Annotated in this window: 104 protein-coding genes and 1 pseudogene (1 of these 105 running past the window's edge); 58 read left to right on the top strand and 47 right to left on the bottom strand. The window is 62.2% G+C overall.

From position 1 onward, the window contains the following. Together BLW62_RS13080 and BLW62_RS13075 are read left to right on the top strand one after the other, a co-directional pair. On the top strand, nt 1-1,226 hold the 3' portion of the coding sequence (locus BLW62_RS13080; RefSeq protein ID WP_090507442.1) for an O-acetylhomoserine aminocarboxypropyltransferase/cysteine synthase family protein. It extends 61 nt beyond the left edge of the window; 1,226 of the gene's 1,287 nt are visible here — the last part of the coding sequence; its start codon lies off the left edge, out of view; it ends in the stop codon at nt 1,224-1,226. A 95-nt stretch (nt 1,227-1,321) separates the two neighbouring features. Beyond that, nucleotides 1,322-1,711 (top strand): DUF7522 family protein, encoded by a 390-nt coding sequence (locus BLW62_RS13075; RefSeq protein ID WP_076581354.1) that lies wholly within the window; start codon nt 1,322-1,324, stop codon nt 1,709-1,711. A gap of 31 nt (nt 1,712-1,742) precedes the next feature. Here BLW62_RS13075 and BLW62_RS13070 read toward each other — a convergent pair whose 3' ends face one another. After that, nucleotides 1,743-1,922 carry a hypothetical protein gene (locus tag BLW62_RS13070; RefSeq protein WP_076581352.1) on the bottom strand — a complete coding sequence of 60 codons (180 nt, stop codon included), beginning with the start codon at nt 1,920-1,922 and terminating at the stop codon, nt 1,743-1,745. 195 nt (nt 1,923-2,117) lie between these two features. Here BLW62_RS13070 and BLW62_RS13065 point away from each other — a divergent pair, with 195 nt between their 5' ends. Then, nucleotides 2,118-2,642: a DUF5813 family protein gene (locus BLW62_RS13065; protein ID WP_090507441.1), complete on the top strand. Its 525-nt coding sequence runs from the start codon at nt 2,118-2,120 to the stop codon at nt 2,640-2,642. 263 nt (nt 2,643-2,905) lie between these two features. On the opposite strand, the gene BLW62_RS13060 is transcribed toward BLW62_RS13065, so the two are convergent. Together BLW62_RS13060 and BLW62_RS13055 are read right to left on the bottom strand one after the other, a co-directional pair. Then, nucleotides 2,906-3,136 (bottom strand): Lrp/AsnC family transcriptional regulator, encoded by a 231-nt coding sequence (locus BLW62_RS13060; protein WP_076581344.1) that lies wholly within the window; start codon nt 3,134-3,136, stop codon nt 2,906-2,908. Beyond that, a complete protein-coding gene (locus BLW62_RS13055) occupies nt 3,136-3,855 on the bottom strand; it encodes a potassium channel family protein (RefSeq protein WP_090507440.1) in 720 nt (239 codons plus the stop codon). The genes BLW62_RS13060 and BLW62_RS13055 overlap by 1 nt, the downstream gene beginning before the upstream one ends. Before the next feature lie 121 nt (nt 3,856-3,976). Here BLW62_RS13055 and BLW62_RS13050 point away from each other — a divergent pair, with 121 nt between their 5' ends. Beyond that, a complete protein-coding gene (locus BLW62_RS13050; RefSeq protein ID WP_090507439.1) occupies nt 3,977-4,207 on the top strand; it encodes an Lrp/AsnC family transcriptional regulator in 231 nt (76 codons plus the stop codon). 200 nt (nt 4,208-4,407) lie between these two features. On the opposite strand, the gene tmk is transcribed toward BLW62_RS13050, so the two are convergent. Beyond that, the gene (gene tmk / locus BLW62_RS13045; protein ID WP_090507438.1) at nt 4,408-5,010 is read right to left on the bottom strand and encodes a dTMP kinase; all 603 of its coding nucleotides are present in this window, start codon (nt 5,008-5,010) and stop codon (nt 4,408-4,410) included. Between the two features lie 124 nt (nt 5,011-5,134). On the opposite strand from tmk, the gene BLW62_RS13040 reads away from it, so the two are divergent. The 4 genes from BLW62_RS13040 to cofG all read left to right on the top strand — a co-directional run bounded on the left by BLW62_RS13040 (nt 5,135) and on the right by cofG (nt 9,693). After that, a complete protein-coding gene (locus BLW62_RS13040; RefSeq protein WP_090507437.1) occupies nt 5,135-6,055 on the top strand; it encodes a complex I NDUFA9 subunit family protein in 921 nt (306 codons plus the stop codon). 250 nt (nt 6,056-6,305) lie between these two features. After that, entirely contained in the window at nt 6,306-7,487 is a 1,182-nt protein-coding gene (locus BLW62_RS13035) for a tubulin/FtsZ family protein (RefSeq protein ID WP_090507436.1), read from the top strand. Nucleotides 7,488-7,734: 247 nt separating this feature from the next. Then, nucleotides 7,735-8,442 (top strand): 2-phospho-L-lactate guanylyltransferase, encoded by a 708-nt coding sequence (gene cofC, locus BLW62_RS13030; protein WP_090507435.1) that lies wholly within the window; start codon nt 7,735-7,737, stop codon nt 8,440-8,442. A gap of 66 nt (nt 8,443-8,508) precedes the next feature. Further along, nucleotides 8,509-9,693 (top strand): 7,8-didemethyl-8-hydroxy-5-deazariboflavin synthase subunit CofG, encoded by a 1,185-nt coding sequence (cofG, locus tag BLW62_RS13025; protein ID WP_090507434.1) that lies wholly within the window; start codon nt 8,509-8,511, stop codon nt 9,691-9,693. Nucleotides 9,694-9,751: 58 nt separating this feature from the next. On the opposite strand, the gene BLW62_RS13020 is transcribed toward cofG, so the two are convergent. Both BLW62_RS13020 and cofH read right to left on the bottom strand, forming a co-directional pair. Next, nucleotides 9,752-10,510, bottom strand: a complete 759-nt coding sequence (locus tag BLW62_RS13020; RefSeq protein WP_090507433.1) for an SDR family NAD(P)-dependent oxidoreductase — start codon at nt 10,508-10,510, stop codon at nt 9,752-9,754. A gap of 139 nt (nt 10,511-10,649) precedes the next feature. Continuing rightward, nucleotides 10,650-12,023 (bottom strand): 7,8-didemethyl-8-hydroxy-5-deazariboflavin synthase subunit CofH, encoded by a 1,374-nt coding sequence (gene cofH / locus BLW62_RS13015; protein ID WP_090507432.1) that lies wholly within the window; start codon nt 12,021-12,023, stop codon nt 10,650-10,652. Nucleotides 12,024-12,192: 169 nt separating this feature from the next. On the opposite strand from cofH, the gene BLW62_RS13010 reads away from it, so the two are divergent. From BLW62_RS13010 to BLW62_RS13000, 3 genes are all read left to right on the top strand, one after another. After that, nucleotides 12,193-13,563, top strand: coding sequence for an MFS transporter (locus BLW62_RS13010; protein WP_175459745.1), 1,371 nt, complete (start codon nt 12,193-12,195; stop codon nt 13,561-13,563). A gap of 151 nt (nt 13,564-13,714) precedes the next feature. Further along, a complete protein-coding gene (locus BLW62_RS13005) occupies nt 13,715-14,734 on the top strand; it encodes a phosphoribosylaminoimidazolesuccinocarboxamide synthase (protein WP_090507430.1) in 1,020 nt (339 codons plus the stop codon). Nucleotides 14,735-15,482: 748 nt separating this feature from the next. Then, the gene (locus BLW62_RS13000; protein WP_090507429.1) at nt 15,483-15,689 is read left to right on the top strand and encodes a hypothetical protein; all 207 of its coding nucleotides are present in this window, start codon (nt 15,483-15,485) and stop codon (nt 15,687-15,689) included. Between the two features lie 20 nt (nt 15,690-15,709). On the opposite strand, the gene BLW62_RS12995 is transcribed toward BLW62_RS13000, so the two are convergent. Together BLW62_RS12995 and BLW62_RS12990 are read right to left on the bottom strand one after the other, a co-directional pair. Continuing rightward, nucleotides 15,710-16,288, bottom strand: a complete 579-nt coding sequence (locus BLW62_RS12995; protein WP_090507428.1) for an endonuclease dU — start codon at nt 16,286-16,288, stop codon at nt 15,710-15,712. After that, nucleotides 16,288-16,461 (bottom strand): DUF5786 family protein, encoded by a 174-nt coding sequence (locus BLW62_RS12990; RefSeq protein WP_090507427.1) that lies wholly within the window; start codon nt 16,459-16,461, stop codon nt 16,288-16,290. The genes BLW62_RS12995 and BLW62_RS12990 overlap by 1 nt, the downstream gene beginning before the upstream one ends. 151 nt (nt 16,462-16,612) lie before the next feature. On the opposite strand from BLW62_RS12990, the gene BLW62_RS12985 reads away from it, so the two are divergent. Together BLW62_RS12985 and BLW62_RS12980 are read left to right on the top strand one after the other, a co-directional pair. Then, nucleotides 16,613-17,224, top strand: a complete 612-nt coding sequence (locus tag BLW62_RS12985) for an MBL fold metallo-hydrolase (RefSeq protein ID WP_090507426.1) — start codon at nt 16,613-16,615, stop codon at nt 17,222-17,224. A 278-nt stretch (nt 17,225-17,502) separates the two neighbouring features. Beyond that, nucleotides 17,503-17,862, top strand: coding sequence for a DUF7344 domain-containing protein (locus BLW62_RS12980; RefSeq protein ID WP_175459744.1), 360 nt, complete (start codon nt 17,503-17,505; stop codon nt 17,860-17,862). A 124-nt stretch (nt 17,863-17,986) separates the two neighbouring features. On the opposite strand, the gene BLW62_RS12975 is transcribed toward BLW62_RS12980, so the two are convergent. From BLW62_RS12975 to BLW62_RS12965, 3 genes are all read right to left on the bottom strand, one after another. After that, nucleotides 17,987-18,136, bottom strand: coding sequence for a 50S ribosomal protein L40e (locus BLW62_RS12975; protein ID WP_076581314.1), 150 nt, complete (start codon nt 18,134-18,136; stop codon nt 17,987-17,989). A gap of 86 nt (nt 18,137-18,222) precedes the next feature. Further along, nucleotides 18,223-18,759 (bottom strand): DUF367 family protein, encoded by a 537-nt coding sequence (locus BLW62_RS12970; RefSeq protein WP_090507606.1) that lies wholly within the window; start codon nt 18,757-18,759, stop codon nt 18,223-18,225. Nucleotides 18,760-18,969: 210 nt separating this feature from the next. Next, entirely contained in the window at nt 18,970-20,793 is a 1,824-nt protein-coding gene (locus tag BLW62_RS12965) for a Rieske (2Fe-2S) protein (RefSeq protein WP_090507424.1), read from the bottom strand. Nucleotides 20,794-20,952: 159 nt separating this feature from the next. Here BLW62_RS12965 and BLW62_RS12960 point away from each other — a divergent pair, with 159 nt between their 5' ends. Continuing rightward, complete coding sequence (locus tag BLW62_RS12960; protein ID WP_090507423.1) at nt 20,953-21,276, top strand: nuclear transport factor 2 family protein; 324 nt, start codon at nt 20,953-20,955, stop codon at nt 21,274-21,276. Between the two features lie 22 nt (nt 21,277-21,298). Here the strand turns inward: BLW62_RS12960 and BLW62_RS18740 are convergent, their stop codons facing one another. Together BLW62_RS18740 and BLW62_RS12955 are read right to left on the bottom strand one after the other, a co-directional pair. Next, nucleotides 21,299-21,472, bottom strand: coding sequence for a hypothetical protein (locus BLW62_RS18740; RefSeq protein WP_175459743.1), 174 nt, complete (start codon nt 21,470-21,472; stop codon nt 21,299-21,301). 207 nt (nt 21,473-21,679) lie between these two features. Then, entirely contained in the window at nt 21,680-22,873 is a 1,194-nt protein-coding gene (locus BLW62_RS12955) for an MBL fold metallo-hydrolase (RefSeq protein ID WP_090507422.1), read from the bottom strand. A 246-nt stretch (nt 22,874-23,119) separates the two neighbouring features. Between BLW62_RS12955 and BLW62_RS12950 the strand changes: the two genes are divergently transcribed. From BLW62_RS12950 to argS, 8 genes are all read left to right on the top strand, one after another. Beyond that, nucleotides 23,120-23,398: a hypothetical protein gene (locus BLW62_RS12950; protein WP_090507421.1), complete on the top strand. Its 279-nt coding sequence runs from the start codon at nt 23,120-23,122 to the stop codon at nt 23,396-23,398. 77 nt (nt 23,399-23,475) lie between these two features. After that, entirely contained in the window at nt 23,476-25,008 is a 1,533-nt protein-coding gene (locus BLW62_RS12945) for a stage II sporulation protein M (RefSeq protein ID WP_090507420.1), read from the top strand. 145 nt (nt 25,009-25,153) lie between these two features. Next, the gene (locus BLW62_RS12940) at nt 25,154-26,314 is read left to right on the top strand and encodes an acyl-CoA dehydrogenase family protein (RefSeq protein WP_090507419.1); all 1,161 of its coding nucleotides are present in this window, start codon (nt 25,154-25,156) and stop codon (nt 26,312-26,314) included. A gap of 189 nt (nt 26,315-26,503) precedes the next feature. Continuing rightward, nucleotides 26,504-27,463, top strand: coding sequence for a succinylglutamate desuccinylase/aspartoacylase family protein (locus BLW62_RS12935; RefSeq protein ID WP_090507418.1), 960 nt, complete (start codon nt 26,504-26,506; stop codon nt 27,461-27,463). A gap of 1 nt (nt 27,464) precedes the next feature. Continuing rightward, a complete protein-coding gene (locus BLW62_RS12930) occupies nt 27,465-28,619 on the top strand; it encodes a pyridoxal-phosphate dependent enzyme (RefSeq protein ID WP_090507417.1) in 1,155 nt (384 codons plus the stop codon). 26 nt (nt 28,620-28,645) lie between these two features. Continuing rightward, nucleotides 28,646-29,197: an NUDIX hydrolase gene (locus BLW62_RS12925; protein WP_090507416.1), complete on the top strand. Its 552-nt coding sequence runs from the start codon at nt 28,646-28,648 to the stop codon at nt 29,195-29,197. A 95-nt stretch (nt 29,198-29,292) separates the two neighbouring features. Beyond that, a complete protein-coding gene (udk, locus tag BLW62_RS12920) occupies nt 29,293-29,973 on the top strand; it encodes a uridine kinase (RefSeq protein ID WP_090507415.1) in 681 nt (226 codons plus the stop codon). A gap of 119 nt (nt 29,974-30,092) precedes the next feature. Then, the gene (gene argS / locus BLW62_RS12915; RefSeq protein ID WP_090507414.1) at nt 30,093-31,880 is read left to right on the top strand and encodes an arginine--tRNA ligase; all 1,788 of its coding nucleotides are present in this window, start codon (nt 30,093-30,095) and stop codon (nt 31,878-31,880) included. A 90-nt stretch (nt 31,881-31,970) separates the two neighbouring features. Here argS and BLW62_RS12910 read toward each other — a convergent pair whose 3' ends face one another. Then, nucleotides 31,971-32,480, bottom strand: a complete 510-nt coding sequence (locus BLW62_RS12910) for a DUF8159 domain-containing protein (RefSeq protein WP_090507413.1) — start codon at nt 32,478-32,480, stop codon at nt 31,971-31,973. 344 nt (nt 32,481-32,824) lie between these two features. After that, entirely contained in the window at nt 32,825-33,796 is a 972-nt protein-coding gene (gene minD / locus BLW62_RS12900) for a MinD/ParA family ATP-binding protein (protein WP_090507411.1), read from the bottom strand. Between the two features lie 227 nt (nt 33,797-34,023). On the opposite strand from minD, the gene prf1 reads away from it, so the two are divergent. Further along, complete coding sequence (gene prf1, locus BLW62_RS12895) at nt 34,024-35,283, top strand: peptide chain release factor aRF-1 (RefSeq protein WP_090507410.1); 1,260 nt, start codon at nt 34,024-34,026, stop codon at nt 35,281-35,283. A gap of 100 nt (nt 35,284-35,383) precedes the next feature. Here the strand turns inward: prf1 and BLW62_RS12890 are convergent, their stop codons facing one another. Beyond that, the gene (locus BLW62_RS12890; protein WP_090507409.1) at nt 35,384-35,629 is read right to left on the bottom strand and encodes a hypothetical protein; all 246 of its coding nucleotides are present in this window, start codon (nt 35,627-35,629) and stop codon (nt 35,384-35,386) included. A gap of 263 nt (nt 35,630-35,892) precedes the next feature. Here BLW62_RS12890 and BLW62_RS12885 point away from each other — a divergent pair, with 263 nt between their 5' ends. Continuing rightward, complete coding sequence (locus BLW62_RS12885; RefSeq protein ID WP_090507408.1) at nt 35,893-36,642, top strand: hypothetical protein; 750 nt, start codon at nt 35,893-35,895, stop codon at nt 36,640-36,642. A gap of 32 nt (nt 36,643-36,674) precedes the next feature. On the opposite strand, the gene BLW62_RS12880 is transcribed toward BLW62_RS12885, so the two are convergent. Next, the gene (locus tag BLW62_RS12880; protein ID WP_090507407.1) at nt 36,675-37,004 is read right to left on the bottom strand and encodes a DUF7577 domain-containing protein; all 330 of its coding nucleotides are present in this window, start codon (nt 37,002-37,004) and stop codon (nt 36,675-36,677) included. A gap of 125 nt (nt 37,005-37,129) precedes the next feature. Continuing rightward, nucleotides 37,130-38,029 carry an acyltransferase gene (locus BLW62_RS12875; protein ID WP_090507406.1) on the bottom strand — a complete coding sequence of 300 codons (900 nt, stop codon included), beginning with the start codon at nt 38,027-38,029 and terminating at the stop codon, nt 37,130-37,132. 128 nt (nt 38,030-38,157) lie between these two features. Between BLW62_RS12875 and BLW62_RS19020 the strand changes: the two are divergent. The 8 genes and pseudogenes from BLW62_RS19020 to trpB form a co-directional block, all read left to right on the top strand. Further along, nucleotides 38,158-38,680, top strand: a pseudogene (locus tag BLW62_RS19020) (NADH-quinone oxidoreductase subunit D-related protein); the annotation flags it as partial. A 337-nt stretch (nt 38,681-39,017) separates the two neighbouring features. Continuing rightward, nucleotides 39,018-39,158, top strand: coding sequence for a hypothetical protein (locus BLW62_RS18735; protein ID WP_168170947.1), 141 nt, complete (start codon nt 39,018-39,020; stop codon nt 39,156-39,158). Between the two features lie 4 nt (nt 39,159-39,162). Beyond that, nucleotides 39,163-40,146, top strand: coding sequence for a YeiH family protein (locus BLW62_RS12865; protein WP_090507405.1), 984 nt, complete (start codon nt 39,163-39,165; stop codon nt 40,144-40,146). 487 nt (nt 40,147-40,633) lie between these two features. Beyond that, on the top strand, nt 40,634-41,608 hold the full coding sequence (locus BLW62_RS12860; protein ID WP_090507404.1) for a PstS family phosphate ABC transporter substrate-binding protein: 975 nt from the start codon (nt 40,634-40,636) through the stop codon (nt 41,606-41,608). Nucleotides 41,609-41,616: 8 nt separating this feature from the next. Continuing rightward, complete coding sequence (gene pstC / locus BLW62_RS12855; RefSeq protein ID WP_090507403.1) at nt 41,617-42,558, top strand: phosphate ABC transporter permease subunit PstC; 942 nt, start codon at nt 41,617-41,619, stop codon at nt 42,556-42,558. Next, nucleotides 42,558-43,418 (top strand): PstA family ABC transporter permease, encoded by an 861-nt coding sequence (locus BLW62_RS12850; protein ID WP_090507402.1) that lies wholly within the window; start codon nt 42,558-42,560, stop codon nt 43,416-43,418. The genes pstC and BLW62_RS12850 overlap by 1 nt, the downstream gene beginning before the upstream one ends. Continuing rightward, nucleotides 43,415-44,254, top strand: a complete 840-nt coding sequence (locus BLW62_RS12845; RefSeq protein WP_090507401.1) for a phosphate ABC transporter ATP-binding protein — start codon at nt 43,415-43,417, stop codon at nt 44,252-44,254. Before BLW62_RS12850 ends, BLW62_RS12845 begins: the two co-directional genes overlap by 4 nt. A 170-nt stretch (nt 44,255-44,424) precedes the next feature. Next, nucleotides 44,425-45,576 (top strand): tryptophan synthase subunit beta, encoded by a 1,152-nt coding sequence (gene trpB, locus BLW62_RS12840; protein ID WP_090507400.1) that lies wholly within the window; start codon nt 44,425-44,427, stop codon nt 45,574-45,576. 559 nt (nt 45,577-46,135) lie between these two features. Here trpB and BLW62_RS12835 read toward each other — a convergent pair. Beyond that, nucleotides 46,136-46,792 carry a helix-turn-helix domain-containing protein gene (locus tag BLW62_RS12835; RefSeq protein WP_090507399.1) on the bottom strand — a complete coding sequence of 219 codons (657 nt, stop codon included), beginning with the start codon at nt 46,790-46,792 and terminating at the stop codon, nt 46,136-46,138. Nucleotides 46,793-46,876: 84 nt separating this feature from the next. On the opposite strand from BLW62_RS12835, the gene BLW62_RS12830 reads away from it, so the two are divergent. Both BLW62_RS12830 and BLW62_RS12825 read left to right on the top strand, forming a co-directional pair. Next, nucleotides 46,877-47,692: an SDR family oxidoreductase gene (locus BLW62_RS12830; RefSeq protein WP_090507398.1), complete on the top strand. Its 816-nt coding sequence runs from the start codon at nt 46,877-46,879 to the stop codon at nt 47,690-47,692. A gap of 6 nt (nt 47,693-47,698) precedes the next feature. Further along, nucleotides 47,699-47,923: a YgaP family membrane protein gene (locus BLW62_RS12825; RefSeq protein ID WP_090507397.1), complete on the top strand. Its 225-nt coding sequence runs from the start codon at nt 47,699-47,701 to the stop codon at nt 47,921-47,923. 977 nt (nt 47,924-48,900) lie between these two features. Here the strand turns inward: BLW62_RS12825 and BLW62_RS12815 are convergent. Then, the gene (locus tag BLW62_RS12815) at nt 48,901-49,962 is read right to left on the bottom strand and encodes a glycosyltransferase family 4 protein (protein WP_090507395.1); all 1,062 of its coding nucleotides are present in this window, start codon (nt 49,960-49,962) and stop codon (nt 48,901-48,903) included. Between the two features lie 121 nt (nt 49,963-50,083). Beyond that, the gene (locus BLW62_RS12810) at nt 50,084-50,731 is read right to left on the bottom strand and encodes a hypothetical protein (RefSeq protein WP_175459742.1); all 648 of its coding nucleotides are present in this window, start codon (nt 50,729-50,731) and stop codon (nt 50,084-50,086) included. Nucleotides 50,732-50,944: 213 nt separating this feature from the next. Between BLW62_RS12810 and BLW62_RS12805 the strand changes: the two genes are divergently transcribed. Next, nucleotides 50,945-52,789, top strand: a complete 1,845-nt coding sequence (locus tag BLW62_RS12805) for a S9 family peptidase (protein WP_090507394.1) — start codon at nt 50,945-50,947, stop codon at nt 52,787-52,789. Between the two features lie 108 nt (nt 52,790-52,897). Continuing rightward, complete coding sequence (locus BLW62_RS12800) at nt 52,898-53,770, top strand: NAD(P)-dependent oxidoreductase (protein ID WP_175459741.1); 873 nt, start codon at nt 52,898-52,900, stop codon at nt 53,768-53,770. Between the two features lie 99 nt (nt 53,771-53,869). Here the strand turns inward: BLW62_RS12800 and BLW62_RS12795 are convergent, their stop codons facing one another. From BLW62_RS12795 to BLW62_RS12770, 6 genes are all read right to left on the bottom strand, one after another. Further along, a complete protein-coding gene (locus BLW62_RS12795) occupies nt 53,870-54,706 on the bottom strand; it encodes an ABC transporter permease (protein WP_090507392.1) in 837 nt (278 codons plus the stop codon). Beyond that, nucleotides 54,703-55,857, bottom strand: coding sequence for an ATP-binding cassette domain-containing protein (locus tag BLW62_RS12790; RefSeq protein ID WP_090507391.1), 1,155 nt, complete (start codon nt 55,855-55,857; stop codon nt 54,703-54,705). Before BLW62_RS12790 ends, BLW62_RS12795 begins: the two co-directional genes overlap by 4 nt. Before the next feature lie 562 nt (nt 55,858-56,419). Continuing rightward, nucleotides 56,420-57,088, bottom strand: coding sequence for a TorD/DmsD family molecular chaperone (locus BLW62_RS12785; protein WP_090507390.1), 669 nt, complete (start codon nt 57,086-57,088; stop codon nt 56,420-56,422). A 52-nt stretch (nt 57,089-57,140) separates the two neighbouring features. Continuing rightward, nucleotides 57,141-58,262: a polysulfide reductase NrfD family protein gene (locus BLW62_RS12780; RefSeq protein WP_090507389.1), complete on the bottom strand. Its 1,122-nt coding sequence runs from the start codon at nt 58,260-58,262 to the stop codon at nt 57,141-57,143. Between the two features lie 7 nt (nt 58,263-58,269). Beyond that, nucleotides 58,270-58,872, bottom strand: a complete 603-nt coding sequence (locus tag BLW62_RS12775) for a 4Fe-4S dicluster domain-containing protein (protein ID WP_090507388.1) — start codon at nt 58,870-58,872, stop codon at nt 58,270-58,272. A 10-nt stretch (nt 58,873-58,882) separates the two neighbouring features. Further along, the gene (locus tag BLW62_RS12770; RefSeq protein ID WP_090507387.1) at nt 58,883-61,879 is read right to left on the bottom strand and encodes a molybdopterin-dependent oxidoreductase; all 2,997 of its coding nucleotides are present in this window, start codon (nt 61,877-61,879) and stop codon (nt 58,883-58,885) included. A 186-nt stretch (nt 61,880-62,065) separates the two neighbouring features. Here BLW62_RS12770 and BLW62_RS12765 point away from each other — a divergent pair, with 186 nt between their 5' ends. The 5 genes from BLW62_RS12765 to BLW62_RS12745 all read left to right on the top strand — a co-directional run bounded on the left by BLW62_RS12765 (nt 62,066) and on the right by BLW62_RS12745 (nt 67,905). Next, nucleotides 62,066-63,865 carry an aldehyde ferredoxin oxidoreductase family protein gene (locus BLW62_RS12765; protein WP_090507386.1) on the top strand — a complete coding sequence of 600 codons (1,800 nt, stop codon included), beginning with the start codon at nt 62,066-62,068 and terminating at the stop codon, nt 63,863-63,865. Next, a complete protein-coding gene (locus BLW62_RS12760; protein WP_245726721.1) occupies nt 63,862-64,788 on the top strand; it encodes a DUF7124 domain-containing protein in 927 nt (308 codons plus the stop codon). The genes BLW62_RS12765 and BLW62_RS12760 overlap by 4 nt, the downstream gene beginning before the upstream one ends. 59 nt (nt 64,789-64,847) lie before the next feature. Continuing rightward, a complete protein-coding gene (locus BLW62_RS12755) occupies nt 64,848-65,036 on the top strand; it encodes a hypothetical protein (RefSeq protein WP_090507385.1) in 189 nt (62 codons plus the stop codon). Between the two features lie 128 nt (nt 65,037-65,164). Next, a complete protein-coding gene (locus BLW62_RS12750) occupies nt 65,165-66,652 on the top strand; it encodes a geranylgeranyl reductase family protein (protein WP_090507384.1) in 1,488 nt (495 codons plus the stop codon). Nucleotides 66,653-67,140: 488 nt separating this feature from the next. After that, the gene (locus tag BLW62_RS12745; RefSeq protein WP_090507383.1) at nt 67,141-67,905 is read left to right on the top strand and encodes a hypothetical protein; all 765 of its coding nucleotides are present in this window, start codon (nt 67,141-67,143) and stop codon (nt 67,903-67,905) included. A 121-nt stretch (nt 67,906-68,026) separates the two neighbouring features. On the opposite strand, the gene BLW62_RS12740 is transcribed toward BLW62_RS12745, so the two are convergent. The 3 genes from BLW62_RS12740 to yqeC form a co-directional block, all read right to left on the bottom strand. Next, nucleotides 68,027-70,156, bottom strand: a complete 2,130-nt coding sequence (locus BLW62_RS12740) for a hydrogenase iron-sulfur subunit (RefSeq protein ID WP_090507382.1) — start codon at nt 70,154-70,156, stop codon at nt 68,027-68,029. Nucleotides 70,157-70,352: 196 nt separating this feature from the next. Continuing rightward, complete coding sequence (locus BLW62_RS12735; RefSeq protein WP_076581238.1) at nt 70,353-70,751, bottom strand: hypothetical protein; 399 nt, start codon at nt 70,749-70,751, stop codon at nt 70,353-70,355. Nucleotides 70,752-70,952: 201 nt separating this feature from the next. Then, nucleotides 70,953-71,681: a selenium cofactor biosynthesis protein YqeC gene (yqeC, locus tag BLW62_RS12730; RefSeq protein ID WP_090507381.1), complete on the bottom strand. Its 729-nt coding sequence runs from the start codon at nt 71,679-71,681 to the stop codon at nt 70,953-70,955. Between the two features lie 168 nt (nt 71,682-71,849). Between yqeC and BLW62_RS12725 the strand changes: the two genes are divergently transcribed. Then, nucleotides 71,850-72,875 carry a lysylphosphatidylglycerol synthase transmembrane domain-containing protein gene (locus tag BLW62_RS12725; RefSeq protein WP_090507380.1) on the top strand — a complete coding sequence of 342 codons (1,026 nt, stop codon included), beginning with the start codon at nt 71,850-71,852 and terminating at the stop codon, nt 72,873-72,875. 63 nt (nt 72,876-72,938) lie between these two features. Here BLW62_RS12725 and BLW62_RS12720 read toward each other — a convergent pair whose 3' ends face one another. Then, nucleotides 72,939-74,000, bottom strand: a complete 1,062-nt coding sequence (locus tag BLW62_RS12720) for an NAD(P)-dependent glycerol-1-phosphate dehydrogenase (protein WP_090507379.1) — start codon at nt 73,998-74,000, stop codon at nt 72,939-72,941. Nucleotides 74,001-74,183: 183 nt separating this feature from the next. On the opposite strand from BLW62_RS12720, the gene BLW62_RS12715 reads away from it, so the two are divergent. Continuing rightward, nucleotides 74,184-74,786 carry a peroxidase-related enzyme gene (locus BLW62_RS12715; RefSeq protein WP_090507378.1) on the top strand — a complete coding sequence of 201 codons (603 nt, stop codon included), beginning with the start codon at nt 74,184-74,186 and terminating at the stop codon, nt 74,784-74,786. 41 nt (nt 74,787-74,827) lie between these two features. Here BLW62_RS12715 and gltB read toward each other — a convergent pair whose 3' ends face one another. Together gltB and proS are read right to left on the bottom strand one after the other, a co-directional pair. Beyond that, a complete protein-coding gene (gene gltB / locus BLW62_RS12710; protein WP_175459740.1) occupies nt 74,828-79,378 on the bottom strand; it encodes a glutamate synthase large subunit in 4,551 nt (1,516 codons plus the stop codon). A 513-nt stretch (nt 79,379-79,891) separates the two neighbouring features. Continuing rightward, nucleotides 79,892-81,373 carry a proline--tRNA ligase gene (gene proS, locus BLW62_RS12705; RefSeq protein WP_090507377.1) on the bottom strand — a complete coding sequence of 494 codons (1,482 nt, stop codon included), beginning with the start codon at nt 81,371-81,373 and terminating at the stop codon, nt 79,892-79,894. Between the two features lie 137 nt (nt 81,374-81,510). Between proS and BLW62_RS12700 the strand changes: the two genes are divergently transcribed. Further along, complete coding sequence (locus BLW62_RS12700; RefSeq protein WP_090507376.1) at nt 81,511-82,482, top strand: quinone oxidoreductase family protein; 972 nt, start codon at nt 81,511-81,513, stop codon at nt 82,480-82,482. A 47-nt stretch (nt 82,483-82,529) separates the two neighbouring features. On the opposite strand, the gene BLW62_RS18730 is transcribed toward BLW62_RS12700, so the two are convergent. The 3 genes from BLW62_RS18730 to BLW62_RS12685 form a co-directional block, all read right to left on the bottom strand. After that, nucleotides 82,530-83,036, bottom strand: coding sequence for a hypothetical protein (locus BLW62_RS18730; protein ID WP_175459739.1), 507 nt, complete (start codon nt 83,034-83,036; stop codon nt 82,530-82,532). Nucleotides 83,037-83,398: 362 nt separating this feature from the next. Next, a complete protein-coding gene (locus tag BLW62_RS12690; protein WP_175459738.1) occupies nt 83,399-83,986 on the bottom strand; it encodes a polymer-forming cytoskeletal protein in 588 nt (195 codons plus the stop codon). Nucleotides 83,987-84,102: 116 nt separating this feature from the next. Then, nucleotides 84,103-84,612, bottom strand: a complete 510-nt coding sequence (locus BLW62_RS12685) for an 8-oxo-dGTP diphosphatase (RefSeq protein ID WP_090507603.1) — start codon at nt 84,610-84,612, stop codon at nt 84,103-84,105. Between the two features lie 134 nt (nt 84,613-84,746). Here BLW62_RS12685 and BLW62_RS12680 point away from each other — a divergent pair, with 134 nt between their 5' ends. Together BLW62_RS12680 and BLW62_RS12675 are read left to right on the top strand one after the other, a co-directional pair. After that, nucleotides 84,747-85,166: an EamA family transporter gene (locus BLW62_RS12680; protein ID WP_090507374.1), complete on the top strand. Its 420-nt coding sequence runs from the start codon at nt 84,747-84,749 to the stop codon at nt 85,164-85,166. Beyond that, on the top strand, nt 85,166-85,585 hold the full coding sequence (locus BLW62_RS12675; protein ID WP_090507373.1) for an EamA family transporter: 420 nt from the start codon (nt 85,166-85,168) through the stop codon (nt 85,583-85,585). Before BLW62_RS12680 ends, BLW62_RS12675 begins: the two co-directional genes overlap by 1 nt. Nucleotides 85,586-85,631: 46 nt before the next feature. On the opposite strand, the gene BLW62_RS12670 is transcribed toward BLW62_RS12675, so the two are convergent. The 3 genes from BLW62_RS12670 to BLW62_RS12660 are packed head-to-tail and all read right to left on the bottom strand — an operon-like array spanning nt 85,632 to nt 92,926. Then, nucleotides 85,632-89,555 carry a UvrD-helicase domain-containing protein gene (locus BLW62_RS12670; RefSeq protein ID WP_090507372.1) on the bottom strand — a complete coding sequence of 1,308 codons (3,924 nt, stop codon included), beginning with the start codon at nt 89,553-89,555 and terminating at the stop codon, nt 85,632-85,634. Then, a complete protein-coding gene (locus tag BLW62_RS12665; protein ID WP_245726720.1) occupies nt 89,548-90,615 on the bottom strand; it encodes a hypothetical protein in 1,068 nt (355 codons plus the stop codon). Before BLW62_RS12665 ends, BLW62_RS12670 begins: the two co-directional genes overlap by 8 nt. Continuing rightward, nucleotides 90,608-92,926, bottom strand: a complete 2,319-nt coding sequence (locus BLW62_RS12660; RefSeq protein ID WP_090507371.1) for a hypothetical protein — start codon at nt 92,924-92,926, stop codon at nt 90,608-90,610. The genes BLW62_RS12665 and BLW62_RS12660 overlap by 8 nt, the downstream gene beginning before the upstream one ends. 144 nt (nt 92,927-93,070) lie before the next feature. Between BLW62_RS12660 and BLW62_RS12655 the strand changes: the two genes are divergently transcribed. Continuing rightward, nucleotides 93,071-93,475, top strand: a complete 405-nt coding sequence (locus BLW62_RS12655; RefSeq protein WP_090507370.1) for a CBS domain-containing protein — start codon at nt 93,071-93,073, stop codon at nt 93,473-93,475. A gap of 163 nt (nt 93,476-93,638) precedes the next feature. Here BLW62_RS12655 and BLW62_RS12650 read toward each other — a convergent pair whose 3' ends face one another. The 4 genes from BLW62_RS12650 to uvrA all read right to left on the bottom strand — a co-directional run bounded on the left by BLW62_RS12650 (nt 93,639) and on the right by uvrA (nt 99,218). Beyond that, nucleotides 93,639-95,084: an APC family permease gene (locus tag BLW62_RS12650; RefSeq protein WP_281246655.1), complete on the bottom strand. Its 1,446-nt coding sequence runs from the start codon at nt 95,082-95,084 to the stop codon at nt 93,639-93,641. 248 nt (nt 95,085-95,332) lie between these two features. Continuing rightward, nucleotides 95,333-95,692, bottom strand: coding sequence for a hypothetical protein (locus BLW62_RS12645; RefSeq protein WP_090507368.1), 360 nt, complete (start codon nt 95,690-95,692; stop codon nt 95,333-95,335). 54 nt (nt 95,693-95,746) lie between these two features. Next, the gene (locus BLW62_RS12640; RefSeq protein WP_090507367.1) at nt 95,747-96,166 is read right to left on the bottom strand and encodes a DUF7994 family protein; all 420 of its coding nucleotides are present in this window, start codon (nt 96,164-96,166) and stop codon (nt 95,747-95,749) included. Between the two features lie 88 nt (nt 96,167-96,254). Further along, on the bottom strand, nt 96,255-99,218 hold the full coding sequence (gene uvrA, locus BLW62_RS12635; RefSeq protein ID WP_090507366.1) for an excinuclease ABC subunit UvrA: 2,964 nt from the start codon (nt 99,216-99,218) through the stop codon (nt 96,255-96,257). Nucleotides 99,219-99,444: 226 nt separating this feature from the next. Between uvrA and BLW62_RS12630 the strand changes: the two genes are divergently transcribed. Further along, the gene (locus BLW62_RS12630; protein ID WP_090507601.1) at nt 99,445-100,059 is read left to right on the top strand and encodes a DUF192 domain-containing protein; all 615 of its coding nucleotides are present in this window, start codon (nt 99,445-99,447) and stop codon (nt 100,057-100,059) included. 78 nt (nt 100,060-100,137) lie between these two features. Here BLW62_RS12630 and BLW62_RS12625 read toward each other — a convergent pair whose 3' ends face one another. Beyond that, nucleotides 100,138-100,788 (bottom strand): DUF8173 domain-containing protein, encoded by a 651-nt coding sequence (locus tag BLW62_RS12625; RefSeq protein WP_090507365.1) that lies wholly within the window; start codon nt 100,786-100,788, stop codon nt 100,138-100,140. 195 nt (nt 100,789-100,983) lie between these two features. Here BLW62_RS12625 and BLW62_RS12620 point away from each other — a divergent pair, with 195 nt between their 5' ends. Then, entirely contained in the window at nt 100,984-101,487 is a 504-nt protein-coding gene (locus BLW62_RS12620) for a hypothetical protein (protein ID WP_090507600.1), read from the top strand. A gap of 12 nt (nt 101,488-101,499) precedes the next feature. Here the strand turns inward: BLW62_RS12620 and BLW62_RS12615 are convergent, their stop codons facing one another. Then, nucleotides 101,500-102,618 (bottom strand): aminotransferase class V-fold PLP-dependent enzyme, encoded by a 1,119-nt coding sequence (locus tag BLW62_RS12615; protein ID WP_090507364.1) that lies wholly within the window; start codon nt 102,616-102,618, stop codon nt 101,500-101,502. Nucleotides 102,619-102,772: 154 nt separating this feature from the next. Here BLW62_RS12615 and BLW62_RS12610 point away from each other — a divergent pair, with 154 nt between their 5' ends. After that, nucleotides 102,773-103,549, top strand: coding sequence for a hypothetical protein (locus BLW62_RS12610; protein ID WP_090507363.1), 777 nt, complete (start codon nt 102,773-102,775; stop codon nt 103,547-103,549). A gap of 84 nt (nt 103,550-103,633) precedes the next feature. Continuing rightward, a complete protein-coding gene (locus BLW62_RS12605) occupies nt 103,634-104,482 on the top strand; it encodes a hypothetical protein (RefSeq protein WP_090507362.1) in 849 nt (282 codons plus the stop codon). A 28-nt stretch (nt 104,483-104,510) separates the two neighbouring features. Here the strand turns inward: BLW62_RS12605 and BLW62_RS12600 are convergent, their stop codons facing one another. After that, nucleotides 104,511-106,184 carry an AMP-binding protein gene (locus BLW62_RS12600; protein ID WP_090507361.1) on the bottom strand — a complete coding sequence of 558 codons (1,674 nt, stop codon included), beginning with the start codon at nt 106,182-106,184 and terminating at the stop codon, nt 104,511-104,513. Nucleotides 106,185-106,377: 193 nt separating this feature from the next. Here BLW62_RS12600 and BLW62_RS18725 point away from each other — a divergent pair, with 193 nt between their 5' ends. Then, nucleotides 106,378-106,521 carry a DUF7557 family protein gene (locus tag BLW62_RS18725; protein WP_175459737.1) on the top strand — a complete coding sequence of 48 codons (144 nt, stop codon included), beginning with the start codon at nt 106,378-106,380 and terminating at the stop codon, nt 106,519-106,521. A gap of 115 nt (nt 106,522-106,636) precedes the next feature. Here BLW62_RS18725 and nrfD read toward each other — a convergent pair whose 3' ends face one another. Beyond that, entirely contained in the window at nt 106,637-107,986 is a 1,350-nt protein-coding gene (gene nrfD, locus BLW62_RS12595; RefSeq protein ID WP_090507360.1) for an NrfD/PsrC family molybdoenzyme membrane anchor subunit, read from the bottom strand. Nucleotides 107,987-108,189: 203 nt separating this feature from the next. Here nrfD and BLW62_RS12590 point away from each other — a divergent pair, with 203 nt between their 5' ends. From BLW62_RS12590 to BLW62_RS12565, 6 genes are all read left to right on the top strand, one after another. Beyond that, complete coding sequence (locus BLW62_RS12590; protein ID WP_090507359.1) at nt 108,190-108,600, top strand: universal stress protein; 411 nt, start codon at nt 108,190-108,192, stop codon at nt 108,598-108,600. Nucleotides 108,601-108,881: 281 nt separating this feature from the next. Then, nucleotides 108,882-110,111 (top strand): digeranylgeranylglycerophospholipid reductase, encoded by a 1,230-nt coding sequence (locus tag BLW62_RS12585; RefSeq protein ID WP_090507358.1) that lies wholly within the window; start codon nt 108,882-108,884, stop codon nt 110,109-110,111. A gap of 115 nt (nt 110,112-110,226) precedes the next feature. Continuing rightward, nucleotides 110,227-111,306: a hypothetical protein gene (locus BLW62_RS12580; RefSeq protein WP_090507357.1), complete on the top strand. Its 1,080-nt coding sequence runs from the start codon at nt 110,227-110,229 to the stop codon at nt 111,304-111,306. 6 nt (nt 111,307-111,312) lie between these two features. After that, entirely contained in the window at nt 111,313-112,377 is a 1,065-nt protein-coding gene (locus BLW62_RS12575) for an ABC transporter permease (RefSeq protein WP_090507356.1), read from the top strand. A 3-nt stretch (nt 112,378-112,380) separates the two neighbouring features. Further along, nucleotides 112,381-113,145: an ABC transporter ATP-binding protein gene (locus tag BLW62_RS12570; RefSeq protein WP_245726718.1), complete on the top strand. Its 765-nt coding sequence runs from the start codon at nt 112,381-112,383 to the stop codon at nt 113,143-113,145. Between the two features lie 98 nt (nt 113,146-113,243). After that, nucleotides 113,244-113,687, top strand: a complete 444-nt coding sequence (locus BLW62_RS12565) for a universal stress protein (protein WP_090507355.1) — start codon at nt 113,244-113,246, stop codon at nt 113,685-113,687. The last annotated feature ends 497 nt before the right edge of the window (nt 113,688-114,184 follow it).

Here is a 114,184-nt window from a genome sequence, read left to right as displayed (position 1 = left end):
CCGACCCGGCCACGGGGGCTCGAGCGCCACCGATCTATCAGACCACCTCCTACGAGTTCGACGATACCGATCACGCGGCAGCCCTCTTCGGACTTGAGGAGGCCGGAAACATCTACTCGCGGATCATGAACCCGACGAACGCGATGTTAGAAGAGCGTATCGCGACGCTCGAGGGCGGTGTCGGTGCGCTCGCGACGGCCTCAGGAATGGCCGCATTCGACCTCGCGACGTTCATCCTCGCCGACGTCGGCGACAACATCGTCTCCGCCTCGTCGCTGTACGGCGGCACCTACACCTACCTCACCCACACCGTCGCAAAGCGCGGTATCGAGACGAAATTCGTCGACACGCTGGATTACGACGCCTACGAGGAAGCAATCGACGACGACACGGCGTTCGTCCACCTCGAGACGATCGGCAACCCCGCCCTCGTCACGCCCGACATCGAGCGCATCGCCGACATCGCCCACGACCACGACGTGCCGTTGTTCGTTGACAACACGTTCGCGACACCGTACCTCTGTCGCCCGCTCGAGCACGGCGCGGACCTCGTCTGGAACTCGACGACGAAGTGGCTCCACGGCGCGGGTTCGACGGTCGGCGGGGTTTTGGTCGACGGCGGCTCGTTCCCCTGGGAAAAGGGCGACTACCCCGAAATCTCGGAGCCGAACCCGGCCTACCACGGCGTCAACTTTTACGAAACGTTCGGCGACATGGCGTTCGCCATGGTCGCTCGAACCCGCGGCCTGCGCGACCTCGGAAACCAGCAGTCGCCCTTCGACGCCTGGACGACCCTCCAGAAACTCGAGTCGCTGCCCCTTCGAATGGAAAAACACTGCGAGAACGCGATGGCCGTCGCCGAGTTCCTCGAGGGCCACGAGAAGATTTCGTGGGTCAACTACCCCGGCCTCGAGAGTCACGAAACCCACGAGGAAGCAAGCGAGTATCTCGAAGGCGGCTACGGTGGAATGATCACGTTTGGTCTCGAGGATGGCTACGACGCGGCCGAGACCGTCTGCAACGAGGTCGACCTCGCGAGTCTGCTGGCGAACGTTGGCGACGCGAAGACGCTGATCATCCACCCGGCAAGCACGACCCACCAGCAACTCACCGAGGAGGAGAAACTGGCGAGTGGCACCACCGACGACCTCGTCCGCCTCTCCGTGGGTATCGAAGACGTCGCCGACGTGATCGCGGACCTCGAGCGAGCGATCGAACTCGCGTAGGTCGACTTCGCGTAGGTCGACTCCGTCGCCGACGTGTTATCAGGTGGACAGTAATATCCATCGTCATTAAGGTGTCGGACGTTCGAGTGGTCGCTATGGCAACCGGGCTACTCACCGAGGACGCAGCGGACCAGATCGTCACGACCTGCCGAACGGCCATCGGCGACAGCCTTCGGTCGGCGACGTACTTCGCGCGCGACGACTACCAACAACTGTACCTCCGCGACGACCTCGAGCGCGACGCCGACCTCTCGACGTTCATCGGCCACGAGTGGCGCGGCTTCAAGACCGCCCAAACGGCCTACGACGGGTCGGAACTCGGCGACTACAACTACACGATCCGCGTCTTCGACAACGGCTTCCTCATCCGCGTCACGAACGACAGCGAAGGCGTCTTCGTCACGACCGACGGACTCACCGTCAAGGACTTCGAGGAGGTCGCGACGGCGCTCAATTCGTTCCTCGACTCCCGCGAAATCGAGTAATTACCCGCGTCGACGCACTCCCTTTCTGCACCTACTCACCGCTCGAGTCGCTCGAGGGAGCCGTTCGTTTCGGAGGATGGTCGCGGTCGGCATCGTCGCCGGCGTGGCGACTCGAGTGGGTGCCGATCGGCAAGCCACAGCCGAGTTCACCGTCGGTTCCGAGCAGACGAGCGAATCGGCGGCGTTCGGCGGCGTGTTTATCGAGACTCATGCCGACGGAAAACGGCAATATCCATTGTAGTAATGCAGCCCATTTGTCGCCGAAAGCCGTGACTACGATCGTGAAACGATCTCGCCGCAGTCTGGCGATTTACCCGCTGTAACGGTTACCTTCGTGATAGTAGTTCCACGATACAGTCGGCTGACAGCGTAACACCCTTTTCGCTCACGACCCTTCGAACCCATAATGAGCACCCTTCCAGACGAAATCGCGGCCGAACTCGAGTCTCATGACTCGTTCGCGCGCGCAGACGACGCCTTCGAACTCGAAACAACCGTCTTCGAGACGCACATCGACGCCGAACCCGCCCCAGACGGGCGAGACGGCCGCTTTCACGTCACCGTCACGCTCCCTACGCTCGACGCCGCCGTCGCCGGCGAGACCGTCGCGTCAGTCGTCGAAGACGGCTGGTTCGAGACGCTCGAGCGACGACTCGAGGACGTCTACACCGTCGCCCACACCGACACCCACGACGACCCGGTCGTCGAGCGCGAGGCGAGCGACGTGACGGTCTCCCTCGAGTACACTGCCTGGGACGCCGATAAGGGAGTCGAAGACGCCAAGACACTCGTCGAGTACGTCGAAGGCACGTACGCACAGGGAATCATCCCCGGCTACGAGTACCGGGGCCCCGCCGCGACGTTACTCGAGAACGCCCAGAACCGCGGTCAGCAGGCAAGCGAGGGCGAGAGCGGCGGTATGCCGATGTAAAAACGAGTCACCGGTCACCATCCGCTTGCTCTCTATTGGGATCGGATATCAAATCGTTCAGCTGGCCGGGAGCGGGCCTCGCGCACCGCGAGCGGTGCGTGACCCAACGGAAGACACATAGAGTGTCTTCCGAGTATCGCGGCGACGTGGCCGCCACTCAATGGGGGAGGGCAGGCATTCGCCCGTTCAACGACTGCGAGCGCTCTGTTGAAGATTTTGCCGAGGGTCGGCTTCGCCGACCCGCAGCGCAAAAGGTCGGTGCTTTAGTCCATCGCGATGTACGTCTGCGTGTTCTCAATGCCCGAGATTCCCTGTATCTGGGTTGCGGCGATCTCTTTGACCGCCGCCGGCGTGTCGACTTGCGCTTTCGCGATGATGTCGACATCGCCAGCGACGATGTGGGCCGATTGGACGCCGTCGAGGTCCTGAATGCTCTCTCGCAGTCGATCCGCCTCGCCCGTGTTCGCCTTGATCATGATAAATGCTGTCACCATCAGTTCACACCTCCTGTGCTCGAGGTCGCGTCCGAGCCCGCGTTAGCACTCGCCTCCCGTTCCGACTCGCCGATCAGTAGTTGTCGAACCGTGCTCAACACGTCGTAATCTGCGAGCACTACGAGTCGGTCGCCGACCTCGAGCGAGAGGTCGTCGCCGGGCAACTCGAGTTCCTGACCGGACTTGCCGAAGGCGAGCACGGTCGCATGTGCGGGCAGTTGCAGTTCGTTGACCGTGTAGCCGTTGGTCGGGGCCTCGTCCGTGATCGTGTGTTCGACGACCTGCAAGTGGGGCGCGATATCCGCAATCGCCCGAATCGTGCCCCCGAGAAGCGCGTTTTTCGCGCTGATGGCACCCAGCCGTTCGGGGTAGATCACCTCGTCGACTTCGTCGGCGTACGTCCGATAGATGTTCTCGCGGTAGGCCTCGTCGATCCGCATGGTCGTCCGGCAGCCGTGGTGGTTGGCGATCATACAGGCCGTGAAGTTGACGTTCAGGTCGCCCGTCAGGGCCCCCAACGCGTCAGCGTCGGCTATTCCGGCCGTCTCGAGCACGTCTTCTTTCGAGCCGTCGCCGTCGACGACGGTGAACTCTTGGGAACGGGCCCGGCGAATCATCCCCTCGTCGCGTTCGATCAACGTCACCTCGTGGCCTTCGTCTCGGAGGACACGCGCCGTGCGCAAGCCGACTCGTCCTGCCCCGATAATCACGAACCGCATGGCCCGGAGTACGCTCGCCCCACCAATAAGCTTGCCCCCAATTACCATGCTAGCCGTTCAGTTTCCGCTCGAGAACGGGCAAAGCTTTTAGTCGTGTGATAGTGTACCACACCCTCGAGCGATGGTTCACGCATTTATTATGGTGAAGACGGCAGCCGGGAAATCAGAGGGGCTCCTCGAGTCGATTCGGGACCTCGAGCCAGTGTCCGACGCGCACATCGTCGCTGGCGATTACGACATTATCGTCGAGATCGACGCCGCGGAAGTCTACGATATCCTTCAGAGCGTCTCCTCGGAATTACAGAGTCTCGAGGGCGTCACGGAGACGAAGACGTACATCGCGATGGACTAAACCCAGCTTTCACCCTGCGGTCTGCCGCGCTGAGGGCAGCAAGGCGGCCGTCAGCGCGGTGTCCCTCGATGAAACCTGGACCAAACGCACTCCTCCCTCCGTTCTCTCACTCCGTTCAGTCGTTCGCTCACATCGGTCGTCGGCCCGCTCGCGGTGCGCGAGTCGCGTTCCCGGCCAGCGCATTCCGGTCGGTTGGGACGTTACTCGCCACCAATCGCTTCTGCCAGCACCTCTCGCACTTCCTCGAGCACCGCGTCCGGCTCCTGGCTCGCGTCGACGCGAACGAATCGCTCGGGCTCGCGCTCGAGCAATCGTTCGTAGTTCGCGTGGACCGACTCGAGGTACTCGACGCGTTCGAACTTGTTCGTCGCGCCCGCACGTTCGGCGGCCGTCTTCGGGTCGACGTCGAGGTAGAGCGTCAGGTCTGGCGGTCTGGAGAACGGTTCGTGGACGTCGACGACGTACTCGAGGGGGTCGTCGACCGCGAGTCGGTCGGACGCGTCGAGGGTCGCGCCCTGATAGGCGAAGCGGGAGTCGGAGTAGCGATCGGAGATCACGAGGTCGCCGCGCTCGAGGGCGGGTTCGATCTTCCGGGAGAGGTGGTCGGCGTGGTCTGCGGTGTAGAGAAACAGTTCCGCGAGCGAGTCCGCGTCGTCGTCTCCGATCGATCGGTAGACGGCGTCGCCGTACCAGGAGTCGTTCGTCGGTTCGCGGGTGAACGTCGCGTCGGGATAGGTCTCCTGAAGCGCCTCCCAGACGGTCGTCTTGCCGCTGCCGTCTAGCCCCTCGAGCGTGACCAGCATGCTCGCACCTCTGGGAGAGAGCTACTTATTCCAATCCATCGAGTTGCTGGGTTGGGTCCTCGAGTCACCTGTGAGTGTAAAGCGTCAACCAGCTATTTACCGTTGCACGGGATAGCGTCCCCGTATGCAGGTCCTCGTCGCCGGCGGAACCGGCTTTATCGGAACGGAACTCTGTGCGGAACTCGACGAACGCGGCCACGACGTGACGGCGCTCTCGCGCAACCCGGATGAGGGCGACCTTCCTGTCGACGTCTCGCGCGTGAGTGGCGACGTCACCGACTACGATTCGATCGTCGACACCGTCGCGGACTCCGACGCAATCGTCAACCTCGTCTCGCTCTCGCCGTTGTTCCAGCCACCGGATGGCCTCGATCACGAGACCGTTCACGCGGGCGGGACGGCGAACCTCGTCCGCGCCGCCGAGGAACACGACGTCGAACGATTCCTTCAGATGAGTGCACTCGATGCTGACCCGAACGGTCCCACCGACTTCATCCGCGCGAAAGGCCGTGCCGAAACACTCGTCACAGACTCTCGCCTCGAGTGGACGATCGTTCGTCCCTCGGTCGTTTTCGGCGACGGCGCGGAGTTCCTCGAGTTTACGAAACTGGTCACGACCCCGTACGTCACCGGGTTGCCGGGTGGTGGCGAGACGCGGTTTCAGCCGATCTGGGTCGGTGATCTCGTTCCCTTGCTCGCGAGTGCCCTCGAGGACGCGCGTCACGTCGGCCAGCGCTACGAACTCGCCGGGCCACAGATCGTGACGCTCGCGGATGCCACGGAACTGCTCTACGAAGCCGAGGACCAGTCGGTCACGATCCTCCCGATTCCGAGTGCGCTCGCGAAAGTCGGACTCAAAGCGGTCGGCCCCGTCCCGTTCGTTCCGTTCGGTCCGGATCAGGCGCGTTCGCTCGAGTTGGACAACACGGTCGTCAGCAACGACGTGACGGCGTTTGACGTGACAGAAGACGACCTGCAGACGCTCGGTGCGTACCTTGGATTGAACGGTCACGGACAGTGGGACCCACAGCGACTGTCCGCCTGAACCGCGAATATAAAAGATCCCCAACATAACCTGCGATCGCCTCGAGTTCCCGGCCATGTGTGCAATGGGACAGTATAAAGCAACGGACCAGTGTCGCTATGAGGGCGTTTCTCGAGCCCATTTCGAGCGTTCAACGGCGCGCTTGCCCCCAGTTTCTTCGAACACAAAACGAGAGCAGACATTCACGCCAACAAAAGATTTATGTCCTTAATCACTCTGGTTCCAATTCAACGGAGCCCCCTGACAAATAATGAAGTTGGCGATGATCGGATTCGGACAGGCCGGTGGCAAGATCGTCGATCGATTCCTCGATTACGACGATCGGACGAACAGCGGAATCGTCCGTGCGGCGCTTGCCGTTAACTCCGCGAAAGCGGATCTCATCGGTCTCGAGAATATACCACAGGAGAATCGCGTACTCATCGGCCAGGCCCGCGTGAAGGGCCATGGCGTGGGTGCAGACAACGAACTCGGCGCGGAAATCGCCGAGGAGGACATCGACGAGGTCCAGAACGCAATCGACCAGATTCCGACCCACGAGGTCGACGCATTCTTGGTCGTTTCCGGAATGGGTGGCGGCACCGGATCCGGCGGCGCGCCGGTCCTCGCGAAACACCTCAAACGGATCTACACGATCCCAGTCTACGGACTCGGCGTGCTGCCGGGAACCGACGAAGGCGGGATCTACACGCTCAACGCGGCTCGCTCGTTCCAGACGTTCGTTCGCGAAGTCGACAATCTACTCGTCTTCGACAACGATTCCTGGCGACAGACCGGCGAGTCCGTCGAGGGTGGCTACGACCAGATCAACGAAGAGATCGTCCGTCGGTTCGGCATTCTCTTCGGTGCGGGCGAAGTCAGCGGCGATCAGGAAGTCGCCGAGAGCGTCGTCGACTCCTCGGAGATCATCAACACCCTCTCGGGTGGTGGTGTCTCGACCGTCGGCTTCGCGAGCGAGGACGTCGAGGTCAATACGGGCGGCGGCCTCCTCTCGCGCTTTACCGGCGACAGCGGTGGGAACACCGACAATTTGGACGCTGCGAACACGACGAACCGAATCACGAGCCTCGTTCGTAAGGCCGCACTCGGCCGGCTGACGCTACCCTGTGAGATCGAAGGCGCAGAGCGTGCGTTGCTCGTCGTCTCCGGGCCATCGGAGTACCTCAACCGAAAAGGCATCGAGCGCGGGCGGAAGTGGCTCGAGGAGGAAACCGGCAGCATGGAAGTCCGTGGTGGAGACTTCCCGCGCGAGGAGCCGGAAGTGGCTGCGGCGATACTGCTTTCGGGTGTCACGAACGTGCCACGGATCAAACGCCTGCAGCAGGTTGCGATCGAGGCCCAAGACAACATGGATGACATCCAGAAAGAGAGCGAAGAGAACTTAGAAGAACTCGTCGAAGACGACGAGGACGAACTCGAGCCGCTGTTTTAGGCTCGAATTCGTCCGGTGCGATGACGCCAGCGGCCGCATTCGTGTCGGGGGGCACGATCGTGGTCGAACGGTGGGTTGTGGCGTCATAGGGTCGGTCGTAACTGGTTACCGGTCAGTCGCCAGAGCGGGTGGTGACTGACTGGAAATGACTTACAACCGACCCTATCACTTGTTTTTGGTACTCGAGAGCGACGCGACAATTCGTCTCCGACGTGTTTTTGCCCGCGTCGTCCCAATCGATCGATCAATGCACGTCGTCGTGCCGTTCGCCGCCGCCGACCCGAAGACCCGACTCGAGTCGCTGTTGTCCCCAGCGGAGCGCTCGCGACTGGCTCGAGCGATGCTCGCGGATGTGGTGGAGACGGTCGTCGAGACGGGCCACGAGGTGGTGATCGTGTCGACGACGCCCCTCGAAACGACCACGCTGGATCTCGAGGGACACGTCCTCGAGTCGGTTTCCGTCGATGTCGACGAGCGAGCGCTCTCCGACGCGGTCAACGCTCGCCTTCCGGGTGGAGACGAGCGAGAGCAAGACGCCGCCGCTCAGAACGGCGAAATTGATGGGGTTGCGGTCGTCATGGCCGATCTCGCACTCGCGACGACCGACGCGCTCGAGCGACTGTTCGGCGCGGACGGCGACGTGGTCGTCGCTCCGGGTCGTGGTGGCGGAACGAACGCACTCGTCGTCCGTCACCCAGCGTTTCGAGTCGACTACCACGGGGCGTCCTATCTGGACCACTGCGAGGAAGCGTCCAACGGTGGGGCGACACTCGAGACGGTCGATTCGTTTCGTCTCGGCACGGACATCGACGAACCCGAGGACCTCGTGGAGGTGCTCGTCCACGGATCGGCGTCGAATCGCACCCGCTCTTGTCTTCGCCGACTCGGATTCGAACTCGAGCGCTCGAGTGGTCGCGTCGGAATCGCTCGAGCAACGCCTTCCTCGACTGAATAGGACCACCTCCACTGGCCGTCGTACGATGTGAAGCGCTTATGTGTCGAGCCACGGGAATTCGAGGTAATGTTTCCCGGGGCGAGCGAGTACGGTGTCGATCTGACGGTCGAGGAGACGGCGGTCGACGACCTCTGTGCGGTGACTCCCGACGACGTCGACGCACCGCCGGAATTGACCTTCGCACGGAACGTCTTCATCCCGCTGACGACGGCCTGTCGCTACACCTGCACGTACTGTACGTACTTCGACGCACCGGGACAGGCTTCGCTGCTCAGCCTCGAGGAGGTCCGAGACATCTGCAAGCGCGGTGCTGACGCAGGTTGTACGGAGGCGCTCTTTACGTTCGGCGACGACCCGGACGAGCGCTACACCGAGATTCACGAGCAACTCTCCGAGTGGGGCTACGACTCGATTCACACCTACCTGCGCGCGGCCTGCGAGGTCGCCCTCGAGGAGGGGCTCTTGCCTCACGCCAATCCGGGCGACCAGACCCGCGAGCAGATGGAGACGGTCGCCGACGTCAACGCCAGCATGGGTGTCATGCTCGAGACGACGGCCGAGGTCGACGCTCACGCTGGCCCCCGACAGAAAGAGCCGGGACAGCGACTCCGGACGATCCAGACCGCGGGTGAACTCGACGTCGCGTTCACGACGGGCATTCTCGTCGGCATCGGCGAGACGTGGCGCGACCGCGCGGAGAGTCTCCTCGCCATCCGCGAGATGCACGAGCGCTACGATCACGTTCAGGAGGTGATCGTCCAGCCCGTCGTCGACAACGAGCGCTGGTCGGACGGCTCGCCTGCCCTCGAGGCGATGCGACGGGTGACGGCGATGGCCCGCGTCGCCCTCCCCGAGGAGATTTCGGTCCAAGTGCCGCCGAACCTCGCGCCCGCTCGAGAGCTAATTGACTGCGGCGTCGACGACCTCGGCGGGGTCTCGCCCGTCACGGACGACCACATCAACCCCGACTACAAGTGGCCCGCGCTGCGCGAACTCGAGGAGATCGCTGCCTCCGCGGCCCTACCACTCGGCGAACGGCTGCCAGTGTACGAACGATTCCTTCCAGACGACCTGCGAACCGACGCGTTCGACGGCGTGGCTGCTGACGGAACCGTCGGCGCGAGCGGGAATCGGAACCCGAACGCAGATCGCGAGTGGATTTCACCGACGATTCGTGACGCACTCGCGGCCGACGACGAGGCTGGTGAGCGCTATCGGTCGGTACTCGAGCAGTCGGCTTTGCCCCTCTGAGGAGTAACGCGGCCGATGGTAGCTGGCAGGTGTTCGTTTCTGATACCGACGGACGGCGTTACGAACAGGAGAAACCGCCGTCGACGACGAGTGCGTGGCCGGTGATCCAGTCGGCCTCGTCGCTCGCCAGGAACAACATCGCATTGGCGATATCTTCGGGTTCGCCGAGACGTTTCAGGGGGTAGTACCGGGACATCTCCTCTTTGGTCGCCTCCCACTCCTCTTCGGTTCGGTTACTTCGGGGCATCGCTGTATCGGTGACGCCCGGGCAAACCGCGTTGGCGCGCACGCCGTGTGGACCGACCTCCGACGCGACCGTCCGCGTGAAGTTGACGATGGCTCCTTTCGACAGCGAGTACGCCCCGAGTTGTGGCGCGCCGATGACGCCGGCCAGCGACGCGGTGTTGACGATCGCTCCGGAGCCCTGGTCTTTGAACTGCGGAATAACTGCCTGACAGCCGTTCCAGACGCCCTTTACGTTCACGTCGATCACGTGATCTCGTTCGCTCTCCTCGATTTCCTCGATCGACGCGCGCTGGTGGCTCACCCCCGCGTTGTTCACCATGATGTCGAGTCCGTACTCCGCGATTGTCTCGTCGACCGCCGCCTGCACCCCCGCCGCGTCACAGACGTCGACCTCGAGTGCCGCCCCCTCGTGCCCCTCTTGCTCGAGTTGCGCGAGAGTCTCCTCGGCCGATTCGCCGTCGATATCTGCCGCGACGATCGTGGCGCCTTCTTCGGCAAAGCGCATGGCTGCTTCTCGTCCGAGTCCGGAGCCGGCTCCCGTGATAAATGCTGTCTTGTCTTCGAGTCGCATACTCTCTGCTCCGAGAACATCCTACAATAAAGTGCCGGCGTGTGCCAATATTTCCCACAGATATGATCGACGCGAGAACGACCCTGCGAATGGTTCGGAACTGGGCGGTGAGAGTCGAGACGCGGACCGCTCGAGGGCGTCAGTCGTCCGCTGGCGTGACTTGTTCCTCGGTCGAAAGTAGCGGGGTGCCGTCGGCCTTCGGCCCGAGTCGTGGGCCGATCGGCGACTCGTCGGGGTCGACGATTCGGCGGGTCTCGTAATCTGTCGATCGTTCGACCGGGACTCGCCCGACCGAAGTGATCAGGTCGGCGTAGTCCGCGAACGATCGATACTCGCCGTACTCGCCGCCCGCGCGCTTGGTAATCTCCTCGGAGAGAATCGTCCCCATGAAGTCGTCCGCGCCACAGGAGAGCATCTTCAACCCCTGCTCGTCGCCGTACTTGACCCACGAGGATTGGATATGATCGACGTTGTCGAGAAAGAGCCGTGAGACGGCGATCAGCAGTTCGTCCTCGTCGGTGCTCGCGCCGCCGGAGACGACGTCGTGTTCGAAGAGAGGGGTGTTCTGGTGGACGAACGAGAGCGGGACGAACTCCGTGATCGCGCCGTCGACGCGCTCTTGAAGGTCACGCACCCGCTTCAGGTGTAGTGCGCGGTGGGCCTCGTTCTCCACGTGTCCGTACATCATCGTCGCCGTCAGCCCCATGCCGACGTTCGCGGCCGCCTCCATGGCCTCGAGCCAGCCGCCGGTATCGATCTTTCCCGGGCAGATGACGTCTCTGACCTCGTCGACGAGGATTTCGGCCGCCGTCCCAGGAACCGTATCGAGACCGGCGTCGTGGAGGCGACTGTAAACCTCCTCGTAGGACCACTCCGTGCCTCGTCGAGCGTGGTAGCCCTCCTCGGGCGTCATCGAGTGGACGTGGACGCCGTCGACGCTCATCGCGTCCATCTGCTCGACGTAGGTGCCCGGATCGGTCGCGTACCGCTCTGGGGGCTTGTAATTGACCGCCTTAGGATCGGGGTGGGCCTCGAGAATCTCTCGGTGTTCTTCGTCGAGTGCGAACGCGGGGTGTAGCCCGGAAACCGAGGTAACCTCGTAGATGCCGCGATCGACGGCGTCGGAGACGATCTCGCGGGACTCCGCTGGCGTCTTGGTGAACCCGGCCGTCTCCACCTCGGCGTCGCGTTCGAAGGTGTGTGCGGCGTCCTTGAAGTTACAGAACAGACAGCCGACGTTACAGGCCGTCGTAACGTTGTTGTTCAGGTTCGCGACGAAAGTGACCTCCTCGCCGACGACGTCTGCGCGTCGCCGGTCGGCAGCCTCGAGCACCTGTTCTTTGCGGGTTCGGTTGATTCCCTCGTCGTCCGTTCCCGTCGTCAGTAGTGCAATCGCGTCGTCGACCGTGAGTCGGTCGCCGGCGCGTGCGTTCGCCAGTGCGTTCTCGAAGGACTGGTCGGTCTCGGGGACGTGCTCGAACGTCAGATCTGCCTCGGTCACCGGGCGCTCCATCGAGGAAGCAATACCCGCACAGTGAGAAAAGGGTGATGGATTGTCGTGTCCCTCACCGGAAAGTCGGGACTGTCTCTCCCGAATAGCGGAGAATTATGCCGACGAGTGGTCGAATCGCGTCGGACCTTCCGAAACAATGAACCCGTGTGAGGCTCAGCACGTGATAGGAATGGAACGCTCGCCGACTGGTAGGGGACGATTTCGACGGGACGAAACGGCGTACATCGTGGGAGCGATTTCGGGTGCGCACTTTCTCTCGCACATCTACTTGCTCGCGTTCCCGCCGCTGTTTCCGTTGTTAGGAGCCGAGTTCGATCTGACGACCGGCGAACTCGGACTGCTCGTGACGGCGATTTACATCCCGACGCTCGTCCTCCAGATTCCCCTCGGCGAACTCGTCGACCGAATCGGGGCGAAACGCATCCTCGTTGGCGGCCTCGTCGTGACCTCACTCGGGATCACGCTCGCCGGCGCGGCGACCTCCTACTGGATGTTGCTCGCGTTCGCGCTCCTCTCGGGCGTCGGTCAGTCGGTCTTTCACCCCGCCGACTACGCGTTTCTCGAGAGCGTGACGACCGAGTCGAACCAGGGGAAGGCGTTCAGTTTGCACACGTTCGGGGGCTTCGCTGGGTTCGCCGCCGCGCCGGTGTTGCTCGGCGGAATCGGGATCAGGTACGACTGGCAACTGGCGCTGTTCGTCGCCGGCTCGCTCGGATTCCTCTACGCTGCGGTCCTCGCAGTCACTGCCGCACCAGTGTACCGCCGGCAGATCCACACTCGCGAGACGAACGGCGGACGCGACGACGGTGGCATCGCGAGTGAACTCGAGACCGACAATCCGATCGACGAGCGGACGACCGAGTCAGATTCGAGCGAGCCGAGTACCACTGAATCGACCACCCCCGGATCGACGCTCCGCCAGACCGCGGCCCAACTTCTTCAGCCCCGCCTGCTCGTCGTCTTCGTGTTCTACCTGCTCTCGATGATGGCGATCGTCGCGTTGCAGTCGTTCACGACGGTGTTCGCCGTCGACTCGCTCGGTTTCGACGACGCGAGCGCGAACAACGTACTGACCGCGTACCTCGTCGGCACCGCAGTCGGCGTCATCGCGGGCGGGCCGCTGGCCGATCGCGTGCCGTTCCAGCCCGTCCTCGTGGGTGCGTTCGCCGTCGCCGCCGTCGGCACCGTCGCTGCGGTCGCCGTCGCGCCGAACATGACCTTCGTCGTCGCCGCCGTCCTCTTCGCGTTCGTCGGTGCAGCGATCGGTATCGCGTTACCCTCGAGGGATACGTTCGCGACGACCATGGCCGAGGCCGGTTCGACCGGCAAGAGCTTCGGCTTCTTCTTCACCGGACTCTCACTCGGTGCCGTTTTGAGCCCGGCGGTTCTCGGGGCGCTCATCGACGTGACGTCCGTGCTCGTCGCCTTCCTCGTCGTCGCCGGTATCCTGCTCGTCGCCGCCTCGGTGATCGTCGTCGTTTCCGTGCTCGGCTTGCTCGAGGGTCCCTCTAACGACCAGAACGACGCGTCCCCTCGGTAACCGCAGTCGTGTTTCGGTAATGGCGGCGTGTCGGGGCGGTGTTTTCCCGGCGATCACTCGAGTCCGCGACAGATACTGAAACCTTCTTACGGTCCGGACACGGCAACTGAGGTATGAACTGCGGCGGCGGCCACGATCAGAGGTGTCACACGTGACGAGCGTCAAGGAGTTCCGAATCGACGAGGCGGCGACGGCCGACGAACTCGGCCGGGGGACGTTCGTCTTCACCGACGCGTACTCGGTCTTCGACTGGGGGAAGATGCCCGATCAGATCCCCGAGAAGGGAGCGAGCCTCTGTGCAATGGGGGCGTACAACTTCGAACTGCTCGAGTCCGAGGGCGTGGCGACCCACTACCGCGGCGTCCTCGAGCAGGGCGAAGTCGTCCCCCTCGAGGAAGCGTCGCGTCCGCCCTGGGAGATGGCGATCGACCTCACGCAGGTGCCCGACCTGCCGAATGACGGCCGCGAGTACGACTACGATCACTACCACGAGGCCGCCGGCGAGAACTACCTGATCCCCCTCGAGATCGTTTTCCGAAATCGGGTCCCTATCGGCTCGAGCCTCCGCCGACGAACCGATCCGGCGGATCACGGCCTCGCCTTCGACGAGTGGCCCGAGGGGGTCGTCGAACTCGACGATCCGATCGTCGAATTCTCGACGAAGTACGAGGAGGGCGACCGCTACCTCGAGCGCGAGGAAGCCGACGCCATCGCCGGTCGCGCCTCGATTTCGGACCTCGAGTCGCTCGCTCGAGAGGTCAATCGGATCATCACCGAGCAAGCCGAATCGGCCGACCTGGTTCACGAGGATGGCAAGATCGAGTGTCTGTACTACCAAGGCGAGATTCGCGTCGCCGACGTCGTGGGCACCTTCGACGAGAACCGATTCAGCTACGAGGGGACTCAACTCTCCAAGGAGGTTCTCCGGCAGTATCACAAGCGAACCCAGCCAGAGTGGGTGCAGGCCGTCAAAGACGCGAAAGCCGAAGCCAAAGAGACCGACGTAGCGGACTGGAAATCGCTCTGTGAGGCGGACCCAGACCCACTCGAGGATGACGTCATCGAACTGGCTCGCAACCTCTACTGTGCCGGCGCGAACGCCTACACCGGCCACGAACTGTTCGACGCGCCGCCGCTCTCGAGTGCGATCGGTGCGGTTCAGCGGTTGTAATTTAGGGCCCGACCGTCGGCTATTCACTCCCGTGTGTAATACACCCAGCATTCGAGTCCGACGTATCCCACCAGGAGCGAAAATGCGATTGCACCGACGAACAGTGATGGGGCTGTCCCAGCGACGGGCATCGTTTCGACGGCGGCAGCAATTCCACCCCTGATCGGAACGAGCGCACTGAGTGCGAGTAAAACAATTACTCCGACGAGTCTGTACCGTCGAACGAAACGCGCGGGCCTCGAGGTCCCATATCGGTCGACAAACCCGAGTCCGATTCCGAACGAGAGGCCGATAACCCATCCACCGAGAGCGACAGTGAGGGGGCTTCCAACTGGTCCGTAGCCCAATGAATAGAGAAACCCACCGTAACAGACGACGAGAACGAGAAGGATACCGAGACGCCGTTGCGTTGATTTGGCCGGATCTACCGTGTGTTCTGTTGTAGTACTATTTACTGTCATATTGTGCGATGATTTGCGTTATCTGTCGCGAAAGCCTTTCAAGCGAAGTCATTCCGGCAGCAGTTCCAACCGTTCCTAACACAAGCTGATTATCGTCCCATTCGATATTACCTATTATAAATACACGGTGGATGTGAAGCAAAGAGCAATTAATAGTATCGTTGTCTGACGCCATTGAGCCCTCTACGTTCTCATAGGTATTTGCTATCACAGCACAATATATCTACTTCGTCGCCGCGAAAAGTAATACTCATTTGCTCCGGCGAAAAACTACCATTCGAGCACCAATGACCCTCGCTGCAAGTGGAACCGTCGCGAGTATCGTTCCGTTCGACCCAACGTACGGTATCACCGTCGTTGCAAGCGTCATGCTTGCCGTCTTCGTCCTCGGGATGGTCGCCTTCGCACTCGCTCCCGTCTTCTCCTCGTGGGGCGGTCAGACGAGCGGAGCCGCCGCCGCGGCCACGCCCGACGCAGAGCCAAGCGACGACTAATTCTTCGCGACCAATTGCCGTCACTCCTCGAGACGAGAGCGCCGGCCCGCGTACTGATTCCCCGCTCGAGCGAGTGCGCTCGCGACCCGAATCGGTTCTGGTCGCCCGCCCTCAGGAGTGAACGCCCGCACGACCGTCGCGGCGTCGCTCGCATCACAGCCGAGGTGACGGACGTAGACGGTTTCGTCGGTAACTGACACGGACCGTCGCGGCGGCAGCGCGCGGTAACGCTCGAGTCTGTCCTCGAGAGACGCACCGCTGAAGGCATCGCGGAGTCCTGCCTCGAGGCCGTCGCTCTCTTCGAACGTAACGGCGATCACTGGCCGGTCGGCTCGCTGATGGATGTGTGCGAGGTCGAGAAGGTTGTACCACGCGGGGGCGACGCTGCCGACGAGCACGTACTGGACGTCCGGCCGGACACACTCCTCGAGCAGCGAGCAGACGGCGTCCGTCGCGTCGGTTCCACCGACAGCACACGACCGAAAGGCGGCGTCTTCGACGACTCGATCACGACGGACGACGACGCCGGCGAGGGTGCTTCGCTCGTCGCTCGGCCCGACCGATTCGGCGATTCCCAGCGCCCGCACCCCGGGCTTCATCACTCCTCGTCTTTGATGTCCTCGAGTCGATCGAGTAACTCGTCGCTCGAGGCACCGTTTTCGAACTCGATCGTCCCGTCGTGGTTGTTTTCACTGGATTGTACCGCTTCCTCGTCGTCAAAGTCGGCGTCTACTTCCTGTTGCTCAGATTCGTCGTAACTCCCAAAACCCATACGGGTATCACTACGTCTTTCCGGGTGAAAAATCTCGTGGTCAGTTCGTTCACACGCCGGCCGGGTCGTCGCGGTCGGAGCCAGCGGGTTGGACCGTCCGCAGCCTCTCCCGGACGGCACCATTTTGAGGCCGGCCCTCGAGTCGCCACGTATGGACGTTCATCACGTCACGGCAGATGCGGAGACGTTCACCTGCAACGCCTTTCTCGTCCTCGGCGAGGAGACGACGCTCGTCGACGCCGGCGCGTGGGACGGCGTCGTCGACGAGATCCAGTTGTACACGGACGAGGTCGATAGCGTCGTTCTCACCCACCAACACGGCGATCACGTCGCCCAACTCGAGGCCGTCGTCGACGCCTTCGATCCCGACGTGTACGCCTACGACGACCATCCGACGCGAACGCACGAGATTAGCGACGGCGACACGGTGGCGATCGGTGACGACGAGTTCGACGTGGTCTACACGCCCGGCCACGCGGACGACCACGTCTCGTTCGTCTCCGAGTCGTCGCTCTTCTCGGGCGACGTCGTGGTTCACGACGACGGCGCGTTCGACTACGGCAGTTTCGGTCGGACGGATATGGCAGGGCAATCCCGCGAGCGACTGATCGAGAGCATCGAGACGCTCCTCGAACGGCTGCCCGACGGAATCGAACACATGTACGCCGGTCACGGCGGCCTCTTTCACGGCGACGTCCGGGACGTCGTCGAAACCGCTCTCGAGCGCGCGAGCGAACGCGACCCGAAGTATCCTGACGAGTAAGCGTCGGGGTGGGTGTCATCTCGACGGAGACATTCACACATCGTTGACACTCATCTGCCCTCAGAGAGGGCCCTCGAGCGAACCACTCACGCGAAATTCCGATTTCGAGGCCAATTCGATCGGTGCAACAGTTTTCAATCGGTTTTCACCGTCCTGTACCGTTTGGAACCTGTTCAACTACCGAAAAGAATACGGTATTGCGGCAATTTTTAGTGTGCATGGCTCAAGACAAGAGCGACGGGTCCAACACTGACGGCGGATGTGAGTTACTGTCATCCATGGGTGGGGACACGGAGACGTATCGTCGGTTGGGACTTCTCCTGGACGTTCTGTCGAACTGCCACCGTCGGTTTGCCCTGTATTATTTGCTCGAACACGAGGTCGCGACGGTCGAAGAAGTAACCCAAAATCTCGTGAGAGAGTATCAGGAACGACCGTCGCTCGAGCACGGGGGTGGCGACTTCGACGCCGTCCACACCGCGCTCGTACACGGTACTCTGCCAAAACTGGCGGGCGCGGGTATCGTCGAGTACGACACTCGAAGCCAGATGGTCCGTTACCGACGCTGTTACACCGAGTTGCCGTCGCTTCTCGCGGCGTGTGCGACACTCGAGGGCGTTTCTGTCTCCGTCGAATGAGACGTGCTGGCGGACGATTTCCCGCCGTATGACCACTCCGCGTCGGCTGGTGCACGACGCGAACCGAACGGAGTCCTGTCGGTCGTAGCTGTTGTGAGAAGTCGAAAAGATCGCTGCTGCCGGATTATGCTGCGCGGGCTTCTTTCGCCTTCGGTCGGAGGTTCTTGTAACCACACTTGCGGCAACTGTCCGCACTCTGGGAGTTGCGGGCGTTACAGCGCATGCAGATCATTTTCTCGAGCGTTCGTTTTTCTGCGGCGTCGAAACTGGCCATACCGCTTCGTTTGCCTGTCGACCATATAACCGCTGTGGTCCGACACTCCCCCGACGGGGGAACTCGCGAGGACGGCCGAACGCGACTCAGGGTTCGTCCGTGGCGTTCGACTCGTCGGCAGGCTCCTCGTCTGCCAGATACTCGTCTTGGACGGCGACGACGTCACTCGAGTCGCGACACTCGCTGTAGCGTCGGAGGGGCTCTTCGTTGAGCGTCAAAAACGTCTCGCCCCAGCGAAACGGCTCGAGGAGGGCTTCGGCCCGCTCGTAGCGATCGAAGATACAACACGCCCCGGCGAGGGCTTCGACGGTCGTCAGCTGAAACGGGCGACCGTAGTTGATCGGATTCGCCGCGACGAGGAAGGGGAGCGCCCGATGGACGCCGTTCATCCGAAACGAGGCCGCCTCGGCGGACTCCCAGGAACAATCGAGTGCCACGAGCGTCCCGAGTCCGTCCTCGAGATCGGCCGGCGAGAGCGCCTGCTCGGCGTGGGGATTCAACACGACGCCGTAGGGTACTTGCTCCATCCGCCGGTAGAGCGTCGCCTCGTCGAACTTCTCGAGTCGACGGGCGGTACACTTCTTCGGGTCGTCGTCGCCCTCGTAGTAGACGTGACACTCCACGCTCTCGGATACGATCGGACCCGGGAAAAGCCAGTCGATAGCCGTACCCACCGGTTCAGGGAGCGGCGTTGGTATCTACCATCGAGTGAAACCCCGCACCCCATCGATCCGAGTCCCCGAGTCACGACTCACACGGCCTGCTGTAACGATTTACCGGCGAAACCGCGACCATCCTGCGGTTGCGCCAGAACTGACGTACAGTCGGCCGTATCAGGCTTCGTGAATCGTCTCGCCGCGATTCAGACGCGCCGCGATGGAGAACGTTTGATCCGCCTCGCGCCGTGTCGGAAAGTGCGCAGCCATGTAGCGAGCGCTCGCGATCAGCGGAACCCGGCGTCTCTGCTCGAGGTCGATCGTCGACGCGTCGTCTCGAGCGTCCTCGCCGTCGTTCGCCCGTTCCTCGACGAGTTCGGCCTGTCGGAACGCCGCCTCGAGGTTTTGGAGCGTGTGGAATCCAGCGTCCTCGCGCAGCAGTCCGTGACCCAGTGTGCGTCGGAGCGCGTCTGTCTCACCGTCGCAATCGTAGAATTCGGCGACGAGCCGCCCGGCTTCGTTCACGTCGCCTTCGGTGTCGAAGGTCTCGAGGAGGTCGACGAGGATCGCCTCGGTGTCGCGGCCGCTGTCGTTGTCACCGGGTTCGGGAATCGGCGCGGGCGGCGTGTTGAGGAATCGATCGAGGTAGATCGAGATGGCTGCGTCGAAGATTCCGCGGTAGCACTCGATCGCGTCCGTTCGTCGTGCCGATTGCTGGAGCGCGTTCGCGTACGTAAACGTGTGGTGGACGGTGTTCCAGTCGGTGAACTCGTTCGCAGTGCCGAACTGGGCGACACGCGTCGCGGCGGCGTAGGCGACTTCGCTGGCCAGGTCTTCGGTCGTCGCTCCCGCGCTGACGGCGTCGGCGAGCGCGTCGACGATGGCGTCGGGATCGTCACTGCGCAGCGTCTCCTGAAATGCAGCGGGCGGCGACCAGGTTTCCCCCGCGGGCGCCTCCGCCGCGGCCAACTCCTCGAGGCCGCTCGTTTCCGTCACGTCGCCGCCGTAGACGTCCTCGAGCGCCGCGACGAGATCGACGGGGTGGCGCCACGACGAGCGCTCGTCGCTGCGGTCGCCACTCACGAGCGGCTCGATCAGACTCGGTAGGATCTCGTCGGCGTTCTCCCAGCCGACGTGCTCGAGGCTCTCGAAGGCCTTGTTGATGAAGTCGAGGACGTGTCCGGTCGAAAGATACGGGTGGTCGGTCGCGGCGGCGACGAGTACTTCTGTGACCTCGGATTCGGTACGGCCCGACGCCACGGCGGTGCGGAGACACCGTTCGGCACCGTCGCGGTCGCGAACTTCGACGCAGTCGCGGAACCACGATTTCAATCGGTCGAAGTCGACGTCCTCGGTCGAAAAGGAGGGTTGTCCGAAGCGCGGCGGTTCACCCGCACAGTCGCTCGCGACGTGGCGAACGCCCATGTACAGGGCGCGTTTTCGATCGATCGGCTCGAGGTCGTCGATCACGTTCGCCATACACCCGAGGATGGTAAGCCCGGGCCCCCAGCCTGACTCCCGATATCGCGTCCCGAACTGGAGGGTCGTCGCCATGGGCTCCCGGTAGTCGACGTCAGCATCGAGCAGTCCGATCGCCGACTTCGCGGTGACGAGTCGGAGGTTCTCCTCGAGGCCGGTCTCGAGGCGCGTCGTCCAGTGTTTTTCAGGCGGTAACTCGCGTGAGGGATTCGGATTTACGTAGACGGTGCCGTCTCGAATCTCGACCGGATACGTTTGAACGTCGTCGGCCCACGGATCGAACGTATCGCCACAGGAGAGTTCGAACCGCGCGTGGTGCCAGTGGCAGGTGAGAATACCGTCGTCGACGGTGCCCTCGACCAGCGGGAACCCCATATGTGGACAGCGATTGTTCACTGCCCGCACCTCGCCTTCGTGGGAAAATACGGCGAGTGGGGTTCCGTCGATACTCACCAGTTCGCGCCCCGCCTCCTCGAGGTCGGCCAACGAGACTGCCGCGTGAAACCCGTCTTCGGACGACATACGTTACCTGTTGACACGAACCGGCGTAAGTGTTCGCTGTAATCAGTTATCGGACGCAGGTCGATCACCGGGGAGTCGGGTTTTCCGAGTACGTCAGGACGAAGAGACGGTCGCTCGAAGTGCCACGCTTTTGGCGCTCGCGCTCGAACCGTTTCGACGATGGACCCGGCCGCCCTCGTCCGGCGCTACTACGACGCGCTCGATCATCACGAGTACGAGACGCTCGAGGACGTGCTCTCCCCCGAGTTCGTCCAGCGACGCCCCGACAGAACGTTCGAAGACCGGGAGCAATTCGTTCGGTTCATGCGCGAGGACCGACCGAACCCCGACACCAGCCACGACCTCGAGACCGTCGTCGCCGACGGCGACCACGTCGCAGTCAACGGTCGCGTTCTCGACGATGGTGCGGTCTTGCTCGAGTTCGCGGACGTGTTCGCCCTCGGAAACGGGCAAATCACGCGGCTCGAGACGTACTCGCGATGACAGTGAGTGCCTCGAACAGCCGTTAGCAGAAGTGGACCCAGTACGTGTGCCCGTTCGCGCAGGTCACCTTCCGTTGCTCGCCGAACGCTGCGACCGAGTGGCTGGTCTCGAGGTCGACGTCCTCGTCGGGAACGTCGATACTGGTCAGTACGTCACAATGGTAGCACTCGACCTGACGTGTCGCTGTGAGTTGCATTCGTGTCCACCGTGCTAAACTTTGACTCGGCAGTATATAACAAATTTTCAGGCGCGCTGGAGACACTTCGAAACTGGCCCGTTGACCGACTGTTCGCCCGACCCGTGACACGGCCTCGAGTCTCTCATACGGTTTACTGTAAGTCAGTTCCGGCGCAACCGCGACCTGGGCGGCGGTTGCGCCGGGAACTCGTTACAGCAATCCGTATCACGCCGAGCAGTTGTTCGGCCCGAGCTCGAGTTCCGTCCGTTCTTCGGGCGGTGCCGCTTTCGCCCCGCGGTTGAGGTCGATGATCTCCTCGTAGTTCGCCGGCTTTTCGCCCGCGTCGGCCATCCGATCGACGAATTCCTCCTCCTCGAGGTCGAGCAGATCGATCTCGGTTCGCGCCGCGCGGACGGTCGTTTCGACGGGTTCGCCCGGCGAGCCGTGTTCGAACTCGCCGTCTGCAGTGACGGTGACGTGTCCCGGCAGGACGAGAATGCTCTCGGGTTCGGCGAGGAGCGTTCTGTGCAACGATTCGTAGAGCAGCCGCGCACCCGTCTCGCCCGTTTTCGCGGGTTCGTCGCTCGATTCCGAGTCACTTTCAGAGTCGCTCTCGTCGAACTCGAGTTCCGTCCGTCCCGTCGAGTCGACGTGTAACGTGTCGGCGCTCAACAGCGCGACGTCGTCGACGAGTAGGTTGATCATCTCGCTCGTGTGTCCCGGCACGAGGACGGCTTTTACCTCTCGCTCGCCGACCGACACCACCTCGTTTCGCTCGAGTGGCGTGAACTCGAACTCGACGTCGCGTCCGGTCGCCCGCTCGCCGAGGTAGTAGGGGACCTCGAGTCGGTCGGCGAGGTCCCGGCCGCCGGAGATGTGGTCGGCGTGGACGTGCGTGTCGATCACGCCAGTGATCGTCAGCCCGGCTTCTTCCGCAGCGAGTTGATACTCGTCGATGTCGGCCGTGGGATCGACGACGACGGCCTCGCCGGTTCGGCTACAGCCGACGACGTAGCCCAGACAGCCCTTCGCTCGCCGCTGAAGCTGGACGATCGTCAGGCCGTCGTCCGCCCCATCGGTCTCGATTTCGACGTGACTGTAGACGCCGCTCCAGCCTTCCATCCCGCTGTCGACCGTCTGCACGTCGTACTGGTCCGTCGCCGACTCGAGTTGCGTCGCCAGGTTCCCCGAGGAGATTCCCTTCGCACAGGTCGTGATGACGCGTTCTGCGTCGCCGACGGTCTCCTCGAACTCCTCGAGTCGCCCGTTTAGCTCCTCTTCGGGGCCGAACGGAAAGTGGAGCGCACCCGGTATGTGCCAGGATTCGTAGCTCTCCTCGGGGCGCGTATCGACGAGCGTGAACTCCTCGTCCTCGTCGAGCAGCGTAGCGAGTCGGTCGGCAGAGAGGGTCGTAGCCATGTGTGCTCCTACGTTCGCAGGCATTGTAAACGTCGCCACGGCGTATCCACGCCCGGCGGCGCACGTATGCGGTGATCTTTGGGGGTTGGAAGGCAGGCACAGACCAGTTGTCCTGCTGTCAGATGATGACTGATTCGTCGCCATCCGCCCTCGTATCGGTGCGTCGGCCGGCTCACCGACTGCTCTCGAGTTCCTCGTCGATGTCACAATGGTTACGTTCGTTCGCTCGAAATTCAGGTTCAACGAATGACCGCAATCCGTGGTATTCTCAGTGGACTCCTCGCCAGCGTCATCGGAATCCTCGTCATCGGCCTGCTCGCAACGATCGTCTTCGCGGTGGCGATCTTCGTCATCTCGACCGGAGCTGGCCTCGCCGGCTACGATCCAAGCGCGGACTTCGTCGTCCTCTCCGCAGCGTTAGTCGTCGTCTCCGTAATCCTCACCGGCGGGTTTACGCCTCGCCTGTCCGGGTCTGGCTCGAGCGACGACGGCGACGAGACGTTCGAAGATCGCACGTTCAACTGATCGAGGCTGTTTCGACCAACGGGAATCGCACAGCACAGAGTGGGTAACTTATCTGATAGTCCCTCCAATGAAGGGCTATGTCGCTCTCCGATTCTATCACTGCTGCCGTGGCGGTGTTTCGGCGTCGCCCGTCGGATTTCCTCCCCTGGTATCTCCTCGGCGCGGCGATCCCCGCGATCGTCCGGCTCGTGCCGTTTCTCGCCGTCGTCGTCGGGTACGTCTACCTCGAGTTGTCGGGCCGACTCGCGGTGATGGAAGAGCACCTCGGCGGAATCGACGGTTCGCCGCCGGATCAACACGCAGACCAGGAGGCGTTCGACGAGTGGGCGGGCGGATTCGAACCCGTCTTCGAGCAACTGTTCACGCCGACGCTGGCGCTCATCGTCCTCGCGACGATCGTCGTCTCGGTCGGGCTAATCCTCGTGTTGTTCCCGTTCGTCAGCGCCGGCCAACTCACCGCCTGTAGTGCCAGACTCATCGACAAACGCGGCTTGACCGCCGGAATCGCCGGTGCACGCCGGTACTGGCTGCGCTTTCTCGGGCTGTACATCCTCGAGTTTCTGCTCTGGGTCGGTGCCCTCATTGCAGTCGGAATGGGAGTGGCGTTCACCGCGACGGTCGTCACTGCCGTGACGGGTGAGGGTCTCCTCGCGGGCGTGTTCGCGATCGTCGCGCTGTTTGGTTTCATCGCCATCCTCACAGCTATCCGGGCGGTGTTCGCGTTCGCTCCGGTCGCCGTCGTCGTCGACGACACGACGACGTTCGCCTCTGTCTCGAACGCCGCGTCGTTCATCTGGTCGAGTCCGGTCGCCGCCGGGTTCTACTACCTCATCACGATCGTATCGATGATCGCCGTATCGACGGTTTCGGGCGTGCTCGTGTTCTTCGACGTCGTCGCCTTCTCCTCGCTCCTCACGATACTCGTCCTCTTCCCGTTTCTCGACCTGTTGAAGGTGGCCCTCTACAACGACTATCGAAACCGATTGGCCCCGCCGACGATACCCGATCGCACCCTCCGCCGACAGTTCAGGGCCGGAATGGGCCGTGGCTGGCGCGAAATGACGACGTTCATCCGTCAGAGCCTCGCCACGCACGCACTCGTCGTCGTACTCGGCCTCCTCAGTTTCTGGGTCGGCTGGGAAGCCGCCGAACCCATCGCCAACGCCGGCCTCGAGACCTCGATCTCCGCCCGTCTCGAGGACCACAACCCGCTCGCGGCGACGCTCGAGTTCTTCGGCAACAACTGGATGGTCGCACTCACGACGGCGTTTTCCGGGGTCGCCCTCGTCGCCCCTGCAATCGCGTCGCTGGTGTTCAACGGCCTGTTTCTTGGTTTCCACGGGCGAACCGAGGTCGAACCCCTCGAGTTGCTCGCGTTCGTGATTCCACACGGCATCTTCGAAATTCCGGCCATCTTCATCGCGACCGCAGTCGGTGTCTGGCTCGGCCGGATCTGGTGGCGGGCGCTTCGTGGCCGGGCGAGTCGCGTCGAGTTCGCGGACGCGCTCGAGCGAACGTTCTGGGTGCTCGTTGGCGTGGGCATCTTGCTCGCGATCGCGGCGGCCATCGAGGGCTTTCTGAGTCCCTACTACTTCCAGCCGTTCGTCTGAGTCCGTCAGTCACCCCTCGTCCGGTTTTTATCAGCATTCAAAGCTGGAAAATCGCATGAGTGTTCTCTATTCACGGTGAACACTCAGAAAAATTGCCAGGAACGATTTCGGGTGGTACTAATAGGCACACGGTGAGACCTACGGTATGCAGAATCTTAGTGACGTAATCCTCTCGGACGAACACCAACTCTTTCGTGACGAAACGAAACGCTTCGTCGACAACGAAGTCACACCCGAAGCGCGCGAACGCGACGTAGAAGGCGAGGAGATGTCTGGGGACCTCATCGACCAACTCGGAGAGATGGGCTTTTTCGGCATTCTCATCGACGAGGAATACGGCGGACTCGGTCTCGATCTGAAGGCCTACGCCGTCATCGCCGAGGAACTCTCTCGAGGCTGGCTCAGCGTCGGCAGCATCATCGCCCGCGGCCAGAGCCTGGCCGGCGCGACCGAGGAACAAAAAGCGGAGTACTTGCCGAAGATGGCCAGCGGCGAGATGTTAAAGAGTATCGCCATCAGCGAACCCGACGCGGGCAGCGACGTCTCGAACATGCGCCTGCGAGCGGAGAAAGACGGCGACGAGTACGTCCTCAACGGCCAGAAGATGTGGTGTACGTTTGCGAAGGGCTCCGACTTTATCCTCACGTACGCCGTCACGGACCCGGACGCAGAACCCGCCTACAAGGGGATATCGGGCTTCATCGTCGAAAAACCAGCCGGCACGTTCGACCGTGAGGGGCTGAGCGGCCAGCCCATCGACAAGATCGGGTATCACGGCTGGAAGACCTGGGAGGTCAACTTCGACGACGTTCGCGTGAGCGCGGACAAACTCGTCGGTGGCGAGGAGGGCCAGGGCTTCTACCAGATCATGGAGTTCTTCGAGGAAGGCCGCGTCCACACGGCCGCTCGAGCCGTCGGCCTCGCTCGCGCGTCCCTCGAGGATTCCCTGCAGTACGCACAGGAACGCGAGCAGTTCGACGGCCCGATCAGTGACTTCCAGGCGATCCGATTCAACCTCGCGGAGATGGCGACGAAAGTCGAGGCCGCTCGAGCCCTCTCCTTGCTCGTCGCGGAGGCCGTCGACAGCGGCGAACGAGCAGACGCGGAGGCAGCGATGGCGAAACTCTTCGCGAGCGAAATCGCCGAAGAGGTGACGAGCGAAGGGATCCAGATCCACGGCGGCTACGGCTACACGACCGAGTTCGACGTGGAACGCTACTGGCGAGACGCCCGGCTTACCCGAATCTTCGAGGGCACCAGCGAGATTCAAAAGCGTATCATCGCCGACGACTTGCTGTCCTCCTGACGGCCCTTCGAGTCGAGTCTTCGATCTCGACAGGTGTTTTCTCGACTAACTGCGTCTCGCGTTCACACCTTCTCCTCAGTGGTAACTCTTCACAGAAAGCCTGCAGTTTCGGGGCGAACGATGCGCTGAGGGTGGCGCAGGCTGGTGAACACCGAACCAATAAAGGTGAGCGGTTCCGTCTGCTGGCACATGACGACGACGCTCGGAACGGCGAGCGCGGATCCCGGTGAGATCGATACGGGCCGTCTCGAGGTCGGGGAGACCAGAGACGGCAGCCCGTTCGGTCTTCCAGTCGCCGTGATCAACGGCGAACGGTCGGGGAAGACGCTCTACATACAGGCGGCGAGCGACGGCGACGAACTCAACGGTGTCGGCGTTGTCCAGCGACTCGTCCCGCAACTCGATCCGACAGCACTCGCGGGGACGATCCTGATCGTCGGGATCGTCAACTACCACGCGTTTCAGGTCGCCCAACACCGCAATCCGATCGACGACACGAAGATGAATCGCGCCTACCCGGGCAACGAAACCGGGACCTCGAGCGAACGAATTGCTGCGGCGACCTTCGAGGCGGCGATGCGAGCGGATCTCGTTCTGGACCTCCACCAGGGCTCGACGAGTCGGATGATCGACGAGGTTCGCGTCCGCTGTGGCAAACGCCACCGACTCCACTCGGCGTGTCTCGAGTTGGCCAAGGTGTTCGGCTGTGGCTACATTCTCGACCAGAAGGGGCCGGAAGGACAACTCGCCCGCGCCGCGCCCGACGAAGGCGTGCCGACCGTCGACCCCGAACTCGGCGGGGCCGTCGGCTGGGACGAGACGAGCATCCAGAAGGGCGTCGAGGGTATCTTCAACGTGCTCACCTACTACGACTTCCTCGAGGGAAGTGTGGACCCGTCCCCGCAGACGCGTGCTCGCGGATTCGAACAGTACGGTGCCTCGTGTGGCGGCCTCATCTCCTTTCAGGTGGAACTGGGCGAGCGCGTCCAGCGTGGCGAGACGCTCTTCGAAGTGACGACGCCCTTCGGCGAACCAAAGACGACGGTGAGCGCAGACAGCGACGGCATCCTCTGGCGAACGCGCCGACTGCCACAGGTCGCGACGGGAGAGTACGTCTGCTCGGTCGCCACCGACATCGACGAGCACTAACATGCCGGCTGATCTCATCTGCCCGGCCTGTGAGCGCGTCTACGACGCGGGACCAGCCGAACCGTGGCGCTGTGGGTGTGGCCACGCACTCGAGTTCACCGACCGACCCCATCCGGAGGGCGACCCGCTTCCGTTGCACAACCTCGACACCAGCGATGGACTTTGGACGTTCCACGAGTTCCTGCCCATCGAAAAGCACGTCACCTTTCACGAGGGCTTTACGCCCCTCGTCGACGCCCCCGAGTGGGACGCGAAGTTCAAACTCGAGTACGTCTTTCCGACGGGTTCGTTCAAGGATCGCGGAGCCACGACGACGCTCTCTCGAGCCGTCGAACTCGGCGTCGAGAAGGTCGTCGAAGACTCGTCGGGGAACGCCGGCGCTGCGATCGCGACGTACGCGGCTCGTGCGGGTATCGACGCCGACATCTACGTGCCGGCGGACGTCAAGCAGTCGAAGCTGATGACGATTCAGCGCGCCGACGCTCGGCCGGTTCGGATCGAGGGGAGCCGACAGGACGTGACCGAGGCCTGTCTCGACGCCGTCGAGAGCGAGGCCCAAAGCGCCTCGAGAACTGAGAGCGGGGACGCCCCCCGACAGACCGATGCGGGCTGGTACGCCAGCCACGCCTGGAACCCGGCATTCTACGCGGGGACGATGACGTTCGCGTTCGAAATCGCCGCCCAACGAGGCTGGAGCGTGCCGGACGCCGTCGTCCTCCCGATCGGCCACGGCACGCTCTTTCTGGGCGCGTATCGCGGCTTCTCGTTGCTCGCCGAAGCGGGGATCGTCGACCGAATACCCCAGTTGTTCGGCGCACAGGCTGCCGGACACGCGCCGATCGTCGACGAACTCGGCTGGGAACCGGCCGACGAGGACGACGTCGAAACCGACATCGCCGACGGCATCCAGATCGCAGAACCCGCCCGTAAAGACGAAATCCTCGAGGCCATCGAGGCGACCGACGGCGACGCGATCGCCCTCGGTGCGGATCCGATCGAGAGCGCCCTCGATCGACTCCACCGTAACGGCTTCTACGTCGAACCGACCTGTGCGGTCGCCCCTGCAGCGCTCGAGGAGTATCGAGAACTCGGGCTGGTCGATTCTGACGCGGACGTTGTCGTCCCGCTGACGGGAAGCGGATTGAAAACGCTTTGATACCCTCGTCCCCGACAGGCGAATAGATGGTCAGCCGCCCTGCTCGCTTTTGTCCGCGTTGTGGTGGGTCCCTCGAGACGACCACGTTCGACGGCCGCGAACGCGCGCGCTGTTCGACGTGTGAGGAGATTATCTGGCACAATCCGGTCCCCTGTGCGAGCGTCGCCGTCGTCGATCGATCGAGACCCGACCCCGCGGTACTGTGCGTCGAACGCGACGTGCCGCCGGGCGTCGGCGAGTGGACGCTCCCCGGCGGCCACATGGAAATCGGCGAGGATCCCGCCGTGGCCGCCGTCCGCGAACTCGAGGAAGAAACCGGCGTCAGGCTCGATCCCGACGCGCTCTCGCTGCTCGAGGCGACGGCGTTTCCCCCTCGAAACGACAAACACGTCGTGACGATCCACTACGTGGCCGACGCGTCCGAAGCACGCGGCGAGCCGACGGCCGGCAGCGATGCGCGCTCGGCTCGATTTTGGTCGCCCGCGGCGTTCGACGACACGGCCGAAACGTTTCGGCCGATCCACGAACAGCGGTTTCGCGAGGCCGTCGCCGGCGACGAGTTCTCGAGTTCCCGGTGAGGTGTGCACTCGAGTAGCGGAGAACTCCGAGACGGACCGTCGCGTATCGACTCGGTATCAGGGGATTCATTATCGGGCCGTCCGAGAATCGGACGATGAGTATACCGTCGTTCGCCATCGGAATCGCCGGCGGGACGGGGGCGGGGAAGACGACCGTCTCGCGAACCGTTGCGGAGACGGTCGGCGAAGCCGTCACCCGCATTCCGCTCGACAACTACTATCAGGATCTCTCGCACATGCCCTTCGAGGAGCGAGCGGACGTCAACTACGACCATCCCTCGGCCTTCGAGTGGGAACTGCTCCGCGAGCAACTGAACGATCTTCTCATGGGGCAATCGGTCGAGATGCCACAGTACGATTTCGAGATTCACAACCGAAAGGACGAACGCGTCACCGTCGAGCCAACGGACGTGATCGTCCTCGAGGGAATCCTCACGCTGTACGACGAGGAGATCCTCGATATGCTCGATTTGCGCGTCTACGTGATGACCGACGCCGACGTTCGAATCCTCCGCCGAATCGAACGCGACGTCATCGACCGCGGCCGCAACCTCGAGGGCGTCATCAAACAGTATCTCGGAACGGTCAAACCGATGCACGAACAGTTCGTCGAACCGACGAAGAAGAACGCCGACGTGATTATTCCCGAAGGTGCGAACCGAATGGCCGTCGACTTACTGACCGAAAAGGTCCAGGCCGAACTGACCGATGACGGCGTCGAGCGCGAGGCCGGCGTCGATCCCGAGTTGTCGTTCAACAGCCCGACGACGGAGTAATTCACCGACTCGCTAGTTCGTCGAGTGACTGATTCCAGACGCTGGCTTGTGATTGCTCGTTCGCCGCCCGAACGGACGAACCCGACATTCCTTTACTCCAGCCCTGAATACGGGCGGGTATGTTCCTCTCTCTGCGCGCGGAGGTCGAAGCCGCACTCGAGGACGCCCTGTCGTCACTCGAGTACCCGACCGACGACCTCGGGATCGAAGAACCGCCGGACGACGTCGAGAGCGTCCTCGCCTCGAGCGTCGCCTTCCGACTCGCCAGCGAAGCCGGTGCACCGCCGCCACAGGTCGCCGGCGAACTCGCCGAGGAAATCGACGCCGACGAGTTGACCTACGTCTCTGCGATCCAGACGCAGGGCCCCTATCTCAACTTCCTGCCGAGTGACGCCTACTTCGCGACGACGCTCGAGACGGCGACCGAAGAGTCCTACGGGCGACTCGAGGACCGAGAGACGTCTGTCGTTGTCGAACACACGAGCGCGAACCCGACCGGCCCCGTCCACGTCGGTCGCGCGCGGAACCCGATCGTCGGCGACGCCGTCGCAAACCTGCTCGATTTCGCGGGCTACGACGTCGACCGACACTACTACGTCAACGACGCGGGCCGCCAGATGGCCGTCTTCACCTGGGCCTACGAGACCTTCGACGAGGACGACCTCGAGGGCGAGCCAGAACGCGAGCGCATCGAGTACGACCTCGTGCGCTACTACCGAACGGGCAACGCCTTCCTCGAGAACGCACCCGAGGACGAAGTCGCCGAGGCGGAAGCCGAAATCGGCTCGATCATGCAGGGCCTCGAGAACGGCGACGAGGAAGCCTACGAGCGCGTCAGCGAGGTCGTCGATCAGGTTCTCTCGGGGATGAAAGCCTGCCTCGCGCGTCTCCCCGCCGAGTTCGACGAGTTCGTCAAGGAGACGAGATTCATGCGAAACGGAGACACCGACGACCTTGTCGAGCGCCTCGAGAATCTCGACGAAGCGGTCTACGAGGAAGACGCCTGGCAACTCGAACTCGAGGATCACGGCATCGACAAGAACCTCGTCTTCCTTCGCTCGGATGGCACCTCGCTGTACGCAACGCGCGACCTCGCCCACCACGAGTGGAAGTTCGACAACTACGACGAGGCCGTGACCGTCCTCGGTGAGGACCACAAACTCCAGGCCAAACAGCTTCGCACCACCCTCGAGTTACTCGGTAACGACACCGACGACCTCCAGCAGGTGCTCTACTCCTACGTCAACCTGCCAGAGGGGAAGATGAGCACCCGCCGTGGAACCGGCGTCGACTTAGACGACCTCCTCGACGAGGCCATCGACCGCGCACGCCAGGAAGTCGAGGACCGACTCGACGAGCGCATCCGCGACGACGACCTCTCCGAGGACGACATCGAGCGAATCGCCCACCAGGTCGGTATCGGTGCCGTTCGCTACGACATCGTCTCGAAACAGCCGACGAAAGCGATCACCTTCGAGTGGGAGCAGGCACTCGACTTCGAAGCCCAGTCCGCCCCCTACGTCCAGTACGTTCACGCCCGAACCTGCGGTATTCTCGAGGAAGCGGGGCTGGATCCCGAGCGTGCGCTCGCGACTCAGGACGTCGAACTCGAGGCTCTCGACGCCGACGTCCTCGAGACCGACGCCGAACGCGACTTGCTCGAGACGATCGCTCGATTCCCCGCCGTCGTCGACGAGGCGGCCGACGACCTCGAACCCCACCAGATCGCGACGTACACGCGGGAGTTCGCAGACCGGTTCAACGGCTTCTATCGGGAGTGTCCCGTGCTCGCCGACGACGTCGACCCCGAGACTCGCGAGGCTCGACTCGCGCTCGTGGCGGCGTCGAAACACACCGTCGCGAACGCGTTGACGATTCTCGGCGTCGAGGCTCCGCGCTCGATGTGACTGTCGGTTGACCCGTCTGACTCTCTACTGGTAACGGTCGCCCACAAAAATCCGGTGTCGAACAGCGGTCGATTACCTGCGACGGCGCTGTTACTCGGCCGTCTCTTTGACTTTCTCGCCAAACTCCTCTTCGGACAGTTCGTCCTCGAGGAAGCTCACGACCCACTCGACGTCGACGAACAGCGAGACGACTTTCGCCCCGTCGTGTTCGGCGATCCACTCGATCGTATCGACCTCTGCGATGAAGGCCTCGATGTCGTCGATCGCGTCGTCGTGCTTGCCCGCGAGCGGTTTGAGTTCGTCGATCAACTCCTGGTAGTCGGTGAGGTCCGTTTCGACGAGAACCTGCACCGTGTCGTCTTTCTTCTCGATAGACGAAATCGACAGCGCGTCGCTGTCGATATCCAGTTTCGACCCGTCGAATCCAGGAACGTCGTCCGTCCCGTTCGACCCGTTGTCGTCGCCGTTGTCACTACCCCCGTCGTCGCTGCCGCCATCGTCGCTTGAGTCGTCGTCTGACCCGCCACTGGTTTCCGAACAGCCAGCGAGTGCGGTTGCCAATGCTGCGCCACTGCCGAGGAGGATTTTACGTCGCTCCATGTTCGAGGAATCGGTATCGGGTATGATTAGTAATCAGTTCGTTACTGTCTTGCAAGAAAGTGAATCATTGCAGGACAGACACTCGAGCGTGAACGATCGATCTGAACCCACAGCGGCCACTATTCGGACGGCCCTGAACGAGATGAGCGCAAGTAACGACGGTGAAACGATCGTCTGTCACGACTTTCTCGTCTTTTAGATTCTCACTGAGCCACGAGTTTCCGGGTTTCTCGAGCGAATGAGGGACGAAGGAACAGCCTACGGTTGTGATTCGACGATCACTCGACCGTAGGGACACTGTCGCGAGAGTAACCAACGAGGCGGCCTTCGGCCGAGTACGGGCGTTACGTGTCGGATTCAGCTTCCGTGATCGCACTCGAGACGTCGTCGTGTGCAGCCTCGCGACTGCCCGACTCGCCGGTCGCCGGTTCGGCCGTCGCCGGTTCGTCCTCGTCATCGTCGCTCGAGTCGCCGCCCGCGGCATCATCCGCTTCACTCGAGTCGGCGGGTGCGTCCGTCTCGTCGGTATCGTCCGCTTCGTCGGTATCGTCCTCAGAGCCGGTTGTGTCGCCTTCGGTCGCCGTCTGTGTCGCGGGTTCGGGAACCTTGATTCCGACCAGTTGCGCGGCGAGTCGACGGTAGGCGGTCGCAGCGGGCCCCTCGGAACTGTAGACGACCAGTGGCGTTCCCGCGTACACGCTCTCTCGAGCAGCCGGGTCTTCGGGAACGGTCGCGAGCAACGGCGTTTCGAGACGGGCGGCGATTTCGTCGTGGGAGACGTCGCTATCCGGGTGCGTGCGAGTGAGAACGAGTCCGGCGACGTCGCCACCGGATCGCTCGGTCAACTCGAGGGTTTTCTTCGCGTCGTGGACGGCGGCGGGTTCGGGCGTCGAAAGCAGGATGACGGTATCGGCGAGCCCCAGGGGGAGGACGGTTTCGTGGCTAATACCGGCACCAACGTCGAGGAAGACGTAGTCGAACTCCTCGCGAAGCTCCGAGACGACGTCGCGAAGCCCTTCGGGCGAGATATCTGCGTATTCGGAGAGTCCGGTTCCACTCGGCACGGCGAGGATGTTGTCCGTAATCTCGTACGTCGCGTCCTCGAGTGGCGCGTCGTCCGCGAGAACGTCGTGTAGCGTCGTCGAGTCGGCGGAGAGACTGACGAAGCCGGCGAGGTTCGCCATCCCGAGGTCGGCGTCGACGATGGCGACGCGTTCGCCTGCCTGGGCGAGCGCCGTGCCGAGATTCACCGTTGTTGTCGTTTTTCCGACGCCTCCCTTGCCACTCGCGATCGCATAAACCGTCTCCTGAGACATACTGAATACTGTGCGGACAGTCACACGGGAGCACCGTGAATCTTACCCCATCACGCTGACTATCTCAGTCGACAGACTATTCACCGACAGTACCTGTACTACTTCGATGGCTACTGCCGCCGTGATCCTCTTAAACGGTCCACGTCGAACGTTCCGTCTCGACAGTCAGTACCACGATAGCGCCTGTGTCAAAGGATTCTTACCCACAGCACCGTTTTGTACGGATAATGAGCCAGGAGGGCGAGCAGGAGCAATCCGACCGGAAAAAATACGAGTTCCGGAAGGTCATCGAGGATCTCAAGGACTTCGACGGCTCCGGGACACAGCTCGTAACGATCTACGTGCCCGACGATAGACAGATCAGTGACGTCGTCCAACACGTCACCCAGGAACACAGCGAGGCGGCCAATATTAAGTCCAAACAGACCCGGACGGCCGTCCAGGACGCGCTGACGAGTATCAAAGACCGGCTCCGGTACTACGACACCTACCCGCCGGAGAACGGGCTGGTGTTGTTCTCCGGTGCCGTCGACTCCGGTGGCGGCCGCACCGAGATGGTGACGAACGTCTTAGAGAGCCCGCCACAGCCCGTCGAGTCCTTCCGCTATCACTGTGACTCGGACTTCCTCACCGAGCCACTCGAGGAGATGCTCGCCGACAAGGGCCTCTACGGCCTCGTCGTCCTCGACCGACGCGAAGCCAACGTCGGCTGGCTGAAGGGAAAACGTATCGAACCCGTCAAATCCGCCTCCTCGCTCGTCCCCGGTAAGCAGCGAAAGGGTGGCCAGTCCGCCCAGCGGTTCGCCCGACTGCGCCTCGAGGCCATCGACAACTTCTATCAGGAGGTTGCAGGGATGGCTAACGACCTGTTCGTCCCACGCCGACACGAACTCGACGGCATCCTCGTCGGCGGCCCCTCCCCCACGAAGGACGAGTTCCTCGACGGCGACTACCTCCACCACGAGATTCAGGACAACGTGATCGGCAAGTTCGACGTCGCCTACACGGACGAGTCCGGCCTGAAGGACCTCGTCGATAACGCCGAGGACGCCTTGGCCGACGCCGAGGTGATGAAGGACAAAAAGCAGATGGAGGAGTTCTTCGAGGAGCTCAACGCGGGCGACCGCGCGACCTACGGCTTCGCGCAGACGCGACGCAACCTGATGATGGGTGCCGTCGACCGACTCCTCATCAGCGAGGACCTCAGGAAAGACGCCATCACCTACGACTGCGGGGAGTGTGGCAACACCGACTACGAGGTAGTCGACCGCCGTAAGTCGACGCCCGAGCACACCTGCAGCGACTGTGGAAGTGAGGTGGAGGCGACCGACGAGAACCGAGAGGACGCCATCGATCACCTCATCGAAATCGCCGAACAACGGGGCACGGAGACGAAGTTCATCTCGACTGACTTCGAGAAGGGAGAACAACTCTACAACGCCTTCGGCGGCTTCGCCGGCTTGCTTCGCTACAGCACCGGCGTCTAATCACTTGCTCGCTCCGCTCTCGACCGTTTACGTCCGCTCGAGGATGGCTCAACCCTCGCGAAGCCCGCAGTAATGTCGTATTACCTCTCGAGGCCGCCGCTCAGAGGGTTCCCCGCAGAATAACCTCGGTGTCGGTAATTTCGTCGATACTCCCCTCGTCGAGTGGGTGGGCCTCGTCACTTCGGGTTCCCCAGCCGAGTTTTGCTTTGAGCGTGTCCACGATGCCCGGGTTCGGCTCGACGTAGCCGTATCCGTCTCGAACGTCGACGAGTCGGCCAATGGTCGTCCCGTCGGCGTTGACCACCCGTTTTCCTTCGTCGGCTTTCGTCAGCGTCTCGTCGGTCATTCTCTGAGACCGGATCGTGCACTCAGCCGAACGTCCCCCGGGACAGCCTCTCGGCGTGGTGAACGACACCCGATATCGGTCGCATGGAAGCGTGGCTAATAAACCGATAAAATCGTTCCCCCCTTCCAGACGATAGTTACGGTTCTTTCCGCCGACGGCTCCCGAGTAGGCCAACCTTACTCCGAATCGGCCGACCGGTCGCTCGATATCACTCGAGCACAACAGAAGGGTTATGGCGGTAGTCACGTATTACCACTCGATCAATGGACGAAGCGCCCTCCCTCACCGAATCGTTCGACGACCCGCGGATCACGCCCCAATTTTGTCGGCGTGTCACCGGATCGTCGGGCGACTATCTCCTTCTCGGTGTCGTCCACGACCACCCCGCGAGCGTCGCCCGCATCACGACTATCCTCGAGTCCGTCGAACCGGAGACGGTCGCACTCGAGTTACCCGCCGCCGCGGTGCCCCTGTATCGCGCGTACGCTCGAGACGGCTCCGACGACGCCCCGCCGCAGTTCGGCGGCGAGATGAGCGCGGCGATTCGGGCCGCGCCGGCGAACTCGGTCGTCGGCATCGACGCGCCGAACTGGTCGTTCCTGCGCCGGCTCGTGACGCGGTTAGTCGCCGACCGCGTCTCGGCCGCGACGGCCCGACGCGTCATCTCGAGTCTCGGTGGCGCGACGCGGGACGTATTGACCTGTCGAGTCGCTGCGACGCTGACCAACGCGACCTCGATCACCGTCGCCTGTGACGACCCCATCGAGTACGAGTGCACGCACGAGGACACGCCGGAGCGACAGGCGTCCCACGAGCGTTCACACGTCAGCGGCGTGCAGGCGCTCCTCAGAAGTGTTTCCACCGAGGGAAGCGCCCTCTCTTATCGCGACGAGACTCGCGAGCGTTGTATGGTCGACCGACTCGAGGAACTGCGCGCGAGCGAAGACGGCGACCTCGTCGCCGTCGTCGGCGTCGATCACCTCGAGCGCCTCGCGGACGCACTCGAATCCTGAGAGCGCTACCGAGTTTTGCTCCCGATTCAGTCTCAGCGCCGAAGCATCGAGATACAGTTCCAACAGAAGGTAAACGTCTGGTCTGCTTCGTTTCGCGCGCCACAATGTGGACAGCGCATCGTTTCGCCGTCGAATTCGAGGTCGCACTCTTCCTCGAGATCGTCCGGGTCGTCGAGGTCGTCGGCCCTCCTGGGGTAGCGATCTGGGCCGGACGACCTGTGGGGACTCGTTCGATTCGGGTCGGCGAACGACGGCGACCCGGCGCGCTCGTCGCTGTCACCCTTGACGTAGACGTAGTACAGTAGCAGGTGCAAGAGGGTGAACAGCACGACGTATCCGATGAGCCAGCCCCAGAGCTCCATCACTATGTGATATGGTCTCAAGCCACTTGGATATTCCCTGAATCACGAGACAGAGAGTGTCCAAACGGTCGAAACGAGACTGCAACTATCTACTGAGCGATGGCCACGTCGACGCTCGAGGGAGCTTACTCCGGCGTCGAGAGGTCGCGGCCGAACTCGTCGAAAACGGTTAGCTCTTCGGGAAGGTCGTACTCGAGTCGTCGCTCTTCCTGGCGGTTGACGCCGGCTTCCTCGATTGGTGTCGCGGCTTCTTCCCAGCCGGGTTTGATTTTGGCGCTCTTGGCGGGCGCACCGATGGCGATGTGGTGGGCGGGGATGTCGTGTTGGACGATGCCTCGAGCGCCGACGATGGCGTTTTCGCCGACCGTACAACCCGCCCGAACCATCGAGTCGTAGGTGAGTCGAACGTCGTCTTCGACGGTCGTGTGGTAGTTTCGCACCTCGGTCTGGTCAACGACGTCGTGATCGTGGCTGTAGATGTGCACGCCGTCGGAAATCGAGACGCGGTCGCCGATAGTCAACTTTCCGCGGTCGTCCAGGTGAACGTCGTCGTGGACGACCGTGTTGTCACCGATGGTGATGTTGTGGCCGTAGGTGAACGAGATACCCTTGAAGAACCGGCAGCCGTCGCCACACTCCTCGAAGAGGTGGTCGGCGAGCATTCGTCGGAACCGGAGGGCGAACTCGACGTTGTCCGCGATCGGTAGGCTGTCGAACTGGCGCCAGAGCCACTGGAGATGTTTCGAGCGACGAAACTTCGTCTCGTCTTTTTCGGCGTAGTACTCGCTCTCGAGGGTCGTGTTACAGGGATCGTAACTCTGGAGCCGGATGCGTTCGGCCGTCGAGACGGACTCGCCGGCTTGCCAGCGTTCGTAGGCCTCGCGATCGCCCGAGAGATCGATCAAGACGTCTTCGACGACCGAGCAGGTGTCTTCCTCGCCTGCCAGACGCTGGTCGACCTCGCTGATGAACTCGCGCATTCCCGCCTCCGCCTCGTCGGGGAGCGAGACGTACCGCTTTGTCATATGCCGTGGTATTGGCCGCGGTATTGATAGTGGTTCGGTTGTGCGCTCGCCTTGCCGATCCTTACCATCTGTATAAGCCCCGTTTTTGCCGGCTTTCTGAGCGATTCGTCTTCGTAACCCGTTGCGTGCAGCCCCGCGACGCGTTTTTCGAGAACGCACGGGACTTCCTCGACGAACTGCCCGCGAAAGTCGCCGAGTACCACGACCTGTTCCCGGAAACGAAACCTTCCGGCTTCGGACAATCGACACCGGCATTCTCGAGCCTGATCTCGCCAAATCCTACGGCTGTCCCGGCCCTATCGCCCGCGGCTCCGGATCGACTACGACCTCCGGCGCGACAACCCCTACGGCTACTACGACCACCTCGAGTGGGACGTGGTCACCGAAGACGAGCGGGAGATCCAGAGTACCGTCCCTCGACCGCTCAAACCCAACGCTGGGACGGATACCTATCGCGCGGTCGAGATTCTCGAGGGCGAACTCGGCATCTACATCAGCGCCGACGGTTCGAACTCGCCGGCACGGTTCGAGATTCGAAGCCCCTGTCTCCACAACCTCTCTGCGTTGCCCGGGATGGCAGAAGGCGAGTCCATCGCGGATCTCATCGTCTCGCTCGGCAGTCTGGATACCGTGCTCGGCAGCGTCGACCGCTGCCCACCGTCCGCCGATTGGCTCACTGGTTCGAAAGCAGCGATTCGGACCACGACTCTGGAGACGTGTTCTGGAATTCGTTCCGGTCTGCGAGTCGTGAACGAGTGGAAGCGACGTGTTCTCCTTCTCGATCTGAAGTCTACCGACTCGCGTTATCGTGCGCGGCAATACCTGTAAATTCCAGTGTCATTCTGTCGTAGGTAGCAGAAATATGTCGGTTGTTATCATAGATAGGTCCGATACGTTGCCGCAACTCTGTCGTAGATAGCAGAGAATGTTTCCTATATCTGCGACGGAATCGATAACAGTTAACTGCAACCGTCGCGCGAACAGAGATATGTCGATCGATAGCCTGTGGTCGCCCGTCGACAACGTGACGGATCGCTGGAGCGCGCTCGAGCGTGATTGGCAGAGCGTTTTCATCGGGGTTGCTATCGTCGTGTTGGTCGGTGCGTTCGAACTCCCGATTCCGTGGTGACGCGATGAACGTCAGTCGGCTGGCCCCGGGATTGGTGGCTCTCTGTCTCGGTGCGATCGTCGCTCGAGTGCTCGCCGTTTCGTTCGGGGTAAATCACCTCTTGCTCGCGATCGCACTCGGATTCGTTGCGACGAACGTCGTCGGAATTCCCGATCGACTCGAGCCTGGAATCGCGACGCACAAGTTGTGGCTGGGTGCCGGAATCGTCCTCATGGGCGTGTCGATCTCGCTCGAGACCGTTCTCGAAGTTGGTGGCCCTATTCTGGTGGTCGTCGTCGGAGTGACCGCTGGGACGTTGCTCGTCGTCGAACTTCTCGCGCGCAACGTGTTCGGGTTGACCGATCGAATGGGATCGCTGCTCGCGGCCGGTGCCAGCATCTGTGGTGTCTCGGCGGTCGTCGCGGTCGCCGGTGCCGTTCGTGCTCGCGAAGAACAGATCGCGTACGCGGCTGCGACGGTCCTGCTGTTCGACGCGATCACGATCGTCGTCTATCCGATCATCGGCGACCTGCTCGACCTCTCGAGTGTCGTCTTTGGGACGTGGGCTGGAGTCACGATGTTCTCGACGGGTCCGGTCGTCGCCGTGGGATTCGCGCATTCCGACGTTGCTGGCCAGTGGGCAACGATGACGAAACTGTCACGAAACGCGCTGATCGGTGTGGTCGTCCTCGCGTACGCGAGTTACTACGCACGCCACGTCGGCGGGGGTCGTCCGTCCGTCCGGACCCTCTGGGACGAGTTTCCGAAGTTCGTCCTCGGCTTTCTTGCGCTCGCACTCCTCGCGAGCGCGGGCGTGCTTTCCGCTGGCCAATTGGACTCGATCGAGAACGCCTACAACTGGTTGTTCGTCCTCGCGTTCGTCGGTCTCGGGACGGAGATCAAACTCGGTGATCTTCGCAATACCGGCGTGACACCCGCACTCGTCGTCCTCGTTGCGTTCTTCCTCAGCAGTCTCGCGTCGCTCGCAGTGTTGTTAGCTCTGTTTTAGTCGGCGACGAGCGAAACTCCTGTAGCCGTTCGATTCAACGCACTGGCCGTTGGACCTCGATGTCCGATCGTTGTCACTCGAGTCGCTATGGCCGAACCCGCCCGGTTCGTCGATTTCGAGAGCGTATCGAGTTCACCGTCGGAGTCGTCGTTCGACTCCTCGACGAGATCGTTCTAGGTACCGGTAAAACCGTCGTCTATCGTGAGATCGAGATCGGTCTCGTGACGGGCTGAAACGACAATTCAGGACCTGTTCTGTCGAACTATCGGTCTCCGCTCGACCGTTCGTGGTGGCGCTGATCTGAGTCGACTCTAACTGGAGCCGACCGGGTCTCTCTCGAGCGTATTTGCGTGAGTAGTTTCTCGAGCGAATTATGATAGTGATCAGCACGCACGAGGGCGTAAATGTTGCTGGTATCGTGTTGTACACCGCAGAATTGCTGGGTAGAGAGGTCCTACAAGGGACTAGCCAGTACGGTGGGGTACGCATGGAACGAGACTACTCGCGAAGATCTGTATTAAGCATTCTTGGGAGCGGATCGGTTGCTGCGATGGCCGGCTGTCTCTCTGGCTCTAGCACTGATGTCGATATCTCTGGCGGCGTCGGACCGCGAATGGCGGTCGAAACGTGGGCGGACCTCTACAACGACGAGCATGACGTGACGTTCGACGTCGGCGGCGGTGGGACTGGTGTGGGCGTCTCCGAGGTCCTCGAGAATCAAGTCGATATCGCGATGATGGGCCGAACACCTGAAGAGGAGGAGATCGATCGGGGTCTGTTCGCCGTCCCAATGCTCATCGACACCGTCGTCGGAACGGTTCACGAGGATAACCCGATCATCGACGAGATCCAAGAGCGAGGACTCACTCGCGAAGACATGGAGGCGATCTTCACGAAAGAGACCGAGAGTTGGGGCGACGTCTACGACGACGTCGACGCCGACGAAGATATCATCGTCTACGGTCGGTCGGACGCCTCTGCGGCGTATCAAAAGTGGGGCGATTTCCTCGGCGGCGAAGACGACTATTACACCGAGAACGAACTCGAGAGCCTCTCGGATGGGAACCACGATGGAGACTCAGCAGTTCAGGAGGCGATCGCCAACAACGAGAACGCCGTTTCGCTGAACAACATCAACTACGTCTACGACCTCGACAGCGGCGAACTCGAGGGTGCCATCCGGCCTACCCCTCTCGACCAGGACGGCGACGGACTCTCCGACGAGGAGGACTTCTACGACAACCGCGAGGAGTTCCTCGACGCCGTCGAGGAGGGCGAGTATCCGATGCCGCCGGCGCGAGAGATGTTCCTGGCTTCGGACGGCCAATTCGAGGACGAGGCGTACGACTTCGTCGAGTGGGTCCTGTCTGATGGTCAAGAGTACGTCCGCGACAGCGGGTACGTCCCGCTCGAAGAGGACCGCCTCGAGGAGGCACAACAGACGCTCGAAGAGGGTCCCTGATCTGAACGATGGCGGAATCAACGGAATCGGCCGAGTCGAGCCAGACGGGGGGTCGCTTCTCTAAGCGACTACGACGCGAACGACTGAGCAGCGCCTGGTTCACCGTCGCTGGCTACTTCGCGATCGGTATATTCGCGGTGATCGTGGTGACGATGATTTACCAGTCGCTGCCACTGTTAGAGGAGTTTTCGATCGCCCAGATGGTGTCGTCCTCGAACTGGAACCCTGACCAGAACGAGTTCGGATTCCTGCCCGCGATCGTCGGTACGGTGTATGTGAGCATTCTGACAATGGTCATGGGAACGCCGATCGCGATTCTCACCGCGATCTACCTCGCCGAGTACGCCGAGGGGCGGATGAAGACGCTCGTCGGCTCGTTTATCGACGTGCTCGCGGCCATCCCGAGCGTTATCTTCGGGCTGGTCGCCCTGTTCGCCGTCGTTCCGTTCGTCGGTAACTACCTGGCTCCGGCATTCGGCTCGAGCGCCACCGGTCAGGGAATTTTCACCGTCAGTCTGGTCATGTCGATCATCGTGACGCCGTTTATGATCTCGCTGTCGGTGGAGTCACTGGAGGCGCTGCCGGACGAACTGCGCGAGACCTCACTCGGTGTTGGCGCGACCAAGTGGGAGACGATCAGAACGGTACTGCTTCGGGCCGCCGGACCGGGTATCTTCTCGGCTGTCTTGCTCGGATTTGGGCGCGTCTTCGGTGCGACAATCGTGCCTGCGATGCTCATCGGTGGACAGACGCACATTCCCGACTCGCCGTTTGCAACCGGTCAGACCCTGCCAACGCTGATCGTCAACGACTTCGGTGAACTGATGAGCCTGCCACTGACTCAGTCGGCGCTGATCTTCGTCGGCGTTATGTTGCTCGTCGTCGTCTGGCTGTTCAACTTCAGTGCTATGCTTATCCGACGGCGGCTCAAACGGAGGTGGCAGTACTGATGGATCGCTACGCCAAACAGCGGCTCATCGGCCTCCTGGCACGAGCCGCGACCGCGCTCGTCGTGAGCGTCATGGTGTTCGTCGTCGGCGTGACGATCTACAGAGGTGCGCGTATCCTCATCACTGACCCGTCGATTGTCGTCACGCCGCCGGGATCACAGTACACGCTCCAAGCGGAGGGTGGCTTCCTCCACGCGGTCGTGGGAAGTATCTTCATCGTGATCCCAGCGACGATCGTCTCGACGATACTGGCGATCTCGACCGCGATTTACCTCCAGAGCGACTACTCGAGCGAACGGTTCTCCGACCTGGCGAATATGTTCCTCAACGTGCTCTGGGGGACCCCACCGATCGTCTACGGGGTGTTCGTCTTGACCATCATCTTCACGGTCGGCGCTCGACAGAGCCTGCTGTTCGGGATCATCGCGATCGCGATCTTCCAGTATCCGATCATGACTCGCTACACTGACGAGGCGTTGCGATCTGCCCCGGATACGGTGAAAGAGGCCTCTTACGGGCTCGGATCGACGAGGTTCGAAACCGCGCGGATGACAGTTCGCTCGGCACTCCCGGGTGTCATCGCTGGCGTCATCATGGGCTTTGCTCGTGGCATCGGTGACGCTGCAACCGTCTTGTTTACGGCTGGGCGAAGCACGAACATGCCGGCCGGTCCGATGGACGGCGCGACGACGCTCCCCATTCTCATCTACGAGAACGCGACGTCGCCGAACGACGAACTCGTGGCGCAGGCGTACGCGGCGTCGTTCCTGCTCATCATCGTCGTCCTCGCACTGATCGCCATCTCGAAGGTACTGGCGGGACGGTTCGCTCGATATACCCCAGGAGGGAGACACTCATGACATCGCAACCAGCACTTACCACGGACGAACTCAGCGTAACGTACACCGGGAACGAAGACGTCGAGGCGTTAAAGAGCGTCTCGCTCGAGTTCCCCTCGAACCAGTTGACGGCCATTATCGGTCCCTCGGGCTGTGGCAAGTCGACGCTGTTGAAGTCGCTCAACCGACTCCACGAGATCCAACCCAACGTCGACATCGACGGCGACGTCTACCTCGGCGAGGAACCGATCTACGACACCGACGAACCGGCACCGGAGATTCGCCGGCGGATCGGCTACGTTCCGCAGACGCCGACCGCGCTTCCGCTTTCGATCTACGAGAACGTCGCCTACGGTGTGAAGATCCACAGCAATTACGAGGACAAAGACGAACTCGACGACATCGTCGAGAGCTACCTGCGGAAAGTGAACCTCTGGGACGAGGTAAAAGACCGGCTGAGCACTCCCGGCGCGGAGCTATCGACTGGCCAGATTCAGCGACTCTGTCTCGCCCGTTCGCTGGCCGTCGAGCCGGAGGTGTTGCTCTGTGACGAGGTCACGTCGGCACTCGATCCCGTCTCGGCCGAAACCGTCGAGGAGACGCTCGCCGACCTCAAAGAGGAGTACACGATCATCATGGTCACCCACAGTATGGATCAGGCGAAACGCCTCGCCGATGACGTCGTCTTCCTCTACCTCGGCGACCTCATCGAGGCGAACGACACGCGATCGTTCTTCGAGAACCCACAGAACGAGCGGACCAAGGAGTTCGTCAAGGGTCACACGGCAGTCGAGTACGACGATTCCGAAGACGAGACCAACTCGAACACGAAAGTAGACACTCCAACGGCCGAGTAGTCCCGCAGTCGACCGCTCTCGCTATCCTTCCTGACTCAGTTCATTTCCTTTCCGATTCGACGGTCTTTACCTCCCAGAAGCCCGCTCTCTACCGATCGAATAGGCGCGGTAGCCCGAATCGGCGTGGCATCGACAGAATATAGTTCCGGCCACGGCTTTACTCCACCAGTATGTCCGATGGTGTCTTCGACGGCTACGGCGGCCGTCACGTCCCCGACCCGCTTCTCGAGCCACTCGAGCAACTCGCGACGGCCTACGACGACGTCGCCGAGAGCGAGGCGTTCCAGACCGAACTGCGCGACCTCCTCGAGGAGTTCGCCGGCCGGCCGACGCCGCTTTACTACGCCCGTAACCTGAGCGACCGCTACGGTGCCGAGATCTACCTCAAACGAGAGGACCTGCTCCACGGCGGCGCGCACAAGATCAACAACGTGCTCGGCCAGGCACTGTTGGCCAAACGCGCCGGACGCGAGCGACTGATCGCCGAGACGGGAGCCGGCCAACACGGCACCGCGACGGCCATGGTCGGCGCGCTACTCGACCTCGAGACGGAGATCTACATGGGCGCGAAAGACATCGCCCGCCAGGAGATGAACGTCTTCCGAATGCGGCTCATGGGTGCCGAGGTCAACGAGGTCACGCGCGGCGAGGAGGGCCTCGCAGACGCCGTCGACGCCGCACTCGAGGATTTCGCCGAAAACGTCGACGACACACACTACCTCGTGGGCAGCGTCGTCGGTCCCGACCCGTTCCCGCGGATGGTCCGGGACTTCCAGTCCGTCATCGGCCGTGAAGCCCGCGAGCAGATTCGCGAGCGGACGGGCGACCTGCCCGACGCCGCAGTCGCCTGCGTCGGCGGCGGCTCGAACGCCATCGGCCTCTTCCACGCCTTTCGAGACGACGACGTCGACTTCTACGGTGCCGAAGGCGGCGGCGAGGGCGCGGACTCGAGTCGCCACGCAGCGCCGCTGGCGTCGGGATCCGACGACGTCATCCACGGCATGAAGACTCGAGTCATCGGCGAGGACGTCGACGTCCACTCCGTTTCGGCCGGTCTCGACTACCCCGGCGTCGGCCCGGAACACGCCATGTACCGGGCCGTCGGCCGCTGTGAGTACACCGGAATCACCGACGAAGAAGCCCTCGCGGCCTTTCGCGAACTGAGCGCCACGGAAGGAATCGTCCCCGCTCTCGAGTCCAGTCACGCCATCGCCCGCGCGATCCACCTCGCCGAAGCCGGCGAGCACGACACCATCCTCGTCAATCTCTCCGGACGCGGCGACAAGGATATGGAAACCGCCGCCTCGAAGTTCGACCTGTAACTCGAGTCACCTCGGCGCAACTCGAATTTTCCTTCTCATTTCTCGACGTTCTCATGGCTCTCCGTTCTCGTTTTCCAGGTTCTCGATTCTCCCGTCGACCGAACCACGCGCGGTGGCGCACGCTGTGGTGTGGTGAGCAGACGCGAACCGCACCACGAAGCCGTGCGAGGGATGCGGACCGCAGCGACGACAGGAGCGAGGACCGCAATCGGTTGGGGAGGACGTGGAAATTCCTGTTGCCAGTGTAAGGAGTGGGTGATGCGATGTTAGGACGAGCGGGACTCGCCGCGACAGCAGAATGAGCAGTACTCCTGTGTTTTCCGGTTGTGTCGCTTTTCGTGCTCTACTGGCCTGTGTGTCGATCCAGACTGAGAAACATACTTCCTCGTTGAAACTCCCATCAGAAGACATGTTTCAGTGGTTCTGGTGAATACAGCGGTTATATCTTGTACGCCAGATTGCCCTCACGCGGGTAATACCGAAACAAGCACGGTGCAGCCACACGCCCTTCTCACTCGGCAGTATAACGAGGGACATCGCATCTGGAAAATATTCTGCCTTAGGCGAACTGCGCTCGGAGTATCCGGGCTTCAACTTTCCGCAGGTGTTCAGCAATGGTACTTGGCGCACAGTCCAATTCCGCGGCAATGTCTTCCTGACCGGCGCTCCGAGGGATGTCGTAGTAACCCAGTTGTACTGCCGTTTTGGCAACTTCACGCTGTCGGTCGGTGAAGGTGGCCTCAATAGTAGCAGCCGTGCTAGTGAGATTGCCCACCTCTTCGATAGTCACGTCAACCGGAACAGAGAAGCCTTCGATTGCATCTTGTATCTCGTCGTCAGGACCGAACAGTGAGAAAACCACCGTTCCATCAGATTCGTATTCGATAGGGGGGACGGCAATAAGGCCACCGGAGGTCAGAGGATCGAACATCTCTCGGAGCGAATCAGTCGTCGCGTCTCGGACGTACACGTAGCATGATCGCCCGTCGATACGTTCCATGTCGTAGCCGACGACCTCCGGAACCTTTTGCATCGCTTTTTCGAGTGCCTCGGCGTCGCCAATAACGTAATGGAGGATGCCGAGTGCGTCTCCGGTATAATTCCACTGTACTGCCGTCGCTCGCTCAACGAACGATGTCTCAGTCAGTACACCGTACATCGGGTGGATATCACCTGCTTGTCCATGGGCCGTAATGCGCACCCGGACGTGTTTCATGGGTGATGATACGTGATCGATCAATTAAACTACCCGAGTACACTCGGCAATAGTTACTCAGATCGGTATAGCCAATCGTCATCTATGATCCGAACGCTGGTGACAGGCGCGACAGGTACGCTTGGGACAGCCCTTCGACCGCGGCTCACGGCGGCGGGTCACACTGTCCGAGCGGCGAGCCGTTCGCCCCCTCAAGAACCTGAAGGGAACCTCAACTGGGTGGAGCTCGATTTGACCGATGGCACGGGCCTCGAGTCGGCACTTGAAAACACCGACGTTGTCATCCACACGGCGACGGCCCCGCAGGGCGACACAGCGGCGGTTGATGTAGAGGGAACGAAACGACTTCTCGAGGTGGCTGAGACGGCAGGCGTAGAGAACTTCCTCTATCCGTCCATCGTCGGTATCGACGAGATTCCCTTCCCCTATTATGAACAAAAAGTCTCTGGTGAGATAGAAGTCGAGGAAAGCGATATACCGACGACTATCGTCCGTGCGACGCAGTTCCACACGTTCATTGCGGAACTGTTGGATTCGGTGGCGAAGCTTCCGCTGTGGCCCCTTCCGACGAACGTGCAGATTCAGCCTATCGATGTCGGCGAGGTCGCGGATGTTATAGTGGATTATGCGATGCTGACAGCGAGTGGTCGAACTGACCCAATTGGTGGACCCAACATCCTTTCAATTGGCGAGCTTGCACAGGTCTACCGTAATACGCGTGGCCTACGACGTCCGATCATCAGAGTTCCCATTCCCGGCAAAACGATGGCGGCGTTTCGGACTGGCCGTGCGACGTGCCCCGAGCAAAAGATTGGGACAGTCACGTGGGAGGAGCGGCTCGCGGAGCGATACGCGAGTGGAGCGAATGATACCCCAGCTCATGCGAAATCACCAACGTGATCGCCAATGGAACAAAACATGTCGCAGGCTGACCGGGTTATTCGCGGTGTGAGTGGAATCTGGTTGCTGTCAATGTCGGTTGGTGCAGTACTTGATCGACGGTACGTGATTGGGGCTATCACGGGTATCGCGGGACTCGGTCTACTGTCGAATTCCGTGACGGGTCACTGCGGCGGAAACGCAGTGCTCGGTATCGATACATCTTCGGATGCATCCTGCTCAGTGGAATAGCCCTCAGTGTCGAAGGTGTAAGTATCGATGATGCCTCCGGTGTTGTATTCACACTGTCTATTCAGCAACGGCTCTCTCGACATCTCTCTTAGCCGATTGAAGTACGCGCATTAGGTTCGCGGGTGTAGTTACCGAAATGACTGTCTCACTTTCAGACATAATACCGAATAAAGAGATTACGCTACTATCCACTGCTATTCGAACGCTAGTGTCGTTCGATTCCGAGCAGTGAAGATGGTGTCAAGAAACTCTTGTTCGGAGAGTTCAATTTCGTAATTGACTGTAAGTAAACCGATTTCACTGTTCTCTGTTGTCTGATGAACCAGTACCTCGTAGCTTACCGTCCCTTCGCCATGGTTGTGAACTTCGACGACTATCCAGCCGTCTTCTCGATAGGTATCGAACTCGTCGTAAAGGCTATCATGAATTGGTTGAATGAACAGATCGTGAGTGTTTTCGTCTTCAGATTCCGATCTAAACCGAAATCGAGTGCGATCAATACTGGTTTCAGTCGGTTGTGAGATCGTCGTTTGAAGTCGGTAAGCCGACGGCGTATCTGACCGCTCAATGAAAGAAACCCGTGCGATTCCCTCATCATTGTATTTATGCTCGAAATGGATCCACGCAGAGTCACGCTCTTCGATTGGACTTTCGAGAGAAACCTCCTCTTCGAGTGTCGAACACCCGCTAAAAGAAACACTAGCAACCACTGCAGTTGTAGTGAGATATTGCCTCCTGTTCACACGTTCAAGAAGCCACCCAATGCTATTACAATTTTATAAAATATATTGAATGTATTATTTTATATAGTGTATTATGTGGGGCAACTGACAGAATAGCGGTTAATACGCACCGCTTCTGAACGACTAATTCAGTCGACTGGCTGCCGAGCAAACTCTATTGCTGCGCTGCACGACACCGCTCTATTCAGCAGTCAACACGTCTCTTCTGTCAGGGTTCAACAGAGCGGAACCTACCTACAATAGACCCTGTTCGTCCCGCAGCGTCCGGTACTGCTCGAGGTAGCGACCTGCGATCACCGACTCGTCGTACTCTCCAAATCGGTCGTCGAAGTCGCGGTACTCGAGGTCGCCGGCTTCGAGAATCGCGTCGGCCAGTTCCTCCTCGCTCGTAGTCCGAAAGCCGCGGTCCCAGCCCTCGACGAGTTCGTGGGCGCTCGAGTTCGCGTGGTACTCGACGATGCCGACACACCCCGAAGCCAGCGCCCAACACATCTCCGTCGGGAACACGCAGTGTTCTGCCGTCTGCGCGAAGACGTGAGCACCGCGATAGGCCGCGAGTCGATCCTCGAGTGAGCACTCGCCGGCGAAGGTGATCCGGTCATCGATCCGGAGATCGCTCGCGAGGCGTTCGTAGGCCTCCCGCTCCGGCCCGTCGCCGATGACGGTCGTCGACCAGTCTCGGTCGCGTAGCTCCGCCAAACCGAGCAGGAGGCTCTCGAGGTTCGCTCCCTCGTCGAGTCGGCGGGCGTAGACGACGTCGACTTCCTCACCGGGCGAGACCTCCTGAATTCGGTCGATGTCGATTGGGTTCGGAATCGTCTCGACGCAGTCGCCGTCGCCTCCTCGCTCCCGGACCCACGTCGCGACGAGTTCGGATGGGGTGATCAGTCGGTCGCCGCGCTTGGTCGCCCGTCGGGTCCACTGCTCGTCGTCGACGCCGTCGTCGCCGTACCACTCGACGAGCAGGGGTGTCCGTGCGAGCGTCGCCCCACCCGCGGCGGCGAGCACGGTCGTAGGCGGCCGAGCGCTCGCGTGGACGACGTCCGGACTTGCAGCCGCCAGATCGAACGGCAACCGAAGGCAAAACGACCGCCGCGACTCTACGTCGTCTGTGACGGCGTGATACGTGACGTCGTCTCGCTCGAGCGAGGGAGATTCGTCGTCCCAAAACCTCGCACAAAAGCAGTGAACGTCGTGTCCGTGATCGCGAAGCACCTCAAGAACGGTCTGGCACCGCTGGTTCGTCTCGGTGTCGTGGTGGTGAACCGTCTCGATCGAGACGAACGCAATCTGCATGTGTCGCGGGACGCAGCGGTGGGATAAAAAGTCACTTCTTTTGGACTGTTCGCTCACGACGACGGTGCTTCGTTCCACCCACGACGGGTCTTACAGCCAACGCGACGCGTCCGACGATCGGTTACTCCGTGTCACCGAATGAGAACGTATCGGTGAAGAACTCCGTCACACGATCGAGAATGCTCTGGTCCTCGTCAGCGTCATCGTCGTCTTCCACGTCGACGCTGTCGGCCTGGTCGTCGTCCGCGTCGTCACCATCGTCTGCGTCGGCATCATCGTCCGCGTCATCGTCCGATGCATCGGTGTCGCCGTCGTCCGTCTCATCTCCGTCCACGTCGTCAGCATCTTCCTCGTCCGCGTCGTCTGCGTCATCCTCGGCATCGTCATCGCTCTCCTCCTCGAGTGCATCGTCTGCGTCATCGTCGTCGGTCTCGTTCCCGTCCGTGTCCGCGTTGTCGTCAGTCTCGTTGTCCGCGTCGTCGTCGATACCGACGCTATCCAGCCCGTCGGTGCCGTTCTCGTCGTCCGTAACGTTCTCGAGTTCCTCCTCGAGGTCGACCGGTTCGTCCTCGGAGTCGTCCTCACCGCCGTCTATCGGATTTTCGTCGCTGCTGTTCGTCTCCGGAGAGCCGTCGCCGGGTGAAAATCCGGCCCCCACGATCGCCATCGTCAACCCGAACGCGACGAGGACGACCACCACGGTGATCAGGACGGCTGCCGTCGATCGATCGCTGTCGCTTTCGTCCCGTCTCTCGCCCGTATCGTCCATCACTCTTCTCTGGGTGACTCGAGACGCTTTGTTACCCGTTCCGAAACCACTCGGACGGATCGGTTCGCTCGAGTATCGTTCACGTACACTGTGCAGTTCCGACTGAAGCCGGTATTACTGGTCGACCAGTAGGAGCCAGCGAACGCTTCGCACTCGCCCTCGCAGCGGGGTGGCAACCAAAACCACTACCGCGTCGAAGGAAGTGTGGGGTGTATGGGCAGCTACGAGATCGAACGCTACCTCAACATCCGCAGCGCGTACGGCGCGTCCTTTAGCCCCGACGGCGAGTGCCTCTCGTTTCTGATGAACACGACCGGAACCGGCCAGCTCTGGACGCTCGAGGAGCCCCGGGCCTGGCCCGAGCAACGGACGTTCTACGACGAACGCGTAACGTTCGCGTCGTGGTCGCCGGAGCGTCCGGAAGTAGTCTTTGGGATGGACGAAGGCGGCAACGAACGTGCGCAGCTATTCAAATTGGACGCCGACACCGGCGAGATCACGAACCTCACGGCCAAGCCGGACGCGAAACACCGCTGGGGTGGCTGGAGCCACGACGGCGAGCGATTCGCGTTCGCCTCGAACCGACGCGACGAGTCGGTTTTCGACATCTACGTTCAGGATCGGACGGAGACGGGTGACGAGGCGACGCTCGTCTACGAAGGCGACGGCTGGCTCTCGCTTTCGGGGTGGAGCCCCGACGATTCGCGGCTGCTCGTCTCGCAGGCGTACTCGAACTTCGATCAGGACCTCTACGTGCTCGACCTCGAAGCTGAGGAACCCGAACTCGAGCACCTGACACCCCACGAGGGTAACGTCCGATACCAGAGCGCCAGTTGGGCACCCGACGGAACTGGACTCTACCTCGTCACCGACGAGGGCGACGCGGACACGCTGTATCTGGCGTATCTCGACCTCGAGCGCGAGTCGGGAAGCGACTCGAAGACGGGCGGCCTCGAGACGGTCGTCGAGGGAGGAGAGTGGAACGTCGACGGCATCGCGCTCGACGACGAGACGGGCCGGTTCGTTTACTCGCGAAACGTCGAGGGCTACACCGAACTGACGGTCGGCGAGTTCGACGCGAACGATCCGACCGCGTTCGAGACGTTCCCGGAACCCGACCTGCTGGGCGGGATCGCGGGCGGCGTCAGCTTCGACCCCGACGCGGAACGCTTCGCGCTCTCGACCAGCGGCGACACGGTCAACACGAACGTCTTCGTCGTCGATATCGAAACCGGCGAGACAGAGCGCTGGACCGACGCCCCGACGGCCGGAATTCCTCGAGAGACGTTCGACGCGTCCGATCTCGTCCACGTCGAGAGTTTCGACGGATTGGAGGTACCTGGCTTTCTGACACTCCCCGACGACCGAGAGGAGGGGACCACGCCGGTTATCGTCGACATCCACGGCGGCCCCGAGAGCCAACGTCGCCCCTCTTTCTCGAGCGTCAAGCAGTACTTCCTCGATCGGGGTTACGCCTACTTCGAGCCGAACGTCCGCGGGTCGGCGGGCTACGGCGCTGAGTACGCTGCCCTCGACGACGTCGAAAAGCGGATGGATTCCGTCGCTGATATCGAGGCCTGCGTCGAGTGGCTCCAGGACCATCCCGCAGTCGACTCCGACCGAATCGTCGCGAAGGGTGGCTCCTACGGCGGGTTCATGGTGCTCGCGTCGCTGACCGAGTACCCCGACCTGTGGGCCGCCGGCATCGACGTCGTCGGCATCGCGAACTTCGTCACGTTCCTCGAGAACACCGGAGACTGGCGTCGAGAGCTTCGAGAGGCCGAGTACGGCAGCCTCGCCGAGGACCGCGAGTTCCTCGAGAAGATTTCGCCGATCAACAACGTCGAACACATCGATTCGCCGTTGTTCGTCCTCCACGGCGAGAACGACCCGCGCGTGCCCGTCGGTGAAGCCGAACAGATCGCCGAGCAGGCGGCCGAACAGGGCGTCCCCGTTCGCACGCTCATCTTCGACGACGAGGGCCACGGCTTCTCGAAACTCGAGAACCGGATCGAAGCCTATACTGAGATCGTCGACTTCCTCGACGAGCACGTATAACCCTCGAAACCACATCCCTTTCAGTCGATCCGAGCGCTGCTCGTCGAGCGAACCGATCGACAGACTCCCGTCCCAAACAGTTTTGCGATGGTCGCGAGATACACGGATGTGTCTTCTCTTGGATTCATCGGACTCGGCTCGATGGGCGGACCGATGGCGAAAAACCTGGTTTCGGCGGGCCACGACCTAACGGCGTACGACCTCGACGACGACGCACTCGAGGCAATCGCCGACGCCGGCGCGACGGCGGCGACGTCCACCGCGGACGCAGTCGAGGGCGCGGAGGTCGTCTTCCTCTCGCTTCCGGGTCCGGACAACGTCGACGCGGTCGTCGAGGAAATCGAAGCCGACCTCGAGGAGGGGACGATCCTCGTCGATCTCACCACCTCGACGCCGGGGACGACGGAAGCGATCGAAGACCGACTCAGTGACCGGGATATCGACGTGTTGGGTGCGCCCGTCAGCGGCGGGTCCTCCGGTGCGAATGCCGGAACGCTGTCGATCATCGTCGGCGGCGACGAGGCGGTCTTCGAGGCGTGTGAACCGCTCTTCGAAGTCATCGGCTCGGACATCTTCCACGTCGGCGACGGCGTCGGCCACGGTCACGCGGTCAAACTCCTCAACAATTACCTCTCGAACATCGCGCTGCTGGCGACCTCCGAGGCGGTGATCCTCGGCGACGCAGCGGGCCTCGACAGACAGACGCTCGTCGACGTCTTCAGCGTCTCCAGCGGGAGAAACAGCGCGAATCAGGACAAGATTCCGAACTACGTGCTCACCGGCGAGTACGATATGGGCTTCAAAATCGGCCTCATGGAGAAGGACATGCGGCTGCTCTCGGAATTCGCGGGCGAACAACAGGTCCCGATGCTCCTCGGTCACCTCACCCGCGACCTCGCGGGCTACGCGAAGACGAAGAAAGGCTTCGACAGCGACATGACTCGAGTGTACGACTTTTTGGAAGAATTCATGCTCGAGTGAGTCACACCCCTCGCTTTCCGAAGACGGAGCGATCCGCCCCGACGAAAGTTCCTGACGCCATCACAACTGCGCCGCCGAAAACGATCGGACGGCGGGGAGTTACGTCGACGTTCGGAAGAGGTACATGGTGATCGGGCCGAAGACGACGACGAGTACGACGGACATGGCCAACACGATGCCGATCTCTCCGGCCGTCGCAGTGCCGTGCATCAACCCGCGCATCGCCGTCACGAGGTGACTGACGGGGTTGATTTCGACGAACGCCTCGAGCCAACCTGGCATCGTTTCGGGGTCGACGAACACGTTGCTGACGAACGTGAGCGGGAACAGGATCATCATGCTCACGCCCATGAGCGACTCGGGCGAGCGCATGACGAACCCGAGTGCGGTCCAGATCCACGACAGGCTAAAGGAAAAGACGAGCAACAATGTGACCGCCGCCAGCACTCCAACTACACCGCCTTCCGGACGGAACCCGAGTACCAGACCGAGGACGATCACGAGCGTCGACGCGATCGTATACCGGACCGCATCGCCGAGCAGCGCGCCGACGATGACCGACGGTTGCCAGATTGGTAGCGTCCGGAACCGATCGAAGACGCCCTTGTCGATGTCGTTGTTCAGCGTGACGCCCGTGTAGATCGTGATGAATACGACCGTCATCGCGAGGATACCCGGCAGGAGATCCTGCAGATACGCGCCCGTCGAACCGGCGAGCGCCCCGCCGAACAGGTACGTGAACATCAACAGGAACATGATCGGGAAGACGGTCACGTCGAACAGCTGTTCGGGGACGTGCTTGATCTTCAACAACGCCCGCCAGCCGAACGTGAGCGACGAGGAGACGGCGTTCGGTCCGTCCGGCCGCTCACCGGTCGCCACTGCCGATCGGAGCATCTCGACGTCCGCCTCGTCGGGCTCGCTCGAGGTCGTCATCGAGAATTACCTCCGTCGGTCGATTCGCCGGTCGCCGGACGATTGGTCAGTGCGAGGAAAACCTCGTCGAGACTCGGCTGACCGAGCGCGAAATCGGTTACCTCGATCCCGGATCGAGAGAGTACCGCGAACGCGTTCGCAGCGTTTTCGGCGTCGGAAATTCGCGCCGACAGCGCCGCCGGATCGGACTCGAGTTCGATGGGTGTTTCGAGTACGTCGGCGAGCAACCGTTTGGCGTCCGCCCTTCGCTCAGAATCGCGTAATCGGACGTTCAGTACGCCCGATCCGACCGAGGACTTGAGTTCGCTCGGCGTTCCCTCGGCGATGATCTTTCCGGCGTCGATGACGGCGATTCGATCCGCCAGGTAGTCGGCCTCGTCGAGGTACTGCGTGGTCAGGAGCACCGTCGTCCCGTTGTTGACGAGAGCTCGGATAATGTCCCAGACCTGATTTCGGTTTCGGGGATCGAGTCCGGTCGTCGGTTCGTCGAGGAAGAGCAAATCCGGGGTGACGACGATGCTCGCCGCGATGTCGAGTCGTCGTCGCATGCCGCCGGAGTACGTTTTCACCTGACGCGTCGCCGCCTCGGTCAGGCCGAAGGCGTCGATCAGTTCGGCAGTTCGTTCCTTGGCTCGCGACCTCGAGTAGCCCAACAACCGAGCCAACAGGAGGAGGTTCTCGTTCCCAGTGAGATCCTCGTCCACCGACGCGAACTGGCCGGTCAGGCTCACTCTGGATCGCACTGAATCGGCGTCGCTCACGACGTCGTGACCGAGTACCCTCGCCGATCCGGCGTCGGGGCGCAACAACGTCGCGAGCATGCGGATCGTGGTCGTCTTCCCCGCGCCATTCGGTCCCAAAAGCCCGTAAATTCTGCCGGCGGGAACGCTCAGGTCGATTCCGTCGACGGCTTTCGTCTCGCCGAAGTGTTTGCGGAGACCGCTGGTCTCAATTGCCAATGGGACGCTCTCGACCGTCGGTTCGCTATCGAAGGTACCATCGGCCTTCTCACCGGCGGAGCGATTTCGAGGCCGGTCTTCGCGGGCCCTCGCCGACGATTGGTTCCGACTCGTGTTGGCCGGTCCCGTCTCTGCGGAACTCGAGGCTTCTGTGAGATCAGCGCTGTTTCCCGTCGATTCGCGTTCCGTCATGTTCTCACCCGAAGAACCGAAACTCGTAGTCGATCGCGTTCGGAGGAACGGAGTGCAGTCGTCTCTGTTTGAGGGTGGTTGCTCATCTCGTTCGCCTCGCTATCTAGAGGATTCTCGAGGGTATGAACCCGAGCCATGAGTAGAGCGAAAGTGGATATTGGGGCTCCAGGGACAGCCGAAATAGCGGAATACGACCGCTGTCGAATCACTTTCGCTCGGTCACCTAAGGCGGGCCGTCCCATCACCACCCTGTCCAGCGATTGCTGTGCTGAGCGACCCCACCGACGGGTTTCGTTCCAGACTCTCGCTTCTCAGTCAGCCGAATCCGAGTGTGCTAGGGCCACTACCGAGAAACGGTGTCCCGGGATAGTGAGATTGTCGAGACCATCTCGTTTCGCGTGAGCGGAGGGGCCACAAATGTGACGACTGACCGTCACCGACTCGACGACCGAGAACGCTCTGCGACGAGTGCTCTTGTTCCGAAACTCGAGTTCGGTGGAGACGGAACGATTCTCTCGCGGCAAAAACGAAAAACGCGATTCCGAACGCGGCTTCACCGACGTTACTGATCTTCGAACGGCGCTTTGAACGACGGCTCGATCGGCGTGTACGGACTATCGTCGTACCCGCGCTCGAGGTCGTTCGGATCGAGACTGAGCAGGTAACAGTCGAGGTCGACGATGCCCTCGACGAGCCAGCCAATGGCCTCGTAGAACGTGTCGTCGACCATCTCCTGGAGATCCGTCGCGAGGTCCGTCAGCCACCAGCCGTGGGCCATGAGGAACGCGCGTCGGTGCTCGTCGTCGCCGTCTCGAGCGAGCGTCTGAAGGGCAGCTAACTCGACGGCGGCGTGGTCTGCTTCTTCCTTGAGGTCCTCCGTCGGGTGGATGTTCAGATCTCGGTAGGAGCTCTTGACGGCCGCGAGGGGCTGGCCGAGGTAGTCGTCTGCGTACCAGGACTCGTAAATCTGGAGCCTGGGTCGCGGACCGACGAAGAGCTTCGTGTGTGTTCGTTTGAGTTCGTCGGCTATCTTGCTTGGCTCGTCCACGTCGGCTTGCCACTGGCGGAGCAGTCGGAACCCATTCTCGAGTGACTGCGGGGAGGCCTCTGCGGGAAACTGTTCTGTCGAAAGTCGTTCGACGGCGATCTCGTCGGGCGGATCTGCGAGTACGCTCGAGACGAACGCGTAGAGTTCCGCGAGTTCGCCAGTCGTGTTGCTCGGCTGTGTCATCGGTAGGTATCGTCTTCGGAAGGGAAATCAGTTGGTTCGGAAATCGACCGGTCTATACTGGGAGTGGCATCGGCGTGAACTCGGCGGCCATGAGGTAGCTGAGCGCGAGCGCGAGTTTGCCGGCGACGACCAGCGCGGCCGCGGCGACGTAGGCTCCGACGGCACCGGAGTCAGAGAGCGCGTCACGACGTACGCCGAGTGTCCCAGCGATCGAGAGCGCGATCGGGACGATCAGGCCGCCGACGAGCGCGATGCCGACGAACTCGAGTGCGTAGGCCGACGTCAGGTTGTCGACTGCTGGTTGGGCTGCCGGAATCTGCTCGGGCAAGAGGAACAGCGTCGCGGCAACCGCGACGAGTCCGCCTGCGAGCAAGCCGGCTGCGCCGAGCGAACAGTTCTGGATCGGTCGACTGACGTCACGCTCCGCGAGCGCGGCGAGGCCGACTGCGACGGTGAGTCCGGCACCGAGGCCGGTGAGGATCTGCACTGGGAGCAAGAACGTCGGGTCCCAGAGTGCGACCCGTTCGGTCGAACCGGAGCCGTAGGCCATCGCGGAGTAGACCAACACGCCGGCCGCGAAGATCCCGAAGAGGGCACCGACGACGAGTCGGTTTCGCCGGGACGGACGGGTGTAGTCCGCGATACTGTCGAGGAGGTTCATGAGGCCGACCTTGTTCGCAGCGCCGCGGAAGCCACCAGCCGTTTCGTCGCTGGTTGCGGCTTTGGCCGGGCCACCGTCGGCTGCGACGTCTTCGCCGCCGTCGGCTGCAACCTCGTTACTCGAGCCCAGCGTTCGGGCGTGTGGTCGGTTCGTCCCGAACGCGAGCCAGAGGAACATTACCGAAGTCCCCAGACCGAAGCCCATCAGCATGTACGCGCCGATGGACATCCACGAGCCCAGATTCGTCATCGTCAGCGGGATCATCATGGCACGGAACGGTGCCGCGAGGTGTGAAAGCAAGACCGGCGGCCCGATGGCCAACCCACCCAACCCGACGAGGTAGCCGAACTTGGCGACCTGTCCGTACTGTCTCGAGTCGCGTTTTTCGGCGAGCAAGTCGGCAATGTACCCGGTCAGGTAGGCACCGCCCGCGATCCCGATCATGGCGATGTAGACGCCGATACGCCAGTTCCATTGGTCGTACGGTAGACCGTACGTGACTTCAGTTGGCATCGGTGATCTAGTCCCCCATAACCTCGTCCGCGTCATCGCCGAAGATGATCTGTGCGGACTCTTCGTTGAACGGCGTCGAGACGCCGTCTTCGTCGAGCTTTTCGGAGAGCTCCTCTGGCGTGCCAAACAGCAAGGCGTCCGTCGGACACTCGGAGGAACACGCCGGCTCGAGGTCGTTCTCCTGGCGCGGTTCGCAGGTCGTACACTTGTCCATCAGACCGTTTCCGCGGGCCCCCAGCGGTTCGGATTCCTGTGCTTCTGGAACCTCGCCGTCGGGGAACTGCGGTGCGCCGAATGGACAGCCGACGCCACAGTAGTGACAGCCGATACACTTGTCGCCGCTGACGCGGACGCTGCCGTTGTCCGTGTAGTGAAGCGCCTCCGTCGGACAGACGTCGATACAGGGCGCTTCCGCGCAGTTGTAACACTGCATCGGCTTGTTCGTCTCGTTGTCCGTCCCGTGCTCGATGGCAACGACCTGTATTCGATCTGACTCTGGCGGGAGGTCCCACGTCCGCTGACACGCGACCTCACACGCCCCACAGTCGATACAGGACTCCCAGTTGGGAATGACTCGTGCCGGTCCACCGTTGGAATCTTGTGTGCTCATTTTCGTTCACCTATCGCTTGTGTCGATTGATTCGCTGTTCCTGCCAGTCGAGTTGGCGCTGTGAGAGGTCCGGAACCTCGTCGTCCTCGGCCAGTCGGACGCTACACAGCGTCACCTTCGACTCTTGCATCTGGGTCTCGCGATCGTACGCTGGGGCCGTCCCAGCGTTGATCGACTCGCCGATCACCAGCGGCTCGAGTCCCTCCATCTCGCCGCCGAACCGATCCGTCATCTTCTCGCCCTCGAGGATCCCACTCCAGTGGTACGGCGCGAAGGCGTGATCCGTTGCGACTCGTTCGGTTGGCCGCGCCTGCACGACCATCTCGGCGTGTGGCGTCTCGACGACGATCCACTCGCCCTCCTCGACGCCGTCGAGTTGCTCCTCGGCGACCTCCGGGTGGATCTCGAGGTACATCATCGGCGCGCGCGAGGCGGTTCCCTGCGTGCTCCGGGTGACTGCCCCGGCACCCTTGTGCTCGACCTGTCGTCCGGACGTGAGGACGAGGTCGTGGTCGTCGACGGCGTCGATGTTGTCTTGTTGAACCTGTGCGTTGTCGAGTTCGACGCGCCAGTGGTCTTCGGTTCGGTCGTTACACGGGTACTCGTCGACGAGATCCGGTCGTGGCGTGACCGCGGGTTCGCGGTGGACCGGAATCTCGTCGGTGAGGTTCCAGGCTTTCATCCGGGCTCGACCGCGACCCCACGGCGCGTCGGGCTGTGGGTTGTCGAACTCCTCGTAGCGCTCGAGGTCGACGTCGTAGCCTTCCTCGTCGAGTTGTTGGGCGACGTCCGCGACGGACGTCTCCTCGTCGAACGCGCCTTCGATCGGAATCGTTGCTTCCGATGGATTCTCGGGGTCCGGCAGTACCGTGGTGAAAAGCGGGTACTGTGGGACGCCCTCGAGTTCCTGATCGGACCACTCCGGCGTGAACGGATCGCGGAGGTGGTCTTCCGGCGGGATCTCCGGGTCGTCTTCGTCTACGGCGTCGTCCCACCAGTTGGATCGGAAGTCCATCCCACCGTCGGAGGGGTGTAGCGAGGAGTCGTAGAGAATCGGTGTTCCGGGGTGTTCGTCGTGCCAACACGGCCACGGCAGTCCGTAGACGTCGCCGTCCTGGACGCCGTCGACGTCGTCTTCGTCGACGTCGAGTTCGTCGAAATCGGCCCGCAGGTCTTCCGGATCGAAGAGGTCTGCATTCTGTTGGTGGGCCTTGAGACGTTCGGGCGTCTGGCCGATGTAGCCGACCGAACGGACGCCGAAGTTGATCTCGCGGGTAACGTCTTCGACCTCGTCGTAGTCGAAGTGTTCGCCGAAACCGAGGTGGTCGGCGAACTCACAGAGCAACTCCCAGTCGGCTTTGGAGTTGTGTCGGGGCTCGATCGCTTTCGAGCGCCACTGGAGTTGTCGTCCCGTGTTCACGACGCTGCCGGCTTCCTCGATGTTCGTCGCGGCCGGCAGCATGTAGACGTCCGTGTCGCTATCGGCGAGTTCGGCGACCTGGTTCGGGAAGACGTCGATGTTGACGATGAAGTCGAGTTCGTTGACGGCTTCTCTGACCTTCTTGTACTCCGTCAGGGAGGCGAGTCCGTGGCCCCAGAAGACGGCTGCCTGCAACGGATCGGGCTGGTAAATTTCCCACTCGTCGTCGAGGACGCCTTCGTACCAGCGGGCGACGGTGAAGCCGTTTTTCTCCATCAGCTCCGTATCGTGGTACCGATCTGCCAGTTCGTCGTACGTGAGGTCGCCCGAGGTGCTCTCCGTCTGGTCCCAGACGTTAGCCCAGTGCTCCCACGCCCCTTGGTCGAGTCCGTAGTACCCGGGCGTGTTCCCGGCGTCGACGCCGAGGTCGGTCGCACCCTGTACGTTGTCGTGGCCGCGGAAAATCGGCGTGCCACCCGCGGATTGTGCGGAGTGGCCCAGTGCGAGGTTCAACATCGCGTACGCTCGAACGTTGCCCGTCGCGTTGTTGTGCTGGGTGCCACCCATCGCCCACTCGACGCAACTCACGTCGGCGTCGGCGAGTTCCTCCGCGAGTTCCTCGAGGTCCGAGACTGGCGTTCCACAGATGTCGGAGACCGTCTCGAGGTCGTACTCCGGCAACACGTCGTCGCGGAACTCTTCCCACGTCTCGACCATGACGCGACTCTCGATGAACTCCTCGTCGTGTGCCTCGAGATTGTTGACGATGTGGTAGATGAGACCGTAGATGAACGCGACGTCGGTTCCCGAACGGAAGTGGAAGTAGTCGTCCGAGGCCGCCGCCGTCTTCGTGTATCGTGGCTCGGCGACGATGTGTTTCCCGCCGTTTTCCTGTGCGTCCTGGAAGTACTGCCAGGCGACGGGGTGGCTCTCGAGGGGATTGTGGCCGATGATCAGGTTGACATCGACGTTCGCCATATCGTTCGAGTTGTTCGTCATCGCACCGACGCCCCAGGTGTTCGCGATGCCCTCGACGGTCGTCGAGTGACAGATTCGCGCCTGATGGTCGATGTTGTTCGTGCCGTAGAGCGCCGAGAGCTTTCGGATGAGGTACGCCGCTTCGTTCGAATGTTTCGCGGAGCCGACCCACATCGTGCCGTGGGGACCGACGTCCTCTCGAATGTCGTTGAGGCGTTCGGTAATCTCCGGCAGAATCTCGTCCCAATCCATCTGCACCCACTCGCCGTCCTCGAGTTTCAGCGGCTCCTTCAGGCGCTGTTCGGAGTTGACGGACTGGGTTAGTGACGCCCCTTTCGAACAGAGACCGCCCTGATTGACCGGATTGTCGTCCCAGGTTTCCTGTCCGATGACGGCGTCGTCTTCGACGGCCATGTGTACACCACAGCCGACCGAACAGTGCGTACAGACCGTCTTCACCAGTTCGTCCGCTGCGTCTGGGTCGAGCGGTTCACCGTCTTCACTGTCTCGCTGCAACAGGGTTCGTCCCCCGACCGCCGCTGCAAGGCTTCCACCGACGCCGGCTTTAAGGAAGCCTCGCCGATCGAGGTCTAGTGATGCCCGTGACATAGGAACTCATACATGTGTATATAGTATAAAGACATCGGATGGGATCTACTACTATTGGTTACTCAACTAATGATGGCGCTTATTTTGATTATAGTTCCATACAATCTCGCCTATCTTTTGTAGACTTTTAGTCACTCGTCTGTGACACCGTGACATTTAATTTAGCTACACCGCCAACATCGTGTGATGCCCCGGCCAGATAGAATCCTGCGAGTCGATCTCTCGGCACCACGCGTGAGCAGCGACGCGATTCCCGAGCGATGGCTCGAGGAGTACGTCGGGGGCAAAGGAATCGGTGCGCGATACCTCTACGAGGAACTCGAGGCGGGGACCGATCCAGCCGGTCCGGAGAACGTCTTGTTGTTCATGCTCGGCCCGCTGACCGGATTCACGCCGGGCGAACAGCGGTACGCGGCGATCACGAAATCGCCGCTGACGGGGGCCTTTCTGGACTCCTACGGCGGCGGCACGTTCCCGGGCCGTCTCGCCGGGTCGCTCGAGAACCACCTCGGAATTCTCGTCACCGGCGAGGCCGACGAGCCAGTCGTCTTATCGGTCGCCGACGGCGACGCGACGCTCGAACCCGCAGCGGACGTGTGGGGACTCGACGCCGCTGAAACGGACGCGCAGTTTCCGGACGGTGCGCTCGCGTGCATCGGACCCGCGGGAGAACAGGGCGTTCAGTACGCAACGATCGCATCTGACGGGGGCGACCACCACGCGGGCCGTGGCGGCGCGGGCACCGTTATGGGCTCGAAGAACCTGAAAGCCGTGGTCGCCCACGACGACGCGCCCGACGGCTTAGACGCGCTGCGAAACCAATACGACGACGCGTTCGCCGAGAGCGACGCCGGACAGTGGCTCGCGGCGAGCGACACGCTCGAGACGGTCGACTTCGCCAACGAAGTGGGCGTGCTCCCGACTCGAGGCTGGCAGGAGGGGAGCTTCGAGGGAGCGGACGCCATCGGTATCGAACGAGCACGCGAGGCATCGACCGGGCGCGAGCGGCCGGACGACGCCGTGCCGGGCGGCTTCCGCGTCGACAGCGAGGAAGGCGAGAGCGTCCCCCGCGGGGCGACACCGATCGTCCTCGGCGCGGGGCTCGGAATCGACGATTTCGACGCCGTCGCGACCCTCGGCGCGATCTGCGATCATCTCGCCCTCGACGTGATCACCGCAGGCAACGCGGTCGCGTGGGCGGTCCGTGCCAGCGAGGAGGGGCTAATCGAACGCGACCTCTCCTTCGGCGACGAGCACGCCGCCCGCGAACTCATCGAGGAGATCGCCCATCGCTCGACTCCACTCGGTGACGCCCTCGCGGAAGGTGTCGACGGTGCGGTGGAGCGATTCGGCGGCGACGACTTGATCCCGACCGTGAAAGGGATGGAACTCTCTTCGTACGACCCGCGCAGCGCGGAGACGATGGCGCTCGCGTACGCGACGAGCGACCGCGGCGGCTGTCACCGACGCGCCCGCCCGGTCGAAATCGAACCGGTCTCCGGTTCCCAACGAAGCGTCCGAGACCGTGCAACCGCAGTCGTCGCCGAGCAAAACCACCGGGCGCTCCTCTGGAGTCTGATCGCGGACGACTTCCTCGAGGACGTGTTGCGCGTCGACGACGGCGCGGAGTGGCTCGAGGCCGTTGGGTACGACCTCGAGCCAGAGGAGCTCACGCAGGTCGGTGAACGCGTCTGGACGCTTGTCCGACTGTTCAACGTCCGCGAGGGCTTCACGCGAGGGGACGACGAACTCCCGTCGCCATTGACGGAACCGTTCGCGGACGACTCGAGTACGGACTCGGCCGTCGACCGCCCGTCGTTCGACGCGCTACTCGATCACTACTACGCACAGCGCGAGTGGGACCACCAGGGTCGCCCGACGCGAGATTTACTTCGCAGACTGGGCCTTGCGGACGTTCCCGACGAGGCGACGCCGATTCCCAGCGCGGCAGATTCACAACCCCAAGACGGAGGTACTCGACAATGACCGACAGCATCGACCTCGACGAGATGACAGTCGACGACTCGGCAGACGACCAAGAAAGCGACGCCAACTACGGCGACTGGCTCTGGCGTGGCGAAGGCGACCCGGAGGACGAACCGGAGCCACGCTGGACCAGCGCCGAGTCGTCGGCGACCGACGCTGGCGATGGGGACTCGAGCGAGGTACCGAAAGCGCCGGACGGTGACGAGATCCCAGCCAGCGACGAAGTCGGGGTGGCGAGTGGCGATTCACCAGCAAGCGCCGAAGCGAGCGCGGACGTTCACGATCCCGACGATTCGGATTCGGCCGTCGACGCCGACGGGTCCGATTCTGCTGTCGACGCTGACGATTCGGGCGACGACGAGTCCGCAGCTCCCAGGACGCCGAAAGTCCCCGGCGGGCCGTCTGGACCAGTCGGCGTTCCAGAATCCAAAGGTGGGTCCGGCGGTGGCTCCCCCTCCTCCTCGAGTAGTACATCCTCGAGTGCGAACGCGGACGAGCCGACGGCGACGGACTCGAGTGAGTCCTCACAGCGAACGACGAATCACGGCGAGGAGACCGAGGCGGACGACATGACGCTCGCGATGACCTACGAGGCGATCAACCGACTCGAGGACCCGCGCTTTTGTATCGCCGACGCCCGCAGTTGGTCCGACTGGATCGGCATCGTCGGCAAGGTCTCTACCCCGGCGATCCGGAAGTTCCAGCGCGATCACACTATCGAACTGGACTTCTTCGGCGGCTCGGAGAACGGCCCGGATCAGCGACTCGTCGATATCACCCCCGAGTCGATGTTCTACGCGGAGCGAATGGTCCTCGTCGGCACGGCCGGCGACGAGTGGATCGCGGAGGCCGCCGACTGGGAGTTCGTCCCGCTCGAGACGGCCGCCGAGAACGCTGACTGGGAGATCGAACACGCCGAATAACCCCTGTCACTGCGCGACTAGTCAAAGAATCTATATTTCTTGGTCGGCTACGATTTCGTATGCACCCACTGGTCGTTCCCATTCCCGGCGGGCCGGAACTTCTGGTCTTGCTCGGCATGGCACTCATCTACCTGGCGGTTCCGTTGCTGATCGTCGTCGCCGTCTACAACTTCCTGGACGCGAAACGGGGCTACGAGCGGCGAATCTCGGCGCTCGAGCGCCGCGTCGAGGAACTCGAGGACAAGTAACCCGTGAACTCGCGTCGCGTTCGAAGGAGAGACCGTACCAGTTCACCGTTGGGTTGCGTGCTCACTCACACCACTATCGCAAAAGCAAGAGTTACGTTCCGCTTTTCCGAAGACACGAACAGTACCAAATGGTGCGAAACCAGTATGACGTGATCGTTGTCGGGGGCGGGATAGCGGGCTGTTTTGCGGCGGCCACAGCGGCGGTCGAAGGGATCGACGTCGTTCAACTAGAACGCAAACCCCGCGAACAAGGCGGGTTCATCGCCTGTGGCGACGCGATCAAGAGTCCTCGAGATCCAGGCCACTACCCGGGGCCGATCGACATGGCCGCTATCGCTGACGACGAGTCAGTCCTCGTCGACAACAACATCGATCAGATCGAGTACTGGGACGAGGAACTCGGCGTGCGGAAAGTCTTGCCCTACGAGACGGGCAGTAACGTCGTCGACCGCTACGAGTTCGGGCAGCGACTCCTCGAGCAGGCCGCCGACCGAGGCGTGGAGCAACACTACGACACGGTGGTCAACGAAGTGACCCAGAACGGTCGCGTCACCGGCGTCAAGGCGATTCGCGACGGCGAGCCGGTGACCTACGAGTGTGACGTCTTGATCGACACCGCAGGCGCGCAGTCGATCCTCCAGGACATGGTCGATTTCGACGGACTCGACACGCCCGGTGAGCCGACGTTCGAGGTCCCACACTACACCCACTTCGGGTCGGCCTACCGCGAGATCATCGAGACCGAACAGCCAGTCGAGTATCACAACGCCATCGTCGGGAAGCCCTTAGAAGAGATGGGTTACATCTGGTACTTCCCCCGGACGCCGACGCAAATCAACGTCGGATTAGGGTTCCAGATGAACAAGAGCCCGATTCCGCTCGCCGACCGCTTGCGCCGCGACATCGAGAACCGTCCCGAGTACCAGGGTGCAACAGTCGCTGAGCGGTTCGGCAAAACGAACAAACTCGGCGCAGCGATTGCGCTCCGTCGGCCCCTAGATTCGATGGTCGCCCCTGGCTACTTGGCTGCGGGCGGTGCGGCGGGAACGACACACCCGATAACGGGCAAAGGTATTCGTGGAGCAGCGTACTCCGGCTACTCCGCCGGACGTGCCGCCGCCGAGGCTGTCGAAGACGGAGACGTCTCCGAAGCCGGACTCTGGGAGCACAACCGCTGGCTGTTCCGCGAGCACGGTGAAGCCGCGAAACTCGCATCGTGGGACGCCTACAACGTCGCCGCGAGTTCCATCGAGGTAAACCTCCTTCGGGCGCTCACTGCGTTGCTTCCCGAAAAAGAACTCCGAGAGATCGTCGGCACCTCGACGGAAGTTGATAGTCTCAAGAGCAAACTTCTCGTGGGAACCGGCGTCCTCAGAAACTTTGTTTCGGAGTACCGCAAGAACACCTTCGACGCACTCGACGTGAGCACGGGCGAACTACTCGAGGCCGTCCGCACCGTGCGGAAGACGCGCAACTACGTCTCCGCGTACGAACACCACTACGAGTCCTATCCGGAAGATCGTTCCACGTTCGAGGGGTGGCTCGCCGAGCGCAACCACATCGATCTGAAATTTTACGAGAGCCTCGGTCTCCCCTCGAGCGAGCACAAGTACTGAAACCCGACTGGGTCGAGTGGGTGATCGGGACACGCTGGCTCGAGGCAACTCGAGTTACGCTCGTCGTTTCGCTCGCGAGTATTGTTGTAGGGCTAACATAATTTGCGTAGCGCGGGTGTAGCGCCTTCGAGCGACGACCGCGAGAAACTCGAACGATACGTCCGATTCGACCCCGATCGTGGCAAATTCCTTTCGCCTGTCCGCCCGCTGAACCATCGATTGCACCGGCTGAAACCGTCGACCCGAAAAGCGGGAGTCGCGAACGACGGCGCTGATCGAAATCGGTGCTCGCTGCGTCTCGCGGCAGTTGTCCTCAGGCGAGTGAGGGTAATCGCTTCTGGAGTGGATATCGACCCCGACGTTCGCGGACCGTACTCCATTTCAGTGAGTCATATCCTCCGTGTTCGTCGATGAACAACTGAAGTAGCCAACCCTTTATTTCATCCTGTAGAAATATAACTTTATCATTCCCTGTCGGGTCGTTCATCATGGAATTCGATTCCACACCCAGTTCGAACGCACAGTCAGCAAGCGAAGCCGAATCGTCGGGCGAATCGATGCTCACCCGTCGCAACTTCGGAAAAGGTGCCGCAGTCGCCGCCGGTGTAAGCGGTGCAGGACTAGGCTATCTGTGGTGGGGTAGCCAGCCAGCGCTCGCCGTCGACAACCCTGAGGAGTGGATCGCTAACTCGGCAGAAATCACGACTGAAGACGGTACCGTCGACGCGGTTACGTTCGGTGACCCCGACGAAATCGAAGACAGCGAAGAACTCGAGGACGACGACAATCGCTTGATCGTCGAGTGGTCCGGATTTGACGACGACCGCGAACTGGATTTCGCTATTCTCCTCGCGGGCACGGACGGTGGAGACGGTGGTGACTGGACCGGCGGCGAGGAGCCAACCGAAACGACCGAGTCCGAAGAGGTAGCGGCCGGAACTGAGCAGGTCGAGGGAACGACCGGGTCCGAGGCCTTCACGTGGGAGGACGTGTTCGGCGAATCACAGCCGGTCTCCGTCGCCGACCACTCCGAAATCGATCTGACCGACTTCGAAGCGCCGGAAGATGGCGAGACGACCGTCCGTGAGCTAGAGGCTACTCTCGAGGTCGTCGTCCCAGAGCAGGGAGACTTGACCGTGACGGAGACGGCGACTGCCACGATTACCGTTACCAACGAGGAAGCCGACCTCGAGATCGGTGGGCAGGGAACGTTCGAAATCGAATCCGACGAAGAAGTCGTGGGCGGGGACTGAGAGAGCTCTTTGATTTGTCCCAATCACAACTGTCACACAGACGGACGTGACTCTCCTCGTAATTGGGGGCGAATCAGAGTCAGAATACGACGCCGATCTCGGTTTTCGCGTCGTCGCTGGTTTAGCGCTCGTGGAGCAAGTTCGCTCGACACTCCGGACAGTACTCGATAATGCTCCTGTCGGCCGTCGGCGAGAGTTCGGCGACGCGCTCGCCGATTCGATCTTCGATCGCGGCGACGGTCGCCTCGCTCGTGAACTCCCGACCACAGCCCGCACACGCCTGCATGGTCCCCTCGTGGACCTCAGTCCACGCGGGATCCACCTCGTCGTCCCTATTTTCGGGCAGGAGCGAGAGGTCGAGGCCCTCTTCGACCTCGATAACGCCTTCGACGCAGACCTCCTCGCAGAGTTCACAGTTGACACAGCGCTCGTGGTTGAACTCGAGGCCGTCGTCCGTCCGCCGAAGCGCGTCGGTCGGACAGTAGTTCGTACACGTCGGCGTGAGCGTACAGCCGTCGCCGACCTCGACGATGCCGAAGTCCTTCAGCCCGCGGATGACCGCTTGCTGTGGCTCCGCGTGCTCGAGGATCGCGCGGACGCTCTCGAGCGCCCAGCCGTGGTTGTCGAAGTCGGGATTCGGTCGCTCCGCGTCGATCTGGCCCGTCGCCTCGTGCTCGCCGGCAGGAACCGGCGACGCCTCGAGTTCGACCTCGGCGAACTCCGAGACCTCCTCGACGAAGGCGTCCGGGTCGGTCGGATCGGGGGCGAAGAACGAGACGCGCTCGCCCAGGCCGAGATCCGTCGTGGCCTGGTTTACTCGCTCGACGAGTTCGGCTTTCGGGTCCGGGCCGGAGTGCAGACAACTGCCGCCACAGCCGACGATGGCCACGCCGTCCGCGCCGGCGGCCAGCGCGTGGAGCACGTGCGCCTCGCCGACCGTGTCGGCGCAGTTGACCGAGACGGGGAGGATCGGCGGGTACTCGATATCTGCGCGTCCCGCCGCCGCCATCCGGCCGTACTCACGCAGTGCGTCGCCGGCTTGCTCCGAGCAGACGAACGCGACGATCGGTGTCTCGATGCTCGCACTCGAGCCCCCGAGGAGACCGCTGACGAAGCCGCCGTCGTCGTCCGAAGAGAGCAGCGCTTCGACCTCGCGGGCGATCCGCTCGTTGCTCGGTTCGTCGAGGCTGGTCGCCCCGGTCGGGCAGGCGCTGGTACAGGCACCGCAGTTCTGGCAGCTATCGAGGTGGAACTCGACCTCGTCGATCGCCGCGCGCTCGACTGCACCGTGTGGACAGGCCTCGACACACTCGTTACAGCCCATCTCGCCGGCGGTTCCCGACGCACAGACGTCCATCTCGAGGTCGAGGAAGTCCCGCACTTCGAACCCGCCGAGTAAGCGTTCGACCTCGTCGATCGTCGCCGCGTCGACTGTGGTATGAAAGCCCCGTTGCCCACCGATGGTGCCGTCGTCGCCGCCGGGATAGATCACCTGGTCGCACTCGAACGTCCGCTCGACGCCGCCCATCTCGATGGCGTCCGTCGGACAAACGTTCACCCACTCGCCCACCGGTGCATCCGGATCGATGTCGACTGGGTACCGCGTCACCATTCCGTCCGGCCCCTCGTGGACGCACTTCATACAGGAGATACAGTCGTCCGTCACTCGAGCACGGACGGTGATCTCGAACTCACTGTACGTGCCGTCGACGTCGACGACGCGCCCCCGCTCTACGTCGACGTTCTCGAGGTCCGCGTCGGTGCCGGCTAGCTCTTTGCCGTTCGCGAGCAAGGTCACGTCCGCGGAGTCAGCGATCGCCGCGGCCGCATCCGGGTCGCCCACGACGACGACGTCGTACTCCGCTCGGTGGATGCTCGAGCGCGGCAGCGACTCCGTCTGGCTGCCGGCCTGCGCCGCGTTCACGAGGCGTGCCGTTTTGGCCGTCGCGGTCTGTTCGTCGTGCACCCAGCCAGCCCCTTCACGCTGATCGACGAACTGGACGGATTCGGGGTAGAGGCCTTGATTCTCGGCTGCCGCCGTGATCTTCTCCTGGGCTTTCGCTTCCGGGCACGTGACGGTCATCTCGTCGAGTTCGTACTCGTCGATCACCGTCTCGAACGCGTCGAGTTTGTCCTGACAGAGCAAGCGCGAACTCGCCGCCACCTCGACGTCCTCGATCTGTTCGCGCGCCTCCTCGAGGTCGATATCACAGGTTCCAGCACAGGAACACACAAACGCACCCTTGTTCATTGCTCGCATATAAGGAAAAGGGGGTCTGTAAACCTGTCGTGATCACCAACTAACAGCTATACAACACTACGGCTAAAAGTCGATTGAACCCATCGAATTCTATGATAAAGATTGATTATCGTTATTATTGGAAGGTCGGACGATCTACCAGGCGGGAGTGTCGCCAAAGGGTTGCCACCGGCTGGACAGGGGTGGGTTACGTGATTAGCTCCGCCGTCTCAGCCGAGAGTTCGACGGAGACGTCTTGACGCGTCTGTTCGCTGATCTGATCGAGGTTGCGAGTCAGCACCTCGATGATGTCGTCGTGATCCGGGTAGACGAGGATGCTCTCGTCGTTGTCCTCGATTACCAGTTGCGTGTCCTGGAGCGTCACCGTGTCGTCTTGAATGCCCGCAACGATCACGTCCAGGGCTTCTGCACCACCCGCGTCCCCGGCTTCGACTTTCGTAATGTACACCGCATCGAGGCCGATGATATCTTTGTACTCACGAATTTGTTCGGCACAGGCGACCATGTCCTGCGTAATCGCCGTCTTTCGTTCGTTCCCGTGCTCGCCCGTATGGCACTGTTTGCACACCCGCAGTTCCATCTGCATACCCGTCCGTTACTATCGGACGGACATGACCATTACGGAGCGCAGCAAACGAACCGCTCCGTTCGCCAGCCCACTCACCTCCTATCGACTCGAGAGTGTACTACCCGAGAAATCGACGCTCACACACAATCACGAGTCTGTTGACGGGCTCGAGACGAGGACGCTACTGGAACGATCGTTCGAGCGGCCGCCACAGCCTATTCAGACGATGGCTACGACGGGTTCTTCTTCGAGGAGACACGTCAACACAACCTGGGACACGTCCCGTCGCTCGTGTACCTCGCCAGCAATCTCCCGTGCAGTGTCCTCGAGTGCCGAATCGTCGACCATGTTGATCACCGGAATCACCGTCGCTCCATCGGGAACGTCACAGAACCCGCCTCGATCGCTCGAGAGGACGGTCGCGACGTCCGTCGTCGAAATTTCCTCGCCTCGCTCGAGTCCCGTCACCCTCTCGACTCGCTCGGGTCGGTGAACGTGTTCGTCGTCCAGGGACTCGCCAACGATTTTCGCGCTCGCGATCGGAACGACGACATCGGCCGTCGCCGGGAGCTGTGGCTCGTCGTCCGCGGGTGCCTTGAACCATCTCGTTCGTGCCCCGTCGGCCTTGACGACGACGCTCACGTCGTCGTCTATCTCGGCGGCGAGTTCGTCGATCACTGCGGGTTCGTAGCCGCGATACCGATCGGAACGTTCCTGCGCTCGAACGAGTCCGATCGGCCACGCCGGGTTCGAATTCATTGCCTCCAGTGGCCGTTCGGCAACCCGAACTTCGCTGACGTGGTCTTCGAACGGCGGAATGCGAACCGTCGCAGTGACGATCGCTCGCTCGAGTCGATCGGCGAGTGCGTAGAGCGTCGACTTCTTTCCTCCAGCCCCGACGACACACGTCGTGTTCCCCTCGGCGTGTAGTGCCTCGACGAGAGTCATATACGAAGGTCGTGAGCGGCCGTCTTGAGTGTGTTCACTCGAATTCGAATCGGGTTCGTCTGATCGTCCGAGCCGACACAAAATCGACGAACCGGTTTACGATCCAACAAACGGCCAACCTTACCGATTTAGCGTGCGTTAACCCGCCGCCCCACGGTACTTTCGACAATGCGCCGCTGGCGTGCGGCAGCTGGATTCGCTGTCGCCGTAGCGGTAGTCGCACTCTTCGTCTACGGTGTCGGCTGGGACGACGTCCTCGAGAACATTCACGAAGCCCATCCCGGCGCACTCGCGGGGGCGTTTTGTACCGGTCTCGCCATGCTCGCCTTTCGCGCTGGCGTCGTCAAGCGCCTCCTCGACCCGATCGACGGCGCTGCTCGAGGCCGTGGCTTCGTGAGCGCGTTTCTCTCGGGATACTTCGCGCGAAGCGCGCTGCCGTGGGGTCGGTCGACTGGAACCCCGGTGATGGCGTACCTGCTCGCGACGAACTCCGACTCGGAGTTCGAAGACAACCTCGCCGTCGTCGCCGTCGGGGAAGCGTTCAACTTTTTCGCGAGTCTCGTCGTCGCGGGCGTCGGTTTCGTCTTGCTCACCGTCACGATCGGGACGACCGAGACGGTCACGACGAGTATCGCCATCGCCAGCGGGAGCACCGTCCTCGCCATCGGAATATTCATCGTCGCGCTCAATCGCGGCCTGGCTCGAACGCTCTCGATTTCGCTCGCTTCGTGGATCGAATCGATCGTCGAGAAACTCCCTCGAGTGCCGACCATCGAGGGAACGTTGACGGAACGAATCGGCGGCTTCTTCCAGACGCTCGAGGTGTTGCAGGCGTCTCGTCGAACACTCGGGGTCGCTATCGCAATCGCCATCGTTGGGTGGGTGTTCAACGCGTTACCGCTTTACTTTTCGTTGCTCGCACTCGGCGTCGACACACCGGTCGCGGTCGCCCTTCTCTGTGCGCCCCTCGCCTCGTTGGGCGGTATCGTGCCCCTCCCCGGCGGAACCGGCGGAATCGAAGTCGTCCTCGCAAGCTTGCTCGTCGGCGTCGTTGGCATCGCCGGCGATACGGCGACTGCCGCGGCGATTCTCTACCGAGTAACGACGTACTGGCTCCACCTCGGAATCGGCGGAATCGCTGCGATCCACCTCACGATTTCCGGCCCAAAGGGGACCTGGATGGAAGAGTACTGACCCGACACCGGTTCGGAACTCGAGTTTCTCACCGACCGACGACCCTCTCTCACTCTCACTCGATTACTCGATTACTCCCGTCACCGTCGCGACTTCGCGTGCCGCTCGCTCGTTCATCCCGTCGCCCAGTACCGTGTAGCGATCGCGAATCTCGTGACAGGTCGTTAGCGCCTCGAGAACGGTCTCGTCGTCGATGCCGAGTTCCGCCGCCGTCGTCGGCGCGTCGATGCTGTCGAGTGCGTCGTGAATGTCTCGCCAGATGCCGTCTTCGCCGCCGTGAAGGTACGCCGTCATGATCGATCCGACGCCGACTTGATGGCCGTGGAGCGCGGCGTCTGGCTCCAATCGATCGAGTTGGTGCGAAAAGAGGTGTTCTGCACCGCTTGCCGGTCTCGAGGAATCCGCGATACTCATCGCGACGCCCGAGGACATGAGCGCCTTGCTCACGATCCACGCCGACTCCTCGATGCCGGGGCGGACGAGGTCGGCGTTTCCGACGAGGATCTCGGCCGTCATCTCTGACAGTGCTGCGGCGTACTCGGAGTACTCGACGTCCTTGAGCCGCTTCGCCAGCCGCCAGTCCATCACCGCGGTGTAATTCGAGATGATGTCGGCACACCCCGCCGTCGTCAACTCCCACGGTGCCTGCGCCAGCACGCTCGTGTCGGCGACAACCGCCAGTGGCGGCTTCGCTGCGACGCTGTGGCGCGTATCGCCGTCCGGAACCGAGCCGCGATTGCTCACGATTCCGTCGTGACTGGCCGCCGTCGGAACCGAACAAAAGCCCATCTCGAGGTGGTGACTCGCCATCTTGGCGATATCGATCGCCTTCCCGCCACCGATCCCGACGAGGTACGTCACCTCCTCCGCCTCGGCCGTCTCGATAATGCGCTCGACGGCGTCGAACGACGCCGTTTCGACCGTGACGATTACCGGATCGATGCCCGCGGCTTCGAACTGCGCGGCGATCGGATCCGCGGCGACCTCGCGCGGGGTCGGACTCGTGACGAACAGCGGGCGACCCTGCAGGTGTAACTCGTCGACGACGTCGACGACCTGATCGATGACGCCATGACCGACGACGACGTTTCGCGGCAGGCGAATCCACGTCGACTTCTCGAACATACGCCATCTAACTCACCGGTGGGCTATGTGTTTTTCCTGTCGGCGGGTCAGATCGCGCGTCGATTCAACTGACCGTTCCGTCGCCCTCGAGCACCGAGTCGGTCGTCCACGCGGTGGCAACCCTGCTATCGACCGACCAATCGCCCACCATGAGTTATTGTCCTCCATTGTGAATTGGTAGCTATGTCCGAACACGAAACCACCGACGATCCGGTACTGAACGACGATGCGATGGCCCGTTTCCCCGTTCCCGACCTCGAGAACCTCCCGAACGACCTCCGCGAGCGCATCGAAGACGAGACGGAACGTGCGGGATTCACGCCGAACGTCTTCGCCGCGATGGCGTACAAGCCCTCACACTTTCGGGCCTTTTTCGAGTACCACGACGCGCTCGTCGAAGACACCGCCCTCGAGCGCGAGGAGATAGAACTGATCGTCGTCGCCGTCTCCGGCGTCAACCACTGTTACTACTGTAACGTGGCCCACGGCGCGCTCGTTCGAATCTACGCTGACGACCCGCTGCTGGCCGATCAACTCGTCGCCAACTATCGGACCGCAGATATCGGCGAGGCGCATCGAACGATGTTAGACGTCGCCGTGAAACTCACCGAACGACCGACCGACGTCGAGCGAGCGGATCTCGAGGCCCTTCGCGAGGCGGGGTTCAGCGAGGAGGCGATCTGGGATATCGGTGCCGTCACGGCCTTCTACAACCTGAGCAATCGACTGGCGATGTTCGCGGAGATGCGACCGAACGACGAGTTCCATACGCTGGGACGTGAGTAACGTTCGGACCAAAAACAGTCGAAAACGATCGACGCTACCGATCAGTCGTCGCTTGCAGCGTAATTAGCCGACTCGGCTTCGATTCCGGCCTCGGGCGTGCCAGGCAGTTCGGCGCGAACGTCGTCACTTCCCTGCTCGGTAATCGCTTCGTGGTAGGCTTCTGGCATGACCTTCACGAAGGCCTCGAGCGTGCGCTCCCAGTTTTCGAGGAGGAGGTCGCCTCGCTCGGAACCGGTGTAGGCGACGTGGTTCTCGACCAGGCGACGCAGCATCTCCTCGTCTTTCTCCTCGAGTTCGTCGTGGAGCGAAACCATCCCAGTGTTCGCGCGGTCGGCGAACTCGCCGTCGGGGTCGTAGACGTAGGCAACGCCGCCGGACATGCCGGCCGCGAAGTTCGTGCCCGTTTCGCCCAACACGGCGACGACGCCGCCGGTCATGTACTCACAGCCGTGATCGCCGACGCCTTCGACGACGGCTTTGGCCCCCGAGTTGCGGACCGCGAATCGTTCGCCGGCGACGCCGTTGACGTACAACTCGCCGTCGGTCGCACCGTACAGTGCGACGTTACCGATCGCAATGTTTTCGGCCGGATCGTAAGTCGCCGTCTCCGGCGTTCGGAGGGTGATCTTTCCGCCGGAGAGGCCCTTGCCGACGTAGTCGTTCGCGCTGCCGTCTAGGTGCATCGAGACGCCACTCGCGAGGAACGCACCGAAACTCTGTCCGGCCGTCCCCTCCGCGTCGACCGTGATCGTATCCGCTGGCAATCCGGGCTCGCCGTACCGACTCGTGATGCGATTGGAGAGCATCGCACCGACAGTTCGATCGACGTTCGAAACCTCTGTCTCGAGCGTCACTGGCTCCTCGTTTTCGATAGCGTTCGCTGCCGCTTCGATGAGGTCGCGATCGAGTTGCTCCTCGAGTTCGTGATCTTGCTCGCGGATCTTCCGGCGCACGTCGCTGCCGGGATCTGCGAGGACCGCAGCGAGGTCGACCTTGCGCGCTTTCGGGTGCTCGACGTTCTCGCGTTGGGTGAGCACCTCGACGTGGCCGATCATTTCGTCGACCGTTTGGAATCCGAGTTCGGCCATAATCTCGCGCAGTTCCTGGGCGATGAACGTCATGTAGTTGATGACGTGTTCGGGTTCGCCGGGGAACCGTTTGCGCAGGTCCTCGCGCTGGGTCGCGACGCCGACCGGGCAGGTATTCTTGTGACACTGCCGAGCCATCACGCAGCCACCCGTGACGAGCGAGGACGTCCCGAAAATGTACTCCTCGGCACCGAGCAAAGCGGCGACCGCGACGTCCCGTCCGGTCTTCATCCCGCCGTCCGCGGAGACGCGAATGCGGCCGCGAAGGCCGGTCTGACAGAGCATCTGGTTGGCTTCCGCGAGGCCGAGTTCCCAGGGGAGTCCAGCGCTCTTGATCGAGGTCCGCGGAGAGGCCCCAGTGCCACCGGAGTGACCCGAGATGTGGACCACGTCGGCGTTCGCCTTCGCGACGCCGGCGGCAACCGTACCGATGCCGGCCTCGGAAACGAGTTTGACGTTGATGTCCGCCTCCTCGTTTGCCGCTTTCAGATCGAAGATCAGCTGTTTGAGGTCCTCGATCGAGTAGATATCGTGCAACGGTGGCGGCGAGATGAGGCCGACGCCGGGCGTCGACTTCCGGACGTGGGCGATCATCTCGTTGACCTTCTCGCCGGGAAGATGGCCACCTTCGCCGGGCTTGGAACCCTGGGCCATCTTGATCTGAAGTTCGTCCGCCGAGGAGAGGTACGTCGAGGTGACGCCGAATCGCCCGGAGGCAACCTGCTTGACGTTACACTCGCGTTCGGTGTCGAAGCGTTCCGGTGGCTCTCCGCCCTCACCGGAGTTGGACTTGCCGCCGATTCGGTTCATCGCGATCGAGTTGTTCTCGTGGGCTTCCGGCGAGAGCGAGCCGAGACTCATCGCCGCCGTCGAGAAGCGCTGGACGATGTCCTTGATCGGCTCGACGTCCTCGATGGGGACCGAGTCTCGATCGGAATCGAACTCGAGCAATCCGCGAAGCGTCTGGAGGTCCTGTTGTTGGTCGTTGATGAGTTCGGCGAACTCCTGATAGCGTTCGTAGTCGTTCGAGCGAACGGACTGTTGGAGCGCGCCGACGGTCTGTGGGTTCCACTGGTGAGTGATACCATCGGATCGGTGTTCGAACTCGCCCTGTCGGTCGAGGGTAGACTCGTCCTCGGCGAATGCCGCGTCGTGGCGCTCGAGGACGTCTGCCTCTATTTCGACGAGTCCGATTCCCTCGGTTCGGTTTTCGGTTCCCTCGAAGTACTCGGCGACGAGGTCAGAGTCGAGTCCGACGGCCTCGAAGATCTGTGCGCCCTGGTAGCTCTCGACCGTCGAGATCCCCATCTTGGCCATGATCTTTAGGAGGCCGTCTTCGACTGCACCGACGTAGGCGTCGATGGCGACCTCGGTATCCGCGCCGTCGGGGCCGGCGGTGAGGTCGTCGATCGTCTGGTAGGCGAGGTACGGGTTGACCGCCCCAGCGCCGTAGCCGACGAGCGTCGCGAAGTGGTGGACGGTTCGTGGGTCGGCGGACTCAACGACGAGTCCGACGTGATTTCGCAGGCCGTTGCGCACGAGGTGGTGGTGAACGCCACCGGTCGCGAGCAAGCTCGGAATCGCCGCTCGGTCCGCGGAGACGTTTCGGTCGGACAACACGAGCACGTCGTGTCCCGATTCGATGGCTTCGACGGCGTCTTCACGGACGCGCTCGAGTGCAGCCTCGAGGTCGCGTCCGGGCACCTCGCTCGCCCGTTCGTAAGTGATGTCGATCGTTGCGGCCGTAATATCGTTCGTCTCACACTCCCGGATCGACTCGAGTTCGGAATCGGTCAGGATCGGCGAGTCGAGGACGAGTTGGCGAGCGTGCTCGGGCGATTCGGTCAGCAGGTTTCGCTGGTAGCCGAGTCGGCTCTCGAGACTCGTCACGAGTTCTTCGCGGATGTAGTCGAGTGGCGGGTTCGTGACCTGTGCGAAGAGCTGTTTGAAGTACGAAAACAGCGGCCGGTTGAACTCGGTGAGCACGGACAGCGGCGTGTCGTCGCCCATCGAGCCGACGGGATCTTTCCCCTTCTGGGTCATCGGCTCGATCATGTTCTCGAGTTCGTCGTGCGTGTAGCCGAAGGCGGCTTGCTGGTCTCGCAGGCCATCGACTGGCTGGCGAGGTTCGCTGTCGTCGGCCGTCCGAATCTCCTCAAGTGAGACTTGCTCTTGCTCGACCCACTCGCCGTAGCGGTCGTCGGTGAGATCCTCGAAGACTTCGTCGTCGGGGATGACGCGTCCCTCGTTCGGGTCGGCGAGGAACAACTGACCGGGCTGGAGTCGCCCTCGTTCTTTGATTTCCTCGGGTTCGGGCTCGAGTGCACCGGCTTCGCTCGCCATGATCAGACGGTCGTCGGTCGTCACGTCGTAGCGACACGGTCGGAGACCGTTTCTGTCGAGGACGGCACCGACGCGCTCGCCGTCGGTTGCCGCGACGAGTGCGGGACCGTCCCACGGCTCGACGAGCGAGGCGTGGAAGTCGTACCAGTCCTTCCGATCTTGATCCATCGCGTCGTCACCGCGCCAGGCTTCGGGAACGAGCATCCGCAGTGCGTGCTCGAGGTCCCGGCCGTCCTGCATGAGGAGTTCGAGCGCGTTGTCGACGCTCGCGGTGTCAGATTGCCCCGGATCGTCGATAATCGGCTTAACGGCGTCGAGATCGTCCAAGACGTCGCTCTCGATGTCGGTCTCGCGGGCGCGCATCCAGTTGATGTTGCCCTGAATGGTGTTGAACTCGCCGTTGTGGATGACGTTTCGGTAGGGGTGTGCGAGGTGCCAGGCACCGAGCGTGTTCGTCGAGAAGCGCTCGTGGACCATCGCGAACGTCGATTCGAGACGGTCGTCGGTGAGATCTGGATAGTACGATGGGACCTGCACGCCCTTGAGCAAGCCCTTGTAGACGATCGTGTCCGAATCGAGCGAGCAGACGTAGAATCGGTCGTTGCCGTTGATATCGCTCTCGTCGACCGCCGTCTCGAGTGCGCGCCGTCCGACGTAGAGGCGTCGGTCGAAATCGTCGCTACCGATATCGTCCACGGGTGCGACGACGAGTTGCCTGACGTCGGGTTCGGATTCGACGGCGGTTGCGCCGAGGTCGGCGTTGTCGGTCGGAACGTTTCGCCACTCGAGGACCTCAAGACCGTACGTCTCGAGCGTTTCTTCGACGGTCGAGACGATTTCCTCGCGTGCGCTGTCGTCTCGTGGAAGAAAGAGCGAACCGACCGCATAGGTGTCGGGGAGCGTCGTTTCGAGAACGTCGTCGAAGAATGCGTGAGGCGTCTGGAGCATAATTCCTGCCCCGTCGCCGGTGTTTTTCTCTGCGCCGGTCGTCCCTCGATGTTCGAGATTCCGCAGTAGTTCGAGTCCGTCAGCGACGACGTCGTGACCCCCATCCCCAGTGAGGTCCATGACGACGCCGACGCCGCAGTTCGACCGCTCGTCCGAAGGGTCTGCGAGCCCCTGTGAACGCTCGGTGGATGACGCTATCTGTGGCTGTGGCATACACTCCAGTAGCGAAAACTGCTATATGAGGCTACTCCATAATGGCTAAGTGTATTATATACACATATTATCGGATATAAGGTCTATCGATCATCACGATTTATCGTTGGTTACTGACCACTCAATCCGGGTGACTCAGTGCGGTCCGTTTACCCGTATTAGATATTGTACACTTCTCCACCACTGTGAGCAGACAATCAGAATTCGAGTGTCACGTATCGGATAGTCGGTACTCGAGTCGAGGAAAACTGCCCGACGAGGGCAGAATGTGTCAGAGGCACGTAGTGCTCACCCACCAGAGTGAACACCACATTTCTTCGTTTAGATGCCAGCCGTAAGCAGTATTGGGTTAAAGAGTTAGGTAAGGGTGAGAATGGCAAACACGAATTTGGGGCGATCCGCTCGCTTCGATTCCGTGTCGAGTGCACAGTGAAGCCTCGAAAGCATCGATATCGTCACTTTGGAATCGTACGCTCGTTTTCGAAACCGAACATCGGCCGAATCGTGTCGACGTCAGTAGGATTTGGCGAAGTACGCGATCTGATCTGCGGGGTCACCGCAGACGCCACACTCCTCGCGGTCTGGTTCGGGGACCTCGCCCGCCGTCTCCCCACCTTCATCCTCGAGTGGTTGCATCACGATTTCGGCGGCGATTTTCTCCTTGATCGCTTCCTCACACGCCTCGTCGCCACACCACGACGTCTTCACGTAACCGCCGTGCTTACCAATCGTGCCGAGAATTTCCTCCGGTGAGTAGGCTTCGCGGACGTTCTCCTCGAGATTTTCGTTTGCCTCGTCGTACAACTTGTCGAAGACGTCGTCGAGGTGTGTGTCGACGGCGTCGACGATTTCGCTCCGGTCCTCGACGGCCTCTTCGTTGTCCGGTCGATGAACCAGCGTCACCTCGTCGTCCTCGACCTCGTAGGGACCGATTTCCAGTCGCAGGGGAACGCCGTTGAGTTCGTGTTCGTTGAACTTGAAGCCGGGATTTCGCTCGTCGCGGTCGTCGAGTTCGACGCGGAAGCCGGCCTCCTCGAGTTCCTCGGCGATCCTGGCAGCGTACTCGAGGACGTCGTCTTTCGTATCTTCTTGCCAGATCGGAACGATCGCGACCTGCGTCGGGGCGACCGTCGGCGGCAAGACGAGTCCCTGATCGTCGGAGTGCGTCATAATGAGCGCGCCGAGCGCCCGCCAGGAGAGCCCCCACGACGTGGTGTAGGCGGTTCGGTCTTCCTCGTCTTCGCCCGAGAACGTGATGTCGAATGCCTCGGCGAAGCTCTGACCGAGGTTGTGACTCGTCGCGCCCTGAACGGACTTGCCGTCGGGCATGAGCGCCTCGACGGTCGTCGTCGTATCCGCGCCGGGGAACTTGTCGTGTTCTGGCTTCTTCCCGCGCAACACCGGAATCGCCAGCACCTCCTCGTAGACGCGTTCGTACTGCGAGAGCCGGGTCCAGACTTCCTCCCACGCGCCCTCGTTGCTCGCGTGGGCGGTGTGACCCTCCTGCCACATGAACTCCTTCGTCCGGAAGAACGGCTTCGTCTCCGTCGCTTCCCAGCGAACCACCGAACACCACTGATTGATTCGCATCGGCAGGTCGCGGTGGCTGCGCGTCCAGTCGGCCATGAACGGCGCGATGATCGACTCGCTCGTCGGGCGGACGGCGAGGCGCTCCTCGAGTTCGTCGTGACCGCCCTGGGTCACCCACGCGACTTCGGGGTCGAAGCCTTCGACGATATCCTTCTCGCGCTCGAGAAAGCTTTCGGGGATGAACATCGGGAAGTAGACGTTGTCGACGCCGGTCTCTTTGAACCAGCCGTCGAGGGCGTCCTGAATGGCTTCCCAGAGTGCGTAGCCGCGGGGCTTCGTGACGATGAAGCCGCCCATCGGCGCGTAGTCGGCGAGGTCCGCCTTCTTGACGACTTCGGCGTACCACTCGCCCGGTTTGTGCGATTTCGACTCGGTGATCCCGAGTTCCTGGCTCTCGTCGCTCATTGTTTCGCTATGCAGTCAGCGCGCTCTTAAACCATACGAAGGGGAGATGGCTCGTGACATTGAGCGTGAGCGACAACGACCGACTCGTTCACTCCGGTTCTCGGGACTTTATGCAGGTGTGTCGCCCACTAGAACCTATGAAGGCCATTCAGGTGTCTGAATACGGAGACAGCGACCAACTCGAGGTAATCGACGCCGACGTCCCCGAACCAGGCGCAGGCGAGGTCCGCATCGAAGTCGAAGCGGCAGGGATCAACTTCGCCGACATCATGCAACGCCGTGGGGTCTACCCGGGCGGACCCGACGAGGGCTACGTACCCGGAATGGAGGCCGCAGGCACGATCGACGCCACTGGCGACGGAGTTGACCTCGAGGAGGGTGACCGCGTCGTCGCGATGCTCAACACCGGTGGCTACGCCGAGTACGCGACGGCGAACGCACAGATGCTGTTCCCGATTCCCGAGGAGATGAGTTTCGCGGAAGCTGCCGGTTTCCCCGTTCAGTTTCTGACCGCCCACAGCTGTTTGTTCGAGTGGGGCGGCCTCGAGGAGGGCGAGTCGGTGTTGATTCAAGCTGCGGCGGGCGGCGTCGGCACGGCAGCGGTGCAACTCGCGTCTGATGCAGGTGCGGAGGTGTTCGGAACGGCGAGTACGCAGGAGAAACTCGACCTCGCAGCCGAGTTAGGCTGCGATCACCCGATCAATTACACCGAGACCGACTTCCGCGAGACTGTCGAGGACGAAACCGACGGAGAGGGCGTCGATCTCGTCCTCGAGAGCGTCGGCGACGACGTCTTCGAGCGCAGCCTCGATGCAATGACGCACTTCGGCCGGATGGTCACCTACGGCGTCGCCAGTGGTGTCCCCGGCGAGATCGAAAATCGGAGACTGCTCTTCGAGAACAAGACTATCAAGGGCTTTCACCTCGGTCAGGCATCGGTCCACGATCCCAGTACGGTTATGAAGGCCGTTCCGGAACTCACGCAGGGGCTGACCGACGGCGACCTCGAGGTCGTCCTCGGCGAATCGTTCGCACTCGAGGACGCAGCAGACGCCCACCAATATATCGAAGACCGCAAAAGTGCCGGGAAAGTCGTCCTCACGCCCTGAGCGCTGGCGCGGAGTGAGCGGGCGGGAACCGTTTTAGCGAATCTTTTCTAGTCGTCATCATCGTCGTCGTCCTCGTCGTCGTCATCATCGTCGTCGTCATCGTCGTCATCGTCGTCGTCCTCGTCGTCATCGTCGTCATCGTCGTCATCCTCATCATCGTCGTCATCCTCATCATCGTCGTCATCCTCATCATCGTCGTCGTCATCGTCGTCATCCTCATCATCGTCATCCTCATCATCGTCATCCTCATCATCGTCGTCGTCATCATCGTCATCATCGTCCTCGCTCTCGTCATCGCTCTCATCGTCGTCTTCGTCCTCGTCATCATCGTCTTCGCCGTCTTCACCATCTTCACCGTCATCGTCCTCATCGTCGTCACTGTCAGATTCGTTTCCGTTACCGACGTCGCCAGCGTCGTCTCCAAAGATATTGTCCTCGGTTTCGCCCTCCTCGTCGGGATCGTCGTCGAACGTTGTGTCTACACAGCCTGCGAGTGTTCCGATAGTTCCGACGACGACTGTGACGATCGTTCGGCGACGAGTGGTCTCTGTCATTCTCTCGGTCCGTCGTACCACGAACGGGTAAAAGAGTATTCAGCCGATACTCACTCGAGTAAATCCGCGGGTACTGGTCCGCTCGTGGTTCCTAAAGGTGGTTTCTCGAGTGGGGACCTGAATTGACCGACAGTAGCCACTGTCCGTCAGTGCACAGTTGACCGTCAACGGGTTCGGCGATCAGTGTGTGAACCGTTCCAGTTAGTACAATAGTATCGTCTTGGTCGTCTTGGTGTCGTCTACCGTCCCATTCGCGATTCGGAGTCGACGCTGATGGCGGGTTCCTATCCATCTGGTGGGAGGTGCCAGCACGCGAAAATGAAGGCGTAAAACGGTCGAATCGACGGTCGGTGCGAGCGACGTTAGCCGTCTGCTTCCTCGACGTCACCTTGAACGTCGGTGCCGTCGCCTTGTTCGACCGTTTCACCGCTGACGTCGCCGTCGACGTCGTTGTCGGGGCCGAGTTCGACGTCGCCATCTGCGTCGACATCACCGTCGATATCGACGTCAGCATCGGTCGTCACGGACCCGCCTGCGGTGATATCGCCATCGACATCGGTGTCTTCACCGAGGTCGACGTCGCTACCGGCATCGATACCGCCGTCGATATCGACATCGGGTTCGGTCGTTACAGCACCGCCTGCCTCGACGTCTCCGTCTACGTCTGCATCTTCCTCGAGGTAGACGTCGCCGTCGGCGTCGATCGGACCGTCGATTTCGATATCGGCCTGCACTTCGACGTCGCCGTCTGCCGAGATTTCGTCGATATCCTCGTCGATGACTTCTTGGTCCCCTCCGTTTCCGTTGCCGTCGTCCGCGTCGTCGTCACCGCTACCGGCGTCGTCAGTGTCGTCGTCTCCATTCGCGAGATCGTCGACACAGCCGGCGATTGCGCCAACAGTTCCAACTGCCGCTGCAGCAATCGTTCGTCGGCGGGTAAGATCAGTCATCGTTGCACGCCTTCGTATTTTCATTTCTTATAAAAGATTTGTGGATCGATAATTGCTGTAGATTTTATGCAAACCTGAACGGAGGAGAATCCCGTCGTCGGGCGAAATCGTCTCGATCACTCGTCGAACGAGACGTTCCACTTGAGGTCGTACTCGACGAATTCGGCTTCGTCCAGTGGCTTCCCGCCTTCGAAGTGAAAGTCGCCGACGACAGTGTTCCCCTCGAGGACGCCCGGGAGCCAAAGGTGGTCGTCGTCCCACATCTGATCGTAGGGAACGTCGTCGACGGGGGTCCACGTCGGTCTCGCCTCCGCGGTCGTCGTCGGTTCGCCCGAAAACGACCGCGTTCGAAAGACGTGACAGACCGAGTGGCGCTCGCCGTCGAGCAGAAAGGTGAGTTCTCCCGCCTTCTCCAGATCCGCCGGATCGACCTCGAGGTCGACCTCCTCTCGCGTCTCTCTTGTTGCACACTCGCGTGGCGTTTCACCGGCCTCGAGTTTGCCGCCGGGTCCGTTGTACAGGCCGTCGCCGAGCCCTCGCCGTTTTTCGATGAGGAGCACTTCTTCAATAGATTCACCAGTGCTCTCGCGAGTCCGTCGCGGAAAACACAGCGTCGTCTCGGTCATACGGGAGTGTTCGCTCGAGTGAAGATAAACCGTCACCATCGCACTTCGACCCGGTCGTCGGGAACGGCGTCGAAGGGGGTGGGCGTGACGGATTGCCCGTGGTGTTTATACTGATTCGATAGCAGTGACGTTGTATGGAGTATTTACTGTGGGTTCTGATAGCACTCCTCGCGTACTCGTTCGTCGCGCCGCTCACGAGCGTCGTGATGCAAGACGTTCCGGCAACGCCGGGATTGTTCCTCTCGACGCTCGTCTTTCTCGCGATTGCGAGCAGCGTACTGATCGTGACTGGCGGTGCCGATCCATCGCTCGTGGTCTCGCTCGAGGCCGGTTACATCTACATCGCCGGCGCGTTTCTCACGGCGGGGATTTTGGCGTACACGGCCGCACTCGAGACCGGGCCCGTTAGCGTCGTCGTGCCGATATTCGGCATGTTCATCGTCGGCAGTTCGGTGTTGGGAATCCTCTTTCTCGAGGAGTCGATGTCGGTGACACGGGCGGCCGGAATCGGCTGTGCGGTCCTCGCGATCGTCCTCACTGCGGGTGAGAGCTAATGGAACGAGAGTACCTCGCGCTCTCGGTGATCGCGTTCGTCGCGTACAGTCTGGTCGCTCCATTGCTCAAGGTCGCGATGGAGACGGTTCCGAGTACGATGGCGGTCTTCCTCTCGAACACCATCATGCTCGGGCTCCTCGGTGGACTGTTGCTCTACCAGGGTGTCTCCCCTCGCCCGTATCTCTCGCACCCGAAGACGCCCCACATCGTCGCCTGGGGTGCCCTCCTCGCGATCGGGCTCCTAGCGTACTACCGCGCACTCGAACTCGGTCCCGTCAGCGTTGTCGTTCCAATTTACGGGCTGTTCATTGCAGTGAGCTCGATCATCGGTATCGTTGCGCTCGAGGAGTCACTGACTGTCAGAAACGGTCTCGGAATCGTGTTCGCCGTCCTCGCCGTCGTGCTCATGTCGCTGTGAGCGGCCAGTCGAGAACTGCCGGCCCTACAGCGAGCGATTCTACAGCTCAATCGTCCCCTGTCGACTCGGCCAATCCACTCTCCAATTGGTCGTCGACGAACTCCTCTGGTGCACAGCCAAGCGACCGATGTGGACAGTACTGGCAGTGCTCGCCGGTCGTCGTTTCGGCGAACGAGGGGTCGTCAGCCGCCTCAAGCGTCTGGTGAACGCTCGACCACGGGGGGAGTTCCTCGGGCATGAAGAGATCGACGCGTGGGCCGTCGACGGGACCGACGTAAACGTAGCCAGCAGCCGTCACTGGCTCGTCGAACGCCTGCTCACACGCTCGGACGTACAACGCCAGTTGGGACGCCTCGGACGGCGAAATTCGTTCGGCTGTCGCCTTGTAGTCGAGCACGACGAGGTCACCCTCTGGGGTCCGTCGCACCGAGTCGATGAATCCGACCACGTCACCGCGGACGTTCGGCACGTCAGCGAGGGTAAACGGCACTTCCGCGGCGAGTGGCTCCCACTCGTGAACCGGATCGTCGAACGCGGGCGCACTCGCGTCGAAGTACCGATCCACACACTCCAGCACGCGCTCTCGATGCTCGAGGACGCCCCTCGCCGTCAGTTGCCGGATCGCGACTTCTCGCCAGTCGTCTCGAGTGGCGTCGTTTCGATAGAACGCCTCCTCTGCAACGTCGTGGAAAATCGTCCCGACGAGGCGTGGGACGGCGGTATCGGCAGATACGGTCCCGTCGTCTTCAGAGTAAGACTCGAGGGGTGTCCCATCCTCGAGTGTCCGAACGGACGAATCGCCGATCGCGTGAACGACGTGATCGAGGTAGTGCTTTCGCGGACACGTCTCGTGGGTCGCAAGCGAGGTGTAGCTGTGGCGCAAGGCGGCGGGGACGTCGGTCGCGTTAGCGAGCGTGTCGACGGGGAATCGAACGGTTTCACCAGTCAGCGACGAAAGCCGCCGTTCGCTCGGCACTCGTCGGTCCGTCTTCGAACTCGGCGTTTCGGCTGCTGTTTCAGTCGCTCGAACGTCGTCCGTTCGACTACCGGTTTCGCCAGTTCCACTCACACCACCGTCGCCAGTCGCACTCGCCGCGTCGGCTGCTGGCAACAACGTGCCGTCCCGGAGCATCCGCCCGAGGTCGTGAACCGTTTCGATGGCCGCCTGGGTCTCGAGTGGCTCGGCGGTCCGGTCGTCGTAGCCGGAGTAGTAGGTGATCGTTCCAGGCGTTCGCTGGGCAGAGTCGGCGATTTCGTCGGTCCTGTCGGCGACTGTCTCGGGAAACGACTCCCTAACGCGTTCGAAACTCTCGGTGAGCGATTCCCAGAGGGTCATTTGCTCGCCGGTGACCGACCACTCGAGGCCGTCCGTTAAACACGCATCGGCGGTCGACGCGCCGAGCTCCTCGTCCTCGCCGTCGTAGTCGTACGTCGAACCGAAGACGAAGAGGTGATTCTCCGCTCGAGTGAGTGCGACGTGCAGGACTCGCCACTCCTCGCCGACCGTTTCGGCCGCGAGATCCGCACACAGCGGCGAGTCGATGTCGTCGTTGAGCGTCGCCGCCAGTAGCTGGTAGCGTGCCCGTCGGGCGTAATCACGTTCGACGCACCACTCCTCGTCGGAGAGATACGGCACCAACACGGTGTCGAACTCGAGGCCTTTCGCCTGGTGGACCGTCATCACGTCGATGGAATCCGTAGATTGGGTGCCCCGCGTCCGATCGCTCGAGCCACTTTGGAGCGTGCGCTCGAGTGCGTCGACGAACGCCGGCGTCACCGTCTGGACCACCGAATCTGCGGTGTACGACTCGACGAAACGCTCGAGGCGACCGAGTTCGTCGCGCTCGTCGCTCGTGCAGTACCACTCGAGTCGCGTCACCTCCCGAAATCGGCCGACGAACCCGGAGAGCGGGTAGACGTCCCGCAACGTCTCGAGTTCCTCGAGGTGGGTCCGTGCGTTGTGGACGCGGTCGGGTCGTTCGAGGCTGCTCTCGAGGCGCGTATCAGCACCGGCGTCTGCGTCATCATCGCCGTCTGCGTCACCATCGACGTCTGCGCCGTCACCGGCATCAGCATCTGACTCGAGCCCCATCACGGCGTCGTACAGCGTTCCGTCTCGACGCTGCAACGTCGCGAGGTCGGCTTCGCTCACCCGATATCGGTAGAGCAACACCCGGCGCAAGTGGGCGTCTGCGGCAGGATCGACGAGTACGCGGAAATACGACAGGAGCGTTTGCAGTCCCGGCGACACCTCCCCGTAGGCCGAGCCGGATATTTCGTAGGGGAGTTGACGGGTGTTCAACTCCGCGGCGACGGCCTGTGCGTGTCGATTCGTCCGGACGATTACCGCGATGTCCTCGAGCGAGCGCTGTGGCACGCCGTCGGCGTCGCCGTTCAACAGCCTCGAGACCGTCGTCCCGACCTGTTCGGCCGTCGATCGATCGATCTCGTCGCTCTCGACTTTGACGACGCGGTCGACGGCCGACCCGTCGCCACGGCTCTCGCCGCCGGTCGGCGATTCGAGGTCACGGTCGTGCTCGAGTGCAGGTTCGGAGAGAGAGTCAGCGTCGGGTTCGTCCGCCGGTGCTGACGACGCTCCTCTGTCGGCTTCTCGGAGCGTCTTCGAGGCCTGTGGGCCGTAGTCGCAGTGGTTCGTTAGGGCCAAAATCTCCTGTTTCGAGCGGAAGTTGAGTTCGAGTTCGTAGGATTCGTGGTCGTCGTAGACCGTCGCAAGTCTGTCGAGGCCCTCGCGGTCGGTGCCACGCCAGCCGTAGATCGACTGGTCCTTGTCGCCGATCGCGAGCAAATCGGGCCGATCGGGGCCGTCCGTGAGTTCGGTGATGAGTCGGAACTGGGTCCTGTCTGTGTCCTGAAATTCGTCGCAGTAGACCTGGGTCCACTGGCTCGTGATCTCGTCTGCGACGCCGTCGTCGGTAACCAGCGTCGTCGCCGTCCGCACGAGTTCGTCGAAGTCCAACATTCGCTCGTCCTCGAGAGTCGCGTGGTAATCGGCGTAGACGGCCGTGTAGTGGCGCGCGAGACGCACGAACTCGACGTAGTGCTTTAGCCTGCCGAAGGGACTTTGCTCGAGTCGACCAGTCGCGCCGCGCCAGATTTCGTTTCCAAAGAGCGCTCGCGGGAGCTGTTTCGTCGTCGGCTCCTCGAGTGTGAGCGCGTCGATCGTGTTCGTCACGCTCTGTTGGAGGAGCGTGAGGTAGTGATCGATCTGGCGGACGAACTCGTCGCCGCGAAACGCGGCGGGGGCTTCCGCGATCTTTTCGCGACAGAACGTGATCAGCTTCCCGTAGTCGACGAGTGCGGATTCTGCCCCCTCGAGGTGTTCGTCTCGGTTGAAGTACAACAGTGCCTCGTTGTCGAACGAGAGGCGCTCATCGGCGGTTTCCTCGAGCCAGAGGACGAACTCGTGACAGAGCTCGAGCGTTCGGACGGCGGGAAGCTGGTCGTCCAGTTGGGCCGGGGTGATATCCTCCTGACTCATCGACTGGATGAACCGGTCGACGGCAGCGGTGACGTCGTCGGGTGACGGCTCACCACGTCCCATCGTCGTCGCGAAGTCGTACTCGTTCTCGGCGAGCAAGCGACTCACGATCCGGCGTCGCGTCCGCTCGGTGACGACGTCGAACTCGGGTGAGTAGCCGAGGTAGTAGGCGTACTCGCGGACCAGCCCGTAACAAAACGAGTGGTAGGTATTGATGTCGATCGCGGCGGCCGTCTCCGGGTCGAGGCGATCACTGACCGCACTTCGAATACTGCTCGCGGCTTCGTTCGCGAACGTCAACACCAGCACGTCCGCGGGATCGACGTCGCCTCGTTCGATCGCCTGCTCGAGTCGCATGAGCATCGTAGTCGTCTTCCCCGTCCCTGCACCGGCATCGACGGAGGTACAGGCGGCCGTGCTATCGATCACGTCCTGTTGATTGCCCCGCGGTTCGCGAGGTTTCTCACCCATCGAATCGAACCTCCGAGGCGAGATACTCCTGACAGCAGACCGAGTAGCCACACTCCGGACAGGACGCACTCGAGATCGATTCCCAGCGCGTTTCCGGTTCGAATTTCCCGTCGACGATTCGCGCTACGGCGGCCGCGAGTCGGTCGTCGACCGCCCGATTTCGATGTTCGTGCGTCATCCCGTACGTGTGGTGGTCGATGTAGCGATCGGTCAGATCGTGTGGCTCGATACTCGCCTCGACCGACTCCTGGACCCAGTTTACCGTCGTCTGCGAGCGATCGGCGACCGGTATCTGTACGTACCGACACGTTCGGTCCTCGAGCCCTAACTGCTCACAGCGGGTGCGAAGCCCGTCGACGACGCCAGCCGTCTCGAACAGCGAACCGACGAATCCCGGTTCGAAGACGTCCGCTTCGGGATCGAAGTGATCGTGGAACTGGTCTGCGATATCTCCCTCCCACTCGGGTCGGTACCGAAGGCGACCCAGCGGGGCAAGCGTCGGGACGAACCGAACGCCGACGACGGAACGTCCGTCCGCGGTGAGGTAGTCGACGGTCGACTCGAGTGCCACGCTCGCGTCACCCGCTTCCGATTTTGGCAGCGACACGCGACTCGAGAGCGGGAGGGTCGGTCCGATCACCTCGCCGTTCGTCTCGCTCGTGAGCCGGACGATCCCTTCGGCGTGTTCGACGCCGATCCGGTCGACGTACGCCTCGAGCGTCGCTTCGAGTACTCGGCGCACGTGGCGGCGTTGTTCGCGCGAGTGAAACCGTTCGTCGTGGTCGTTCCAGCGTTCCTCGAGCGCGGTCGTGGCAGCGTCGAGGAGCCGATCCGGATCGGTGTCTCCGGTTCGTAACGCTGCACAGATCGAACCTCTGAGGAGATCGACTCGGTCCTCAGCCGTCGTCTCGTCGCTGGTCGACTCGAGGTCGTGTTCGTGGGCTAACTCGTACTTGCGTGGACAGCGAACGGAGGTCGTGAGTCCGTCGACGTGGATACGCTCGATACTGGCTGGTGACCCGGTCTGCGTCGGCGTCGGCGTATCTGGACTGTCACTCATTACGAATCACCTCGCCGGCGGCGAACTCGAACTGTGAGCGGACGGCATCGGCCAGTCCGTCGTCGATTTCCTCGTGTGCGAGGACCAGTGCGATCTCTTCGAACAGTTCTTCCGTGGTGGCGAGGTCGGCGTCGCCGCCCGTACTTGCCTCCCGAACGATTCGCTCGAGTTCGCCGTGTGGCTGGGCGAGCAGGGCCTCGAGTGCGTTTTGCTCGCCGTGGATCGCTGCCGTCGTCTCGGGTTCGACGGTCGGGAGATCACTACCGCGTGCGGACTCGAGCAGTTGCAGGTACCGAGATTCGTCGTGTGTCCGATCGAGGCCGCCCGCACCGCGTTCGAACGAACAACAGTAGAGCGCCGACCGTGCCGCGCGAGCTCCGAGTGCGAGGCGTCGACGCGAGCGTTGGGCGTGGTAGGCTTCGAACGGATCGCCAATGCCATCCGGATCCGCGCTGGCGAACGTCGCCGTGACGTCCTCGACGGACGGGTTGGTTACGGCCGGATACGTCGGCATCTCCCGAACCCACGCCGTCGGAAACAGTTGCGTGAGAAACTGCTCGCCGGGATAGGCGTCGTCGATCAGATCGAGCACGAAGACTGCCTCTCGCGTGTCGTACTTCAGATCGTCGATCGCACAGACCGTGACGCCGCCGGTCGGTGGCTGGGCGTCGACAGCGTGGACGTAGGGTGCGTCGTACTGGATCGTCCGGCGGAGCATCCGCCGCAAGCCCTGCCAGTCGGGACCGACCAGGTCGGTCTCCTCGACGAAGCGAGCAATCTCGAGCACGCGCCGGAGACTGGCGAACTGTTCGCGGGCGTCGACCCACTTCTCCTCGCGTGTGATTCGACCCTTGAGATCCGTCCGTCGAATCCAGCGCTCGAGCGAGCGGGAGACCCTCGAGTGTGAACACGACTCGACGGTCTCGAGGGAGAGTCCGTCGACTCGAGCACGCAGTCGCTCGAGAGCCATGTCACTCGGCTCCGTCGTCGGATCCCGTGGATCGATCGGACCTCGAGCACGCTGGTCGGAACCCGTCCGTTCGTGAACATTTTCCGTAGCGAGTTCGGCATCGACGCGGCCGGAGTGGCGGTCTCGTTTACACTGTACCGTCACGAACGCGTAGAGTTCGTGTACCACTGGGTCCTCCGCGAGCGAGGGCGTCCCGATCGTCGCCGTCGGAATCCCTGCCTCTCGAAGCCGTCGTCTGGTTTCGGGGACCCGTTCGATTCGGGGGACGGCGACTGCGAACTTCTCGAATCCCCAGCCGTGTCGATCGCGAAGCGCCTGAATTTCGCTCGCGACGGTGCTCACCTGCTCGGCTGCCGTCTGCGTTCGAATTCGGAACACGCCATCGGCGGTCGCCGATTCGAGTTCCGTTCCCTCAGATCGAGACACGGCGTCAGCCGACTCCTGGGGACACGCGCCAGTCGCGAGGAAGCGACTGACCGCCTGCTGTGGCGAACGGCTGGCGGGCATGGTCTCCCTGCAATCGCGTCGCGGATCGAGAATCTCGACCGTCAGTCCGTCCCCGACGTGATCTTCGATACAACCCGGTTCGACTCGAGTCCGCTCGACGCTGGCGTGGCGCTCGCCCAGACAGACGAGTGCAGTGTCTTCGGAAAGCGCGGCGAGATACCGCCGATCGAGTTGGCGGTACTCCTCGAACTCGACGGCGAGGACGGCATCGATCGAGTCCGTTACTCGCGTTTGCAGCCCCTCGACGTCGTCCTCGAGCAGATCGACCGTTTGTGGAACCACGTCTGCACGCTCGACGTACCCTCGCTCCTCGAGTACCGCGTGGAACCGGTCGTTCATCGCGTAGAGAAACGCCAGCGACTCGCGTGGCTCCTCGGCTTCGACGTCCGTGAGTCCCAACTGTTGGCGGGTCGCCTCGAGCAGCAACTGGCCAACGTCACGAGCGAAACTCTCGTGGTCACTTGCGCGCTCGAGGTACGCCGGGATGTCGCGACTCGCGCCGTCAATCACGAGCGAGATGAGTTCGATCCGTTCTTCGTACTCGAGTCGATCCAGCGTCGGGTCGTACTCCTCGAGCACTTTCGAGGCGTGTTCGGGCAGCGACTCGACGCGCGGTGATTTCGGCGTGTCGTCCGTTGTCGAGGCGGCTGCGAGCGCTTCGGTGAGGTTCTCGAGGCCCGCCGGGTGGCGCTTTAGGACCAACACGTTCTGTGGCTCGTACTCGTCTACGAGTGCGGCGTACTCCGTCGCGATGTGGTCGAAGAGAGCGTCGCTCGAGCAGGGTTCAGCAAGGAGCGTACACGTCCCCTGGAGGGTGGGTTCCTGAGACGCCATCGATTGATATGACCGACTTGTGCGATGTTCGTATATAAACGTGCGTCGTCTCGCGGCGTCTCGGTTGCCGGCGTCGGCAGCGGACCGACTATGCGATGGTTCCGCATAGCAAATTCTTATAGGAGTGACCGAGCACACATCCGTATGGACGATATTTTCGTCGCTCGCGTCATGTCGTCGTCACTGACGACCGTTTCGCCGGAGACGCTGGTCGAAGATGCCGCACAGGAGATGCTCGCGAACGAGATCGGTTCGGTCATCGTCGTCGACGACGACGGGGGACTCGAGGGAATCCTGACGACGACCGACTTCGTGCAGATCGTCGCCGAGCGCAAGCCGAAGGATCAGACGCCGGTGTCGACGTACATGAGCCAGAACGTCACGACGGGACGCGCACAGGAGAGTATTCGCGACGCCGCCGACACGATGGTCGAAGAGGGATTCCATCACCTCCCGATCGTGGACGACGACGAGGGTGTCATCGGCATTCTGACGACGTCCGATCTGGCTTCGTACCTCTCTCACGCGCAGACGCCGAGTCCCGAGTAACGGGCTTTTTCGGTTGTCACGGTCTGAGGGACGGATCTTCTGCCTTCGTGGCTGCCTCGAGTGAAACCGACTCACGGGTCTTGCGACGAGTAGTACGTGTCGCGACCGGCTTCGTCGAACGACGACGTGGTAATCACGGGCAGTCTCGAAATCTGTCGATCCGTTAGTCGTCGTCGCTCTCGCTCGTCTGGAGGGGACCCCCCTCGTGGTGGTGCAGCGACGACATCTCTTCGCGGAGGTTGGTGCCGTTTCGCTCGAGCGTCCGAACCTGGTAGACGTAGCCGATCGCCGAGAGAATCGCGAAGACGACGACGACGATCAACGCGGTTGGTGCGCTCGCGGCGACGAGCACCATGAACACGAACGACATGACGATGTTGCCGACGGCGACGAGTTTGAGCACCGGTAGCGGCAGTTTGTAGACCGAGTACTCGTAGCGTTGTGGATACTTCTTGGGGAGGTTCCACAGGGCGAGGCCGCTGATCATAAAGGAGAGGAACGTGCCGGTGACGACGATGACGACCAGCCAGTCGATGAACTCCGGGCCGGTGAATTCGTCGAGGTAGCCGATAAACGGCGCGACGGCGAGGGGCGGCACGCCCATGAAGATAACGGCGCGGTGTGGCGTGTCGAATCGGTCGTGAATGCCCGCGAAAAAGCCGGGCAGGAGGTTATCACGCGAGGCGCGCATAACCGTTCGCGAGTAGGACGTGTAGAGCGTGTTGACGGTCGTCGCCGCAGCGACCAGCGCGGCCACGGCGATCAACACGACTCCGGCGGTGGGCAGCGTACCGAACTCCTCGCCGACGGCTGCGAGTGCGCCCTCGACGGGGTCACCGTCGGCACCGACGGCCGCCTCCCACGACCCACCACCGATCAGCGCGACGACGAGGACGACCGACAACACGGCGACGAACGACATTCCCACCGCGAGGACGCGCGGGATGTTCTTCACCGGGTCCTCGAGTTCTTCGCCGATTTCGATGATCATCGCGAATCCCTGATAGGGGATGTACAGGAGGACGATCGCGAGGAAGAACGGTGCGAGTCCGTCCTCGAAGGGCTGGCCCTCACCGTCTGGGAACAACGGGTCGAAGTTCGCCGGGTCGAACGAGGCAAGGCCGCCGACGATGAACGTGAGCATTCCCGCGATCAACACGGCGACGAGGGCGATCTGTGCCTTCGCCGCCACTCGAATGCCGACGTAGTTCACGGCGAGGAAGAATCCGAGGATCGCCCACACCGCGAGGGTCGTGTTCACGTCGATACCGTATCCGATTAACTCGAGGAAGTACGGCAGGTACTGGGCGAATCCGAGGGCAGCGAAGAGGAGGTACGCCCAGACGGCCACGACGGGAAGCATAATGTTGAGAAAGCCCCAGAACGGTCCGACGAGCCTCGAGCCGTAGACGTACGCCCCGCCCGCGACGGGAATCGCCCCGCCGAGTTGAAGGAGTTGCAAGACCCCGAGTGCCATCGGAATAATTGCCAACAAAATTGCGAGTATAATACTCGGTCCAGCTTCGGCAGCCATCTGCGTCGGAACGAGAAAGATACTCATTCCGAGCGCCGTCCCGATTAACAATGCAATCGCTATCCCCGGCCCCACCTTTTCGTTAATTAATTTGAAATCGTCAGCACCCACGGTGTATCACGGGCTCTCATGGCTCCCCATCCCTCATTAATGTATTCGTTCAGAAATATAATGGGTTAACAATGGAAACCAAAACCACAAATATCTATTACAGTATGGGTGATTGACAAATACACGCATGCTCTTGCAATTGCGATCGCGACTCAAAACGAAAACGGCGGTCGCTCGGTTCGTCGCTCGGGAGAGACGCACAGTTTGAGTGGTCACTTGTCAGCGTCGCTCATCCACCGAACAGTTTCCTCGAGGCGGTCGCCTAACGTCCGGGCTTCCGCTGGCGTCAGTTCGATGTCGGCGTGGCCCGTGGCGTGATCGCCCGCCATCGCGTCGATACTGAGGACGATTCGGTGGTCGTCGGTCGGTTCCGGACGCACGGAAACGTCCGCTCGATCGGGATACTCTCGTGGCGGCCCGACCTCGAGGTCGCTCTCGCCGCGAGTAACGCCCACCCGGACGCGCTGGGCGTGCTCGAGATCGAACGAGTCCGTCGGATCGTCTTCGGGAGGCGCTCGATTCGGTTTCTCTGTGGTCTCCTCGAGTCGGTCGTCGGGGCTCGGGTCACCCATAGATGACCATACGATTGCAACGGCCTTGGCTCTCCGCTAACGAGTTTCGACAACTCACTCGACCGTGAACGTCGCGTCGTCGATCCAGTCCCCGCCGACCCAACACTCGCGGGCGAACCAGCCGAAGTACGCCGCCATTCCGAGCGTCAGGACGGCCTCGAGTGAACCGAGGCCGGTCATCGTCTGTCCGGTGAGGATGCCCGCGAGACTGATCGTCACCCATCCGAGCGTCAGTATCGTGATCGAGATGGCAGCGACTCGTGGCCACTCCAGCGTCGTCGGCCCGAGGATGACTCGCTCTCGGAGACCGGCGACGAGCATCGTGACACCGACGAGAACGAGCCAGAGGACGATACCGACCATCGACACGCTCGTCGGGACGCCGAGTCCGACGACGAAGAGTCCGGCCAACAGTAGCGTCACGAACCCCCCACCGGCGAGTCCGTGTTTGATCACCCCTTTCTGTTCGCTCATTTCCCGACAGTTCGTCGGTCGGTTTGGTTAACCGTTCGGATCGTCTCGAGACCTCGGGTATTCGACAAAAACAGGTGATCCGATTGTCTCAGTCGTCGTCCATCGGCGCCGTCACGGGTTCGACGCGCTCGCCGCGTGGGCCATCGAGGTCGATTTTCGGCAGCAGGTCGCGCAGGTACCGACCGGTGTGTGAGTCCTCGAGTCGGGCGACTTCTTCCGGCGTTCCCGTCGCGACGAGTTCGCCGCCGTGTTCGCCGCCTTCGGGGCCGAGGTCGATGATGTGGTCGGCGTTCTTCACGAGGTCGAGTTCGTGTTCGATGACGACGACGGTGTTGCCGTTGTCGGTCAGCCGGTGGAGCACCTCGATGAGTTTTCGTTCGTCCTCGTGGTGCAGTCCGGTCGTCGGCTCGTCGAGCAAGTACAGCGTCTCGCCGGTGTCCTTCTTCCCGAGTTCTTCGGCCAGCTTGATCCGCTGGGCCTCACCACCGGAAAGCGTCGTCGACGGCTGGCCGAGGGTCATGTAGTCGAGTCCGACGTCCTTCAGGAGTTTCAGCCGGCGACGGATCTGGGAGTTCGACTCGAAGAACTCGTAGGCCTCGTCGACCTCCATCTCGAGCACGTCGGCGATCGTCTTGCCCTTGTAGGTGACGTCGAGGGTCGCGTCGTTGTAGCGCGCGCCGTCACACTCCTCACAGGGGACGTAGACGTCGCTGAGGAAGTTCATCTCGATTTTGACGGTTCCTTGGCCGCCACACTCCTCGCAGCGCCCGCCCTTGACGTTGAACGAGAAGCGTCCCTTCTCGTAGCCACGCTGTTTCGCGAGTTTCGTCTCGGCGAACAGGTCGCGGATGTAGTCGAAGACGTTGGTGTAGGTGGCCGGATTCGATCGAGGTGTGCGACCGATCGGAGACTGGTCGATCAGTCGGACGGTTTCGATCTCCTCGAGGCCCTCGAGGCCGTCGTGGTCGCCCGGAATGACGCTCGTGTTGTCGTTCATCTGGCGGGCGAGGCCCTTGTAGAACACCTCGTGCATGAGCGTCGATTTGCCGGAGCCAGAGACGCCTGTAATCGCGGTAAAGTTGCCCAGTGGAATGTCCACGTCGAGGTCGGCTAAGTTGTGCTGGCGAGCGCCGCGGATGGTCAGCGCGCCCGCCGGGTCGCGGCGTTCGTCCGGAACCGGAATCTGCCGGCGGCCGGAGAGGTAGTCGCCGGTGATGGACTCCTCACAGTCTTTGACGTCCTCGACGGAGCCATTGGCGACGACCTCGCCGCCGCGTTTGCCCGGACCGGGGCCCATGTCGATGACGTTGTCCGCACGGCGCATCGTCTCTTCGTCGTGTTCGACGACGAGGAGGGTGTTTCCGATGTCTCGAAGCTCTTCTAAGGTATCGAGCAGTCGGTCGTTGTCCCGCTGGTGGAGGCCGATCGAGGGCTCGTCCAAGACGTAGAGCACCCCGACCAGCCCGGACCCGATCTGCGTCGCGAGCCGAATACGCTGGCTCTCACCACCCGAGAGGGTCGCGGCTTCCCGGTCGAGGGTGAGGTACTCGAGGCCGACTTCGACCATGAAGCCGAGGCGGGCCCGAATCTCCTTCAAAATCTCCTCGGCGATGACTTTCTCGCGCTCCGTGAGGTCGGCTTCCATCGACTCGAAGTGGGCCAAGGCGTCGCCGATGCTCAGCCCGTTGATCTCGGTGATTGCGGTCCCGTCGATGAACACGGCCCGACTCGCCGCCTTGAGACGGGTGCCGTCACAGGACGGACACTCCGTCGCCGACATGTAGTCCTCGATGTGCTCGCGGGTCGAATCGGAGTCGGTCTCGAGGTATCGACGCTCGAGGTTCGGAATGACGCCCTCGAAGCGTTTTTGCTTGCGTCGGGTGCCGTTTCGGGTACTTCGCTCGAAGGTCACCTTGTCGCTGGTGCCGTAGAGGAAGGCCTGCTGGGTATCCTCCTCGAGGTCTTCGAACGGCGTCGACAGCGAGAGGTCGAAGTGCTCGGCGACGGCGTCGAGTCGCGTCTGGTAGTACGAGCGGTTGTAGCTCCAGGGCTCGAAGACGTGCTTGAGCGACTTGGATTCGTCCTGGATGACCAGTCCTTCGTCGATCTCTTTCGTCTCGCCGAGTCCCTCACACTCCGGACAGGCACCGTGAGGTGAGTTGAAGGAGAACGAACGCGTCTCGATCTCGGGCACGTCGATCCCGCAGTGAGTACACGCGAGGTCCTTCGAGAACTCGACGACGAACCGGTCGTCTTCCTCGGTCTCGTCGCCAAGCGCACCCGTTCGGCGGGCCGCCTCGCCCAGATCGGACGCGACCTCCTCGGGTGCGTCGGGCAGAATGACCTTGAGGACGCCCTCGGCTTCCTCGAGCGCCGTTTCGACGCTGTCGATGATCCGCGGACGGGCCTCGGTGTCTACCTTCACGCGGTCGACGACGACATCGACGGTGTGGTCGAAGTTCTCGTCCAGGTCGGGGTCGTCGAGGGTAAGGTCGTACTCCTCGCCGTCGATTTCGACGCGGGAGTACCCCTCCGAGACGAGTTCCTCGAAGAGGTCCTCGAAGGCACCCTTCTGGTCGCGAACGACGGGTGCGGCGAGTTTCGCTCGCGTTCCCTCGGGTAACTCGAGGATGCGCTCGACCATGTTCTGGGCGGACTGCTCGCCGACTTCGCGGCCGCAGTCGGGACAGTGGGGGGTGCCGACGCGGGCGTAGAGGAGACGGAGATAGTCGTGGAGTTCCGTGACGGTCCCCACCGTCGAACGGGGGTTGTTCGCGGCGTTCTTCTGATCGATCGAGATCGCCGGCGAGAGTCCTTCGACGGTCTCGACCTGCGGTTTGTCCATCTGTCCGAGGAAGTTCCGGGCGTACGCCGAGAGACTCTCGATGTAGCGACGCTGTCCTTCGGCGTAGATCGTTTCGAACGCCAGCGAGGATTTCCCCGATCCCGAGAGGCCGGTGACGACGGTGAACTCCTCGCGGGGAACCGTGACGTCGAGGTCTTTGAGGTTGTGCTCCTCTGCACCTCGCACCTCGATGTAGTCTTTGCTCATATGTAGGTGGTGAGTGGTGATCGAATTGGGTCGCGACGGAACGCTCGATTCACTGTGCGTGAGTCAGTGGCCGGAAGGACTTAACGCGTCTGGAAGCCCGGTAGCGTGGACTGTGTTAGCACATTTTGCCGGACGGAACCCGTGGTCCGGTACCGACCCGCTGATGACGGTCACGATGTTTCTGACAAACAGTTATGGAATCCTCCGTGGTCGGTATCGACTCGTAATGACTGCACGACGCTCGGCAACTGCGGACCGACGAACGCTGCTTACGGGACTCGTCGCGACGTTCGGGTCCGTCGGACTCGCAGGATGTACCGGCGGCAACGACGACAACGACGACGATAACAGCGGCGACAATGATGATGATCCGACGGATAACCCGGATTCGAACGACGATGAGACGGAAGATGTGGGTTCGAACGACGACGAGACGACGGAAGTCCACTCGGAGTACGAGTCGACCGACGTGCTCGTGACGACCGCCGATGGGGACGAACTGGGTGAGGTAACGGCAGCTATTGCGGATACGCCGGACCTGCAAGAACTCGGGCTGAGCGACACCGAAACGCTCTCCGAAGACCGGGGGATGTTGTTCGTCTACGAATCAGTCGAAGACCGGACGTTTGGCATGCCGGAAATGTCGTTCGGAATCGACATTGTGTTCGCCGACGACGAGGGCGTCATCACCAGTCTCTCCCACGCACCGGAACCCGAGTCTGAGGAGGACGGCTCCGAACAGACCTACTCCGGCCGTGGACAGTACGTTCTGGAGGTCGTCTACGAGTGGACCGCTGAGAACGGCGTCGAGGAGGGCGACGTTCTCAATTTCGAACTGTGATCCGAGGCGAGAGTTATACTCCGACGCGAGTTTCGATCACACCGATGACTCGTCACCTCACTCTTCGCGTTCCTCGAGTTAGTCGCCCGTCACAGACCCCTGTGATTCCGACTCGGCCGACGGTTCGTCTCGAGTGCGCAGCCACGAATCGATCATCGCGCCGATGCCGATAGTCGGGAGGACGAGGATGACGAGGATGTTGACCAGCGGGATCAAGTAGACGAGGTGCACGACGAGGATACCGACGACAAGTCCGAGCCACAGGTTCGGGTCCGGACTCGAGCGAACCCACCCGAGGACGAGTGCACCGACGACGATAATCGCGAGAGCGTCTGCCAGCAAGATGAGGAGCCAGAACCCGAAGAACGCGAACACCAGCGCGAGCATGAGGGCGACGCTGACCGTGTCGGGCGCGCCGAGTGCCGTTATTCCGGTGATGAGGAACATGCCGGCGAAAACGGCCACGAAACTGGCGACGAACGCGCCGAGGCCGAGGAGAAACGACCGGAGCGTGTGTCGCCTCATGTGCGTCCCGACGCCGCGGACGTACGACTGCGAGACGGCCAGTAAGAGCAATCCGACACCGAACGTGATGACGGCGTAGACCCCCATCACGACGAGGATTTCCGCGAGCGTTCGGGGTGCAGTCGCACCGTTCTGTGCGGCGGCGCTCGAGGGAACGAGCGCTAGGAGGGTGAGGACGACCGCAGGGAGAGAGCGCCGGACCATACGTTCTATCGTGTTTTCTGACTAATGAATCGCCCGGTGACGGTCGTCGCATTCGACACCCGAAGACGCGCCGATTCGCACCGCTGTCGGGCCAACACAGTCGCCCAATTCGTCGCATTCCGGCGTCTGCCGACTCTATTCGGCGTCTGCCGTCCAGACCAAAGTGTCTTCGGTCGGAAGCCCGAACGGGACGGTATGAGCGACGATTCCGGCCAGACAGTCGCTATCGAGGAACTCGTCGAGTACTGTCACACGCAGGCCGGCTTGCTCTCGGGACGCGTCGAGACGATGCGCGAGGAAGCGGACGAGTTGCTCACCGAAATCGACGAGGAGATGGCCGAACTCCGCACGCGACTCGAGGACCACGCGACCGGCGTGGAGGGCGTCGACGGCCCATCGACACCCGCCGGTCCCGGTGACCTCGACCTCGAAGAACTCGAGGAACTCGAGCGCGACGTCGAGGAGAAGCAACTACTCGTGGAAGCGAAACAGGCGCGAATGCAGGCCTTTCAGGACCTCGCCGCGAACTATACCGACCTCGCCGAGGAACTCCAATCTGAGTTCGACGACGGCGGAACCGCGTTAGAGCGCGTGATCCACTTCGAAGCCGACCACGACGCGCCGGCGTACTTCGAGAGTCGCGAGACGCTCGTCGAAGCCGCGGCAGCGGCCAGCGACGAGTCCTCTGAGAGTTCCTGATCGACTGGCCAATTACTCGCTCAGCGCCTCGAGCAACGCGTCTATCTCCGCGTTCGTGTTGTACGCGTGGACCGACGCCCGAACGGCCTCGAGATTGGGAAGCATTCGAACGACGACTCCCGAATCGGCGAGACGCTCGACGGTCGCTTCCGCGTCGTCGACGGAAATCGTTACGAGGCCGGATTCGAATTCGCGCGGACTCACCAGTCGGTCGTCGCGAAGCCCGTCTTTGAGCCGATCGGTGAGCGCTTCGATTCGCCGTTCGATCGTCCGGATGCCGATTTCATCGAAACAGTCGATCGCCTCGCTTAGCCCTGCGTACGGTGCTGGACTCGCCGTTCCGACCTCGAAGCGTTTCGCCCCCGGTGCGTACTCGTAGTCGACGGCGTTTTCCTCGGCGACGCTTCGGTAGCCGATGGCTGCCGGCCGAAGCGACCGTTCTCGCTCGAGTCCTCCGCGCACGAAGAGAAATCCGCCTCCGAAGGGGCCTAGGAGCCACTTGTGGCCCGCGGCGACGACGAAATCTGCACCCCACTGGTGGACGTCGACTGGGACCTGTCCGGGTGCCTGCACGGCGTCGACGAGGACGAGCGCGCCGGCGTCGTGTGCCACGTCGACGATCGATTCGATCGGCAATCGGGTGCCGTGGGTCCAGGTGAGCGAACTCACGCACAAGAGCGTCGCGTCGCTCGCCGCCGATTTCACGTCCCCGAGATCCAGCCGGCCGTTTTCGGTCTCGAGTTCGCGGACCTCGACACCTCGCGTGCGCTCGAGTCGTTGCCACGGCAGGATGCCCGAGGAGTGTTCGAGGTCGGTTCGGACGACGACGTCAGTGTCGTCCCACTCGAGTGCACCCGCGACGCGATTGATGCCATCCGTCGTGCTCTGTGTGAGGGCGATCTCCTTGACAGTGGCACCGAGGAGGTCGGCAACCGCGTTTCGGGCGTCGTCGTAGGCGTCGAACGCAGCGGGATACATCCCCTCGCGCGTCGGGGCCTCGTACTCGTGATGCTCGAGACTCGATTCGACGGCATCGACGACGCGAGTGGGACTCGGCCCGCCGGCACCCCAGTTGAGGTACGTCCCCGACTCGAGGGCAGGAATCGTCTCGCGAAGGTCCAGTGGTTCCATCGAGAACACCTTCGAGTGCCACACGTTAGATCCCTGTGCCCGACTGTTCCCGCGTCCGACTCTTCCCGTGCCCGACCAGTCACCCGTCGCGGTCTTCCCGGCGAACGGTAACTGGGGATAGGGTTTTATCGACGGCCGAACCAACACGTAACTAATGTTGTCGCTGCTCGCGACGTCGACTACGTTCGACGCGAACGATCCGGAGACGACGGTTGCGTTCGGCCACCTGTTCGCGTCGCTCGCGATCGCATTCGGCGCGCTCGTCTTGTTGTACTACACGTCTATCTACGTTCGAGACGTTCTCGCAGCGGACGTCAGCGGTGCACAGTGGTACCTGTCGATCGGCCTCGGCGCAGCAGTCGTCTACGCTGGAGCCAGCATCGGGAGCGTCTTCCTCGAGTCGGCGTGGATTCCGCTGTTCGGCGACGGAGCCATCCTGTTTTGTATCCTCTTTCTCACGCTGGCAATCCGGGCGATGTACCACGCCGAACGGGCCCGAGACGAGCGTTCGCAACTCCTTCCCGGCTGGGCTGACGTCGCCGTGATCGCTCTCTTCGTCGTCGCCTGGTGGGGCACGTTCTTACTCGAGAGTGCGTGGACGAGACCCGTCGTCGCCGTCGGCTGGGTACTTGCGTCGGCGTGGGCGATTCACTACGGCGTCCAGACCGTTCGCGTCCACGAGGGGACGACGCTCGCGGCGTTGACGCGCCACCTCCTTCCGGCGATCGTCTGTCTCGTCGCCATCGTCGTCGTCGACCTGGTGACTGGCTACCTCTCGAGCTACGGGGCGCTCGCCGACGCCACCTGGATCGTTGGCACGACGCTCGTCGGCGCGTTCCTGTTCACCACCGCCGTCGCGATCCGCCAGCAAGGCGGCGAACTCGAGCGACTCTACGACTGGACGACCTGGCGTGATCAGTCACTCGAGTAGCCACTCGCGACCGTCGTACGAACGTGACAGGTCACTTACTACATTCGGGTAACTTATAGTGTATCGATAATACCACTGCAAACGATGGTCCTCACAACCGCATTCGGCGGCGTGTTGGCAGCTGTCGCCCTGTTTTTCCTGTGGAACACCTGGACGTACGTCAGTCAGTATCGGACGATCTCGAGCGTCGATCCCGATGCGACGCCGACGATGCAACCCGGCGAGACGGTGACGCTCACCGGGCGGGCCCGAGTCAGCGAATCGGCACCGACTCCGGACCCGAGAGGCGATGCAGCACGCACTGACGACGTTGACGGCACTGACGGTACAGCCGACGCCGACGCCGGCGTGGTCGCCTGGCGCATTCGCCGGCGAAAACGCAAGCGACGGGGGACCTCGAGTTCAGGCTCCGGTCGTCGAGGGCGACGCTACAAGTGGTCGACTGAACGCGGCGGCCTCGAGGTCGGCGACCTCGAGATCGAATCCGAGGCGGGAACGGTAGCACTCGATCCGGACGCGACGAAGGAACTCATGCCCGGCGGTGCCACCTTCGGAACGGCCGACCCGTGGGATTCGGCCGGACTCCACCTCGGCGAGCCAGATATCGACACGCGAATCGACGATCCGCGGGACATCGGGCCGGACTTACCGGTCGATATCAACGTTGGCCCCCTCAGCACCGGCGAACGCTCGAGATTTCAGGTTAGTCGGATCGACGACGGCGATCAGGTGATCGCACACGGCGAACTCGAGATGGGCGAGAACGGCCTGACGCTCACCGAGGGCTCGAGCGCGTCACTCGTCCTCGCAAACGGTTCGGTCGGCGACCTCGTCGGTCGCCTCCGGATGGAAATCGCGAAGAACGTTCTCTTCGCGCTGGTGTTGCTCGCGTTTGCGGCCGCGACGTTCGCCGGGTACGTCGACGTCTCCTAAGGGCTGTCTCTCCACCGCTGATTGCTGGTTATTCTTCTGAGAGCACGTCGGCGAGTCCTTCCCGATCCAGCTTTCCGAGATTCGTGACGGGCAACTCCTCGAGGACGACGACGTCCCGCGGTCGCTTGTACGCTGCGAGGTGGTCTTCGGCCCACTCGACGATTGTTTGTGCGCTCAACGACTCGTCGGAGACGACCACCCCCGCGACGACCTCCGACCCCTTCGTCTCGTGGTTGCGGCCGCCGACGGCGGCGTTCTCGATTCCGGGATGGGTCTTCAGCACCTCCTCGACCTCGGCTGGAGCGATTGAATAGCCACTCGACTTGATCATGTACTTTTGTCGCCCGAGGAAGTAGAGGTGGCCGTCCTCGGTGAACCGGCCGATATCACCCGTGAGCACGTAATCCTCGTGCATCGCCGCCTCGGTCTCCTCGGGCTTGTTCAGGTAGCCCTCGAACAGCGAGGGCGTCTTCACCGTGATCTCGCCGGTCTCTCCCTGAGGGAGTTCCTCGTGGGTCTCCCAATCGCGGATCACGATATCGGTCTCGTAGACGGGTTTGCCGACGAACCCCTCTTCGACGAGGCCGAGTTCATTGGTGAACGTGTCTCGCGTGTGCGTTTCGGTCAGTCCGTAGGCCGCCTCGTACATCTCCGCGCCGGTGGCGTCGGCCCAGCGCGCACAGAGGTCGTCCGTCAGCGACTGGCCAAAACTCGTCACCGGCATCGACTCGAGCGAGTCGATCTCTCGGTTGTCGTCTTCGGCCCCCAACGTTTCCAATAGCTCGCGGACCATCGGGGTGGTGATCCAGCCGTTATCCGGATCGTGCGCCTCGAGCGCGTCGAGGTAGGCCTCGGCTTCGTAGCGCGTCAGGAGGATGGACGTCCCGCCCTGAATCATCGGCGAGTCGACGGCGTTGAGCTTGCCGGCGACGTGGAAGACGGGCATCACGGCGAGGTGGCGCGTCCCGCCGTCTCGGTCGGTCAGCGCCGAGGAGGTGGCGGCAGCGAAGAGCACGTTCTCGTAGCTGTGCATGCAGCCCTTCGGCAGCCCCGTCGTCCCGGACGTGTACTGCAGCAGGCAGATGTCGTCCATCGCCACGTCGACTGTCGGCGGATCGGCAGGGGTCTCCTCCAGCACCGAGTCGAAGTAGAAGATGTCGTCAGCGGGAGGCTGTCGGTCCATCGCGACCGCGTCGGTCATCTCGGGATGGATCTCCGGCACCGGCTCGTCTGGGAGAAACGTCTCGAAACGCGTGTAGACGACCTGCTCGAGGGGCGTTTCCTCCCGAACGCCCTCAAACAGCGAGGCGTGGGTGTCGCCCGCGACGGCGATTCTGGCGTCGCCGTCCTCGAGTTGGTAGGAGAGTCGGTGTTCTTTGGCCATCGGGCTGCACGGGCTTACCCGCATTCCGAGTCGTTGTGCCCCGTAGTAGGCGATCACGTATTGCGGGCAGTTCTGCAGACACAGGAGGAGCGTTTCGCCCGCTTCGTATCCTTGCTCGTCGAGCCACGTCGCGAACGACGAGATGGCCGACTCGAGGTCGCGATAGGTCAGATCGGTGCCGTAGTAGGTGATGGCGACTCGCTCCGGCGTCTCGGTGGCGTGATGGGCGACGTACTCGTGGAGTGGCCGCCGTCCCAGCGGGAATGACGGCTCCGATTGGACGCCCGCGGGGAACCCGTCTTGATCAGTGGTAACCATAGACACGACAATCACGAACGAACACAAAGTAATTGCGTCGAACGAATTCCACCGGAAAATCGTCGCCGCTGGCGGTCATCACGTCTCGAGGTGGCCGCCGACCGCCAGCAGACGGATCGACGTGCAAACGCTGCAATTGCGCGCCCGACGTATTTGCTCGTGGCTCGCGTGGAAGGTGACGACGCGCTCCACCATGACTCACACCATCGAAATTAGCGACGACCTGAAGGAGCGACTCGACGGTCACCTTGAGGAGGACGAAACCCACGAGGAGTTCATCGAGGAACTGGTGTCCATCTACGAGACCGAAGGCAGATTCTTGCAGGAAGGCATCTGAGGGTGACCGTCCCGAACGACCTCGACTCGTTTTTATCGTCGAATGGCGTCGGGCCCGACGACGCTACCGTTGACGACGGTGCCGGCTCAACCATCAAATAGTCGATACACTTGGCCTAATCGTCGTGCGTGATCTGCTCGCGCTCGTGGCCGTGGTCGCGTTCTTGGAGGTGTTCGATCGCGTGGAGTTCGACGACCGGGATGACTTTTGCGACGAGCAAGAAGAACAACATTACCATGCCGATCGTTCCGGTGATCGACGCGAACTCGATAAAACTCGGGAAGTACTCGCCGGGGGTCGCGCCGTAGATGTCGAACGTCGGGTACATGAACCCCTCGACGACGAAGAGGATTTTCTCGAGCAACGTGGCCGTGAGCACCGCGAGGCCGGCGACGACGGCTCGACCCTTGGTGAACAGCGCCGGGCGGATTGCCTGCGCGAAGATAAACGCGAGCACGACGGCGACGAGACCCATCGAGACGATGTAGATCGGGTGCTCGAGCGTGGCGGCCGAAATCTGTGCGGTGTCGGTCGGCGCGGCGAACCCGCCGGTCACTCGCTGTTGCAACTGGAGCCAGAGAAAGAGGAGGCTGAAGAAGCCGAGCCAGAGGAGCAGGCCGCGGAAGATGTCGTCGGTGATGATGTGGTCCCAATCGTAGGCCCGCCGGAACGCGAACGAGAGGAGGATGACGCCGCTGATCGCGGAGGTGAGGGCGATGGTCAGGAACTGTGGGCCCTGGACGGCACCGAACCAGCCGGGTATCGCCGGGATCACGGCGAACAGCCACGGGATCACGCCGCCGTGGAGCAGGAGTGGCGCCATGATGATGATCGCGAGGGCGAGCCACCACACCATTCGCTGGACGACTTCGTCTTCCGCCTCGGTGTAGCCGAACGTCACGAGCGAGTAAATTGGATCGAGGGTGTCTGGCAGGTCGTCGCGTAACCGACTCACGTCGTATCTAATCGTCAACGCGAGGTACGTCGCCGTCAACACGAAGTAGGCCGTGATGACGGTCACGTCCCACACCAGCGGTGACGCGTGAACGGTGATGTGGTAGTGACCGAGGACGCTCGTGACCATCCGATCTGGTCGGCCGAGGTGGACGACGATGAAGAAGCCAGCCGCGGAGAGGCCGGCGAGGGTCAACAACTCGGCGAGGCGAGCGACCGGCATGTACCGCTCCATGCCGAGCAACCGAACCGCAGCGGAGAGGATGATCCCGCCGTGGGCGATGCCGACCCACCAGATGAACGCGCCGATGTAGACGCCCCACGTCACGCCGCCACCGGATCCCCAATCCGAGAGTCCCGTAACGACCATTCCCTGATAGAGCTGGTAGATCCACCCGACGAGAAAGAGGGCGAACGCTAGCCCGGCAACGGCAACTAACACGAAGTAGGTCGTCGACGTGTTCTGTATCGGTCGAAGAATGTCGGCCTTCCGTGGCGTTTTCGTGCTCATCGTGGTTGAACTTCACAAACATACTCTTGCGATTGGTGTGATTCCATCCGTTGGTCATGCAAGCACGAAGCGCGCGTCGTCGTCTCTCCACCTCCGGAGTTCGCACTCGTCACTCCGTTATTCGTACTCGTCACGTCTCCGGACGCGCAACTGTGACCAATGCTACCAAGGGACTCAAGTATACTCGTTACTACTCATTCAACATGGTGTTGCTGGTGGCACTCGACGACTCCGAACCCGGATGGGCAGCACTCGAGTACGCGCTCGAGGAAGCCGACGACATCGTCGTCGTCCACGCCGTCGACCCCAGTCAGAGTGGCTACGGTGAATTCGCCCACTTCGGGACGGACTCGATGCAAGAACGGCTTCGCGAACACGGCGAGGCGTTGCTCGAGCAAGTCCGTGATCGGGTGGCCGACCGTCCACAACAGGTGCGGACAGAACTCCTGGTTGGTCCGCCGGCATCGTCCGTGGTCACCTACGTTAGCGAGCACGATGTCGATCGCGTCGTCGTCGGCAGTCACGGCCGATCGGGCGTCTCTCGCGTCCTGTTGGGGAGCGTCGCCGAACAAATCGCACGCCGGGCACCCGCCCCCGTGACGATCGTTCGCTGAGCGATACTGGTGAGCCGTACTCGTCGTCGAGTGCGTAGACGATCCGTCGGTGACACTCGAGCAGCCCGTCCGTCCGAGGTAACCGACTACCCGACTCAGAGAGCGATGTCGTCGAGACGCTCGACCGTCGAATTAGGGGCAGCGGAACCGTCGCACCGACGAGTCCGGATACGCGGAGAGGTCGATAGTACGGTTCCGCATCTCCGAGATGGTATGTGTGAACGATCAGTCTCTCCGTCGGAACTGAATAAACTAATGAGGCTTCGAAACAGTCTCGCGGTATGAACAACCGCTACGACGTGGTTATCGCAGGTGCTGGTCCAGCGGGCGGCCAGTGTGCTCGCGACCTCGCTACCCGTGGCTACGAGGTCGTCGTTCTCGAGACCGAATCCGAGGACGGGTTCCCGCGCCAGAGTAACAAGTCAACTGCGGGGACGTTCCCGTCCATGATGGCCTCCTTCGGGATCCCCGACGATGTCGTCATGCAGTACACTGAGAACGTCGTCCTCGAGTCCCCGACCAACTACTACGTTCGCGAACAACCCGGTGCCGTCCTCGAGTTCGCCGACTTCAAGCGATTCCTCGTCGAAGACAGCCGGGCCGAGGGTGCAGAGTATCGATTCGACGCCCGCGTAACGGGCCCGATCATGGAAAACGGCGAGATCGTCGGCGTCACGTACAACGGCGACCAGGAAGTCTACGGCGACATCGTCATCGACGCGACGGGGCCCGCCGCACCGCTCGCGAAACAACTCGACGTCGTCGAACTCGAGCGCGAGAACCACGCGATCGGCATCGAGTACGAGTTCGAGGGCATCGACATCGACCGCCCCGGATTCGCCGACCTCCACGACGCGATGATGCTCCGACTCGACCACGAAATCGCTCCCGGCGGCTACTCCTGGATCTTCCACACCGGCGAGGATACCGCCAAGGTCGGCCTCTGTTACATCCAGAACGGCAGTCACAACCAGTACGCACGAGACGACTTTGCGATCGACGACTACCTCGATCACTGGCTCGAGACGGATCCGCGATTCGAAAACGCCGAGCGACTCGAGGGCAAGCAACACCGAGGCTCCGCGCACATCCAGCCGCCGGGCCAGATACACACCGACCGGTTCATGGCCATCGGCGACACCGTCCCGACGATCGACCCGCTCTGGGGTGAGGGGATCAACAAGGGCATGCAATCCGCACGCGTCGCTGCAGTCGCCGCAGACGCCTGTCTCAAACACGGTCAGATCGAACCGTCGGCGGAGAATCTCGAGGTTTACGAGACGCTCTGGCACCGGGATGTCGCGCCCGCCGTCAAGAAACGCCAGCACATGACCCAACTGCTCTATCTCGCCTCGAACGAGCGCTACGACAAATTCATGGCCGACCTGAATCGTCTGAACGAAGAGACGCTCGCGAAGGCTAACAGCGGGAGCCTCCGTGCCATTTTGAAACTGCTCAGCCCCAGCGACGTACCACTGCTCGCCCGGTTCGCGAAACAGCAACTGCGCTGAAAGCGAACGTCGCCTCTGACACTCTTTCATCGAGCGTTGACTCACCACGAATGCGGACTGAAACGGCCGCTTACGGGCGAACCGTTAATGGTCTGTGGCGCCGAGACATGCCAATATGTTGACTCCCTCGGAACGGGCCCGTGACGCCTCCCTCTCGAGACGGTCGCTCCTCGCCGCGAGCGCCGCGGCGATCACCGCGACGGCGGGCTGTACCGGCTTTCTCGACAACACGGACGCTGCGTCCTCGCTCGTCGACGCCGTCCCCGGCGAAACGACGCTGCTCGCCCATCTCGACGTCGAGGCCGTTGCAGACGGCGAGGCGAGCGAAACGGACCTCGAGTCGGCACTCGAGGGCCTCGACGCGTTCGGTTCCGAGCGTGCGACGGAGGCGATCGTCGCCTTCGAAGATCGAACCGGCCTCGATCCGCTCGAGGCGAACGAAGTGGTCCTCTTCGGCGACGTCGACGCAATCTCGAGCGACGCCACCGAGGAGGAGGTAGCAGCGGCGGCAGCCCAAGAAACCATCATCGTCGACGGCGACTGGAGCGAGGACGACGTCGTCGCGTCGCTCGAGGAGACGACCGACCTCGAGTACGAATCCGAGTCCGCCGGGGGCGACGCCGAGCGCTACGAACCGGTGTCGGTCGCGAACGGTGACGGTGACGGTGGAGACGGAGACGGAGGCGGCGACGAGCCACCCGTTCTCGGCGTTCTCGGTGACGGCCGATACGTCGTCGGTGACGAGGATGGTGTCGACGCGGCACTCGAGACCCACGCCGGGGACGAGGAGGCGATTTCGGGCTCGATCCGGAGCGCGTACGACGGTGCCAACGACGGTCCCGTCACAGTCGCCGCCGTGCCCGACGGCTCGCCGCTTCCGGACGAATTTGCGTTTCTCGCCGGCGGTAACGACGATATTTTCGAGGAAATCGACGCCATCGGCCTCCAGTACGACACGATCGACGACGAGACGGTCGACCTCGAACTCGACTTTCACGTCGACGACGACAGCGACGCCGAACAACTCGAGACCGTCCTGCAGGGTGGGCTCTCGGCGCTCGGGGAACTGGACGACGAACTGAGCGACGCGTCCGACGAGGCTACGCTCGAGCGCGAGGAGACGGTCGTTTCGATCGTCTATCAGGGCGACGCCGACGCGGTCGCCGCGTTACTCGCCGTGCTCGAGGGAGTGTGAGCGCGAGTGGATCTGGTCGCGTTGCTTCGAACGGAAGCGATCACCGCCAGACGGAATCTGGGTTTGATCGTCATTTTGCTCGTGTTGCTCCCCGGTGGCATCGTCGCTGGCACGGCCGTTTTCGAACAGACGATTCCGCGCGACGTGCCGGTCGGCGTCGTCGCCGAGGACGACGCGACCGAGGACGATGTCGCCATCGCCGAAGCCGGTATGGCCGGGTTCACGTCGCCAGTCGAGTACGACTCCCCAGCGGAGGCTCGAGATGGACTCCAGCGCGAGGAGGTCTATCTGGTCGTCCACGTTCCGGGTGGCGTGATGGACGAGGAGACGGACGCGAACGTGACGGTCGTCTCCGATCGCGCGTTCGTGCCGTTCGAAGAGCCGGTCAACGAGACCGTCGGCGTCGCCGAGTCCGAACTCGACGCGCTGGTCGAATCCGACGTCACCGTCGAGCACGAGACCATCGGCGAGGAACGGACGCTCGCCGAATTCCTCGTTCCGACGGGCGCGTTCGCGTTTCTCACCCTCTTCGCGCTAGTCTATCTGCCGTATCAGGTCCGCTCCGAGCGACTCGTCCTCGACCGTCTCCAGACCGAAACCCGCCTCGAGACCGTCGTGGCGAGCAAGCTGCTGTTCTACGGCCTCGCGCTCGCGATTCCAGCCGCGACGGTCGCCGGCGTCGCCGCGTGGCTCGAGTACGATATTACGCTCCTCTCGGCGCTGTCGATCGCCTCCTTTGGGCTCACCTACGTCTACCTGGCCGCGCTCGGACTGGCCGTGACGTTCGCCCTCGGTTTGCGAAAAGCCGCCCTGTTCGTCAACCTCGGCCTCGCGCTCGCCGTCTTCGGGTTCTCGAGTCTGGTCTACCCCACTGGCTTCTTCTCGTCGATACAGGGGACGATCTCCCGCGCCCTGCCGACGTACTACTCGACGGTGACGACCAGGAGCGCGATGATACGAGACGCGCCGGTCTCGCTGTACACGGATCACCTGCTCTGGCTGGCCGTGAGCGCCGTCGCGTCGCTCCTCGCGTTACAACTCGCACTCGTCGTCTACAAACGGAGGCGATAGCTCGTGGGTGACACGCACTCAGAACACGACGACAGCGTGGATCACCAGCCCGAGCACCCAAACGCGCCACAGGAGTCGACAGCCTCGTCTCCGTCCTCGGCGGACTCACTCGCGCTCGTCGACGTGACGAAACGCTACGGCGACACGACGGCGCTCGAGGATCTCTCCGTCGCCATCCACCCGGGCACGTTCCACGGCCTCATCGGCCCGAACGGCTCCGGCAAGACGACGCTCTTCGCGATACTGGCCGGGTTGACTCGCCCCTCGAGCGGGCGAGTATCGGTTCCCGAAGACGCGACCGTCGGCTACAGCTTTCAGGAGCCCCGTTTCTACCCCGCCTTGACGGTCAGAGAGAACCTCGAGGTGTTCCGGGGGTTCGCCGACGATCCGCCGCCCGACTCGTGGCTCGAGACGCTACTCGAGGAACTCCGACTCGAGCCCGTTGCGGACCGTCGGGCCGACGAGCTATCGGGCGGGTTCCGCACGAAACTCGACCTCGGGTTGGCGCTGATCAAGCGCCCGCAGTTCCTCTTGCTCGACGAGCCGTTGGCCGACGTCGACGACTACTCGCGGCGTCGTATTACGAGCTTTCTCGAGGAGTATCGCGCGGACGGCCGGACGGTCGTCGTCTCGACGCACAACGTGGCGTCGTTCGCCGAGCAGTTCGACCGCCTGACCGTCGTCGTCGACGGCGAGCTTCGATACGACGGCTCTCCCGACGCGGACGTCGTCGCCCAGTATCGATCCGTCCTCGAGGACGCGGCCTGACGCCACCGGATGGCGTTCGTGATATAGTGGCACCAGGTAGATTTCGTGACCTCACGGCTCCGGGAAACCTTTGCCTGCACTCCTCGTACGTTCGCTCGATGTTCGACACGATCTTGCTCCCGACCGACGGCAGCGAGCACGCCGAAGCCGCCGCCCAGACTGGCCTCGAACTCGCGAGTATCCACGACGCGGCGGTTCACGTCGTCTGCGTCGCCGACACCGGGCCGCTGAGCGACCTTCGGCTCCCGGGGGACGCTGCGAGCGCAAAAGAGGCGATGGGCGAACGAGCACAGGAGGCCGTCGACGCGATCGTCGACCGGGCCGACGCCTCCGAACTCGAGGTGACCGGGACGGTACTCGAGGGGCCGCCGGAGGACGAACTGCTCGAGTACGCCGACGACGTCGACGCAGACCTCGTTGTGATGGCGACGCGCGGCCGGGGTGGAGTCCACCGGATGGCCCTCGGAAGCACTACGGACCATATCGTCAGATTCGGCGATATTCCCGTGTTCATTACGAATTCGAGCGCTCACTCGAGCTAATTATCGACAGGGAGGATTTCCACCCAATCAGCGCATCTCTCCCAAGTGTCGTGATGAATATATAGCACGAATGTCGCGCGAGGTTCGGTTCGATCCGCGACTGGAGTGATCGTTCAACACAGCAACCTCTTTTACTGGGGGCATCGGCTGGCGTCTACGACGCCAGCCTCAACCCCGGCAAAACCCGTCGATGCCAAAAGGCCGCCGTCACGGGGTTTCACCCCGCTCCGGCGGTGAACCGCTCGATTTGCTCGCGGATGCTGCGTGTCTTCCGCAGTGTTCTACTCGCAGGTGTATGGAACGGCCGGCGTTGTGTCTGCAGTGGCGACCAACCACCGCCGGGTGGGACTGAAAGGGGCTGGGCCGCTCGAGGGCTGTGACTCGAGCGGCCCAGGGGCTTTCGCGGTACGCACTCCGAAACGCGTCCTGCTCGCACGAACATCCGAAACGCGTCCTGCTCGCACGAACATCCGAAACGCGTCCTGCTCGCACGAACA

Source organism: Natronorubrum sediminis (assembly GCF_900108095.1).
GTDB classification, from domain to species: domain Archaea; phylum Halobacteriota; class Halobacteria; order Halobacteriales; family Natrialbaceae; genus Natronorubrum; species Natronorubrum sediminis.
Note: the sequence above shows the minus strand (reverse complement) of the source record. Positions and strands in the feature narration are given on the sequence as shown.

Bases quoted from the DNA above. Each gene is read 5' to 3' on its own strand.
- BLW62_RS13075 (WP_076581354.1), top strand. From the start codon at position 1,322: ATGGCAACCGGGCTACTCACCGAGGACGCAGCGGACCAGATCGTCACG.
- BLW62_RS13070 (WP_076581352.1), bottom strand. From the start codon at position 1,922: ATGAGTCTCGATAAACACGCCGCCGAACGCCGCCGATTCGCTCGTCTG.
- BLW62_RS13065 (WP_090507441.1), top strand. From the start codon at position 2,118: ATGAGCACCCTTCCAGACGAAATCGCGGCCGAACTCGAGTCTCATGAC.
- BLW62_RS13060 (WP_076581344.1), bottom strand. From the start codon at position 3,136: ATGGTGACAGCATTTATCATGATCAAGGCGAACACGGGCGAGGCGGAT.
- BLW62_RS13055 (WP_090507440.1), bottom strand. From the start codon at position 3,855: ATGCGGTTCGTGATTATCGGGGCAGGACGAGTCGGCTTGCGCACGGCG.
- BLW62_RS13050 (WP_090507439.1), top strand. From the start codon at position 3,977: ATGGTTCACGCATTTATTATGGTGAAGACGGCAGCCGGGAAATCAGAG.
- tmk (WP_090507438.1), bottom strand. From the start codon at position 5,010: ATGCTGGTCACGCTCGAGGGGCTAGACGGCAGCGGCAAGACGACCGTC.
- BLW62_RS13040 (WP_090507437.1), top strand. From the start codon at position 5,135: ATGCAGGTCCTCGTCGCCGGCGGAACCGGCTTTATCGGAACGGAACTC.
- BLW62_RS13035 (WP_090507436.1), top strand. From the start codon at position 6,306: ATGAAGTTGGCGATGATCGGATTCGGACAGGCCGGTGGCAAGATCGTC.
- cofC (WP_090507435.1), top strand. From the start codon at position 7,735: ATGCACGTCGTCGTGCCGTTCGCCGCCGCCGACCCGAAGACCCGACTC.
- cofG (WP_090507434.1), top strand. From the start codon at position 8,509: ATGTTTCCCGGGGCGAGCGAGTACGGTGTCGATCTGACGGTCGAGGAG.
- BLW62_RS13020 (WP_090507433.1), bottom strand. From the start codon at position 10,510: ATGCGACTCGAAGACAAGACAGCATTTATCACGGGAGCCGGCTCCGGA.
- cofH (WP_090507432.1), bottom strand. From the start codon at position 12,023: ATGGAGCGCCCGGTGACCGAGGCAGATCTGACGTTCGAGCACGTCCCC.
- BLW62_RS13010 (WP_175459745.1), top strand. From the start codon at position 12,193: ATGGAACGCTCGCCGACTGGTAGGGGACGATTTCGACGGGACGAAACG.
- BLW62_RS13000 (WP_090507429.1), top strand. From the start codon at position 15,483: ATGACCCTCGCTGCAAGTGGAACCGTCGCGAGTATCGTTCCGTTCGAC.
- BLW62_RS12995 (WP_090507428.1), bottom strand. From the start codon at position 16,288: ATGAAGCCCGGGGTGCGGGCGCTGGGAATCGCCGAATCGGTCGGGCCG.
- BLW62_RS12990 (WP_090507427.1), bottom strand. From the start codon at position 16,461: ATGGGTTTTGGGAGTTACGACGAATCTGAGCAACAGGAAGTAGACGCC.
- BLW62_RS12985 (WP_090507426.1), top strand. From the start codon at position 16,613: ATGGACGTTCATCACGTCACGGCAGATGCGGAGACGTTCACCTGCAAC.
- BLW62_RS12980 (WP_175459744.1), top strand. From the start codon at position 17,503: ATGGGTGGGGACACGGAGACGTATCGTCGGTTGGGACTTCTCCTGGAC.
- BLW62_RS12975 (WP_076581314.1), bottom strand. From the start codon at position 18,136: ATGGCCAGTTTCGACGCCGCAGAAAAACGAACGCTCGAGAAAATGATC.
- BLW62_RS12965 (WP_090507424.1), bottom strand. From the start codon at position 20,793: ATGTCGTCCGAAGACGGGTTTCACGCGGCAGTCTCGTTGGCCGACCTC.
- BLW62_RS12960 (WP_090507423.1), top strand. From the start codon at position 20,953: ATGGACCCGGCCGCCCTCGTCCGGCGCTACTACGACGCGCTCGATCAT.
- BLW62_RS18740 (WP_175459743.1), bottom strand. From the start codon at position 21,472: ATGCAACTCACAGCGACACGTCAGGTCGAGTGCTACCATTGTGACGTA.
- BLW62_RS12955 (WP_090507422.1), bottom strand. From the start codon at position 22,873: ATGGCTACGACCCTCTCTGCCGACCGACTCGCTACGCTGCTCGACGAG.
- BLW62_RS12950 (WP_090507421.1), top strand. From the start codon at position 23,120: ATGACCGCAATCCGTGGTATTCTCAGTGGACTCCTCGCCAGCGTCATC.
- BLW62_RS12945 (WP_090507420.1), top strand. From the start codon at position 23,476: ATGTCGCTCTCCGATTCTATCACTGCTGCCGTGGCGGTGTTTCGGCGT.
- BLW62_RS12940 (WP_090507419.1), top strand. From the start codon at position 25,154: ATGCAGAATCTTAGTGACGTAATCCTCTCGGACGAACACCAACTCTTT.
- BLW62_RS12935 (WP_090507418.1), top strand. From the start codon at position 26,504: ATGACGACGACGCTCGGAACGGCGAGCGCGGATCCCGGTGAGATCGAT.
- BLW62_RS12930 (WP_090507417.1), top strand. From the start codon at position 27,465: ATGCCGGCTGATCTCATCTGCCCGGCCTGTGAGCGCGTCTACGACGCG.
- BLW62_RS12925 (WP_090507416.1), top strand. From the start codon at position 28,646: ATGGTCAGCCGCCCTGCTCGCTTTTGTCCGCGTTGTGGTGGGTCCCTC.
- udk (WP_090507415.1), top strand. From the start codon at position 29,293: ATGAGTATACCGTCGTTCGCCATCGGAATCGCCGGCGGGACGGGGGCG.
- argS (WP_090507414.1), top strand. From the start codon at position 30,093: ATGTTCCTCTCTCTGCGCGCGGAGGTCGAAGCCGCACTCGAGGACGCC.
- BLW62_RS12910 (WP_090507413.1), bottom strand. From the start codon at position 32,480: ATGGAGCGACGTAAAATCCTCCTCGGCAGTGGCGCAGCATTGGCAACC.
- minD (WP_090507411.1), bottom strand. From the start codon at position 33,796: ATGTCTCAGGAGACGGTTTATGCGATCGCGAGTGGCAAGGGAGGCGTC.
- prf1 (WP_090507410.1), top strand. From the start codon at position 34,024: ATGAGCCAGGAGGGCGAGCAGGAGCAATCCGACCGGAAAAAATACGAG.
- BLW62_RS12890 (WP_090507409.1), bottom strand. From the start codon at position 35,629: ATGACCGACGAGACGCTGACGAAAGCCGACGAAGGAAAACGGGTGGTC.
- BLW62_RS12885 (WP_090507408.1), top strand. From the start codon at position 35,893: ATGGACGAAGCGCCCTCCCTCACCGAATCGTTCGACGACCCGCGGATC.
- BLW62_RS12880 (WP_090507407.1), bottom strand. From the start codon at position 37,004: ATGGAGCTCTGGGGCTGGCTCATCGGATACGTCGTGCTGTTCACCCTC.
- BLW62_RS12875 (WP_090507406.1), bottom strand. From the start codon at position 38,029: ATGACAAAGCGGTACGTCTCGCTCCCCGACGAGGCGGAGGCGGGAATG.
- BLW62_RS18735 (WP_168170947.1), top strand. From the start codon at position 39,018: ATGTCGATCGATAGCCTGTGGTCGCCCGTCGACAACGTGACGGATCGC.
- BLW62_RS12865 (WP_090507405.1), top strand. From the start codon at position 39,163: ATGAACGTCAGTCGGCTGGCCCCGGGATTGGTGGCTCTCTGTCTCGGT.
- BLW62_RS12860 (WP_090507404.1), top strand. From the start codon at position 40,634: ATGGAACGAGACTACTCGCGAAGATCTGTATTAAGCATTCTTGGGAGC.
- pstC (WP_090507403.1), top strand. From the start codon at position 41,617: ATGGCGGAATCAACGGAATCGGCCGAGTCGAGCCAGACGGGGGGTCGC.
- BLW62_RS12850 (WP_090507402.1), top strand. From the start codon at position 42,558: ATGGATCGCTACGCCAAACAGCGGCTCATCGGCCTCCTGGCACGAGCC.
- BLW62_RS12845 (WP_090507401.1), top strand. From the start codon at position 43,415: ATGACATCGCAACCAGCACTTACCACGGACGAACTCAGCGTAACGTAC.
- trpB (WP_090507400.1), top strand. From the start codon at position 44,425: ATGTCCGATGGTGTCTTCGACGGCTACGGCGGCCGTCACGTCCCCGAC.
- BLW62_RS12835 (WP_090507399.1), bottom strand. From the start codon at position 46,792: ATGAAACACGTCCGGGTGCGCATTACGGCCCATGGACAAGCAGGTGAT.
- BLW62_RS12830 (WP_090507398.1), top strand. From the start codon at position 46,877: ATGATCCGAACGCTGGTGACAGGCGCGACAGGTACGCTTGGGACAGCC.
- BLW62_RS12825 (WP_090507397.1), top strand. From the start codon at position 47,699: ATGGAACAAAACATGTCGCAGGCTGACCGGGTTATTCGCGGTGTGAGT.
- BLW62_RS12815 (WP_090507395.1), bottom strand. From the start codon at position 49,962: ATGCAGATTGCGTTCGTCTCGATCGAGACGGTTCACCACCACGACACC.
- BLW62_RS12810 (WP_175459742.1), bottom strand. From the start codon at position 50,731: ATGGACGATACGGGCGAGAGACGGGACGAAAGCGACAGCGATCGATCG.
- BLW62_RS12805 (WP_090507394.1), top strand. From the start codon at position 50,945: ATGGGCAGCTACGAGATCGAACGCTACCTCAACATCCGCAGCGCGTAC.
- BLW62_RS12795 (WP_090507392.1), bottom strand. From the start codon at position 54,706: ATGACGACCTCGAGCGAGCCCGACGAGGCGGACGTCGAGATGCTCCGA.
- BLW62_RS12790 (WP_090507391.1), bottom strand. From the start codon at position 55,857: ATGACGGAACGCGAATCGACGGGAAACAGCGCTGATCTCACAGAAGCC.
- BLW62_RS12785 (WP_090507390.1), bottom strand. From the start codon at position 57,088: ATGACACAGCCGAGCAACACGACTGGCGAACTCGCGGAACTCTACGCG.
- BLW62_RS12780 (WP_090507389.1), bottom strand. From the start codon at position 58,262: ATGCCAACTGAAGTCACGTACGGTCTACCGTACGACCAATGGAACTGG.
- BLW62_RS12775 (WP_090507388.1), bottom strand. From the start codon at position 58,872: ATGAGCACACAAGATTCCAACGGTGGACCGGCACGAGTCATTCCCAAC.
- BLW62_RS12770 (WP_090507387.1), bottom strand. From the start codon at position 61,879: ATGTCACGGGCATCACTAGACCTCGATCGGCGAGGCTTCCTTAAAGCC.
- BLW62_RS12765 (WP_090507386.1), top strand. From the start codon at position 62,066: ATGCCCCGGCCAGATAGAATCCTGCGAGTCGATCTCTCGGCACCACGC.
- BLW62_RS12760 (WP_245726721.1), top strand. From the start codon at position 63,862: ATGACCGACAGCATCGACCTCGACGAGATGACAGTCGACGACTCGGCA.
- BLW62_RS12755 (WP_090507385.1), top strand. From the start codon at position 64,848: ATGCACCCACTGGTCGTTCCCATTCCCGGCGGGCCGGAACTTCTGGTC.
- BLW62_RS12750 (WP_090507384.1), top strand. From the start codon at position 65,165: ATGGTGCGAAACCAGTATGACGTGATCGTTGTCGGGGGCGGGATAGCG.
- BLW62_RS12745 (WP_090507383.1), top strand. From the start codon at position 67,141: ATGGAATTCGATTCCACACCCAGTTCGAACGCACAGTCAGCAAGCGAA.
- BLW62_RS12740 (WP_090507382.1), bottom strand. From the start codon at position 70,156: ATGAACAAGGGTGCGTTTGTGTGTTCCTGTGCTGGAACCTGTGATATC.
- BLW62_RS12735 (WP_076581238.1), bottom strand. From the start codon at position 70,751: ATGCAGATGGAACTGCGGGTGTGCAAACAGTGCCATACGGGCGAGCAC.
- yqeC (WP_090507381.1), bottom strand. From the start codon at position 71,681: ATGACTCTCGTCGAGGCACTACACGCCGAGGGGAACACGACGTGTGTC.
- BLW62_RS12725 (WP_090507380.1), top strand. From the start codon at position 71,850: ATGCGCCGCTGGCGTGCGGCAGCTGGATTCGCTGTCGCCGTAGCGGTA.
- BLW62_RS12720 (WP_090507379.1), bottom strand. From the start codon at position 74,000: ATGTTCGAGAAGTCGACGTGGATTCGCCTGCCGCGAAACGTCGTCGTC.
- BLW62_RS12715 (WP_090507378.1), top strand. From the start codon at position 74,184: ATGTCCGAACACGAAACCACCGACGATCCGGTACTGAACGACGATGCG.
- gltB (WP_175459740.1), bottom strand. From the start codon at position 79,378: ATGCCACAGCCACAGATAGCGTCATCCACCGAGCGTTCACAGGGGCTC.
- proS (WP_090507377.1), bottom strand. From the start codon at position 81,373: ATGAGCGACGAGAGCCAGGAACTCGGGATCACCGAGTCGAAATCGCAC.
- BLW62_RS12700 (WP_090507376.1), top strand. From the start codon at position 81,511: ATGAAGGCCATTCAGGTGTCTGAATACGGAGACAGCGACCAACTCGAG.
- BLW62_RS18730 (WP_175459739.1), bottom strand. From the start codon at position 83,036: ATGACAGAGACCACTCGTCGCCGAACGATCGTCACAGTCGTCGTCGGA.
- BLW62_RS12690 (WP_175459738.1), bottom strand. From the start codon at position 83,986: ATGACTGATCTTACCCGCCGACGAACGATTGCTGCAGCGGCAGTTGGA.
- BLW62_RS12685 (WP_090507603.1), bottom strand. From the start codon at position 84,612: ATGACCGAGACGACGCTGTGTTTTCCGCGACGGACTCGCGAGAGCACT.
- BLW62_RS12680 (WP_090507374.1), top strand. From the start codon at position 84,747: ATGGAGTATTTACTGTGGGTTCTGATAGCACTCCTCGCGTACTCGTTC.
- BLW62_RS12675 (WP_090507373.1), top strand. From the start codon at position 85,166: ATGGAACGAGAGTACCTCGCGCTCTCGGTGATCGCGTTCGTCGCGTAC.
- BLW62_RS12670 (WP_090507372.1), bottom strand. From the start codon at position 89,555: ATGGGTGAGAAACCTCGCGAACCGCGGGGCAATCAACAGGACGTGATC.
- BLW62_RS12665 (WP_245726720.1), bottom strand. From the start codon at position 90,615: ATGAGTGACAGTCCAGATACGCCGACGCCGACGCAGACCGGGTCACCA.
- BLW62_RS12660 (WP_090507371.1), bottom strand. From the start codon at position 92,926: ATGGCGTCTCAGGAACCCACCCTCCAGGGGACGTGTACGCTCCTTGCT.
- BLW62_RS12655 (WP_090507370.1), top strand. From the start codon at position 93,071: ATGGACGATATTTTCGTCGCTCGCGTCATGTCGTCGTCACTGACGACC.
- BLW62_RS12645 (WP_090507368.1), bottom strand. From the start codon at position 95,692: ATGGGTGACCCGAGCCCCGACGACCGACTCGAGGAGACCACAGAGAAA.
- BLW62_RS12640 (WP_090507367.1), bottom strand. From the start codon at position 96,166: ATGAGCGAACAGAAAGGGGTGATCAAACACGGACTCGCCGGTGGGGGG.
- uvrA (WP_090507366.1), bottom strand. From the start codon at position 99,218: ATGAGCAAAGACTACATCGAGGTGCGAGGTGCAGAGGAGCACAACCTC.
- BLW62_RS12630 (WP_090507601.1), top strand. From the start codon at position 99,445: ATGACTGCACGACGCTCGGCAACTGCGGACCGACGAACGCTGCTTACG.
- BLW62_RS12625 (WP_090507365.1), bottom strand. From the start codon at position 100,788: ATGGTCCGGCGCTCTCTCCCTGCGGTCGTCCTCACCCTCCTAGCGCTC.
- BLW62_RS12620 (WP_090507600.1), top strand. From the start codon at position 100,984: ATGAGCGACGATTCCGGCCAGACAGTCGCTATCGAGGAACTCGTCGAG.
- BLW62_RS12615 (WP_090507364.1), bottom strand. From the start codon at position 102,618: ATGGAACCACTGGACCTTCGCGAGACGATTCCTGCCCTCGAGTCGGGG.
- BLW62_RS12610 (WP_090507363.1), top strand. From the start codon at position 102,773: ATGTTGTCGCTGCTCGCGACGTCGACTACGTTCGACGCGAACGATCCG.
- BLW62_RS12605 (WP_090507362.1), top strand. From the start codon at position 103,634: ATGGTCCTCACAACCGCATTCGGCGGCGTGTTGGCAGCTGTCGCCCTG.
- BLW62_RS12600 (WP_090507361.1), bottom strand. From the start codon at position 106,184: ATGGTTACCACTGATCAAGACGGGTTCCCCGCGGGCGTCCAATCGGAG.
- BLW62_RS18725 (WP_175459737.1), top strand. From the start codon at position 106,378: ATGACTCACACCATCGAAATTAGCGACGACCTGAAGGAGCGACTCGAC.
- nrfD (WP_090507360.1), bottom strand. From the start codon at position 107,986: ATGAGCACGAAAACGCCACGGAAGGCCGACATTCTTCGACCGATACAG.
- BLW62_RS12590 (WP_090507359.1), top strand. From the start codon at position 108,190: ATGGTGTTGCTGGTGGCACTCGACGACTCCGAACCCGGATGGGCAGCA.
- BLW62_RS12585 (WP_090507358.1), top strand. From the start codon at position 108,882: ATGAACAACCGCTACGACGTGGTTATCGCAGGTGCTGGTCCAGCGGGC.
- BLW62_RS12580 (WP_090507357.1), top strand. From the start codon at position 110,227: ATGTTGACTCCCTCGGAACGGGCCCGTGACGCCTCCCTCTCGAGACGG.
- BLW62_RS12565 (WP_090507355.1), top strand. From the start codon at position 113,244: ATGTTCGACACGATCTTGCTCCCGACCGACGGCAGCGAGCACGCCGAA.